This window comes from Nocardiopsis prasina DSM 43845 (assembly GCF_000341265.1).
Lineage (GTDB): Bacteria > Actinomycetota > Actinomycetes > Streptosporangiales > Streptosporangiaceae > Nocardiopsis > Nocardiopsis prasina.
The window spans coordinates 1-115,343 of the sequence record NZ_ANAE01000161.1; the positions used below are offsets into that span (position 1 = coordinate 1).

Below are 115,343 nucleotides of genomic sequence, written 5' to 3' on the forward strand. Positions count from 1 at the left end.
CTCCGAGTTTACATGGCCCGAGCAGTGCTCGAACCACTTTGCTTCGAAGAGGATGTCTGAGATCGCGACCCGGCTCGAGTCGACCCTCGCGGGCCACTCACCGTCTCGCGGCGACCTGGTGAACATTACCGGTAGCCCACACCCCAGGCAAACCGGAGCTCCTGTGTCACCGGTCACCGGGTGCACAGCGAGGGGCCTTCACCCCCGGCCTCCCTCCATCCCCGGTGGCCGACGTTCCCCCGTGAGCCCGCGTGCGCCTACGCGCGCGCGTTCCTTTAGTCCCCAGACCCCCTGAACGCGGCTCCGCAACCCCTGAGGTTCCTCGACCCCCCCACCCCAGCGCCCCCGTTCCTCCTGACCCCCTCCCCACCCACGGAGCTGCTACTCCCCTCCCTCACTCGCGCCCCCGGCCCCCGCTGGCAGCTCGGCCACTCACCGAAATGACGAAAAGAGGTGCGGACAACCCTCATCGAATTGACAAACCAATGCCCTTCTCAGGATTTCCTTCCACGACAACTCATCACTCATTCGGCACGACACCACCAGGCGTTTGCGTCTTCACGTTCTCGCACGTCAGGAGCAGTCCCAAACTCCAAGCAAGATGGTTTTCCCCTCTCTCGGACACGTATCCAAAATTTCTCGAAGCACTCTTGTCATCCAACCGAATCCGATACATGATGTGCAGCGTCACAGGAACTCATTTTCTGGTCGCTTGGTCCGCCCGCCCACGGGACGGGCCTCGACCAGGCCGCGTGCCGGAAGTTCGGGGGAACGGCGGGCGCAGCGCGGCCATGCACCCTTGGAAGGACTTGCATGGACTCCTCATCCCCCGACGCCCCTGACAACCACAACCCGGACGGCGCCGTGGGCGGCCCCATCAACGCCCCGAACTTCACGGACTGCACGACTGACGTCATCCTCGTGGACGCGACAGTCACCGTGAGCGATCCCGTCTGGCAGATGACGATGCAGAACGGGTCGCCTTCCCTGGCCACCATGGTCGTCCCGGCGGCGGGGATCGTGGTGAACACGACCGGTCTAGCCACCTGCACCGCCACCGTCAGTCCCACCGCGGACGCGCCGATCGAGGGTGTGTGGTCCAACGGCGACCCGGCTTCGACGTTGGCCTTCGACACGGCGACCGCCGTCGTCGTGGAGGGAGGCTTCGGCTGCCCCAACGTCGATGAGGCCGGGTTCACCGCCACCTACGCGGTGACCAACGCGGACGACCCCGCGAGCCCCATCACGGTGAGCGGCTGACCCGTTCGGGCCGTTCCGCACGGCCCCCGTTCTGACGCTTCTCCTCCTGGCCGAGCCCCGCCCGGCCCTTCCCTTCCTCCCACCGCACCCACGACCAACTGCGGAACGGGCCGGGCCACACGTGCCCCGAAGTGGCTCGGCCCTCCTTCTCAACCCGCTCCACCAGGTCGTTTGTCGACTTCTCGACCTCTCGATTCGGCGACTCCGCGTAGTCCGCGAAGGCCTCGAAGCCACCGCGATCCAGGGGGCGATGACACGTTCACCGTGACGCCCGTCCCCCGGCCTTGGCGCCCACCCCCGACCCTTCGAACGACCGAGGCCGGTCCGCGTGCCCCTTGCCCTCCCGAGCACTCCCCCGCTGGCCCGGGACCTCCCCGGCTGGGCGCGGTCGCCGAACACACTCTCCCCAGTGACAACTACGCACGAGTAGTCACTCACCTGTCGACGAAGAAAGTCCGTGGCCTCCTCGCCTACGGTCGCAGTACTCCGTGGAGTCACGAGGCGAAGGCTCTGCGGAGGGCGCGGACCGCTTCGCCCGTCCCCGGACCCACTCGGAGACCTCATGGCGTCCCATCCCGGCAGCCCGCCCACCCCACCGGAACGGCCCTCCTCGTCGGCCGGGTCGACTCCGGCGGCTTCCCGCTCCCCTGGCCCCTGCGCTCCTGCCTCTTGCGCGACACCGACACCATCCCCACCGGCCCCGCCCTCGTCCGCGGCCAGGCTCCGCCACACGTTGAAGGTCGCTCGGGTCCTGGTGAGGGCCGGGGTCCTCTCCCCCGGTCGTCCGGACAGGATCGTCCGCCAGCTCCGCGCGTTGAGGACCTGGGGAGCCACGATCGCGGGCGGCTACGCCGCGGCCGGTGAGCGCGTACCCGACCAGGTGTCGGTGATCGACGAATCCGGCAGTACGACCTTCGGTGAGATGAACCAGCTCGGGCGAGCACTGGCCCGGGACCTCCACGAACTCGGGGTCGGGCAGGGAACCAGGGTGGGCATCCTGTGCCGCAACCACAGCGGACTGGTGCAGGCGGCCGTCGCCTGCGGCCGTCTGGGCGCGGACGCCGTCCTCCTGAACACCGGCCTGGCGGCGGGCCCCCTGCTCGACGTGATGAAGCGCAACGAGGTCTCGCTGCTCATCGCGGACGCCGAGTTCGAGGATCTGTACCAGGACCTGGCTCCGGAGATCCCTCGCGTGACGGCCTGGGGTGAACCGCGTGTGCCCGGGGCCCGGATACCCACGAGGAACCGGGTATCCAGGGGGGCCGGTTCAGCGGGCAACGACCCGAAGGGCCGGACGGCGGACCCGCCGCCACCGGAGCGGCCCGGCAGGCTGATCGTGCTCACCTCGGGAACGACGGGCACTCCGAAGGGAGCGCGCCGCCCCACCCCGAAGGGGCCGCAGGACGCCGCCTCCGTGCTGTCACGCATCCCGTTGGACTCCGAGGACCGCATCCTGGTGTCGGCGCCGGTCTTCCACACCTGGGGGCTGGCCGGGGTGCAGCTGGGCATGTCGATGCGGGCCACGCTGGTGATGCGCCGACTGTTCGAGCCGGAGGACGCGCTCCGGACGATCCAGGAACAGCGGTGCACGGTGTTGTTCGCGGTACCGGTGATGCTGCGGAGGATCATGGATCTGCCCCGGTCGACCCGCGAACGGTACGACACCTCCTCCCTGCGGATCGTGGCGTGCAGTGGTTCGGCGATGAGCCCACAGCTGATCAGCGACTTCATGGACGCGTTCGGGGACGTCGTCTACAACCTGTACGGGTCGACGGAGGTGTCGTGGGCGACGATCGCCACCCCGGAGGACCTGCGACTGGCTCCGACCACCGCCGGTCGGCCTCCGCTCGGAACCCGGATCGCGGTCCTGGACGAACAGGGCCGGGAGGTCCCGCAGGGGAGCGAGGGAGCGATCCACGTCGGCAACGAAATGCTCTTCGACGGATACACCAACGGAAACACCAAACGAATCGCCGACGGGCTGATGGAGACGGGCGACCGTGGTTACGTGGACGCCCACGGGCTGCTGCACGTGGCCGGGCGGAACGACGACATGATCGTGTCGGGCGGTGAGAACGTCTTCCCGCGTCCGGTGGAGGAGGCGATCGTGTCGATGCCGGCGGTGCGGGAAGTGGTGGTGACCGGGGTCCCGGACGAGGAGTTCGGCCAACGTTTCGCGGCCTACGTGGTTCCGTACGAGGGCCGCTCCGTGGATCCGAACGAACTCCGGATGTACGTCCGCGAGGCCCTGGGCCGGTTCTCGGTACCGCGTGACGTGGTGGTCCTGGAGGAGCTGCCGCGCAACGCCACCGGGAAGGTGGTCAAACGGCGGTTGCCGAGCAGTGCCTCACCGCGGCCTCACGACTGGCAGCCCTCAGACGAACCGGACGGCTCGCGCAGGCAGGGATAACGCCCCGCGCCCGCGCCAACGAAACGCGTCCCGTTCCTCGCGGGCTTCCGAGATCCGCCACAACGGTCCCGCGAACCTACGAGCCCCCGAACTCCCTGGCCTCCTGGCCTCCTGGCCTCCTGGCCTCCTGGCTCCAGCGCTACCGTCCTCGGACGCTCACGATCCTCACCCCTTCCCGGTCTCCTGCTCGACCCCCGACACACTCGCTCAACACCTTTCCCCGCTCCCCGACAGCTCCGCGATGGCGCCGATCCGCCTCGGGCTCGACGCCATCGCGGACGACTTGATACCTGATGCACATCCCTGTGTCCCGATGTCCTTTTTTGCCTTGTGCGCAAGGCAATTGTGGGCTTTGACATTGGGTGCGTGGTTACTACGATGTGGAACGATGCCCGACCGATCCCCCGCCCCCAGGGGCGACTTCGAACTCCCAGCAGTCGACGAGCAGATGTGCTTCGCGCTGTACGCGGCCTCGCGTGCCGTCACGAACCTCTACCGCCCTCTGCTGGATCCGCTCGGCCTGACCTATCCCCAGTACCTCGTGATGATGCTCCTGTGGGAACGCGGAGAGTGCGCGGTCAAGGAGATCGGCGCGGTGCTGCAACTCGACTACGGCACTCTCACGCCGCTGCTCAAGCGCCTGGAGACCAACCGCCTCCTTCGTCGGGACCGCGACCCGGACGACGAACGCTCGGTGCTGGTCACCGCCACGAAGGACGGAGCGGCGCTGCGGGCCCGCGCCCGGGGCATCCCGGAGGCCATCGGTCGGGTCATCGACCTGCCCCCCGAGGAGTTCGAGGCGACCAGGCTCGCGCTGCGCAAGCTGACCTCCCACGTTCTCGCGGGTGAGGCCCGCATCGAGGCTCCCTAGGGGGAGCGGTCGCGAGGACGGACACCACGGGGGTCGTGCCCGTCCTGCGGGGACCGAGTGGGAGAAACGGTGCGGACGGGCTCGAATGCCCGTCCGCACCAGCTTTCCGGAGGCTTCCGGGTTACCGTTGAAGCATGTCGATCTGGGCTTCAGACAACCGCAACGGCCACGTCCGAGAGGCTCTGACCCTCCTGCTCTCGCAGGGGGTGATCGACGACTTCAGAATCAGCCCAGAAGACGAGTTCCCGTTCAGAATCCAGGTGCCCGCGGGGATCGTCCCGATGACGGAGCACCAGGCCGCGCACTTCGCCCTGGGCGCCGTGACCGCGCACTTCGGTCACCTGGCCCGGGACTCCGAGGGGACGGGGTTCTGACCGCCCGGACGATCCACCGCACGTGCCGTACTCCGACGCCGGTCTCACGCGCTTCGACATCCGATCATCCCGCCTCGACGGTCGTCCCCACGGCCCCACCCTCAGCAACCACCCGGGGTGAGTTCCCAGTAGCCCGCAGAGGTCTCGGTCAGTGAGGTCCGCGCGGCCGTGTTCCAGAGCCCGACCAGGTCTCCGGAGCTCAGCGCGTAGGCGTGGCCGAGGCGGTGTTCTGCCCGGCCCTCGATGACGTGGGCGTGGTTGTTCGCGGTCACGCACTCTCCGGAGGGTCCCTCCGCGGGTCCTTCGGTCGGACCTTCCGCGGGGCCCTCGTCCGGCGGATCGGCGGGCTCACCGTCACCGGTTCCCGCGACGCCCCAGAACTGAGCGGTGTACCCGGTGGAGAAGACCGTGTCCAGGAAGTAGGCTCCCGCCGTGCCGCATCCCGACGACGGGTCGACCGGGGTACCGTGACCCACCCCCGCCATGGAGAAGTACGCGACCGCCGCGTCCGCAGCACCACCGCCGTAGTACTCAGCGGTCGTGGAGCCGGGCAGGTTCTCCGTGCCGTCGGGGGAGGCGGACAGCCCCCACACGTTCCCCCACTGCGCGACGCTCGCCTGACCGTTGGCCGTGGCCACGGTGTGGTCGGCGGTCCCGTGCCAGACCGCGACCCGGGGCAGGCCGACTCCGTCCGGGAGCTTGGCGCGGACCCGGTCGCCCCACTCCTGCGGTGTCGGGGTCTTTCCGGGGTTCATGCAGGTGAAGGCGTCGAGCATGCCGCTGGCGCACCCCACCGGAACACCGGCGACGATGCTCCCTCCAGCGAAGAGGTCGGGGTGGGCGGCCAACACTTCACCGGTCATGGAGCCGCTGGCCGACAGCCCTGAGACGTGGACGCGATCGGCGTCCAGGCCGCGCTGGGCGACGGCGTGCTCGACCATCGAGGCCACCGACCGGGCCTCTCCGGAGCCGCGGGCCACGTCACCGGGCGGGGTAACAGTGATCGGGGGGTTCGGCCGAACCGGTACACCGAAGCCTAGAACGCGAGTGACCTGAGCAACATGTTGACGGGACTCCGATCAGCTGACTCCGACAGGTGAGAAGTCCACAGTCTCTCGCTCGCGCACGGGCCGAAACCACATGGACGCGCCCCGGGGTGTGTCTGTGCCCCCTATCCCCCGGTGTGCGGGGCGCGCCTAGTTTTCTGGCATGACGACGCACGAGTTCCTGTCGGACGCCGCGCGACAGGCCCCCGGTTCCCCCGCCGAACCCTCTTCCCACCCCCCTTTCCCTCCCAGTGCCTCGCCATCGCCCAGGACCACCCCTCTCCCGGAGTCCACCTCCGCCCCCTCGGCCTCGCCGTCCCCCCACACCACCCGTGTCGACCTCACGGGAAGGACGGCGCTGGTGACGGGCGCCGCCAGCGGGATCGGCCGCGCGTGCGCCCTGCGCCTCTCCACCGCCGGGGCCACGGTCCGGCTGGTCGACATCGACGGCGCCACCCTCGCCGAGCTCGCCGAAAAGGGTGTGGGCGAGCCGGTGGAGCTGGACCTGACCGACCTCGACGCGGCCGAGGAGGCGGCCCGTGGCGCGGACATCGTGGTGAACAACGCCGGGGTGCAGACGGTCTCCGCCGTGCAGGACTTCCCTCCGGAGCGTTTCTCCCTCATCCTTCGACTCATGGTCGAGTCGCCGTTCCGCGTGGTGCGCGGGGCCCTGCCGCACATGTACGGGCGCGGATGGGGCCGGATCGTCAACATCTCCTCCGTGCACGGGCTGCGCGCCTCCGCCTACAAGTCCGCGTACGTGGCGGCCAAGCACGGGCTGGAGGGGTTCTCGAAGGTGGTGGCCCTGGAGGGCGCCCCACACGGAGTGACCTCCAACTGTGTGAACCCGGGCTACGTGCGGACAGCCCTGGTGGAGAAGCAGATCGCGGACCAGGCCGAGGCGCACGGGATCCCAGAGGATCAGGTGATCTCGGAGGTCCTGCTGGCCCGCACCCCGGTGAAGCGGTTGATCGAACCATCCGAGGTGGCCGAGATGGTCGCCTACCTGTGCTCCGACGACGCTTCCTTCGTCAACGGGGCGTCCCTGCCCATCGACGGAGCCTGGAGTTCGAGCTGAACACCACCCCTGACCCTCAGGGTCCTCCCCCCGAGAGGTCGGGGGCCGAGCGGCAGGCGCTCTTCCTGGAGCTGCTGCTTCGTGACGCTCCGGCCGTGGAGTACGAGCGACCGGTTCTGCGAGCACGCTCGGACGGTTCGGACGCGGAGACGGTGTCCGCGCTGGAGAGCGCCAAGTTCGCGGCGCTGCGCGTGCGGTCGGTGCTGCGGGACCGGCAGCGGCGCGAGTCGGAGCTGAGCGCGCTGTTCGAGACCGCCAACGACCTCGCCGGGATGCGCAGCCTCGACCAGGTTCTCCGGGCGATCGTGGAACGCGCCCGACACCTGCTCGGGACGGACGTCGCCTATCTGACCCTGAGCGACCCGGAGGCGGGCGACACCTACATGCGGGTGACGTCGGGGTCGGTCTCCGCGACCTTCCAGCGGCTCCGGCTGGCTCCCGGCAAGGGGCTGGGTGGCCTGGTGGCCAGTACGTCGCTGCCGTACGTCACCGCCAACTACTTCGCGGACCCCCGCTTCGAGCACGCCGAGAACATCGACGACGGTGTTCGCGTGGAGGGGCTGGTCGCGATCCTGGGTGTGCCGCTGCGCATGAACGGGCGCCGGGTCGGGGTGCTGTTCGCGGCCAACCGGAGGGAGCGGCCGTTCGCGCACTCGGAGGTGGCGCTGCTGTCGTCGCTGGCCACGCACGCCGCGATCGCGATCGACAACGCCAACCTCATCGATGACACGCGTCGGGCCCTGGACGAGCTGCACACGATGAACGAACGCCTGCAACGGCACACGGCGTCAGTGGAGAGGTCGGCTGCCGCGCACGACCGGTTCACTGACCTCGTGCTGGGCGGGGGAGGGGTGCGGGAGGTCGCTGCGGCGGTCGCCGAGGTCCTGGGCGGAACCGTGCGCATCCATGACCGGACCTCCGACGAGTCGGTGACCGCTTCCCCCGAGGGTGTGGCCGGTGCCACCCATGTGCACGGGATGACCTACGGGACCGGCACATCCAGAGCTGCTGGGACGACCGGTGCGGCCGGTACGCGCGAGACGGTCGGTGTTCCTCGTGAGCCCGAGGGGGACGGGGACCCCCTCTCCGATGGAGACGCGGGGATCGCCGAGGCCGCTCGATCCTCCCTGGCCAGCGGGCGCGCCGTGTCCGTCGAGGACGCGTGGGTGGCGGCAGCGGCGGCGGGCACGGAACCCCTGGGCACACTCGTGCTGCGCGGAGTCGAGCTGGACAGCACCGACCAACGCGTGCTTGAGCGGGCGGCGATGGTGACGGCGCTGCTCCTGCTCATCCGCCGTTCGGTGAGCGAGACGGAGCACCGGGTCCGCGGCGACCTGCTCAACGAACTCCTGGAGGTGCCCGCGCGTGACCCGGTGTCCCTGCGCCAGCGGGCGGCGCTGCTCCACGCGGACCTGGACACCCCCCACGTGTTGGTTGTCGCGGAGGCGCCCGGGGGAGACCCGCAGCGGTTGCGCTCGGCAGCGGCCTTCGCCGCCGAGACGGTCGGCGGGCTGGCGGCCGCCCGTGGCGGGAGGCTGGTGTTGGCGTTGCCCGGATCCGACCCCTCCGAGGTGGGCGGTCGGGTGTCGGCGGAGCTGTCCGCCGCCGCCAACGGCCCGGTGACGGCCGGGCTGGCCGGACCCACCCGGGGTCCGGAGACCTTCCGGGACGCGTTCACGGAGGCGGTGCGGTGTCTCCAGACCCTGCGGTCCCTGGGGCGGATCGGGGACGCCGCCACCACTGACGACCTCGGGTTCTCCGGGCTCCTGCTGAGCCAGGACAGGGACGTCCCCGGTTTCGTTGCGGCGGCGCTGGGCCCGCTCCTGGAGTACGACGCCAAACGGGGCACCCTGCTGGTGGAGACCCTTCGCGCCTACTTCGCCGCCGGGGGCAACCTCTCCCGCGCCAAGGACGACCTGCACATCCATGTGAACACCGTGGCTCAGCGCCTGGAGCGGATCGGGCAGCTGATCGGAGCGGACTGGCAGATCCCCGACCGCGCGCTGGAACTGCAAATCGCCCTCCACCTGCACGGTCTGCTCGACAAGGGCGTGGACCTGCTCGGCGACCAGTGAGGCCGACTTCACCACCGGCGGTTGAACCATGCGGCCGGGGCGACGAGGCGCCCCCGGCCGAGCCCCGAGCAGGTGAAGGGCGGGGGTCCGGATCCGGTTCCGGGTTCGGTTCCCCGGTCCCGGCTCCTGCGCGCCCGGATCCGTCAGCAGGGGCCCTGGTCCGACCAGGCGCCCCACTCCTCGGCGGAGTGCTCCTGGACCACCTCGACCTCCGTGAACCCGGCCTCGCGCAACAGGGCGCGGGCGTCGTTCTCGGTGCCGCCCGCGACGTCCGGGACCTCCGCGTGCTGAGGGCCGACCGACAGCGACAACAGGATCGACTCGCCGCCCTCCAGCTCCGTGCCCGCCGCGGGCTCTGTCGCGGCCACCTCGCCGGGGTCGACGTCCTCGCTGTAGGCGTCCTCGTAGGCGAAGGTGAGGTCCAGTTCCAGGGCGGCCAGCTCCGCCTCAGCCTTTTCCGGGGAGAACCCGGCGAGATCAGGAAGTGGGGTGTCCTCACCCGGGACCAGGGCCCATCCGGCGACGCACAGCGCCAGCACCACGGCCCCGGCTCCGACCAGGACGGGGCAGACGCCGCCACGGGGGAGTGGTCGCCGCGTTCCCCGCGGGTCCCCGGTCCGCCTCGGCGGCGAGGGCGTCGGCGACCACGATCGGGATGGGCTGGGTGACGTCGCCGCCCTCGTCCCGGGGCTGGGGCAGCGATCTCAGCACCTGATCGACCAGGTTGAGGTACTGACCGGCGTCGCGCGGCCGGTAGCGGGGGTTGGGTTCGGTGGCGTTGGAGACCAGCATGTCCAGGTCCGGCGGCAATCCGGGGACGGTGGCCGAGGGGGGCAGCGGTTCCCCCTCCTCGCCCCGGAGCTCACCGGTCAACAGGGCGTGCAGGAGCGCCCCCACTGCGCGTACGTCCGAGCGCGGGGTCAGGTCCTCGGCGCCCACCAGTCGGAACCCGGTGACCGTGACCCGGCCGTCGGCCCCCAGCACCACGTCGTCCGGGGTCGGGCCGCCGTGCACCAGACCCTGGTCGTGGGCCGTCCGGAGCGCCTCCAGGGCCTCGGCCACGATACTCAGGGCCATGTGCGGGTTGTAGCGCAACCCCTGGTCACCACCGCTGAGCACCTCGGCGAGGGTCTCTCCCGGAGTGGGCTCGGTGACCAGGTACACGTGCTCGCCGTCCCGACCGTCGCCGAGCACGCGCACGAGGCCGGGTGTGTGGAGCCCCGCCAGGGTCTGGGCCCGGCCCAGGAAGGCGTGGACCACGGCGGTGTCGGCCACCAGGCGGGGATCGAGGAGCGTGACCGTGACGGGCTGGTCCGCCACGGTGTCGTGCCCTTCGTGGACGGACACCGGGCCGTCGCCGCTGACGCGGTCGCCCACGAGAACGCGTCCGTGCAGCGTGACACCGGAAAGGGGGGAGGGGCTGGGGGACTCCATGAGTCGGATTCTACGGCGCCGAAACCACGCGAGGCCTGCCCCAACGGTCCGTATACGGACAGGGGTGAGCGAATACGGACACACGGTTCCCTCTGCCCGAATACCCCCTGACCAAGAGGCGAGACCGTCCCGGGACGACGGGAGTAGAGTCGGCCAGAAATTCCTTCGCCCCCTGTGAGGCCCCATGAACACCCTCGACAGCAACCACGACCGGGACGATCGGGCCGCCGGTGTCCTGCTCGGGGCCGCGTGCGGCGACGCGCTCGGGGTGCCCTACGAGTTCGCCGCCCGACTGTCCGAAGAGGAGGTCCCCGCGATGGTCGGTGGTGGCCTGGGGCCCTACGCCCCCGGGGAGTACTCGGACGACACGCAGATGGCCGTGTGCATCGCGGAGTCGCTCCGGGACCACGACGCCCCTCGCTCCGGGCCCGCTCTGGAACAGACCGCCCGGGCCTTCCTGGCCTGGCGCCGTGACGGGGCGACGGACATCGGCGCGCAGACCGCCCGAGTCCTGGGAGACACCGAGCGGGCCCTGGCCGACGACGGTGCGGGGGAGACGGGCGCCGCGGAGGCGATGACCCGACTCTCCGCTCGGATGTTCGGCGCCGGGGAGCGGAGCGCGGGCAACGGGTCGCTGATGCGTACCGCCCCGCTCGCCCTGGCGCACCTGGACGACCGCCACCAACTGGCCGAGACCGTGCGCGTGTACAGCCTGCTCACCCACGGCGACCCGCTCGCCGCCCAGGCGTGCGTGCTGTGGTGTGAGGCGATTCGGCAGGCCGTGGTGGACGGGTCCGACGAGGGTCCGCGCTCGGGGCTCGACCTGCTGGAGTCCCACGACCGCGACACCTGGGCCGGGCACCTGGCCGAGGCCGAGGACTCCCCGCCTCGGGCGTTCGCACCCAACGGGTTCGTGGTGCGCGCGCTCCAGGCGGCCTGGTCGGCGATCGCGCACACCCCTGTGGAGGCGGGGGACCGGAACCGGTACGCGGCCCCGGTGTGGGCGGCGGTGCGCGCGGGCGACGACACCGACACCGTGGCGGCGATCGCCGGTGCGCTGGTGGGAGCGCGGTGGGGACGCTCGGCCGTCCCGGAGGAGTACCTGGCGGCGGTGCACGGATGGCCGGGCTACCAGGCGGACGGGCTGGCGGAGCTGGCCGGTGAGATCGTGCGACGGCACGGGGGCTAGACCCCGCGGGCCCGTTCGAGGGTGAGCGGACACGGACTCCCGGGGAATCCGGCGCCACGACCGCCGAGGGCTTCCGTTTGCTGCCGGGGAGCGGACGTGGGGCATCATGGTGGCGCACGGAAGCGGGAACGCGGTACGGGAACGGGGAGCGGCCATGGCGGAGCGAATCGACTGGGTGCCTGCGCACGATCACCCGGAGCTGACGGCTGACTCGGTGCGAGCGGCCATCGCGCCCTTCGACGGTTCGGTGCGCGCCGCCGCGATCGATCCCGAGTTGGCGGACACCGCCGAGTTCTGCGAGGCCTACGGGCTGCCCCTGGAGACCAGCGCGAACTGCGTCGTGCTGTCCGCCAAGCGCGGCGGCGAGGTGACGTACGCGGCGTGCATGGTGCTGGCCACGGACCGGGCCGACGTCAACGGGGTGCTGCGCAGACACCTGGGGGCACGCAAGGCGTCGTTCGCGCCGATGGACGAGGCGACCGGGTTGACGGGCATGGAGTACGGGGGCATCACCCCGTTCGGGTTGCCCGAGGGGTGGCCGGTCCTGGTGGACAAGCGGGTGCACGACACCCCGTGGGTGGTGGTGGGCAGTGGATTGCGCCGCTCGAAGCTGCGCGTTCCCGGTCCGCTGCTGGCGGAGCTGCCGGGTGCCGAGGTGCTGTCGCTGACGCGCTAGGGGACGGGTTTTCGCCCGCGCTGGGACCTCCACGAGTCAATTTGTCGACAAATCCACGAGTGGTTAAGGCGGGTTTCGGAACGGGGGCGGCGTCGTCACTAAGTGCCTGAGCTTGGGACATACCGGTTTCCGCTGAGGGCCTGACCGGAAGTGGAGTGCTGGCCCCGGCCCCGTGGGCGGAAGCGGGGCCGGCGCGTTCCTGACGCACTCTCCCTGGTCGACGCGCTCTCCGGCTGATCGTCCGGGGGACCCTTCCTACGAGGAGGGGTAGCGCAGGCGGTACCACTGGGGCGAGGTGCGGTTCATGGGGAATCCGAGCCCCCTCCGAGGGGCGTCCTCCACGTCGAGGAGGTCCCACCCGGGGAACGCCTCCTGGACCTCGGCCTGGGACACCCCTCCGACCATCTTCCGGAAGATCGACGGCCCGAACTCCAGCATGATCAGGGTCGCTCCCGGGGCGGCGAGCGCCGTCACGCTGCGCCCCTGGGCCGCTCGCTGTTCGGCGTCGAAGCCCTGGAAGCAGCCGATGTCGATGAACAGGTCGAAGCTCCCCAGGTCGGGGGAGAGGTCGGTGGCGTCCCCGACCAGGTAGCTCACCTCGGCGGGCCCCTGGAGGCGAGCCGCCTCGACGGCGGCGGGGACCAGGTCGACACCGGTCACGTCCCAGCCCTTCTCGGCCAGCTCCGGGGTGAACCGCCCCCGGCCGCATCCGATGTCCAACGCGCGGCCGGGGCCACCCCTCTCCTCGGCCTCGCGGTCGAGGAAGGAGAGGAACCGGACCATGGCCACGGATCCGTAGCGCTCCCACGGGGTGACGCCGAGACGGTACATCCGCGCGTAGTTGGTCATGGCTCCACGGTAGGCCCCGATACCGGAGGTGGCCAGGCACCCCGGGGTCACCAGGGAAAGCGCTGGTGGGACCTTGCCCGGCTGTTCGGCGCCTATTTACTGACCGATCGGTCTGTAATACTGTTCGCTCAGACCCCACACCGAGGAGAGGACCGTCACGTGTCCGAAGTACTGGAGAGCTACGCACAGGGATCGTGGTTCACCCCCGCGGACGAGGGTGCCCCGCTGGCCGACGCGAACACCGGCGAGACCGTCGCGCGGATCTCGAAGCAGGGCCCCGACGTCGCCGCGATGGTCGAGTACGCACGTGAGGTCGGCGGCCCTGCGCTGCGCCAGCTCACCTTCCACCAGCGGGCGAACATCCTCAAGGAGATCGCCAAGCACCTGATGGGGTACAAGGACGAGTTCTACGCCCTCTCGCACCGCACCGGCGCCACCAAGCGCGACACCGTGGTCGACGTGGACGGCGGCTTCGGCACGCTCTTCAGCTTCTCCAGCAAGGGCCGCCGCGAACTCCCCAACTCGACGGTCATCCTGGACGGTCCCCTCGAACCGCTGGGCAAGGGCGGCACGTTCGTCGCCCAGCACGTGTACACCTCGCGCCCGGGCGTGGCCGTGCAGATCAACGCCTTCAACTTCCCGGTCTGGGGCATGCTGGAGAAGCTCGCCCCGGCCTTCCTCGCGGGTCTTCCGAGCATCGTCAAGCCCGCGGGCCAGACCTCGTACCTGACCGTCGCGGTCGTGAGGCGCATGGTGGAGTCGGGCCTGCTGCCCGAGGGCTCCCTCCAGTTGCTGGTGGGCAGCCACCGGGGCCTGCTCGACAACCTGGGACCGCAGGACATCGTGGGCTTCACCGGTTCCGCCGCCACCGGGGCCCTGCTCCGGGAGCACCCGAACGTCGTCCGTGGCGGTGTGCAGCTGAACGTCGAGGCCGACTCGCTGAACTGCTCGATCCTCGGCCCCGACGTGGGTGTGGCGGACCCCGAGTTCGATCTGTACGTCAAGCAGGTCGTGGCGGAGATGACCGTCAAGGCGGGCCAGAAGTGCACCGCCATCCGCCGGGTGATCGTGCCCACGGCGATGGCCGAGGCGGTCACCGAGGCCCTGACGGACCGCCTGTCGAAGGTCGTGGTGGGCGCCGCCGACCACCCCGACTCCCGGATGGGCGCCCTGGTCTCCCTGGACCAGCGCGAGGAGGTCCGCAAGGCCGTCCGCACCCTGCGCACCTCCAGTGAGCTGGTGTTCGGCGACCCCGACCGAGTCGAGGTGACCGGCGCCGACGACGGCACGGGCGCGTTCATGTCGCCGATCCTGCTCCGTGCCGCCCCCGGCGCGAAGGAGCCGCACGACGTCGAGGCCTTCGGCCCCGTCAGCACGATCATCACCTACGACTCCGTGGCCGAGGCCGTGGAGCTGGCCGCCCGCGGCCAGGGCAGCCTGGTGGGTTCGCTGGTCACCCACGACGAGGATGTGGCCCGGGAGGTCGTCCTGGGCGTCGCACCCTGGCACGGCCGCCTCCTGGTGCTCGACCGGGACGACGCCAAGGAGTCCACCGGCCACGGTTCACCGATGCCGGTCCTGGTGCACGGCGGCCCCGGCCGCGCCGGCGGCGGCGAGGAGATGGGCGGTGTGCGCGGCGTCAAGCACCACATGCAGCGCACCGCCGTGCAGGGCTCCCCGGACATGCTCACCGCGATCACCGGCCACTGGACCACCGGTTCGCGCAGGGCCGTCGGCGAGGTGCACCCGTTCCGCAAGGACCTCGGCGAACTGCGGATCGGCGACACCATCGAGTCGGCGGAACGCAGGGTGACCCGCGCGGACATCGACCACTTCGCCGAGTTCACCGGTGACACCTTCTACGCGCACACCGACGAGGAGGCGGCCGCCGCCAACCCGTTGTTCGGCGGGATCGTGGCGCACGGCTACCTGGTGGTGTCGCTGGCCGCCGGGCTGTTCGTGGACCCGGCCCCGGGCCCGGTGCTCGCCAACTTCGGCGTGGACAACCTGCGCTTCCTCACTCCGGTGAAGGAGGACGCGGTGATCCGGGTGACGCTGACCGCGAAGCAGATCACCCCGCGCACGAACGCGGAGTACGGCGAGGTCCGGTGGGACGCGCTCGTCACCGACCAGGACGGCGAGCCCGTCGCCACCTACGACGTCCTGACCCTGGTGGCCAAGGGCGAGGAGTAGCCGCGTCCGGTTCGCGTGTCGATCCGTCGTCCTGTCGACAAACCGACAGGGCGACGGATCGATGTCCGCCCGACGGCCCGCGCCTCCCGCTCCCGTTCGCCGAGGCAATCGGTTCCCCGGAGCCCGCCCCACCGAGTCCGGACCCAAGGCATAACCCGTGTTTGTGTTCCCGAAGGACGTGTCTTCCTAGGGTGAGTGGGGTGTGCACGCCGAGTTTCCCGACACGGGTGGGGGCAACATGGGACGCATCACCGTCGACGCCGAGAACAGCGATCCGGTCGAGCTGTACTACGAGGACCAGGGGAGCGGCCAGCCGGTCGTCCTCATCCACGGGTACCCGCTCGACGGTCGGTCCTGGGAGCGGCAGACCGCGGTCCTCCTGGACTCCGGATACCGGGTGATCTCCTACGACCGCCGGGGGTTCGGGCAGTCGTCGCACCCCGCGGACGGGTACGACTACGACACCTTCGCCGCCGACCTCAGGACCGTGCTGGAGACACTCGACCTCCGGGACGCGGTGCTCGTCGGATTCTCCATGGGCACCGGAGAGGTCGCCCGCTACCTGGGGTCCTACGGCTCCGATCGGGTCAGCAAGGCGGTCTTCCTCGGATCGCTCCAGCCCTTCCTGCTCCAGACTGACGGCAATCCGGGCGGCGCCGCCCCGCGCGAGTTCTTCGAGGACATCGTCGCCCAGGTCCGGGCCGACCGCTACGCCTACTTCACCGGGTTCCTGGCGGACTTCTTCAACCTGGACGAGACGCTGGGCGACCGCATCAGCGACGAGGCCGTGCGCAACAGCTGGAACAGCGCCGCGAACTCCGGTCCGGTGGCCTCCGCCGCCTGCCCGATGACCTGGATCACCGACTTCCGCGAGGACGTGCCGAGGATCGCCGTGCCCACGCTGATCGTGCACGGCACCGGCGACCGCATCCTGCCGGTGGACGCGACGGGGCGCAGGTTCGCCGAGCTGCTGCCCTCGGCGGAGTACGTGGAGTTCGAGGGAGCACCGCACGGCCTACTGTGGACCCATGCTGAGGAGGTCAACGAGGTGTTGCTGCGATTCCTGGGCACCTGACGTGAGCGAACGTGACAGGAGTGTCCGCCCACGGCGCACCACCAGGCTGCGGGTGACCGAGGACTTCGCCGCGCCACCGGAGCGGGTGTTCGCGCTGATCCTCAGCGAGGAGGGGTTCGTGGACGCCATGCCCCCGGGCGTGGAGGTGCTGAGCTGGCCCGAGCGGTTCGGTGAGGGTGAGGTCCTGGACCTGCGCTGGGGCGCGGCCGGGGCCCACCCCGTGCGCTGGGTCGCCGTCGTCGACGCCTACGAGGAGGGCCGTTCCTTCAGCGACCTCCAGGTGCGCGGTCCGCTGCGGTACTGGCGGCACACCCACACGGTGGAGCCGTACGGCGAGGGCACACGCCACACCGATCTGGTGGAGTTCAGCACCGGCCTCGGTCCGGCCGGTGACCTGGCGGTCGCGATCGGCATCCGCGGGGCCTTCGGTCCGAGGCTGCGCCGCATGCACGCCGCCCTGGATCGGCGCGGTGCGTGCGGAGTCCCCGACGCCTGAGAATCGAGGGGATGGCGCGGAGGGCCGGGCAGCCGGGCGATTCGGCCCGTTGACACGGAGGCCGACCAACCCCGGGGGCGTGTTCGGTCAACGGGACAGGGAAGCGTCCCGGAGGTGCCGACTCCTCCGGGACGCTGGTCCTTCGCCCTACAGGCGGGCGATCGCCTTCGCCGGGCTCTCCATGGCGTCGGCGACGACGCGCATGAACCCGGCGGCCGCGCCGCCGTCACAGACCCGGTGGTCGAAGGCGAACGACAGCTGGGTGACGCTGCGGACCGTCAGTTCCCCGTCCACCACCCAGGGCCTGTCGATGATCCGGCCGAGGCCGAGGATCGCCACCTGCGGGTGGTTGATGATCGCCGCGCTTCCGTCCACGCGGAGCGCTCCGTAGTTGTTCAGCGTGAACGTGCCGCCGGTGAGCTGCGAGGGGGTCGCACGGCCCTCGCGGGCCAGCCTGGTGAGCTCCCTGATCTCGGTGTCCAGCTCGCCGGTGGTGAGCCTGTGTGCGCCCATCACCGCCGGAGCGACCAGGCCCCGGTCGGTCTGGACGGCCAGGCCGAGGTTGACGCCGTCGTACTGGACGAGTTCCTCGCGCTCGGTGTCCACGAGGCCGTTGAGCTCCGGGTACGCGCGCAGTCCCGCGAGGACGAACCTCGCCACGTAGGCGAGCAGGCCGGGGCCTTGGGGATCGGACTGACGCAGGCGCACCAGTTCGGTGGCGTCCACGTCGACCCACACGGTGGCCTCCGGGATCTCGGCGCGGCTGCGGGAGAGCGAGGCGGCCACCGCCCTGCGGAAGGTGCCCATGGGGACCCGCTGGGACTCGGTGAGGCCGGTGCGGGTGTCGACGGCTCCCGGGGCGACCGGCGCCGGGGCGGTGGCCGGATCGGCCTGGGAGGGGACCGCGACCGGGGCGGACGGGGCCGGAGCGGTGTTGGCACCGGCCGCCTCGATCGCGGAGCGTACGTCGCGGCGGGTGATCAGGCCACCCGGGCCGCTGCCCTCGACGTCGGCCACGCGCAGCCCGGCCTCGCGGGCCAGCTGCCGGACCAGCGGCGAGGTCACCAGTGGAACCCGGCGCGCCGGGGCCGCCTGGACGGGAGTCACCGAGGCCACCGGTGCGGGCGGCTGGGCGCCGCGCGCCGGGGGCCGGGGGCGCGGACGGCGTCGGCGACCGGTGCCGGTGGACTCGGGGGTGCCGTAGCCGATCAGAACGTTGCCCGAACCCGCCCGCTCCTCCTCGCGGTAGCGCTCACCGTCGGCGTCGGCGGTCACGGGCTCCGCGGCCGGAGCCCCGGCGTCCGGCGTCCCCGTGGCGGGGGCCGTCTCCGTCCGCACGCTGATCAGCGGCTTACCGACCGCCATGACCTCACCCTCCTGCCCGTGCAGGACGGAGACCGTCCCGGCGAAGGGCGAGGGCACCTCGACGATGGACTTCGCGGTCTCCACCTCGGCGACGGGCTGGTCGAGGGTGACGGTGTCGCCCACGGCGACCAGCCACTTCACCACCTCGGCCTCGGTGAGGCCCTCCCCGAGGTCGGGGAGGTCGAACGTGCGGGTCGTCACTGGTCCTCCCACTGAAGGTCGTCGACGGCGTCCAGGATCCGGTCCACGCCGGGCAGCTGGAAGCACTCCAGCTTGGGTGGGGGGAAGGGGATGTCGAAACCGGTCACCCGGCGGACCGGGGCGGCCAGGGAGTGGAAGCAGCGCTCGGTGACGCGGGCGACGATCTCCGAGGCGACGCTCGCGTACCCGCTGGCCTCGGCGACCACCACGGCACGACCGGTGGAGCGGACCGCCGCGCACACGGTCTCGTCGTCGAAGGGGACGACCGAGCGCACGTCCACGACCTGGAGGCTGCGGCCCTCCTGGGCGGCGGCGTCGGCGGCCTCCAACGCTGTGGACACGGAGGGCCCGTAGGCGATCAGGGTGGCGTCGGTACCCTCGCGGCGGACCACGGCCTGGCCGATCCCGGGTGCGGGCCGGTCGAAGTCGATCTCCTCCTTGGCCCAGTAGAGCTTCTTGGGCTCCATGAAGACCACGGGGTCGGGGGAGGAGATGGCCTCGCGCAGCAGGTAGTAGGCGTCCTCGGGGGTGGCCGGGGTGACGACCTTCAGGCCCGGGGTGTGCGCGTAGTACGCCTCGGAGGAGTCGCAGTGGTGCTCCACGCCGCCGATGCCGCCCGCGTAGGGGACGCGGATGACGATGGGCAGGCCGACTCGGCCCCGGGTGCGGTTGCGGGTCTTGGCGACGTGGCTGGCGATCTGCTCGAAGGCCGGGTAGGCGAAGGCGTCGAACTGCATCTCGACCACCGGACGCATGCCGTTCATCGCCATGCCCACGGCCATGCCGACGATCCCGGACTCCGCGAGCGGGGTGTCGAAGCAGCGGTCCTCGCCGAACTCGGCGGTCAGGCCGTCGGTGATGCGGAAGACGCCGCCGAGGGGGCCGACGTCCTCGCCGAAGACGTACACGGAGGGGTCCTCCGTGAGGGAGTCGCGCAGTGCCCGGTTGAGCGCCTGCGCCATGGAGAGCTTCTCGGTCGCCATGCTCAGTGGCCCTCTCTGCTCAGTTCGTCGGCCAGGAAGGCGGCCTGCTCGGTCAGCTGCGGGGTGGGGTCGGCGAAGACGTGCGCGAACAGGTCGGCGGGGTCGGGTTCCACGTCCTGGTTGACGCCCTCCCGCATGTGGCTGGCGACCCGCTCGGCGCTCTCGGCGATCTCCGCTTTCCGGGCCTTGGTGAGCACCCTCTTCTTCCTGAGGTAGGCCTCCATGCGCAGCAGCGGGTCGCGCGCCACCCAGGGGTCGACCTCGTCGTCGCTGCGGTAGCGGCTGGCGTCGTCGGCGTTGGTGTGCGCCTGCATCCGGTAGGTGTGCGCCTCGACCAGCTGCGGCCCCGCGCCGGAGCGGGCGGCCTCGACGGCGCGTTCCAGGACGGCGAGGACGGCGGCGGCGTCGTTGCCGTCCACGCGTTCGCCGTTGACGCCGTAGCCGACACCCTTGTGGGCGAGGGAGGGTGCGGCGCTCTGGCGGGCCAGGGGCACGGAGATCGCGTACTCGTTGTTCTGCACGAAGAACACGACCGGCGCCTTGAAGACGGCGGCGAAGTTCAGCGCCTCGTGGAAGTCGCCCTCACTGGTGGCGCCGTCGCCGCACAGCGCCATGACCACGGTGTCCTCGCCGCGTAGGCGGGCCGCGTGGGCGACACCGACGGCGTGCAGGAGCTGGGTGGCGAGCGGGGTGGCCTGGGGTGCGACGTGGTGGGCGTAGGGATCGTAGCCCGAGTGCCAGTCGCCCTTGAGGAGGGTGAGGACCTCGACGGGGTCCACGCCGCGCGCGATGACGGCGGCGGTGTCGCGGTAGGTCGGGAAGAGCCAGTCACCGTCGGCCAGCGCGAGCGCGGCGCCGGTCTGGCAGGCCTCCTGACCGTGGGAGGAGGGGTAGACGGCGAGGCGGCCCTGGCGGACGAGGGCACTGGCCTGGTCGTTGACGCGGCGGCCGATCACCAGGGAGGCGTAGGCCTCCAGGAGGCGCTTGGTGTCGGGCATCCGCAGGTCGGCGCCGTCGACCGGGGCTCCGGACTCGTCGAGCAGTTGGATCGGCTGCTCGGAGGGGAGTAGGCCCTGGTGTCCAGCCATGCTGCAACCTCCTGGTTCGCGGAAGACTCGCGGAAGATCTGTACAGGGACATGGTGCTGTTCACGGCCATCTGTTCGCTACAAACCGGGAGGAATCGAGAAAATGTCGCGAAAGTTCCCAAACTTCGTGCCACTCCGTCCAGGAATGTGACCCAGGACACCGACCCCGGTGGACATGTGGCCCACGCCTCAGGGCCTGGTGACCCTCACCGCGTGGGCGCCCCGGGCCATCGCCGGGGCTCCCCGGCGTCGTTAGCATGTAGCGGTGCCGCGATCGCCCTGACCTGCGATGCGCCGGGCGCACACCACACCAGCGGGAACTCCAGGGGGAACCAGACTGTGAGCGACGAGCGCGAGAACCTGAGCTACGAGCTCTTCGGCACCGCGATGCGTGAGATGGCCCAGGCGATCGCCGACGACGGATACGAGCCGGACATCATCCTGTCCATCGCCCGGGGCGGTCTGTTCGTCGCCGGAGGGCTCGGGTACGCCCTCGACGTCAAGAACCTGCACGTCATGAACGTGGAGTTCTACACGGGTGTGGGCACCACCCTGGACATGCCGGTCATGCTGCCGCCGGTGCCCAACGTGGTCGACCTGAGCAAGAAGAAGGTCCTGGTCGCGGACGACGTCGCCGACACCGGCAGAACGCTCAAGCTGGTCCACGACTTCTGCGCCGAGCACACCGCCGAGGTGCGCAGCGCGGTCATCTACGAGAAGCCGCAGTCCCTGGTCAAGTGCGAGTACGTGTGGAAGCACACCGACCGCTGGATCAACTTCCCGTGGTCGGTGGAGCCGCCCGTGGTGCGGCGCGAGAACCAGGTCCGCGACGCCTGAGCCCCGCTCGCGACCGCGTCGAAGTCGACGGCGCCCCCGTGCGAACCCACCTCCCGGACGGCCTCGCGCGGGGTGCTCGTCGTGCACGGAGCCCGTCGAGCCGCGGGGGCCGAGGGCGGCGCGGACCCGGGCCGCTGTTTCACGTGAAACAGGCGTCGCCGTAAGGACAGGACGACCTGTCGGCCTGTCGCCATGTTGACGTGTCGACACGAGCAGGGCCCGGCCCGCGGCGGGGAAGTTCGGCCGCGGGGGCTGACCGCCTCGGCCGGGAGTGCGGCGGGCGGGCAGCGGCAGCGACGAGGGTACAGCGGGTGGGCCCGAATGCTGGACCCGTCAGGCGTCACCCTCCGGTGGTTCGCTCCCCGCTTGCCGACTGCGAACCGGAGGTCGCCTCATCGAACGGTTCAGCGCCGACGGGGGCAGGCTCCGGGGTTCCGCGACCGGTCGGCCCGTAGGTCATCCGGCGCAGGAACGCCTCGGCCGGCCCTCGGAGCCCGAATCGGGCCAAAAGCGCGGCGACCGCCACGGTGACCACCCAGACCCCGGCGCCCAGCAGCACGGACTGGGCGTCGTCGAGGCGCGCGGCCAGGTTGAGCGTGTACGGCATGAACAGCGCGACCCAGGCCACGGACTGGAGCAGGTAGCAGGTCATGGAACGCTCACCGGTGGCCGCGAGCGCCCGCACGATCGGCCCACGACGGTCACCGATGGCCACCGCCACCAGCGCGATCAGCGCCGCGTAGCCGAAGCCGCCGGCGTACCCGGACAGGACGTGAAGCCACTTCACTCCGACGTGGAGGACGATCTCGGGCGCCCAGACCCGGATCAGCACCAGCGTCTGCGGGACTGCACCGAGCACGGACAGCGGGATGCCGATCATCGCGACCCGCCGCAGGAACGGGAGGTGCCTCTCGGGCTCCTCCAGGAGCCGGTAACGGGCCGCCCAGACGCCCACGGTGAAGGGGAACACCGAGATGAGCACCAACATCACTGTGAGGACCGGCCAGGCCCCGAGCCGCATGAACAGGTCCACGAGCGGAGTGACCTCCACGGCGACACTCTGCTGAGCACCGGAGACCGAGAGCAGGGTCTCGGCGGCCGAGTACACCAGGCTGCCGATGGACATCCAGACGAGACCGTGGGCGAGAAGGCGGCGGTCGCCCAGCTGGAGCAGCCCGGCGAAGAGCAGGGCGATGAGCCCGTACACCGCGATGATGTCGCCGTGGAAGATCAGCGCGGTGTGCAGCAGCCCGATGACGACCATCCACCGCCCGCGTCTGCGCAGCAGGGAGCGCACCCAGGGCCACTGCCGCCCCTCGGCGGTGCGGCGGAGGTGGATCCGCGCGACGCCGTAACCGAACAGCGCCGCGAACATCGGGTAACCGCGGGACTCGGCGAAGAGGGTCATGAAGCCGGTGACCGCGACGTCCAGGGATCCGGCCAGACTGAAGGCCTCGCCTCCCGTGGCGATCTGCCGGAACATGTGGGCGTGCACCGTGGCGATGACCAGGAGCATGAAGCCCCTGGCGAGGTCGGGGGCGAGCGAACGCGGGCCGGGAGAGGCACCCGCAGGGGAGGGCCGTGACGGACGAGGAGTGAGTGGCACCGGTGACTCCAGTTCTCGTGCTCCATTATTGGATACGATGGCGTATCTAGAAATATAAGATACAGACCCGTGTCTTACGAACGGTTGAACATGACTGACCAGAAGCGGCCAGCCGCCAGGGCCACCCGCAGGCGCGGGCAGGAACTCGTCGACGCCATCCACCGGGCCGTGATCGCCGAGGCAGCCGAGAACGGCGTGTCCGGCCTGAGTATGGAGGGGATCGCCCGTCGCGCCGAGACCGCCAAGACCTCGCTCTACCGCCGCTGGGGCTCCCCGGAGGACATCCTGGTGGAGGCCGTCCTGCGCCACTTTCCGCAGGAGACTCCGACCCCGGAGGCGGACAACCTGCGAGGGGACCTCGTCCGGTCACTGGAACTCTTCCGCGACCTCATGAGCGAGGCGACGCTGGGACGTGCGCTCATGGCCGTGTTCGCCGAGGGCCTGCACCGCCCGGAACTCCTCCAGCGCATGGTGACGGAGGTGTACGAACCGCGCGGCGGGCGCTTCACCAGGACCGTGCTGGAGCACTACGCCGATCGGGGGGAGGTGGACCCGGCCCGGATCACCGACGTCACGACCGACATCGGTGAGGCCATGATGATCAAGTACTGCGCGGACCACCCCGGCGAGGTTCCGTCGTCGGACTACTTGGCGAGGATCGTCGACGAGGTCATCCTGCCCGCGGTCGGCTGGGCCCCGGAACGGTAGCCCGAGAAGTGTCTCCCGGGACCGGTGTCCCGGGAACGGACCCAGGGGCCCGAGCCGAGGACCCGGGCGCGATCGGCCCCTCCTTCGCCGAGCCGAACACCGGATCGTGCTCCAGCCAGTGGTCAGGGCACCAGCCGCACCGCACCGCGCGGCGGGTCCTCGTCCGCGAGCGGAACTGGGGCGGCGTCCGGCCCCGACCGGTGGCCGGAGCGAATCGCGCGAGGGGAGAGGGCGCGCGTCACCAGGTCGAGGTGAACTCCCCGGCCTCGCGCTGCCACGCGGGGCCGCAACAGCGGCGGCCCGCCCGGGGTTGGCTGTCCGATCCTCATCGGCGCGGCGAGAGGCAGTCTGGTGGCAACGCGAGGGAACCGCGCCGCAGGCGTCCGTTGAGGGTGGTGGCGGGAGACGGGTGGGCGGATTGATCCACAAAACGACCTAGCGGTCGACCAGACGGGAGAGCTCCACCCGGGAGCGGATGCCGAGCTTGCTGTAGATGTTGCGCAGGTGGTGGTCCACCGTGCGGGTGCTCAGGAAGAGCCGCGCCGCGACCTCCCGGTTGGTGGCCCCGTCCGCCACGTGACGAGCGATCCGCAACTGCTGCGGACTGAGCAGGTCCACCCCGCCGACCTCGCGCGCCGCCGTGCTGCCCCGCGCGGCGCGGAGTTCCTCCCGGGCCTGCCGCGCCCACGGCCGGGCGCCCAGCCGGTCGAAGACCTCCATCGCCGTGTGCAGGTGCTCGCGGGCCCGTCCCGGGTGACGGGAGCGGCGCAGGTGCCCGCCGTACAGCAGCCGCGTCCGGGCCTCCTCGAAGTCGCAGTAGCCGGAGGAGTGCAGGTCCAAAGCGCTCTCGAAGTACCCGTTCGCCTCGTCGCCCTCCCTCAGCAGTCCACGGCAGCGCATCACCTGGGCCCGCGCGGTGTCCTGGCCGGTGGCCTCCGCCCAGCTGCCGAAGGTCTCCACCGCCTCGCTCACACGCACCGCGACTCCGCCGCGCACCGACGCCTCCACCAGGTGCGGGGTGATCAGCAGCCGCACCGCCGCGTGGCCGCTGCCGGGGCCGGACCGGGCCAGGGCTCGCAGCCGCATCGCCGCCTCCGAGGTGCGCCCGGAACCGAGGTCGAGCAGGGCCAGCGCCCAGGCCGCCAGCCCGGCGGGCAGCCCCACGTCGTGTTCCCCGGCCAGGGCCAGGGCGGTCCCCGCGTGCTCCCGGCACGCGTCCTCGTCCCCCCTGATCGCGGCGACGAAGGCGAGCGCGCCCCGGTGGTGGCTCGCGCAGTTGTCCTGCCCGGACCCCAGCGAGGCACGCAGCCCCTCGGCGGCACTCCCCTCCGCCAGGGAGAGGCGGCCGAACCACATCTCCGCGTAGGTCAGGAACTCCAGGGCCTGGGGGACCAGCGTGAGCGCCCCGGTTCGGCGGGCCACCGACGCCGCCCGTCCGGCCAGGTCACGCGTGCGTACGTGGTCGCCACGGAGCAGCCCCGCGATCGCGCCCAGGACGAGTGCCTGGGGGTCCCCGATCCGGTCGGCGGTCTCCACGGCCCTCTCCAAGAGCGCGACGCCCTCACGGTGGCGCCCCTGGAACATGGCGGCCTTGCCGGTCATGTAGTCGAGGACCAACCTGTTCCAGGGCTGGTCGGTGCCCTCCTGCCCGACGGGTTCCCCGGGAGCCGTCTGCTCCATGAGGTCACGGGCCCGTCGGGCGGTCGCGAAGAAACGCTCGTGGTCACCGGTCAGGCAGCTGGCCTCACCCGCCTGGAGCAGGACCCGCAGCGCCGCACCGGGGTCGCTCGGCGCCAGGCGGTCCGCGGTGGACCCGAGGCGCTGGAAGGCGTCGATGGCGACGCCCGAGCGCAGATCCATCTCGGCCCGCAGCAGGTCGGCGCGGACCTGGACGGTGTGGCCGCCGCCGGGGCCGCCGGTGCCTCCGGTGCCGCCTGGGCCCGTGGCGCCCCGGGCCGGACTCACCCGCGCGAGAACCCGCCTGGCCCGGTCCGGATCACCCGAGAGCCACGCGGAGCGGGCGGCGTCGGTCAGGCGCAGCCCCCGGAGGTCGGGGTCGGGGGTCAGCCGGGCGGCGTGTTCGTGGAGGAGGGAGGCGGGCGCGTGTCCGCCCTGGTCGACGGTGCGGCGGGCCTCCTCGTGGAGGGCGGCGGCGACGCGTTCGTCGGGGGTGCCTCCGGCCAGGGCCCGGTGCCGGATCGCACGGCCGGTGTCCCCGGCAGCCTCGTGGGCGCGGGCCAGGTCCAGGTGGGCGGAGCGCCGCTGGGCGGGAGAGGCGTGGTGGTAGGCGGCGGAGCGGGCCAGCGGGTGGGTGAGCCCCGTCCGCGCCCCGGTGTCGGCGACCAGCCCGGTGCGGCGGGCGGGTTCGAACGGGTCGGCGTCGGAACCGTCGGGATCCGGGGCGTGGGGATCGGCGGCGGCCCGCACGAGGGCGAGCCGGGTGGCCCGGGGGAGTCGGGCGAGGTCCGTGGCGAAGGCGTCGGTGAGCTCGCCCCGGGAACGCGGCGGTTGGTCCAGGGCGGCTGCCCCGGAGCGCTGTTCGGAATCGGTCCCCTCCAGCAGTTCCATGGCGGCACGGGGGTTGCCCTCCGCGGCCTCGGCGAGGGTCACCGCGACGGGCACCGCCAGCCCCTCCGTGTCCCGGTCCCCGCAGGCATCGGAGAGCAGGTCCAGGACCGCCTCCTCGGGCAGGGGGCGCAGCCGGAGCACGGGGATCCCGGTGAGCCGGTGGGGGTCGCCGTCCCTGGCGCTGAGCAGGACCGCCGCACCGTCGTGGGTGAGGCGGCGCGCGACGAAGGCCACGGTCTCCCGTGAGGGCGGGTCGAGCAGGTGGAAGTCGTCCACGCAGAGCAGGAGCGGGCTCCGCGCGGCCACCTCGGCGACCAGCCCGAGAGCAGCGTTGGCCAGCGGGAAGGCCTCTCCCGGGTCGCCGGTGTCCAGGGCCCGGGTGAGCGTTTCTCGTTGGGCTCGGGGGAGGTGCGGGAGGAGGGGGAGCGCGGGGCGCAGGAGCTGGTGCAGACCGGCCAGGGGTAGGCGGCCCTCGCCAGGGGCGGCGCGGGCGCGCAGCACGGTGAAGCCGTGCGCCTCCCCTTCGGCGCGTTCCAGTAAGGCGGTTCGGCCCACACCGGCGGCACCCGTCACGAGCAGGCCGCCGCCGCGTCCCGAGCGGGCGGTGTCGAGCAGGCGTCGGACGGTGAGCAGTTCGTGGTCGCGCCCTCGGAGGGGCGTCGGGCGTGTGAGCGGGTTCACGCTGATCACCCCCTCAAGTTACTCGTCGGTTAAGTCCGAGTAAAGGGACTGGCGATTCAGCCGATGCGCACCCTGTGACCGGAGGCACACAATCGGGGTCCCCGCTTCCCCCACCCTCGGAGACCACATGAGACGCCTGACCGCCCTCCTTTGCGGGCTCGTCCTCGCCCTCACCGCGGCCCTCCAGGCCGCCCCCGCCACCGCGAACACCCACACCCCGGTCGTCTTCGTCCACGGGTTCATGGGCAAGGGCGGCCAGTGGGACGACATGCGCGCCGCCCTCGTCGACTCCGGTTACCCCGAGGACCGCCTGCACGTCTTCTCCTACGACTGGGCCCGGTCCAACACCACCATCGCCGGGCAGCTCGCCGACCACGTCGAGGGCGTACGCTCCCAGCACGGGGCGGACCGCGTGCACCTGGTCACCCACTCCATGGGCGGTCTGTCCTCGCGCTACTTCATCAAGAACCTGGGCGGCACGGACGCCGTCGACCAGTGGATCTCCATCGGCGGTCCCAACAACGGGACCAACATCGCCAACCTCTGCCCGTCGCCCATCACGCCCTGCGAGGAGATGCGGCACGGGTCGAACTTCCTGAACGGCCTCAACGGCGGCGACCCGACACCCGGGCCGGTCCGGTACACGACCCTGCGCTCCCCCTGCGACATCGTCATCTCGCCCACGGACAGCACGTCGCTGCCCGGCGCCGACAATATCCAGGTGGGATGCGTCGAGCACGTCTCGATGATGTGGAACGGCGAGGTCATCGACCACGTGCGCGGCATCGTCAGCTGACCCGCTTCCAGCTGAGGGCGCCGTGTCGCCCTGTCGCCCTGTCGCCGTGTCGACAAGGGGACAGGGCGACAGAAAGGCGGGGTGGCGGTCGAACCGCCGCCCCGCCCGCGCGTGCGCGCCCGCCGCTTCTACTTGGCGGCGGGGGCCTGGTCGCTGTCGTCGACGTGCAGGTCGACGCCCTGGATGCTCTTCGGCACCAGGGAGACCGCGACGAAGGAGATCACCGACAGGCCGATGATGTAGACGCCGATGGTCCACGAGGCCCCGAAGGAGGTCAGCAGCATCTCCGCGATCATGGCGGCGAAGGCACCTCCGAGGATCGCGCCCAGGGCGTAGCCGATGGACACGCCCGAGTAGCGGACCTCGGCCGGGAACATCTCCGCGTACAGCGCCGACTGGGGACCGTAGCTCAGTCCGAAGGTCAGCGTGAAGATGAAGACGCCCAGAAAGTACATGAGGATGTTGCCGGTGTCCACCATGAACCACATCGGGACCGCCCACGCGGCGAGCAGGACGTAGCCGATCTGGAAGGTGCGCACACGGCCGATCCGGTCGCAGATCCACCCGCCGTACAGGGTGGAGATCAGCCAGCCGAAGGATGCCAGCGCGGTGGCGAGCAGGACCGGACCCCGGTCCATGCCCAGGCCCATCTCCTCCACCGGACGCGACGCGTAGGTGGCCAGGAAGGCGATCACCAGGTAGCCGGCGGCGTTGTTGGCGACGAAGATCAGCGCGGAGAGCACGACCTCCCTGGTGTTCTTCCGGAACAGCTGGCCGAGCGGCGCGGAGGACTTGGCGCGGCGCGTCTGCATCACCTTGAAGACCGGGGACTCCTCCACGGTCTTGCGAATGAGGTGGCCGATGATGATCAGCAGGAAGGACAGCAGGAACGGGATGCGCCAGCCCCACTCGAGGAAGGCGTCCGGGCCGATGGCCGTGGTGATGCCCCACAGGACCAGGGTCGCCAGGATCATGCCGCAGGGGACGCCGATCTGCGGGTAGGCGCCGAAGAAGCCGCGCTTGTTGGCCGGCGCGTGTTCCACGGACATCAGGGCGGCGCCGCCCCATTCGCCTCCGGCGGAGAAGCCCTGCGCGATGCGCAGCAGGATCAGCAGGATCGGCGCTGCCATGCCGATCTGCGCGTAGGTGGGCAGCAGGCCGATCGCACAGGTGGCGACACCCATCATGACGAGGGTGAACACCAGGATCTTCTTACGACCGAAACGGTCTCCGAGGTGCCCGGCGACGATCGCGCCCAGGGGACGGAAGAGGAAGGAGATACCGATGGTCGCGAAGGAGAGCACCTGCGCCACGGCCGGGTTGGCGTCGGCCAGCGGCGCCATGAAGAGGGGTGCCAGCACCAGGCCCGCTGCCTGAGCGTAGATGAAGAAGTCGTACCACTCGATGGTGGTCCCGACCATGGTCCCCGCGAGGACCTTGCGCTTCTCCTTGGGATCGAGGGTTCCACCGGGTCCTGGGACCGTGGCGTCGGAAGTCGCCATTGCTGCTCCGTAGGTTCTCTACCGGCCGGGGGGCCGAGTTCTCTTTCGGGCCCTGGTCGCCGGACATCCCTGACCGAACACGGAAGCGGCGGATACCGGGACAGACCATGAGCTCCAGCACACCATGCCATGTGATGCAGTGCACTTTCTACATCGGGCCCTGCTTTTCCCAGCTAGATGCATCTGTCCTTACCGAACGGTCGGTTGGGAACACCTTCTGACAAGGGAGCCTGGCAGCACGCGACCACCCGGTCACGAACCAAAGAAGTTTCCACGCCGTCCGCCTGGTGAGACGTGTCGCCCCGTCGACACGTCGTCATGTCGACCCTGGTCCTCCGGGGCCCGCCGCGACGACCTCCTCGACCTCGGCCCGCGCGGTCACCTCGGGGAACTGGTGGAGCCACCAGGTCGCGCCCGCCTCCGAGTAGGGCGCGGGGTCCGTGCCGGGCGGCCCGCCCACCGCCACCTCGAACCCGCGCAGGTCACCCCGGTGCTCGGCGATGACGGACAGCATCTCCGCGAGGTCCTCCGGTGAACCCTCCGGGCACAGCCCCTGGAACCGGGCCGCGCGCCGCAGCGGAGCACCCCTGGTGGACTGCGCGGCCACCCACACGGGGAGCCCCTCCGCCCGCGAGGGGGTGGGCAGAAAGCGCAGACCGTCCACCCGGTAGTGCTCGCCCTCGTGGTGGACGACGTCGCCACTCCAGAGCCGTTCCAGCAGGTCGAGTCCCTCGTCGAGCATCCCGGCCCGGGCCCTGGGCGCCGTGGTCTCGCCGAGCCTGCCGAGTTCCCCGCCGTTGTCCCCGCCCAGACCCACGCCGAGGACGAACCGTCCCCCGCTGAGCTGGTCCAGGGCGACGGCCTGCCGGGCCACCACCTGCGGCCTGCGCCGGGACAGCGGTGTGACCCGGGTGCCCAGGACGATCCGCTCGGTCGCCACCGCCATGGCGGCCAGGGCGATCCAGGGGTCGCAGACCGGCAGTGTGGGCCGGAGCGGACGCACGACGTGGTCCCAGAGGAAGACGCCGTCGAAACCGGCCAGCTCGGCACGGGCCGCGAGATCGGCCAGCACACGGGGATCGGCGAGCTCCCCGAACGGCGGCAGGTAGAGGGCGCCACGCATCACAGCAGCTCCTTCAGGTAGACCCCGGTCCGGCTGTCCGGCACCGACGCGATCCGCTCGGGGGAGCCCTGGGCGACGATCCGGCCGCCCTCCGAGCCCCCGCCGGGGCCGAGGCCGACGACGTGGTCGGCGGTGGCCACGACCCGCATGTCGTGCTCGGCCGCCACCACCGTGGCCCCTGCCGCGACCAGGTCCCGCAGGCGGCCCATGAGGACGTCGGTGTCGTGGGGGTGCAGGCCCGTGGTGGGTTCGTCGAGCAGGTACACGGTGTCCGCCACCCGGCGACGCTGGAGCTCGGTGGCGAGCTTGATCCGCTGCGCCTCGCCGCCGGACAGTTCGGTGGCGGGCTGGCCCAGGCGCAGGTATCCCAACCCCACCCCGGCCAGGGTGTCCAGGGCCCGGCGCACCGAGGGTTCCTCAGTGAAGAACCCCGCGGCCTCCTCCACCGACATGGCGAGCACCTCCGCGACGGTGAGCCCCCGGTACCGCACCCGCAGGGTGTCGTCGTTGTAGCGGGAGCCGCCGCAGGTCGGGCAGGGCGCGTAGGTGGTGGGCAGGAACAGCAGCTCGACCGACACGAACCCCTCACCCTCGCAGGTCGCGCAGCGGCCCTCCACCACGTTGAAGGAGAACCGGCCGGGACCGTAGCCGTACGCGCGGGCGTCGTCGGTCGCGGCGAACAGCTTGCGGACGGTGTCGAAGAGCCCGGTGTAGGTGGCCAGGTTGGAGCGCGGTGTCCGCCCGATGGGCTGTTGGCTGACCCACACCACGCGTCCGCGTTCGGCTGCTTCATCGGCGATCCGGCCCAGCAGCGTGGACTTACCGGAGCCGGACACCCCGGTGACGGTGGTGAACACCCCGAGGGGAACGTCCACGTCAAACCCCCGCAGGTTGTTGCCGGTGACCCCGCGCAGCTCCAGTCGGCCGCGCACCTCGTGCGGTCGGGTTTCGGGCAGGGCGCGGTGGAACAGGTAGCGGCGGGTCACCGACTCCGGGACGTCGCGCAGCCCGGCCACCGGCCCGCTGTACAGGACCCGCCCGCCATGCTCACCCGCGTCCGGGCCGACGTCCACGATCCAGTCCGCGCCCCGCACGATGTCGAGGTCGTGCTCGACGATGCACACGGTGTTGCCGCCGTCGCGCAGTCTTCGGAGGATGCCGGTGAGCGCCTCGCAGTCGGCCGGGTGCAGCCCCGCCGAGGGTTCGTCCAGCACGTAGACCACGCCGAACAGGCCCGTGCCGAGCTGGGTGGCCAGCCTGATCCTCTGGAACTCGCCGGTGGACAGGGTCGGCGCCGGCCGGTCCACGCTGAGGTAGCCCAGGCCCAGCTCCTCCAGGACCTCCACCCGACCGGCGATCTCACCGGCCAGGGTCGCGGCGGCCCCGGTCCCCTCCCGCCAGGGGCGCAGAAGGTCGGAGAGTTCGGCCAGGGGCAGCGCCGCCAGCTCGGTGATGGTGTGTCCGGCGAAGGTGACCCGGAGGGCCTCCTGCCGCAGCCGACGCCCGTCGCACTCCGGGCAGGTGCGGTTCACCATGAACTCCGCCGCTTTGCGCCTCCTGGTCTCGCTGGCGGAGGAGGCGTAGGCCTTGAGCACCAGTCTGCGCGCGCTGCTGTACCTGCCCTGGTAGGGGCGGTGGACCCGGCCCGCCTCCCGGACGGGGTGGACGGTCACCACGGGCTGTTCGTCGGTGAAGAGGATCCAGTCGCGCTCGCTCTGGGGCAGTTCCCGCCAGGGGCGGTGGATGTCGTACCCGAGGGTGTCGAGGATGTCGCGCAGGTTCTTGCCCTGCCAGGCCCCGGGCCAGGAGGCGACGGCCCCTCCGGCGATGCTCAGAGAGGGGTCCGGGACCATCGACTCCTCAGTGACCTCGTGTTCGATCCCCTCGCCGTGGCACACCGGGCAGGCGCCGACCACGGTGTTGGGGGAGAAGGAGTCCGAGTCCAGGCGCTCCGCGCCGGGCGGATAGGTCCCCGCGCGGGACAGGAGCATGCGCAGAGTATTGGAGACCGTGGTCAGGGTGCCCACCGTGGAGCGCACGGACGGCGCGGTCCTCGGTTGGGCGAGCGCCACGGCGGGCGGCATGCCGGTGATGTCGTCCACTTCCGGCGCCGGGAGCTGCTGGAGGAGGCGGCGGGCGTACGGCGCGACCGACTCCAGGTACCGGTGCTGGGACTCGGCGTAGAGGGTCCCGAAGGCCAGTGAGGACTTCCCGGAACCCGAGACGCCGGTGAAGGCGACCAGGGCGTCACGGGGCAGCTCCGTGTCCACGTTCCTCAGGTTGTGGATGCGGGCGCCGCGGACCCGGATGCGGTCGTCGAACTCTGTCATGTCCCCAGATGTACCCGCTCGGGCCCGTCACCTCGACGGACGGGGGGCGGCCCGGTGCCGGGGCCGCCCCCGCCTGAGGGGTTTCGGGGAGGGGCGGAGGGTCAGGACCCGGTGGTGCCGCGGGCGTCGTCAGTGCGGCGCAGACCCAGACGGCCCCGGGTGAAGAGGGTGAGGAGCACGGCCACGGTCAGGACCGCGGTGACCTCGACCGTCCCGGCGGGGTCGCCCACGAGCATGCCCTTGAGCCCGGAGACGACGTTGACGGCGGCGTGGGCGATCACGACGGCGATCACACCGCCGCGCGCGGAGTTGAAGACGTGGCCCAGGACGACGGTGAGTCCCACGCAGAGCAGGGCGTAGGCGGGGAAGTACACCTCGGACTGGACGGTGCCCGCCATCTCGAAGAGGGGGGCGTGCCAGACGGCCCAGACCGCGCCGAGGGTCACGTTGGCGGCCAGCGGCGGGAGCGCGCCCTGGAGGCGGGGCAGCGCGAACCCGCGCCAGCCCAGCTCCTCGTTGCCGCCGCCGACCAGCGCGATGAGCACGAACTGGACCGGCACCCCGAGGAGCGCGGCCCTGAGCGCCTCCTCCTCGACCGCGGCAGTCCCCATGAACACGGGGAGTGCGGCCGCTCCGGCGATGGCGAGGACGATCAGCGCGGTGATGGCGTAGGGCCAGATTCCTCCCCGGCGGCGGAGGGAGTGGCGCCGGAAGAGGGCGCCCACTCCTGGACGGCCCTGGGTGAAGGCGGTGACGAGGATCGCCGCCACCATCGGCCCGAAGGCGCCGACGAGGACGGCGGGTGTGGGGTCGCCGCCGTCGAGGAGCCGTGAGCCGAACCACCAGGCGGTCCAGGAGAAGGCGAAGGCGAGGACCAGGAAGGCGGTGAGGCCTCTCGGGTCGACGGCGGTGGTCCGCGAGGGGTCGGGGGCGGTGACGGGTGCGGTCCTGTGGGGACGTGAGGAGGAGATCTCGGTTGCCATGCAGAGAAACATACACCGTTGGATAGAATCCAACAACGTATGATTGCTTGTATGCTGTTGGACATGGACGAACAAGGCTCCGACCCGCGGATCGACAGCGTCTTCCACCGGCCGCAACGCCGCCGGCGTTCACAACCCGCGCTGAGCAGGGAACGGATCGTCACCGCGACCATCACACTGCTCGACCGCGAGGGCGCCTCCGCGCTGACCATGCGCAAGGTGGCCGCCGAACTCGGGGTGCACGCGACCAGCCTCTACTGGTATGTGGAGCGCCGGGAGGACCTCGTGGACCTGGCCGTGGACGAGGTCCTGGCCGAGGCCGCCGCCACACTGCCCGCGGCCGACCTCCCCTGGGACACCGCCCTCAAAGAGACGGCCCAGCGGTTCTACACGGCGCTGACCTCACACACCTGGGCCGCCGAGTTCGCGGGCTCACGCCCCCTCATCGGCCCGAACGCGGTCGCCCTGTCGAGACGGATCATCGAGGCGCTGGGAGTGCTCGGCGGCGAGGAGGAGCGCCAGGCCGTGGCCATCCGCGCGGTGTCCAACCAGATCCTCGGCGCGGCCACCTCCGCCGTCGCCATGAGCGTGGCCAGGGCGGACCGTGTCGAGGAACACGAGGTCGCCGTCGCGACGGCGGTGTCGGAGCCGGACGCCCTGGCCGTGGAGAACACCTTTTTCGACCAGGCGCTGGACCTCATCGTGCGGGGGATCAGGACCGGTCACGAGAACTGACCGGCGCGGGGCGCCAGACGTCCGACGACGGGAACGGCGCAGGCCCCGCTCCCCCAAGGGGGGACGGGGCCTCCGGGTGATGCGAGGGATCAGCCGGTGTAGTTGGGGTCCTGCTCGATCGGGGTGACCGGTCCGGCCTCGGCCACAGTGGGCTCCGACACCCTCTCCGGCTCGGCCGGAGCGGGAGCGGGCTCCTCGGGATCGGGCTCCACCGGAGCGGGAGTGGGCTCCTCGACGGAGGGGTCCTCCGGGGCTACCGGGCCCGGGGCCTCCGACGGAGCCTCGGGGGCGGGGAGAGCCGGGGAGTCGTCCGACGCGAACGCCGGGGCGGTGCCGAAGAAGGCGGCCGCCATCGCGGCGACGATGAGCACTCGGGACTTCACGCGCATGGTTGACCTCTTGTCGTGTGTTCGGGTGTCCGCTCGGTGAGCGGTCATTCGTTGATCTCGACCGGAGTGCCGATGGGCAGGCGTTCGGCCATCCAGGTGACGTCGTCGTTGGACACCCGGATGCAGCCGTGGCTGACCTCGCCGCCCAGGCCCGACTCGTCGTCGGTGCCGTGCAGCCCGAGCTGGCCGGGACCGCCCGCGAAGCTCTCCAGGGTGTCGGAGTGCCCGCTGAGGCCGAAGGCGAAGGCCCCGTACTCGCCATCGGGGTCCGAGGGCCGCAGCAACTCGGTGAAGTAGTACTCACCGGGCGGCGTCGGGGTGTCCCCCGTACCGATGCCGATCGGGCCGGTCAGGACCTCCTCCTCTCCCTCGGTGACGGTGAGGGAGAACTCCGACATGTCGACCACCACGCGGTACGCGGTGACGGTGATCTCGACGTCGTCGGCCTCGATCCAGCCCGTGGATCCGTTGGGCCGCACCGGCAGGAGCACCTTCAGCCAGTCGCCCCGGGCCTGCTGGACGAGGAAGGCGCGGTCCGCGCCGAAGTCGTTCGGGCTGGCGAGGGTGTGCACGACCTCGCCGCCGTCCGGCTCGGAACGGACCTCGACCTCGTCCGTGAGCGCCGTCGCGATCCGGGCACCCTCGGGTTCCGTCGGCTCCTCGGTCCGTACCGACGCCTCGTAGGTCTCCTCCGGTGGCTCCGACGGCGAGCAGGCGGGCACGACGGCCAGTACGGCGACGGCGGCCAGGACGGGAAGTCTCCCGACGGCTCCACCGGGTGTCAGGGATCGGTGCATGGGGTCCATCCGGTCGAGGGAGTCCGGCGGGTCTCTCCGCGCCGGACACCATGAAGAGTGGTCGAGGAATGTGAAGAACCCGTGTGGCCGCCGTGTGCGTCCCATGTGGTGACCTGCGGCGTCCTCCGACACCCCCGTCGGACCGGCGGACGGCGGTCGTACGATCATCCGTGTCGGGGGAGCCGTCCCCGGTCGGCGAACGGAGGCCTTCACGTGTGCGCGCATGTCCTGGTGGCCGAGGACGACGTGAACCAGGCCGAACTGATCCGGCGGTACCTGGAGCACGAGGGCCACACCGTCCGCGTGGTCCACAACGGCCGGTCCGTGCTGGAGGAACACCACCGCGACCGCCCCGCCCTGATCGTGATGGACGTGATGATGCCGGTGATGAGCGGGTTGGAGGCGTGCCGGGTGCTTCGGGCCGAGTCCGACGTGGCGGTGCTGCTGCTGACCGCCCGGTCCACCGAGGAGGACCTGCTCACCGGGCTGGACCTGGGCGCGGACGACTACGTCACCAAGCCCTACAGCCCGCGCGAGCTCATGGCGCGGGTGCGCACGCTCCTGCGCCGCTCCCGCACCCCGGTCCGGGACGAGGAACGGGTGCTGGAGGCGGGCCTGATCACCGTGGACCCGGCCCGGCACACGGTGCGGGTCGCCGGGGAACCGGTGCAGTGCACCCCCGTGGAGTTCCAGTTGCTCCAGGCCCTGGCGGTCCGACCGGGCCGGGTGCTGAGCCGGGCGCAGCTGCTGGAACTCATCCACGGGATCAGCGGCTACATCACCAAGCGCACCATCGACGTCCACGTGAAGAACCTGCGCCGCAAGATCGAGCCCGACCCCCGGAAACCGGTCCGGCTGGTCACCGTCTACGGCGTCGGCTACAAGCTCGCGGTGCCCGAACGTGTCCGCTGACCGGCCGCGCGGAGGGCGGTGGGCCTCCCTGCGGCACGGCCTGCTGTTCCGCCTGCTGGCGGGGTCGGTCCTGGTGGCGGTCTGCTCGATCACCGCGACGGCCTGGCTGTCGGTGCAGCGGACCTCGGAGTCGATCACCACCCAGCAGGGGGAGACCCTGACGGTGGACACCCACATCCACGACACCCTCGTCGGGTACGCGGCGGCCCACAGGGACTGGGCGGGAGTGGCGGAGACCATCAACGACCTGGCCGAGGAGACCGGCCGCCGGGTCGTCCTGACCACCGAGGGCCGGGCGGTGATCGCCGACTCCGCCGCCCCGGCCAAGGGAGCGGGGGATCCCCCTCCGCTGCCCACCCGGACCTCGTCGGTGGTGGACCCGCTGGCCGTCGACGTGACCCTGGTCGCCGGAAACGGGGACCGCATCGACCCGCGCGCGGTGGGGCCCTTCGCCCTGACGGAGGAGGAGCGCGGGACGCTGCGCGGCCAGGCGGAACAGGGGGTGTCCTGCCTGGAGTCGCTCTACGGCCTCCCCGCCGAGGCGGTGACCGGGCCGAGCGGGCGCCCGGCGGTCGAGGCGGAGGGCGGGGACGCCTACGCGTGGGCCGACTGCGGCCTGGACGCGCTGGACCAGCCGGTCGGCGGTGAGGTGGAGGCGCTGGCCGACCTCAACGCGCGGGCCTCGGACTGCGGGGACCCCCAGGCTCACCTCGAATACGTGATGGACGGCCGCACCGGGGGTCTCGTGATCACGGGGAGTCCGCCCGTGTCGGCGCCGGTCCCGGACGACGCCCGCCCACCGGCCGCGCCGCCCGAGGACCCTGCCGCTCCCGGCCCGGAGGACCCCCCGGAGGCCGCCGATCCGCGAGAGGAGGTCCCCGTTCCCGAACCGGCGCACCCGAACGAGGAGGAGCCCGCCGTTCCCCCGCACGCACCGGGTGCCGTTGATCCGGACGAGGCCACGACCGAGGTTCCGCAGGTGTGGCCGTCACCCGGTGAGGTCGATCCGGCTCCCGGCGCGGAGAGCCTGACGTGGTCCAGGGTCGAACTGGGACCTGAGGAGGCCGCCTGCCTGGACGCCGCCCGACGCGCCCAGCTCGACCCCCACGTGGCGCCCGCCGCGCTGCTGTTCATCGACGACCCCGCGGAGAGCCCTGAGGCGGGGCTGTCACTGTCCCGCGAGGGCGCCCTGCGCCTGGGTGGCGTGGTCCTGCTGATCCTGGTGTTGACCGTGGTGGTGAGCACGACCATCGCGACCCGGCTGCTGCGCCCGGTGCACGCGCTCACCGACGCCGTGAACCACATGAGGGAGGGCGGAGGGCCCACCACCCGGGTCGAAGTCCGCGACGGCGGGGAGATCGGCCGCCTCGCGGAGGCGTTCAACGAGATGTCCGAGCACCTGGAGCGGGCCGAGGACCAGCGCAAGGCCATGGTGAGCGACGTGTCGCACGAGCTGCGGACGCCGCTGAGCAACCTGCGCGGCTGGCTGGAGGCGGTCCAGGACGGCGTGGTCGATCCCGACCCGGACCGCATGGAGATGCTGCTCGGAGAGACCCTGCTGCTCCAGGCGGTGATCGACGACCTCCAGGACCTCGCCCTGGCCGACGCCGGTCGGCTGCGCCTGTCCCCGGAACCGGTGGAGGTCGGCCCCCTCGTCGCCCGGGTGGTCGCGGGCCACGAGCTGCGCGCGGAGGAGGCCGGCGTCCGCCTGGTCGACGAGTCGCGCGACGTGACCCTCGTCGCGGACCGCACCCGGATGCTCCAGCTGCTGGGGAACCTGGTCGGCAACGCGCTGCGCCACACCCCGGAGGGCGGCACCGTCACCGTGCAGGCGTACCGGGCGGGCCCGGACGCCGTGATCCGGGTGGTCGACACCGGGGTCGGCATCGCCGAGGAGGACCTGCCGCACGTCTTCGACCGCTTCTGGCGGGCGGACCGATCCCGCAACCGGCGCACCGGCGGCAGCGGCCTCGGCCTGGCCATCGTGCGCGGACTCGTGGAGCTGCACGGCGGTTCGGTGACGGCGGACAGCACGGTCGGGGAGGGGGCGGCCTTCACCCTCCGGATGCCCCTCGCCGGTCCCCCCGCCAGGTAGGCACAAGTCGACATGGCGACTCAGCGGGGTGTCGACAAGGTGCCGTGTCGATCCGGCGACACACGAGGGCGGAGCCGTTAAGGCCTCGCGGCTTCCAGGGGGACTAGGGTCGCGTCGGCACCGCGAAACCGCCCCGTGTCGGGCGCGGCGACGCGCCAGTGACGCTCCCACCCCCTGGCGACCACGGGTCGCCTCGCGCACACCCACGCCTTCCAACGAACGTTCGACTGACGAAACGCGGGCTGATGAAGGATCGGGACACCCCCTACCTGGTGGGTCTGTTCGCGCTGACCGTGGCCACCGGAATCGTGGACGCGGTCAGCTACCTCGCGCTGGACTACGTGTTCACCGGCAACATGACCGGGAACGTGCTCTTCGTGGGGTTCGGGATCGGCGGCTCCGACAGCGTCCCCCTGCTGAGCAACACGACCGCCCTCGCCGGATTCCTCACCGGCGCCATCGCCGCCGGACGCCTCGTGCGCGGCCGGACGCACGAGACGCGACTACCGACCGCCCACCTGCTGCTGCTCACCGGCACCTCGGTCGCGGTCGTGGTGATCGGCCTCGCCTGGCTCCTGCTCAGCGGTCTCGCGGGCGGATGGCTCCTGGGCCTGACCGCCTTCCTCGCGGCGGCGATGGGGATACAGGCGGTCGCCGCCCGCGGGGCGGCGATCCCCGACGTCAACACGGTGGTCATCACCAGCACCTTGGTGAACTTCGCCCTGGACAGTCCGCTGGCCGGCGGCACGGGGGAGAAGTGGGTGCGCCGCGCCGGTGCGGTGCTCGCCATGGGAGCCGGGGGCGCGATCGGCGCGCTCCTCGTGAACTCCTGGTCCGGCGCTGGGGCCCTGCTCGTCGGTGGCGTGTGCATGGGCGTCGGTACCCTCGTGCTGGCCGCAGCACGGCGCCAACGGCGCTGAGAGCCTTGCGGGTCGTTCCCCTGGCCGCCCGGGGACGGCGGCTTGGGGAGAAGGCCAGGGGCGTACGCGAGTGACGAGCGGACGGCGGCGGGCGCGCAGCAGAGAAGGCTGCCGCTCGGGGTCCCGTGGCCCGAACCGGGCAACGCCTCAATGGGGCGGGCGGCAGGCCTCACGACCTCTCTTCAGGGAGGAAACAGGGCGAGGAGGCTCCGACGGAGAGAGTTCCCTCGTCACTCACACGCAGGGTCATCCCGAACCCGTCCTCGACGTTCCGCACCGAGATCGAGAGCTTGTCGGGACGCCGGTCACTCGTGACCTCGTACCCGTTGTCGGTCCAGTACTGGTGCAGTGCCTCGGCATTGGCCTCGTTGTCCTCGGGATCCAGGTCGCGAAGCCAGTAGATGTGGCTGGCGGAGACGGGCTCGTTCTCGCCGCCGCCCTCACAGCCACCGAAGTTCGGTTGCCCCAGGGGCTCCAACCGGACGTCCCCGGGGAGTACGGCCACCGCGTCGTTGATGTGCTCGTCGATCTTCTCGACGGCCTCGTCCTCGTTGATCAGGTCCTCCGCAACGGGGTCGGGTGTGGCTCGGGTCTCGGGTGCGGATCCGCAACCCGCCACCGTGACGGCGAGTACGGAGAGAGCGGCCACAGTCTTCCAGTTCGTCATTCCGTTCCTGGTTCTCCATCGGCGCTCGCGGCAAGTCAGAGGACGCCTCGAACGAATTCTCCCAAGTATTCGACGGACTTGCCGCTCGCGTCGTTGCCGGACTCCTGGGGTGGGTCGTAGTACTCCGAGTGCGCGGGTCCGAACGGGAACGATCCGCCCGTGGACCCCTCGTCGGACTCGAAGGTGGTGGCTCCGAACTCCTCCGCGAACGGGTCGGGTCCGTGGATGAAGTCAGCGGTCAGGTCGTTGATCTTGTCGTTCTCGGCCGTGGAGACGTGGACGTTCTCCGGGAGGAACCCGAGTTCGGAGACGTGTTGGGCCTTGACACCGGGGCTTCCGACGAAGGCGATCTGGTCGGCGTCCAGGCCCTGGTCGCTCATGGCGGTGTGCCCGACCACGGTGCTGCCATAGCTGTGCCCGATGACCGTGTTGTGCGAGGGCGAGGCCCCCTCGTGGGTGGCACGGAGCCCGGTCTGGAAGCGACTCAGTTCGTCGACCGCACCCTCGGCATTGTCCTCGGACACGGCTTCGGTCACCGACGGTGCGTCGTAGCCGATCCAACTGATGACCGCCGTCTGCTCGGACTCGCTCAATCGGTTGGCCTCGTCCGCGATATCCGAAGCGTTACCCGATCGACCGTTCACGTTCTCCCAGGTGTTCGTGGTCCCGGGAACCATCGTCGCGACGTTGTCCGCGGTGTCGGGGTTGCCGTGGGAGACGATGGCGCGTCCGTTGTCCCCCCTCTCGAAGGCCAACAGGTACTGGCCGGTGTCGGCCGAGCTGTCCCCGAGGTCGTTGAGCAGTGTCTCGACGACGCCCTTCTCGGCCTCAAGTTCCTCGATCTGGTTATCCAGGATCCGTCGTTGTCCATCGTGGCCGGGGCCGTTACTCAGGGCCTCCCGCTCCTCCCTAAGGTCGTCGATCTCGGTGTCGATCCTGTCGGGTTCCTCTGCCAGGTAGTCGCGGTTGAGCTGGTCGCGTACGTCGGCGGGGATGCCGTCCAGGTCCCGGAGGAGGTCGGGGTCGTCGGCCATGGCCTGTTCGCGCTCTTCTTCGGACAGGGAGTCCCACCAGGCGTTGACCAGGTGGGGCGGTTCGCTGCCGTCGATCTCGTCCGGCACCATCGCGGGGTAGTGGTCCCCGTAGGTGGCGATCTGCCCGGCCGTGAGCAGCCCCGCCTCGACCATGCGCTCCAGGGTCTCCTTGCTGGGCCCGGTGCGCAGCTCGATCTTGGTCCGTTCGGCGCGGGTCATCAGGGTGCCCCAGATACCGGCGTGCTCCGAGCGCAGTTCCTCGCGAGTGGCCGCCAGTCGATCGGCCTCGGTCTCGCCGCCGAACAGCTCCAGAACCGCCTGACCGATGGCGTATTCGGAGCCCATGCCCCTGAGTGCCTGGATGTCGGCCTTGGCCTGTTGCCAGCGTTGCACGATGTCGGCGCGGTCGGTGAGGTAGGTGTCGATGTCCCCGGCCCACAGTCGCAGGATCCCGGCGCCGTAGGTGAGGGCCTTGGAGGCCTCCTCCCACGCCATGAGCTCGTCGGCGGAGGCGGAGCTGATGTCCCAGGCGATGCGGTCGGTGAACTGGTTCGCGGAGGAACGCATCTGGCTGTCGGTGTCACCCGACTGGCCCAGCATGTCCGCGTGCAGTTCGTCGAGCTCTTCGGCGCCCGAGCGGATGGTCGGAGGGTCGGCCTCGATCGGGTCCGGCAGACCGAGGGTCATGTCCTCGACACTGGTCATGGGGGGCTTCTCTCAGGGGGTCAGAAGTTGATCGGGATGTCGAGTTCTTCGAGCCCCTCTCGGAACTCGTCCGCGTTCTCGGAGTCCGTGGCGGCGATCTCCAGGACCGATCCCTGGACGTTCTGCGCGAGCGCGATACCGCTACGGGCCGTCGCCTGGATGTCCTCCAGGGTGTTGTCCCCGTAAGTGGACAGGCCCGAGGTCACGTAGGAGGACACCGGGCCGCGCAGGCTCTCCAGGATCGTTTCGAACCTGCCGCCGAGGAGGGCCATGGTCTCAGCGAGCAGCTCGGCCGCTTCCGCCTGGGGGAGGGCGTCGACACTCACGCCGGCTTCGTCGGACATGGGATTCCCGGGGGATGGGGGGCAGGGGTTACGCCGACCGTACTCATCGGCACCCAGATGAGGGATGAGCTCATCCGTCTCGCGTCTCCACCCTGAGCTGCATGAATGGCCACTCGGGTGAGAACGCAAGACCGGGGCCGATTGTGGCCACCTCCCCACGGGGAGGGACCACGGCCCTTGGACGGGTTCCACGACCGGATCCGCCGCCACCCCACCGGCTGGGTCGAGTCGACATGGCGACTCGGCGTGGTGTCGACAAAGCGACCCGGGCGATCCCGGTCAATCCGCTTGGTCGTGGGAGGTCCGTATCCGCTCAGGGCACGAAAAAAGACCCCCCGAAGGGAGTCTTTTCACTGGGTGGGCGTACCAGGACTTGAACCTGGGGCCTCATCCTTATCAGGGATGCGCTCTAACCGACTGAGCTATACGCCCGCGTTCCGTGTGGAACTCTACCGCATCCCGAGGAGCGGAGCGAACCGGAATCCTCGGGTGGAGAGGAGGTGCGCGGCCCTGCCGCGTCCCTCTTCACCTTCGATTTTAGCGGGTTTCGGGAGTGCTCTGGACGGGTCGGGCCCGGCCCCTCGGAGGGACCGGGCCCGGCGCGAGACGGAGGGCTACTCGGCCTCGGAGAGCGTGACGTCGACGCCGCCGACCAGGTCGGAGACCAGGTTGTAGAGCATCGCGCCCACCGTGGACAGGGCCGTGATCAGCACGACGTTCAGCGCGCCGATCACACCCGTGTAGCCGAGCACGCGGCCCGGGGAGAACCAGGCGGCCGGGTTGAGACCCAGCTCGTCCTCTCCGCCGTCACCCTCCAGGAGGGCGTTGATCATGTTGGTCAGTTCGTCGAACACACCCAGCATCGACAGGGTCGCGTAGATCACCGCGACCGCGACGAACAGGATGATGAAGCAGACGAGGGAGACCACGAAGGCGAACTTCATGACCGACCACGGCTCCACGCGGGAGACGGTCAGGTGGGCCTTGCGGCTCGCCAGGGTCGCCTTGACCGCGCTCGGGCCCGCGGGGCTGGACTCCTCCTCGGGCTCCTCGGGCTCGGACCGCGACTCGGTCGCCTCCGGCTCCGGGGTCACGGCCTCCGAGGAGTCCTCAGCGGCCGCTCCCGCCGTCTCCACGTCCGCGTCACCGGCGGTGGCAGCCGCGTCGGACTCGTTGCTGGTGGTGTTCCGCTGGTTCTCAGACATAGAAACGTTACCGCTGGACTTTCGTTGAGACGAGTCGATCCATGTGTCCCGCGGGGCCGCCGAAACGCACCCCACGGGACGTACTGGGCTTAACGCGCAGTCTAGGCCTCGGGGTTGCCTTCACCCGCGAGCCGCTCGCCCGTGTCGGCGTTGGCGGCCTCGACGGCGTCGGCGACCTCCTCGGCCTCGGCCTCCTCAGCGGCCTCGGCGTTCGCGGCGACGGCCACGATCTTGTTGCCCTTGTCCAGGTTCATCAGCCGGACACCCATGGTGGTGCGCCCGGACCGCTTCACCTCGGCGGCACCGGTACGGATGACCCCGCCGGCGGAGGTGATCGCGAAGATCTCGTCCACCTCCGGGTCCACCATGAGGGCGCCGACCAGCTTGCCCCTGGCCTCCACGACCTTGGCGGTCAGCACGCCCTTGCCGCCGCGGTTCTGCACCGGGTACTGCTCCGAGGGGGTCCGCTTGGCGTACCCGTTCTCGGTGGTGACCAGCACGTCGGTGGAGCCGTCGTCGGGGCGGATGACGTCCATGGAGAGCAGGTAGTCGCCCTCCAGGAACCGCATGCCGATCACACCGCTGGTGGCACGGCCCATGGGCCGCAGCGACTCGTCGGAGGCCGGGAAGCGGATCGCCTGGGCGTCGCTGGAGATCAGCAGCAGGTCGTCGTCGGGGAAGACCAGGCGCGCCGCGATCAGCTCGTCCTCCTCGCGGAGGTTGATCGCGATGATGCCCGCCGCGCGCGCGGAGTCGAAGTCCTCCAGGCGCGACTTCTTCACCAGCCCCTCGCGGGTGGCCAGCACCAGGTACGGCGCCGCCTCGTAGTCGCGCAGCGCCATGATCTGCGCGATCTCCTCACCCGGCTGGAAGGGCAGCAGGTTGGCGACGTGCTGGCCACGGGCGTCGCGAGCGGCCTCCGGCAGCTCGTAGGCCTTCGTCCGGTACACCCGGCCCTGGTTCGTGAAGCACAGGATCCAGTGGTGGGTGGTGGTGACGAAGAAGTGCTGGACGATGTCGTCCTGCTTGAGCTGGGCACCCCGCACGCCCTTGCCGCCGCGCTTCTGCGCGCGGTAGTTGTCGATGCGGGTGCGCTTGGCGTACCCACCGCGGGAGATCGTGACGACCACGTCCTCCTCGGCGATGAAGTCCTCCATGCGCATGTCACCCTCGAACGGGATGATGTGCGTGCGCCGCTCGTCGCCGTACTTGTCGACGATCTCGCCCAGCTCCTCGCGGATGATGGTCCGCTGGCGGGAGTCCGAGGAGAGGATGTCGTTGTAGTCGGTGATGAGCGCCATCAGCTCGTCGTACTCGGCGGTCAGAGCGTTGCGCTCCAGCGCGGCGAGCTTGCGCAGCTGCATGTCGAGGATGGCGCGCGCCTGGATGTCGTCGATCTCCAGCAGGCCCATCAGGCCGGTGCGCGCGTCGTCGGCCGAGGCGCTGCCCCGGATGAGGGCGATGACCTCGTCGATCCGGTCCATCGCCCGGAGCAGGGCACGCAGGATGTGCGCCCGCTCCTCGGCCTTGCGCAGCAGGTACTTCGTCCGGCGGACGATGACCTCGACCTGGTGCTTGACCCAGTGGCGGATCATCTGGTCCAGGCGCAGGGTGCGCGGCACCCCGTCGACCAGGGCCAGCATGTTCGCGCCGAAGGTCTCCTGGAGCTGGGTGTGCTTGTACAGGTTGTTCAGCACGACCTTGGCCACGGCGTCGCGCTTGAGCACGATGACCAGGCGCTGACCGGTGCGGCCGCTGCTCTCGTCGCGCACGTCGGCGATGCCGGTGATCTTGCCGTCCTTGACGAGGTCGGCGATCTTCAGCGCGAGGTTGTCCGGGTTGACCTGGTAGGGCAGCTCGGTGATGACCAGGGTCTGGCGGCCCCGGCCGTCCTCCTCGACCTCGACCACGGCGCGCATGGTGATGGAGCCGCGCCCAGTCCGGTAGGCCTCCTCGATCCCGCGCTTGCCCACGATGAGTCCGCGCGTGGGGAAGTCGGGGCCCTTGACGCGGGCGATGAGCTGGTCGAGCAGCTCCTCGTCCTCGGCCTCGGGGTTGTCGAGGTACCAGTTGACGCCGTCGGCGACCTCGCGCAGGTTGTGCGGCGGGATGTTGGTGGCCATGCCGACCGCGATCCCCGAGGAGCCGTTGACCAGCAGGTTCGGGAAGCGGGCGGGCAGCACGACGGGCTCGGAGGAGCGGCCGTCGTAGTTGGGCCGGAAGTCGACGGTCTCCTTGTCGATGTCCCGGAGCATCTCCATGGCCAGCGGCGCGAGCTTGCACTCGGTGTAGCGCATGGCGGCGGCCGGGTCGTTGCCCGGCGAGCCGAAGTTGCCGTTCGGGTCGACCAGCGGCATCCGCATCGACCACCACTGGGCCAGGCGGACCAGGGTGTCGTAGATGGCGCTGTCACCGTGCGGGTGGTAGTTACCCATCACGTCACCGACGACGCGGGCGCACTTGAAGTAACCGCGGTCGGGACGGTACCCGCCGTCGTACATCGCGTACAGCACGCGCTGGTGGACCGGCTTGAGGCCGTCCCGGACGTCGGGGAGGGCCCGGCCGACGATGACCGACATCGCGTAGTCGAGGTAGCTGCGCTGCATCTCGACCTGGATGTCGACGGGTTCGATCCGGTCGGTCACGCGCGACAGGGACTCGACACTGGAGTCCCCGCCCTCAGGGGCGTCGGGGTTGTTCGCATCCGTCACGGATGTCGATCCCTTCTACGAAGCTTGCTGGAGCACGGGTGGGAACGGGGGACCTAGATGTCCAGGAAGCGGACGTCCCTGGCGTTGCGCTGGATGAAGGCGCGCCGCGACTCGACGTCCTCACCCATGAGCACGCTGAACATCTCGTCGGCCTGGGCCGCGTCCTCCAGGTTGACCTGGTCGAGAACACGGCGGTCCGGGTCCATCGTGGTGTCCCACAGCTCGTTGGCGTTCATCTCGCCCAGACCCTTGAAGCGCTGCACCATGTCGCGCGGGCGCGGGTCCCTCTTGCCCTCGGCGATCCCGGCCTCAATGACCCGGTCGCGCTCGGCGTCGGAGAAGGCGTAGCTGGCGTCGCTGCCCTTCTGGTCCCACTTGATCTTGTAGAGCGGCGGGCGGGCCAGGTAGACGTTCCCGGCCTCGACCAGCGGCTTCATGAAGCGGAACAGCAGGGTGAGCAGCAGCGTCCTGATGTGCTGGCCGTCGACGTCGGCGTCGGCCATCAGGATGATCTTGTGGTACCGCAGCTTCTCGGCGTCGAACTCCTCGTGGATTCCGGTGCCCAGGGCGGTGATGATCGCCTGGACCTCGTTGTTCTTGAGGATGCGGTCGATCCGCGACTTCTCGACGTTCAGGATCTTGCCGCGGATGGGCAGGATGGCCTGGTTGTGCGGGTTGCGACCACCCTTGGCGGAGCCACCGGCCGAGTCGCCCTCGACGATGTAGACCTCGCACTCCTCCGGGTTGGTGGACTGGCAGTCCGACAGCTTGCCCGGGAGGGAGGTGGTCTCAAGGAGGGTCTTGCGGCGGGTCAGGTCGCGGGCCTGGCGGGCGGCCACGCGGGCGCGGGCGGCCTGGCTGGCCTTGGACACGATGTCCTTGGCCTCGCCGGGGTTGCGCTCGAACCAGTCGCGCAGGTGCTCGTTGGTGACCTTCTGGACGAAGGACTTGGCCTCGGTGTTGCCGAGCTTCGTCTTGGTCTGGCCCTCGAACTGGGGGTCCGCCAGCTTGACCGAGATGATCGCGGTCAGGCCCTCGCGGATGTCGTCGCCGGTGAGGTTGTCCTCCTTGTCGCGCAGCAGCTTCTGGTCCCGGGCGTACCGGTTGACCAGCGTGGTGAGCGCGGAGCGGAAACCCTCCTCGTGCGTGCCGCCCTCCGCCGTGTTGATGGTGTTGGCGAAGGTGTGCACGGACGAGGTGTAGGACTGGTTCCACTGCATGGCGATCTCGACCGCGATGCCCTCGCCGTCCTCCTCGAAGGAGATGATCGACGCGTGCGCCGGCTCCTTCTTGGCGTTGATGTGCCGGACGTAGTCCGACAGACCCTCCTCGTAATGGAAGGTGTTGACCACGGGACCGTCGTCCGTGTGGTCGGGCCGCTCGTCGCGGATGGTGATGGACAGCCCCTTGTTGAGGAAGGCCATCTCCTGCATCCGGCGGGCGAGCGTCTCGAACGAGAACGTGGTGGTCTCGAAGATGTCCGCGTCGGCCCAGAAGGTGATCTGGGTACCGGTGTCGTCGGTCGCCTCGCCCTTGACGAGGTCGCCCGTGGGGGCGGTCATCTCGTAGTGCTGGCGCCAGACGTGCCCCTGCTGGCGGATCTCCACGTCCAGTGCCGTGGAGAGCGCGTTGACGACGGAGATGCCGACACCGTGCAGACCGCCGGAGACCGCGTAGGACTTTCCGTCGAACTTTCCACCCGCGTGCAGCGTGGTGAGGACGACCTCCACGGCCGGACGCTTCTCCACTGGGTGGATGCCGACCGGGATGCCGCGGCCGTTGTCGGCCACCCTGATCCCGCCGTCGGCGAGCAGCGTCACCTCGATGGCGTCGGCGTGGCCCGCCAGGGCCTCGTCGACGGAGTTGTCGACCACCTCGTAGACCAGGTGATGCAGACCCCGCTCGCCGGTGGAGCCGATGTACATACCCGGGCGCTTGCGTACTGCCTCGAGCCCTTCGAGAACCGTGATTGATCCTGCGTCGTAGGCCAAGTGGGAACACCCTCCTGCTGGGGACGCCTGTCGGCAGCGGCCGAGCGGACGACGGTCAACCCACGACAGGGTGATCGGAGGGCCGACTTGCCGCGACACCTGGGGGATCACCGTTCGCCGCACGGGCCGTCCGCCCACCCTCTACATGGGAGCGTGATACCGGCTACAGGCGTCTGAAGAACCGTCTCCATGATACCCCGCCCGGTGCGACAAAGTGGCATTGGCGGCCCTGTGCCGCTCCAGAACGAACGTTCGGGGCGGGAGCCGAGTCCCTACACGCGGGAGACCCCTTGCGCAAGTCCCGGCGCGGTTGAGTGGCCTTCGCAAGGCCTCCGCGCCTCCCCGGTACGGCACCGCGGGAGCAGAGGGGACGCACCTCCGGGGAACACGCCCCGGGGCGGCCGTCGGCGCACCGCACTGGACCCCCAGGTCACAGACGTGTCGAGGGCAACAGGGGGCAATCCGGACGGGATCACCGTCGACGAAAACCCGGCCCCTTGACCTTGATCGCGATGACCGTGCCGTCGCCCAGTTCCTCGTTCAGGCGGCGCATCAGGTCCCGAACCATCGCTCGCGCGTGGGCCGCCATTGTCGGTGAATCGGCGACGACAACGAGTTCGCCCTCCGAATAACTCTCCGGTCGCAGGTGTTCGGCGTTGAAATCACCAACGATGTCCGCCCACCGGCCGAACACGCCGCCGATGGCGACCTGTTCCTGCCAGCCGTGCTCGATCAGCCAGGTGCGCACCGCGTCGCCGAACAACTGCGGTTCGTTCCGTGACCGCAACCGGCCACGCCTGCGGTTCCGGTTCATGCCCCGGGGGACGGCGCCGCGCTCGCGTGCCTCCGCACGGGCTCGGGCCAGAGCCTGGCGCGCCAGGTCGGCGCCGGAGGCCGGGGGGGTGTCCGGGACCGGAGGAGCCTGCGGCGCGGTCGGCGAACCGTTGTCCACAGGGTGTGGACGGACCGCGTCGGACGGGGACCCCTCGGCGTCGCGACGGGAAGCTGGATCCACAGGCTGTGGACAACCCTCACGCACTCTCGACCACCCCCTGGCGCACGCCGAACCGCGCACCGTCCAGCTCTTCCGGGATGTCCTCGGCGACCGCCGCCGTCACCAGCACCTGCTCGGTGTCGCGCACCCGCTCGGTCAGCCTGCGGCGGCGCTCGGAGTCCAGCTCGGCGAAGACGTCGTCCAGGATGAGAACCGGGTCGTCGCCTTCGGCTCTCAACAGCTCGAACGCGGCCAGCTTGAGCGAGAGGGCGTACGACCACGACTCCCCCTGGCTGGCGTACCCCTTGGCAGGCAGGTCACCGAGCTGGAGGTGCAGGTCGTCACGGTGCGGGCCGACCAGGCTGACACCCCGCTGCAGCTCCCGGTCACGCGTCCGCTCCATGGCCTCGCGCAGGAGGTCCACGAGCTGTGGGCGCTCGTGCGGGAGCTCCCCTTCCTCCTCCACCCAGGAGCTCCGGTAGGTGGGCACGGCCGGTCCACCGGAGTCGGTCAGCCCCGCGTACGAGTGCGCGATCAGCGGACGCAGCTCCTCGACCAGGGCCAGCCGCGCCGCCAGGAGCTCCGCGCCGGTCTCGGCCAGGTGGGAGTCCCAGACCTCCAGCGTGCTCAGGTCCGGGGCGGCCCGCTGACGCAGCCGCGCCGAGGCCGACTTCAGCAGGGCGTTGCGCTGCTTGAGCACCCGCTCGTAGTCGGAGCGCACCCCCGCCATCCGGGGAGCGCGCGCCACCAGGAGGTCGTCCAGGAACCGGCGCCGCTCCCCGGGGTCACCCTTGACCAGGGCCAGGTCCTCGGGGGCGAACAGCACCGTCCGCAGGATGCCCAGCACGTCGCGGGGGCGCCCGGCAGCGCCACGGTTCACCCTGGCGCGGTTGGCCCGGCCCGGGTTGATCTCCAGGTCGACCAGCATGTCCCGGCCGTCGCGGACGACCTTGGCGCTGACGATCGCACGCGGAGCGCCCTGGCGGACCAGAGGGGTGTCCGAGGAGACCCGGTGGCTGCCGAGGGTGGCGACGTACCCGACCGCCTCGACGAGGTTGGTCTTGCCCTGGCCGTTGGACCCGACGAAGACGCTCACGCCGGGTTCGAGCCGCAACTGGGCCGTCTCGTAGGAACGGAAATCGGCCAGTTGCAGGTGGGAGACGTACATCCGGCCTTCCTCCTGGGACGGGGGAGCGGGAAACGGTGGGGAGGTCCGAGTGGAAACGCCACCCGGGGTCGGTCCGGTGAGCCCGGACCGACCCCGGGTGGCGGAGCGGGCGCGGTCAGCCCTGCTCGGAGTCCTTGGGACCGGCCTTGGTGACGGCGTGCCCGCCGAACTGGTTGCGCAGGGCGGCCACGACCTTCATGGCCTCGCTGTCGTCCTGACGGGACGCGAACCGCGCGAAGAGGGAGGCGGTGATCGCCGGGGCGGGGACCGCGAGGTCCACGGCGGCCTGGACGGTCCAGCGGCCCTCACCGGAGTCCTGCACGTACCCGCGCAGCTCGGACAGGTCCGGGTCCTCCTCCAGGGCGCGGCCCAGCAGGTCCAGCAGCCAGGAGCGCACGACGGTGCCCTCACGCCAGCTCTCGAAGGTGCCCGGCACGTCCTTGACGATCCCGGAGGCGACCATCAGCTCGTAGCCCTCGGCGAAGGACTGCATCATGCCGTACTCGATGCCGTTGTGGACCATCTTCACGAAGTGGCCCGCGCCGACGGCGCCGGCGTGCACGAAGCCGCCGCCGTCGTCGGGGGTCAGGGAGTCGAAGACGGGGCGCAGGCGCTCCACGTCCTCCGCTCGGCCGCCGACCATGATCCCGTAGCCGTTCTGGCGTCCCCACACACCGCCGCTGACGCCCGCGTCGACGTAGCCGACGCCCCGGGCCGCCAGTGCCTCGGCGCGCGGCGCGTCGTCGACGTAGTGGGTGTTGCCGCCCTCGACGACGATGTCGCCCTCGGAGAGGAGGTCGCCGAGCTCGGAGACGATCGTGGCCGTCGGGTCGCCGGACGGGACCATCACCCACACCACGCGGGGGGCTTCGAGGCGGTCGACGAGCTCCGTCAGGGTCTCGACGTCGCGCTCGCCGGGGGAGACGTCGTAGCCGACGACCTCGTGCCCCTTCTCACGCAGGCGGGCGGCCATGTTGCCGCCCATCTTGCCGAGACCGATCATTCCGAGTTGCATGTGTGGACTCCCCTAGGGCACCTGCGGACATGTGGAAGCCGACCGGCCCGTGGCGCTGTGCACGGGCCGGGCGGCGGACGCTCGTCGGTGGAACGGGCGGTCCGGTCAGCCGGAGAGGCGGACCGGCATGATCAGGTAGCGGTACTCGGGGGAAGCACCCTCCTCAGCGGGCTTCCCGGTGAGGATCGCGGGCTTGGTCGAGGTGGTGAAGTGCAGGCGGGCCACGTCGGTGCCGATGGCGCCCAGCCCGTCCAGCAGGAACCCGGAGTTGAAGGCGATCTGGATGTCCTCGCCGTCCAGGTCCGCCTCCAGGGTCTCCACGGCCTGCGCGTCCTCGCCGGTGCCCGCCTCCAGGACCAGCGCGCCCTGGGAGAAGGCCAGGCGCAGCGGGGTGTTGCGCTCGGCGACCAGCGAGACGCGCTTGACGGCCTCGACGAACTCGGAGCGGCTGACCTCGGCCACGGTGTTGAAGGTGTCCGGCAGCAGGGCGCGGTACTTGGGGAACTCGCCGTCGAGCAGGCGCGTGGTGGTCCGGCGGCCGCCGCCCTCGAAGCCCATCATGCCCTCGCCGGTCTCGGTGCCCGACAGGGCGATGGCGACCTCGGCTCCGGAGGTGAGCGACTTCGCGGTGTCGTGGAGGGTCTTGGCCGGGACCAGCGCGACGGCGGACAGGTCCGGGTTCTCCGGCTTCCAGCTCAGCTCGCGGACGGCGAGGCGGTAGCGGTCGGTGGAGGCGAGGGTGATGGTTTCGCCCTCGATCTCGACGCGGATGCCGGTGAGCATCGGGAGGGTGTCGTCACGGCCGGCCGCCACGGCGACCTGGCTGACGGCGGCGGCGAACGCGTCGCTGCCGATGGTCCCGCTCACGCCGGGCATCTCCGGGAGGGACGGGTAGTCCTCGACCGGCATGGTGTTCAGGGTGAACTTGGCGCTTCCGCAGCTCACGACGACCTTCGGGCCGTCCGTGGAGATCTCCACAGTCTGTGGAGGAAGGTTGCGGGTGATCTCGGCGAGGAGACGGCCGGAGACGAGGGTCTGCCCCGGCTCCTCGATCTCGACGTCCACCGAGACCTGCGCCGAGACCTCGTAGTCGAAGCCGGAGAGGCGGACGCGCTGGCGGTCGTCGACCTCGCCGGCGTCCAGCAGGATTCCGGCCAGGACCGGTACAGAGGGGCGCGTCGGCAGTGTGCGCGCTGTCCAGGCGACAGCGTCGGCCAGTACGTCGCGTTCGACCCGGAACTTCACTTTCCGACTCTCTTTCCGCCCGACCGGGGACCGGTCGCGCCTCAACGTTGCAGCTCGTGGGTGTCTCGTGGGTCCGCCGGGGGTTGTTTCCCCAGGGTGTGGACGGCGTCCGCAGCGAGGGCGGACCGTGCCGCCGGAGCGGTCTCGGACTCCGTAGGGGTCACCGCTCAGATCCGGGCGGCGGAGGACAGGGGCGAGACCACACGTTACCCGGATTCACCCGCTGCCGCTGCCAGCTCCGGACTGACCCGCCGTCACCTCGATCTCAGGCGTTTGTCCACAGATTTTCCGCGAAGCTGTTTTGACGCCACATCTTGGTTACTGAAGGTGCGTAGTAGTAGTAGGGCCTGTGGATAATGTGGATAACCCTTGTTCTCGCAGGTCAGACTGCGAATTTTTGTCCACAGGCCCTGTGGATGACCCTGTGTGTAACTCGGGCCTCCTGTGGACAAGTCGAGGGCCCCACAGCTTGTCCACAGACCGTCCACAGGTTCGTCCACAGCTTTTCCCCAAGTTGTCCACAGTGCCCTGTGGTTCGGTGGTCCGGGCATCGGTGACGGTGTCCACAGGGCGACCCTGGGTTACCCACAGGCTCGGTGCTGTTGTCCACAGGTTATCCACAGGGTTGTCCACAGAATTCGACCCTCCCCTGTGGATAACTTCGCGGAGAAACCCCAAAACTTTTTTTCGAAGGCCGACGCAGACCGCGCGAACCTGGACAAAGACTCTGTGCACAGGGTTTTCCACAGGCCCTTGTCGAACCACCTGCCCCGAACTCCGTCGCGACCCAGGCCAGACCCTCCGCAGGCTCCGTTGTGGTCAGGGCAACAGCCCCAGGAGGCCGTGAGAACCAGGGGAAACGGTGCGTGTCCGGTACGGACGGTGCGGCTCGGCGACGAGGCGGACTTACCCGTCTCCGAGGTGCCAACACCCACACAAGCCTGTGGATAACTCGGTGTGGGCGGTTCCGGGGGAGCCCCGGAGACTGTGGACAAGCGCGGAGCCGTCGCACGAAGGGCGAGAGAGGGCGGGGGCCACCCGGTGACGGGCCCAAGGGGACAAGGAGAGAAGTCGACACGTCGACCAGTGGACTCGGTGACACGTCGACTGGGAGACACACGGACGCGGAGGCGGGCGACGGGGTGACGGTCGTCGGCGGGGCCGTCGCGAGGCGGACGCGAGGCGGACGCGGGCGCCCCAGGGCCCCTCTGACACGACGGAGGGGCGGCCGCCGTGCTGGCGGGGCCGCCCCTCCCGATCGTCGTGTGTACCCGGGGCCGGTCAGGTCAGCGAGGGCTGGTCCTTGATCCGGCTGGTCAGCTCGTGCACCTGGTTGTAGATGGAGCGGCGCTCCGCCATGAGCGCCCGGACCTTGCGGTCGGCGTGCATGACGGTGGTGTGGTCGCGGCCGAACTGCTGACCGATCTTGGGCAGGGAGAGGTCGGTCAGCTCACGGCAGAGGTACATGGCGATCTGCCGGGCCGTCACCAGCACCCGGGAACGGGAGGTCCCGCACAGGTCCTCCAGGCTCAGCCCGAAGTAGGCCGCGGTCTGGGACATGATCGCGCTGGCCGTGACCTCGGGCACCTCGGCGTTGGGGACGAGGTCCCGCAGCACCTGGCCGGTCAGGTCCAGGTCCACCGACTGCCGGTTGAGGCTGGCGAAGGCGGTCACGCGGATGAGCGCGCCCTCCAGTTCCCGGATGTTGGTGGAGATCTTGCTGGCGATGAACTCCAGGACCTCGGGCGGCGCGGCCAGACCCTCCTGAGCGGCCTTCTTGCGCAGGATGGCGATCCGGGTCTCCAGCTCGGGCGGCTGGACGTCCGTCAGAAGCCCCCACTCGAACCGGCTCCGCATCCGGTCCTCCAGCGTGGTCAGCTGCTTGGGCGGCCGGTCGCTGGAGATGACGATCTGCTTGTCGGAGTTGTGGAGCGTGTTGAAGGTGTGGAAGAACTCCTCCTGCGTCTGCTCCTTGTTCTCCAGGAACTGGATGTCGTCCACCAGGAGCACGTCGATGTCCCGGTAGCGGCGCCGGAACCCGTCCGCCTTGCCGTCCCGGATCGAGTTGATGAACTCGTTGGTGAACTCCTCCGAGCTCACGTACCGCACCCGGGAGCCCTCGTACAGCCGGTGCGTGTAGTGGCCGATGGCGTGCAGCAGGTGGGTCTTGCCCAGCCCGGAGCCGCCGTGGATGAAGAGCGGGTTGTACGCCTTCGCGGGAGCCTCCGCGGCCGCGACCGAGGCCGCGTGCGCGAACCGGTTGCTGGACCCGATGACGAACGTGTCGAAGGTGTACTTCGGGTTCAGCCGTGCGTGCTCACCGGGGGGGATCTCCTGCGACCGGCCCGGGGGAGAGGCCGGGGCGGCGGGCGCCGTCGAGGGAGCGGGCGCCTCCGGCTCCGGCTCCTTGACCGGCGCGGGATCCACTGCCTGCTCCACGGGTGCCGGGACGCCCTCGGGCTCACTCGGAGGCCGTTCCTCGCTGTGCGGGGGCTCAGGGGCGGACCTCGGCGCGGGGCCGGTATCCCGCGGGGCCGGGCTCTCCCAGCGGTTGGGCTCGTCCCAGGACGCGTCGGCCCAGCTCTGCTGCTGCCACAGCGGCTGCTGGGCGGGCTGGTCCCAGCCCGAGGCGGCACCGTGGAACGCCCCCTGCTGCCCCGTGTGGGGCTGCGCCGGGGGAGCGGGCAGCGGCTGCTGCGGCGCGGGCGACTCCGCGGCGTGCGTGACCGGTGCGGACGGACCGGAGTGCGGCCCTTGGGCGGGCCGCTGCGGGGCGGGGGAGCCCTGGTCACCGGTGTGCGGGTGGCCGTGCTGGCGCGGCGCCTGGCCGCGTTCGTCGGGCCGGGGGCCCTGGACGGAGGGTGCGGGGCCGAGCAGGTCGGCCTGCGCCTCCTGCGCGCGTGCGTGCCCGGGGTCGGCTCCCAGCGCCTCGGACGGGTGCGGGGCCTCGGGCCGCTGGTGGGCCTCGTAGGGGTGCGGGGCGGACGGCCGGGCGTGCTGCCCCCGGGGTTCGTGGACGGAGGGCTGCTCGGCGCGGCCGGGGTGCGGGGGCGGCTCCGGCGGGGCGGAGAGCGACGTGTGCCCGCCCGTGTCCCTGCCCACACCGTAGGGAGAGGGGGTCGGGGGCGGCGTGGGGACGGCGGTGGGGTCCACGGTCACAGCGACCCGGATCTCCCGTCCCAGGTGGGCGGAGAGGGCCTTGCTGATCGCCGGGTAGAGGCGTGTCTCCAGGACCTTCTTGGTGAACTCGTTGGGCGCCGCGATCAGCGCCGTGTCCTCGATCAGACCCAGCGGGCGGGTCTGCGGCAGCCAGGCACGCTGGTGTGCGGGGAGGGAGTCGTGGTCGATCCCGTCCAGCACGCTCGACCAGACCATTGCGAGGTTGACCTGTGCTTCAGCCAAGGTGACCTGCCATGGTTGCTGTCCCTTCGGTGCGGATCTGTTCGGTGCGGGTTGGAGGCGGTGAGGGGACGGGGGAGTTCGGGTCGGCGTGTTTCCGGGAAGCGGGCACCACGGGGGTCCCGTGCCTCCCATTGTCCTCCCCTGAGGGAGGTGCCGGGCCGGGGTTCCGGTTCGAGGGCGGTCCTTCTGGTCGTTCGCTGCCTGTGGACAACGGGAGCGGCGGTGGGCGGTCAGGTGTTCGACTACCTCTGGGTATCCACAGCTTCAGGAGGTTGTCCACACCTTGTCCACAGGTTTATCCACAGGATGACAGTCGCCTGTGTGTTTCGGGAAGTTATCCACAATCCCCAGTTCAGGGGAGGTGTACAGCGACTGTCCACAACTTCGGCGAGGCTGTGGACGGCGTCGGGGGCGAGTTATCCACAGGTTGAGGTTATCCACAGACCCCCGTTCCTGTGGAAGTCTCACACGCTGTGGACAACCGGTTGTCCACAGGGAGGCGGGTAGACTGTGACCGGTGGCGTCCGCCACCGGCCCGAGCCGCGCCACGACGTCGCTCGCGGGACGGTCAGCAGGGCTGATTTGACCACGACCCGACCAGGTCGTATGTTCTATATGCTTATGCCGACGATCCTGCCTGCGCTCGTGCACACCACGAAGTCGCGGCCTCGTCGCACGCACTGTAAGGCCCCGCATATCCTGGGGGTCTGTCGTAGTACTTTCCTGACACGCCCCTGGAGCCAGTAGTGAGCAAGCGTACGTTTCAGCCGAACAACCGGCGTCGCGCGAAGGTCCACGGTTTCCGGCTGCGCATGCGTACGCGCGCCGGTCGCGCCATCATCGCCTCGCGACGTCGTAAGGGACGCGCCGCGCTGACCGTGAGCCACTAGGCCACGTCAAGCCTCAAGTCTTCACTGGGACCGGTCCGGCCTTCTCGCCGGTCGGTCCCTTTGTCGTGGGGCACGGAACCGGTAGCCGGGGGCCGTGCCGCACCCCTCTCCCGGAGGAACCCCGATGTTGTCGCCGGAGAACCGGATGCGCCACAGCGCCGAGTTCGGGACGGTCATGCGTTCCGGTCGGCGCTCCTCGCGTGACGCCCTGGGCGTCATCTACCTCGCCCCCCGGAAACCGCCCGGCGACCCCGACCAGACCGACGCAGCGGCACCGCCGCGCGTCGGTTTCGTCGTGAGCAAGGCCGTCGGGGGAGCCGTCGTCCGCAATCGCGTACAGCGGCGTCTGCGCCACCTGATGCGCTCACGGTTGGCTGTTCTGCCAAACGGTAGCCTGCTGGTAGTGCGGGCCAAGCCCTCGGCCGCGACTCTGCGGCAAGAGGACCTGGCGGTACAACTCGACAGCGCGATCGCCGCGGCGCAGCGTCCCCGTGGGGCCGACAAGCGCCGACGCGGCCGCGGGGGTCCACGCCCCGAACCGGTCGGGTCGGCGAAGACTGAAGCAGACGGTGACCGTCGCCCTCAGGAGGGCGCAGAACGGTGGGCGAAGCAATGACCGAGCACAGACCGACGTCTTTCGCGCGGTTGTTGATCCTGCCCATCCGTGGCTACCAGCGCTTCATCAGCCCGCTCTTCCCCCCGGTCTGTCGTTTCTACCCCTCGTGCAGTGCGTACGGCGTCGAGGCGCTGCGCGTCCACGGGGGACTTCGCGGGTTGTGGCTGACGGTCAGGCGTATCGCCCGCTGCCACCCCTTCAACCCGGGGGGTCTTGATCCGGTTCCGCCGCCCAAGGGGCGCCGGAACGAGGAGTCCGAGGAGTCTACGGGCGGAACCGGGCACACCGGCACCGCTTCCGGGGACCAGTAGCTGAACCGAATCACCGAGGAGTTGGCCGGTGCTGGACTGGCTTTACAACATCATCGGCCACGTGTTGGTCTGGATCCACTCGGGTCTGACCATCGTTGGCCTGAACCCCGACAGCGGGTGGGCGTGGGGCCTGTCCATCGTGCTGCTGACCTGCCTGATGCGTCTGCTGATGGTGCCGCTGTTCGTCAAGCAGATGAACACGCAGCGCAAGATGCAGGAAGTGCAGCCGAAGATCATGAAGCTTCGGGAGCGCTACAAGCACGACAAGGAGCGGCTCCAGCGGGAGTCGATGAAGCTCTACCAGGAGAGCGGCACCAACCCGATCATGGGCTGCCTCCCGCTGCTTCTCCAGATGCCGGTCTTCTTCGCCCTGTTCAGCGTGCTGCGCAGCGTCGCGGAGGGCAAGGTGCAGTTCGGCTTCACCCAGGAGCTCGCCGACAGCGCCCGTGAGGCGCTGATCTTCCACGCCCCGATCGCCGCCCAGTTCAACACCCCGCCGGACGAGCTGCGGGCCCTGGGCGCGACCGACCCCATCATGGCCAAGGTCGTCATCGCCATCGCCTGTGTGGTCATGGGCGTCACGACCTTCCTCACCATGCGTCAGAGCATCAAGCGCAGCATCGCGCAGCAGCCTGACAACCCGATGATGCAGACCCAGAAGATCATGATGTACATGGCGCCCGCCTTCGGGCTCTTCGGCCTCATGATGCCGATCGGTGTGCTCGTCTACTGGGTCACCTCCAACGTGTGGACGATGGTGCAGCAGCACTTCCTGTACCGGAACCAGCCCGCGCCCGGCACGGAGGCCGAGTCCGCCAAGGGCTCCTCCGCCAAGGGTTCGGCCAAGGGCATGCTCGGTCGCAAGAAGGCTCCGGAAACCCCTCCGGAGCCTGAGGAACAGCCTAAGATCGAACGCAAACAGCCGAAGAAGCAGACGCGTTCCAAGCGCGGCGGCGGGTCCAAGTAGGGCCTCCCTGCTTCGTGTCGGCGTCCACGACTTTCGAGTGCGCAGGCGAGAATGCCCCTGAGGCGTACGGCGGCCAGGGACTGACGGATTGAGGAGACGGGATCGCTGTGGGAAGTAGCGAGGAAGAGAGCGGTGGCGTAGCGGTGGCTGACGCACCTGAGGGCGGAATCGACGTCGAGGCCCTGGAGAACGAGGGTGACATCGCCGCGGACTACATCGAGGGTCTGCTCGACATCGCCGACTTCGACGGCGACATCGACATGGACGTCGAGGGCGACCGCGCGATGGTCTCCGTCGTCGGGGCGACCCTGGACGAGCTGATCGGTCAGGAGGGCGAGGTCCTGGAGGCGCTCCAGGAGCTCACCCGCCTCGCGGTGCACCGGGCCACCGGTGAGCGCAGCCGCCTGATGCTGGACATCGGTGGTTACCGTGACGGTCGCCGCAAGGTGCTCTTCCAGATCGGCGCCGAGGCCGCCACGAAGGTCAAGGAGACCGGTGAGGTCCACCCGCTGGAGCCGATGACCCCGTTCGAGCGCAAGGTGGTGCACGACGCGGTCGCCGCGGCCGGGCTGCGCAGCGAGTCCGAGGGCGAGGAGCCCAACCGCTACGTGGTGGTCCACCCCGCCGACTAGTCGACAAACGGACAGACCGGGGGCGGTGTTTCACGTGAAACACCGCCCCTTCGTCATGCCCGCGCGAATGGGACGACCGCGGTGGTGGGTCCGGGGCGTCCCGGAGGTCCGGTGTGAGAGTCGGACGCAAGGGGTGTTTCACGTGAAACACGGGTGCGGCCCCCGCGTAGGATCGTCTCCGGGGACCTTCCCACCACGAGTCGTCCCACCTTCGGGATCTCCGGGGTGGCTCCGCGAGTGGAGTCGCGAACCGCACGATCCGTGTGGGGGAGGGGACCACCCCCGTGCGCGCGGTCGGCCGCGATCCGCCGCGCGCTTCCCGCGTCGTCAGGTCCCTGTCCCTTTGTGGACAGGTCGACATGACGACCCAACGGTTCATGGAAGTGACGATGGACGAGTTCCGACAGGTGGTGACCGATGACCTCGGGCACTGAGGAGCCCGGCGCTACGCTCCCCGCCCCGCCCCCGCAGGCCGTGACGGTCTTCGGCGACACCCTGCCCGTGGCGACCCGCTACGCCGAACTTCTCGCCGACGACGGGGTGCGTCGCGGGCTGATCGGCCCGCGCGAGGTGCCCCGCCTCTGGGAGCGGCACCTCATCAACTGCGCCGTCGTCGAGGAGCTGATCCCCGAGGGTGCCGAGGTGGTGGACATCGGTTCCGGTGCCGGGCTGCCCGGACTGGTGCTGGGTCTGCTGCGTCCGGACATCAGGATGATCCTCCTGGAGCCCCTGCTGCGGAGGACGGTCTTCCTCGATGAGGCGGTCAGCACCCTGGGGCTGACCAACGTGGAGGTGCGTCGAGGGCGAGCGGAGGAGGCGCACGGCGAGCTGTACACCGACTTCGTCACCGCTCGCGCGGTGGCCCCGCTGGCCCGGCTGGCCGGTTGGTCGCTGCCCCTGCTGCGCAAGGACGGAAGCCTGTTGGCCCTCAAGGGGGAGCAGGCGGAGGCCGAGCTGGCGGAAGCGAAGGAAGACGTTTCGAAACTGCGCCCTGGTGTGAGCGATGTGATCAGGGTGGGGCGGGGTAAAGTCGATCCCGCTACCACGGTCGTTCGCGTCACGGTGACATCCGACGGTGGTCCGCCCGCGTCGGGAGGCTCCCAGAAGAAGGCGCGGAACGGCAAGAAGAAGCGCGGACGGAAGAGGTGAACTCATTCGTGCCCCAGAACCCAGCCGACGACGCCGGTGTTTCACGTGAAACACCGGCGGGCGCCTATGGAGACCTGCTCGATGTTTCACGTGAAACACCGATGGACTCCACGGTGGGCCAGCCCCCTGTTTCACGTGAAACATGGAGTGGCGAGGCGGCCCCCGACAGCGTCCCCGACACACCTCTCGCCCGAGCGGCCCGTGCCGCGATGACGGGCCGTGGACACGAGGACCCCTGGCCTCGACCCCGGTCCTGCCGGATCATCAGCGTCGCCAACCAGAAGGGCGGGGTCGGCAAGACCACCACGACGGTGAACATCGCCGCCGCCCTCGCCATGAACGGGCAGCGCGTCCTCGTGGTCGACCTCGACCCCCAGGGGAACGCGTCCACCGCTCTCGGCATGGAACGCGACAACCAGACCCGGTCCATCTACCACTGCCTCGTCGAGGACGAGGAGATCCGCAAGCTGGCCCAGCCGGTTCCGGACATCCCCAACCTGTGGTGCGCCCCGGCCACCATCGACCTCGCGGGCGCTGAGATCGAACTGGTCTCCCTCGTGGCGCGGGAGGCCCGGCTCAAGCGGGCCTTCGCGGCCTACGACACCTCGGACCTCGACTACATCCTCATCGACTGCCCGCCCTCGCTCGGCCTGCTGACGGTCAACGCGATGGTGGCGTGCGACGAGGTCATGATCCCGATCCAGTGCGAGTACTACGCACTGGAAGGGCTCGGGCAGCTGCTGCGCAACGTGGAGCTGGTCAAGTCGCACCTGAACACGGGACTGTCCGTCAGTACGATCCTGCTGACGATGTACGACGGGCGGACCAGGCTCGCCCAGCAGGTGGCCGACGAGGTGCGCTCGCACTTCGGAGAGCTCGTCCTGAAGTCGTTGGTGCCGAGGAGCGTCCGTGTCTCCGAGGCGCCCAGCTACGGGCAGTCCGTCATGACCTACGACCCCGGGTCGACCGGGGCCGTGGCCTACTTGGAGGCGGCCCGGGAGATCGCCTTCCGGGCCGAGGCGCTCAACCCCGGCTGACAGTGGCGGTTGTTTCACGTGAAACACCCCGTCCGGTCGGCGCGGTCGACCGGACGGGCGGAAACTCACAAGGAGTGTGGAGGGAGTTGCCGGTGAGTCAGCAGCGGCGCGGACTGGGCAAGGGGCTGGGGGCGCTCATCCCGCAGGGGCCGACGGCCCCCGCGCCGGTGGAGAGCGTCCGCGACACGATGGTGTCCGTCCCTGAACCCCCTGCGGTCCAGGGCCCGACAGAGATGCCGGACGGGACGTACATGGAGGAGGTCGAGCTCACCTCGATCACCCCCAACCCCCGACAGCCCAGGACCTACTTCGACGATGAGGCCCTGGACGAGCTGCGGGACTCGATCATCGAGGTCGGCCTGCTCCAGCCCGTCGTGGTTCGCAAGCTCGAAGGTGAGGGCGAGCCCCGCTACGAGCTGATCATGGGGGAGCGGCGGTTCCGGGCGAGCAAGCTCGCGGAGCTCGAACGCATCCCCGCGATCGTGCGCCGGACGGACGACGACGAACTGCTCCGGGAGGCGCTCCTGGAGAACCTGCACCGGCAGCAGCTCAACCCGTTGGAGGAGGCGGCCGCGTACCAGCAGATGCTGGACGACTTCGGCACCACCCAGGGGGAGCTGGCCCAGCAGGTCGGCAAGTCGCGTTCGCACATCGCCAACACGCTGCGTCTGCTCAACCTCCCGGGGAGGGTGCAGACACGGGTGGCGGCGGGGGTGCTGAGCGCCGGACACGCGCGGGCCCTGCTGTCGATCGACGACCCGGAGGCCCAGGAGCGCCTCGCCAAGCGGGTCAACGACGAGGGGCTGTCGGTGCGGTCCCTGGAGGAGATCGTCGCCCTCCGGGAGATTCCGGATGAGGACAAGCCCCGCAGGGCCTCCGCCGGGCGGATCGACAACCCCCCGCAGATCGAGGAGTGGGCCACCCGGATGGGCGACCGGCTCGACACCACCGTGAAGGTGGACATCGGCCGGAAGAAGGGCAAGATCGTCGTGGAGTTCGCGACGATGGAGGACCTGGAGCGGATCATCGGTCAGATGGACCGCGAGAACTGACCCTCCACCCTCGCGGGCGATGGCGGTGTTTCACGTGAAACACCGCCATCGCCGTGTTCAGCGCCAGGTGTCCCAGGGGCGGCGCGGCCCCGTGCGGCGAGCGTGCCCCGCTGCCCCTGCTGACGCCGTGATCGCCTTCGACGTACGGGAGGGCCACCCGTGGGGCCGTGCTCACGGGCTCGGTACTCGCCCCGGCCCTCCGGGGCCTGTGCTGAGGCGTGGTGCGCGTCGGCGCTTCCGGCGACAGTGCCCCCGCAACGGGCTGTTTCACGTGAAACAGCCGGTCAGAGACCCATGGAACCGATCGTGAGGCCTCACAGGGGCCGTGGGGCGCTCGTGAGGGCTCGACCCCGGGGTGAGTCCATATGAATGCCGAGAGGCCCCCAGGGTCCACCTGAGGGCCTCTCGTGCGTGTGTGCGGCGCTGCGGGCTACAGGAACTCCGCGAGCTCCTTCTCCAGCAGACGCGTCGGCTTGGCGCCGATGATCTGCTTGACGACCTCGCCGCCCTTGTAGACGTTCATGGTCGGCAGCGACAGGACGTTGTACGCGCGCGGCGTCTCGGGGTTCTGGTCGGTGTTGATCTTCACGACGTCGATCTTGTCGCCGTGGTTGGCGGCCAGCTTGTCCAGGACCGGGGCCATCTGCTTGCAGGGGCCGCACCAGTCAGCCCAGAAGTCCACCAGGACGGGCTTGTCGTTATTGAGGACGACCTCCTCGAAGGAGGCGTCGGTGGCGTTCTTGACGGTGGACACTGCTTGGTTCTCCTTGGTTCGACGAAACCGGACGAGGGGGTCGGGGAAGCTAGTTGCCGATGGCGGCGAGGAAGCGCTCGGCGTCCAGGGCGGCGGAACAGCCGGTGCCCGCGGCGGTGATCGCCTGACGGTACTGGTGGTCGACCACGTCGCCCGCGGCGAAGACCCCTTCGAGGTTGGTCCGCGTGGACGGGGCGTCCACCTTCACGTACCCCTCCTCGTCGAGCTCGATCTGCTTCTGGAAGAGCTCCACGCGGGGGTCGTGGCCGATCGCGACGAACAGACCGGTGACGTCCAGCGTGCTGGTCTCGTTGGTCTTGTTGTTGATCAGCTTGAGGCCGCTGACGCGGTCCTCACCCAGGACCTCGGTGACCTCGGTGTCCCAGACGAAGGTGATCTTGTCGTTGGCGAGCGCGCGCTCGGCCATGATCCTGCTGGCGCGCAGCTCGTCACGGCGGTGGATGACCGTCACCGACTTGGCGAAGCGCGTGAGGAAGAGCGCCTCCTCCATGGCGGTGTCCCCACCACCCGCCACGGCGATGTCCTGGTCGCGGAAGAAGAAGCCGTCGCAGGTGGCGCACCAGGAGGTGCCCCGGCCGGACAGTTCCTTCTCACCGGGGACGCCGAGCTCGCGGTAGCCGGAGCCGGTGGCCAGGATGACGGTGTGCGCGAGGAAGGTCTCGCCGCCCGCGGTGACCTCCTTGACCGGCTTGGTCAGGTCCACGTCGGTGACGTCCTCGGGGACCAGCTCGGCGCCGAAGCGCTCGGCCTGCTTGCGCAGGTTGTCCATGAGGTCAGGGCCCATGATCCCGTCCGGGAAACCGGGGAAGTTCTCCACGTCGGTGGTGTTCATGAGCGCACCGCCGGCCGTGATGGACCCCTCGAACACCAGCGGGCGCAGCTCCGCGCGCGCGGCGTACACGGCAGCGGTGTAACCCGCCGGTCCGGAACCGATGATGATGACATTGCGGACGTCACTCACGCTCTAGGCCCTTCACACAGTCGCTGCCCGGCCACGGTGGTGTGACAGGGGAAAGATGGTTAGCACAACCGATGGTAGGCGCACGCCATTCCCGGTCCGACATCCGTGCAGCGTACGGGGGTGGGGTATGGGTCTCAGCCCCTCCCGGACACCCGCCCGGACCCGCGCCCCAGGCCCGCCGCGACGACGAGGGCCAGCCCCCCGGCGACCGCTCCCCACACGGCGTTCACGGCCAGGACCGAGACCACCGCGAGGGGGTTGGTGAGCGGCCCCTGGAGCCCCTCTCCGAGGAGGGGCGACAGCACCGCGCTGAGCAGGATCGCGAGGGCACCGTAGGCGACACCCGCGCAGACGAGGGTGAGGAAGGGGCGGGGCACGTGCGCCGCGACCACGGCCGCCACCCACGCCAGGGTCACCAGCAGCGTGGCGCCCAGCTGTGCCCAGGGTGAGCCGATCGCCTCGGTGACCCCGGTGACGTTCATCAGGGGGCGCACCAGGGCCAGGGCGCCCAGGCTCAGGACCAGGGGCCAGGGCACGCCGGGTGGAGCGCTGGCGGACGGGGACGGGCGGCGGTTCATGGTGTTCCCCTCGTGGGCTGCGGGCGGTCACTCGACACCTCGGAAGCTACGGGCGACGACCGTGGCCGGGCGTCCGTCCCGGGTCTCCTCCCGGTACGTCGAAACACGTAGCCGGACGCGCACGTGAGCACGGGTACGGCCGGGGCCGGCTCCGTAGAATCGCCGCATGCGCGACCGCCCACGCCCGCCGGGCCAGCAGGACCAGTCCGACCCCACCGACCCCGCCGGCCGTCAGGCCGTCGTCGTCGACGCCCTCCTGGGGTTCACCGTCTTCGCGGTGGTGGCCATCGCGATCGGCGCCGGTATCGGCGGGGGAGACCTGCCCGCTGTCGTGGCCTACGGGTTCGCGAGCGTCCTCGGCCTGCTCATGCTGTTCCGGCGCCGCTGGCCCCTGGCGGTCCTCCTGCTCACCGCCGTCCTCCTCATCGCCTACTACGTCGTGGACCTCCCGGTGATCGGTTTGGCGGTGCCCGTGGCCGCCGCCCTGTACTCCGCGGCCGTCTTCGACCGCGCCCGGTGGGCCGTGGGGACGGCGGCCGCGCTGGTCGTCGTCTCCACGGTGGCGAGGCTGGCGGAGGGGCAGGATCCGGCCTTCCTCCTCGGGTACGAACTGGTGTCGACCGTGGCCATCATGGGGGCGGCGATCGCCCTCGGAGACGGGGTCCGCCAGAGGGCCGAGGGCGCCCGCCAGCGCGAGCTGATCGCGGTCCTGGACGCCCAGGCGCGGGAGGCCGAGTCGGCCGAGCTCCTGGCCCGCGAACGCGCCCGGATCGCACGCGACCTGCACGACGCGGTGGGTCACCACCTGTCGGTGGTCTCCCTGCACACCTCGGTGGCGGCCGAAGCCCTGGAGGAGGGGTCCGTGGACCCGCCCGTGGCGCGTGCCGAGCTGCGCCACGTCGCCCAGGCTGCCCGGGAGGGGTTGCGCGACCTGCGCTCCACGGTGCGGGCGCTGCGCGAACCCCGGGGCGGCCAGGGGGCCGGGGACGGGATCGAGCGCGTCGCGGGGCTCGCGCACCTGGACGATCTGGTGGCCTCGGTGCGTGCGGCGGGGCTGGACGCGGAGGTGACCGGGGAGGGCGGTCCGGGGCTACCCGGTCTGGTCGACGCGACCGCCTACCGGGTGGTCCAGGAGGCGCTCACGAACACGCTCCGGCACGCGCGGGCCGAGGCCGCGGAAGTGGCGCTCGAACGCGCGGAGGGAACGCTCACGGTGACGGTCACCGACGACGGGACGGGGCCCCTGCCGGGCGAAGCGTTCGGGGAGCGCTGCGGATCGGGGCTGGCCGGGATGAGGGAGAGGGTCCGGATGGTGGAGGGAACCCTGGAGGCGGGGCCGGTACCCGGCAGAGGGTTCCGGGTGCGTGCGCGGCTGCCACTCGGGGGTGGGGCGTGAGCACGCCGACGAGGGTCCTGCTCGTGGACGACCAGGAGCTCGTACGCGCCGGGGTGCGTTCGCTGCTGGAGCGGGAGGGCGACATCGAGGTGGTGGCGGAGGCCGCCGACGGGCGCCGGGCGGTGGTCGAGATCGACCGGCACCGCCCTGACGTGGTGCTGCTGGACCTCCAGATGCCCGTGATGGACGGGCTCGGCGTTCTGCGGGAACTGGAACGTCGACGTGTCGACACGTCGGGGCGCCGACATGTCGACACCCGGGTGGTGGTCCTCACCACCTTCGGAGAGGACGACAACGTGTTCTCCGCGCTGCGCCTGGGCGCGGCCGGGTTCCTGCTCAAGGACGCCAAGCCGCGCGAGCTCAGGGACGCGGTCCGCACGGTGGCGGCGGGGGAGGGGCTGCTCTCGCCGGGCGTGACCCGCCGCGTCATCGAACGCCTCGCCGTTACCGAGCTGCCGCCCGGGGCCGCCGCTCGTCTGGACGGGCTCACCGTTCGTGAGCGCGAGGTGCTCGGCCTGGTCGGGCGGGGGATGTCCAACCAGGAGATCGGCGCGGAGCTCTACCTGAGCCCGGCCACCGCGCGCACGCACGTGGGCCGTCTGCTGGCCAAGCTCGGGGTGCGTGACCGCGTGGGGCTGGTGGTGCTGGCCTACGAGAGCGGGCTGGTGCGCGCCGGAGATGATCGCTGAGACCGCTGGCGCTGCGCCGGGTGCGGAGCCCGTCTACAGCGGTCGCTGGGCGAGTACGCCGGCGGCGGGGTCCCCGTCCGTGCAGGTGCCCGGGTCGAGGACGATCACCCCGGCGCCGTCGGTGTCCTGGGTGAACAGGACCCACACGGGTCCGGCGCCGTCACCGGCGTCGAAGAGGGCGTCGTCGACCAGGGTGACCCGGACGCCGCTGTCCTGCTCGAAGCGGGTGACGCACTCCTGCGCCTCGGTGGTCAGCTGAGTGAGTGCCTGGGTGCCCGCGTCCTCCTCGGTACCCTCCGGTTCGCGCTCGGTGGCCAGGACCTCCGCGGCCTGGGCGTCGAGCCCGTCCTCGGTGTAGACCGTGCCGCTCGCCACCGACTTCGCGGTGTAGGACTGGGCGGTGTCGGGGGCGGACTCGGACTCGCTCTCCTCCAGCAGGGGGGAGGCGGCGGTGTTCTCCTGCTCGCCCATCTTCCCGTTGAGGATCGCGGCTCCGCCGCCGACCACGAAGACGGTCACGGCCGCGATCGCCATCAGGTGCGGCAGGCCGAAGCCCCGCCGTCGGTTGAGCGGGACCACCGGTGCCAACGTGTCCGCCGCGGGCGCTTCGGTCGCCGCGGGCTCCTCGGCGTCGCGGGGAGGGCCGTCCCCGGCCGTGGAGGTCGCTGAGCGTTCGCTCGCGGCCTCGGCGATCCGGCTGTCGAGGAGGTCGGCGACGTCCTGCGGCAGCGCCGGCAGGGGTTCCTCGGCGAGGACGCGGGTGACCCCGGTGAGCTCGTCGAGGACCGTGGCGCAGGACGCGCAGGTCTCTATGTGTGTGGCAACGAAGCGTTCCTCGTCGGGGTCCAGGAGGTCCTCGGCGAAGAAGGCGAGTGCCTCCACGTCAGGATGGGACGTCACGATGGGTTGGCACCTCCTCTCCCAGATGTGACGTCTCGCGGTGGCTGAGGGTTCCTTAGATGGGAGAGCGACGGAAGAAGTTTGGCGCGACCTCGCGCACACCGGCTCTTGACCGTGCCCGAGGCGATGTCGAGGATCTCCGCGGCCTCGTCCACCCGGTAGCCGAGCATGTCCACGAGGGTCAGCGCCATCCTCTGGTCCAGGGGGAGGAGGTCCAGTGCGGCGTGCACGTCCAACCGGGCCTCGGTCTGGGAGGCGTGGTCGTGCCCGCCTCCAGAACGGCTCAGGCGGTCGTTGGAGATGACGTCGAGGGTCTCGTCCTCGGTCGGGGTCGCCGGGCGCACCTTGCGGCGTCTGAGGCGGTCGTGGCAGGCGTTCACCACGATGCGGTGCATCCAGGTGCTGACCTGCGACTCCCCTCGGAACCGGTCGGCGGCGCGGAACGCTGACATGAAGGCGTCCTGGAGGGCGTCCGAGGCCTCCTCGGGGTCGCCCATCATCCGGACGGCGACAGCCCACAGGCGCTCACGGTGACGGCGAACCAGTACCGCGAACGCCTGTTCGTCACCCTGAGCGTGCCTCGACAACAGCTCCGTGTCAGGAAGCTCCTGGGCCGCGTCCATCAGCGCTGATCACATACCCCACAAAGTAGAACTAGGTCCCGCGAACCTCGACCTCGTTAATGGTCCCACGGAAGCGTCCGTCGTCCGAGGGCAGGTCGGTGAACCAGATCAGGACGAACTGGCCGGTGGCGGCCTCGTCCAGGGTGATGGTCTGCTCACCGCTGACCTGGCCCTCCCAGGCGGCGGGAAGGTTGGCGTCCAGGCTGGCGTCGTCGGAGACGGAGTCGCTGTCGCCGACCCGAATCTGCACCCCGTAGTCCTGCTGCGGCAGGGTCAGGTCGACCTCGTGCACTTCCTGGCTCGCACCGAGGTCCAGGATCAGACCGACACCGGACTTCTCGGTGCCCATCGGGTCGTTGTAGCCCTCGGTGTTCCAGGCCGTGCCGGGGTCGCCGTCGTGGGCCAGGGGAGCGTTCTGCCCGTGCTCGGAGTGGTCGCCGAGCGGATCGAACCCGTCGGACCCGGTGATGTCGAGGACAGTGAGGTCCGTGTCGTCCGGGGTGTCCTCGGTCGCGCTGACGCTGGGGTCGGCCTCACCGTCCGTGCCGGAGTTCATCATCGACCCGAACGACCAGGCGCCGACGACGACCGCCACGAACAGCACCACCGCCATCGCGCCGATCAGGACGCGCTTGGTGGACAGACCCCCCTCACGGGAGGTCGCCGCCCTCTGGTCCATGCGGGAGGGCGCCGGACGGGCACTGCCGCGGGCCGGAGCGGAGGAGGTACGGCTGGTGCGGCGCTGGTTGTTGGTGGCGTCGAACTCGCCCGTGCGCCGGGAGGTCCCGGGCTCGGGGGGCGCGGACTCCGCCGGGGAGACCGGCAGCGGGATGAGGCGGGGGACCTCGGCCATGGCGGCGCAGAAGTCGGCCGGGCTGGTGATGGCCGGGCCGGGCACCATCTGTCCCACCAGCTGCGGCAGGGCCGCCCGGGTGGTGATGGAGGCCAGGGGTTCGCCCACGCCCTGTCTGAGCTGGCCGGGCGGGTAGGGGCCCATGGGGCCCTGGGGGGCGCCGGGCAGGCCGCTCTGCGGGCCGCCGGGCCAGTACCCGGTGAGGGCCGCGTAGAGCAGGTTGCCCAGTCCCTGGGCGTCGACGGCTGCGGGCTGGGGGACGTTGTTCCCCAGCAGCGCGGCGTCCACGCCGATACCGGTGACCTTGACCGCTCCACCGCTGCTCCACATGAGCTTGCCGGGTGTCAGGCACAGGTGGTGCAGTCCGCCGGCGTGCGCGGCGGCGATGGCCTCGGCGGCCTCGGCCACCAGGCCGGCGGCGCGCTCGGGTTCCATCGGACCCTGGGCGAGGAGCTCGGCGAGGGAGGAGCCGATGACCCACTCCTCGACGACGTAGGGGACGGGGGTGGTGTCGTCGGCGTCGAAGACCTGGGTGACGCGGGCGTCCGGGATACGGCTCGTGGCCCGGGCGGCGCGCACCACCTCGGACGTGCGGGGGAAACCCTCTGCGAAGGTCCAGACCGCGACGGGGCGCGCGAGCGTCTCGTCGGTGGCCTTCCAACGGGTCGCGCCACCGGTCTCGCTCACCACGGTGTCGAGTCGGTAGCGGTTGGCCAGCTTCGCCCCGGGTTCGATCAGGAAGGTGCTCATGATGGGAGTGACGGGTGACAGTGCCGTGGATCGCGTGGCGCCGTCACGGGCGCACGCGCGGGGGTCCGGCGCTGTCGGCTGTCCCCAGCCTCCCTTCGGGCAGCTCGGATAAACGATGCTCTGGCGGTAAAGCGGTGTCTGTCCATGCTAGGACGCGTGAACAGCCTCTTTGGAGGACACAGGATGGTCACGCATCTTCCGGGGCGTACCCGGGCGCGACCACCCAACGTCATCCATTCCAGGTGATCAGCGGCGTCGTAGCCGTGTTCTGACCAAATCAAGGAACGCTGTGACTTCAGTCACATTGAGGAACTTGGCGGCAACCACGAACAGTACGGCACCGACCAGTCCTCCGGCCACCATCGACGCGAGGGCGGGCCACACGTCGCCCGGCAGACCGTTGAGGGCGAAGATCATCAGGACGCCGAACGCGGCCGCCGGAACCGTGGCCACGTGCAGCTTGAACAGGGTCGCCGCGGTCCTGCGGCCGTCGAGCCCGTTCAGCCTCCTGTTGAGGAGGTACCACATGATGACCGAACCCACGACGTAGTAGAGACCGTAGGGCACGGGCAGCCACACGACGATGTGCTGCGGGCTGTCCGCCATGAAGTACAGCAGGCTGATCGCGGTGACGGCGTGGGCGGCCTCGGAGGGGATCGACACCAGGGCCGGGGTGCGCGTGTCACCCAGCGCGTAGAACACGCGCATCTGGAGCTGGAACAGCGTGAAGGGGATCAACATCACGCAGAAGACCATGAGGATGCGACCGATCGCGGCCGCGTCCTCGGCGCTGGTGCTGCCCTGCGCGTAGATCATCACGCAGAACGGCACGGCGAAGACGATCATCGCCACCGCGATGGGCACGATCAGGACCGACGAGAGCCGGAAGCCCCGGGAGAAGTCGCTGCGCACCTGGTCCTTGCGCCCGGCCGCGACGTGCTCGCTCATACGAGGCAGAAGGGCCGTGATCACCGAGACCGCGATGATCGCGTACGGGAGCTGGAACAGCATCGACGCGAACTTGTACGCCGCGATGCCCGAACCGGTCTCGTAGCCGAGGTCGGCCGCCATCGAACCGGCGCGCGTGGCGACGTTGGTCGAGACGAGCGCGCCCACCTGGGCGACGACGATGTAGAGCATCATCCACGACGCGGCACTGGCCGCCTCGCCGAGCCCGGAACCGCGCAGGTCCAGGCGGGGCCGCCAGCGGAAGCCCGCGGCGGCGAGCGCCCAGACCAGGACGGCGGCCTGGACGACCTGGCCGACGGCGGTGCCCAGGCCCAGCAGCGCGAGCTCGCTGGCGGTGATGGTGTCCGGCGTCCGGCCGGGACCGGCCAGGGACAGGAACCACAGGCAGATGCCGATGATGACCACGTTGTTCAGCACCGGGGCCCACATGGGGGCGCCGAACTTGTTCCGCGCGTTCAGCATCGCGCTGGCCAGGCCGCTGGCGCCGATGAAGAAGATCTGGAGTACCAGGTAGCGGGCGAGGACGACGGAGACCTCGTACTGCGCCCCGCTGAACCCGCCCGCGTAGATCCGGATGAACCACTCGGCGATCAGCACCGACACCAGGGTCAGCGCGAACAGCGCGAGCAGCATCAGGGTGACCAGACGCTGCTCCGTCCTGTCACCGCCGTCCTCGTCCAGCTTGCGCCGCTTGACCAGGAACGGCACGAACACGCTGGCCAGCAACCCGCCGATGAGCAGGTCGTAGATCATGTACGGCACCATGCCGGCGGTCTGGTAGGCGTCGCCCAGCATCTGGGTGCCGATCGCCGCCGCGAGGACGATGGTGCGGACGAACCCCGTCACCCGGGAGGCGATGGTGCCGACCGCCATGATCGCCGTCGACTTGGCGATGTTGCCCGGACCGGTGTGCGTGGCACCACCGATCTCGTCGCCGTCCTCCAGACCCGCGCGGTCCGCGGTACCGACGTCACCGATCTCGCTCGGGTCCCGGAGCGTCCTCAGCCCGGTCTCCGGCTCGCTGTCGGGTTCGGCCCGCTCATAGGCGTCGAGCACGTCCTCGGGCATCACCATGTGATGGCGGGACGGGCCCTCGCGGATTTCCTCTGGACCGGGCTCCGGACCGTCGGCGTACTGACGGGGGTGATCGCTGGACACCGTGGGGTGGTCCTCTTCTTCTGACTCTTGTGGCTGGGGTCTCCGGCGGGGTCGGGGCCGGAAGGGGTCACGGCATCTAACGACGCAGGCGGCCGCGGATGAGTTCCACGGCGGCGCTCAGCTCGGGGACGCGCAGCACTCGGGCGGAGACCAGGAAGAGCAGGGCACCGACGACACAGCCCGCGAGGGGAGCGCCGATGTAGGTGGCCAGACCGGGGCCGATCCGCGTCTCGAAGAACCAGAGCACACCGAAGCCCGCCGCGATGCTGGGAACGACGGCCAGGTGCAGCCGCAACAATGTTCCAATCACGTGCTTTCCGTCAAGTCCCCCGATGCGGCGGCTGAGGATCTGGCCGGCGATGGTCAGGCCCGAGAGGAACGAGATCATGAAGCCCGCGGCGACGCCGACGACCACCAGGTTCGGCGGCAGCAGAAGGTAGGCGACCAGGGCCAGACCGCTGTGGACGGCGAGGTTGGCCAGACCGATCAGGGCCGGGGTGCGGGTGTCGCCCATGGCGAAGAACACGCGCAGCATGAGCTGGAACACCGTGAACGGGAGCAGGCCGAGCGACATCACGGCGAGGATCTGGCCGATGGCGGACGCGTCGGCGACCGACACCGAGCCCCGGGCGAACGCCAGGATCGACAGCGGATCGGCGAACATCGCCACCGCGAAGGCGACGGGGACGAGCACGAACGCGGAGATCCGCAGCGTGCGGGAGAAGTCGGAGCGGACGGAGTCCCAGTCGTGGTCGTCGGCGTGCGCGCTCATGCGGGGCAGCAGGACGGTGATCAGCGAGACCGCGATGATCGCGTAGGGCAGCTGGAAGAGCTGGTACGCGAGGTTGTAGGCGCTGATACCGGCGCCGACGTCCAGCCCCTGCTCGATGCTGGCCACGTTGGCGGCGTTGGCGATGTTGGTGGTGATCCACAGGCCCGCCTGGGTCAGGAGGGTGTAGAGCATCATCCACCCGGCGGTACGCAGCGCCTCGCCGAGCCCGGAGCCGCGCAGGTCCAGGCGGGGCCGCCAGCGGTAGCCGGTCCGCGTCAGGGCGACGAAGAGCACCAGGGCCTGGAGCGCCATGCCCGCGGCGGTGCCCGCGCCCAGCAGGGTGAGCTCGCCGGTGGAGACGTTCTCCGGGGTGCGGCCCGGGCCCGCCACGACCAGGAACATCGCGGCGACGCCCATGATGACGAAGTTGTTGAGCACCGGTGCCCAGACCGCCGCGCCGAACTTGCCGCGCGTGTTGAGCATGGCGCTCAGCAGGCCGCTCAGGCCCACGAAGAAGATCTGGGAGAGCAGGAAGCGGGCCAGGTAGACCGACGCCTCGAACTGCAACGGGGTGAACCGGGAGCCGTACAGCCAGATGAGGGCCTCGGCGGCCAGGATCGCGACCGCGGTCACCAGCAGCAGCGCCAGCACCATGGACGTGAACAGGCGGTCCTCGGTTGCCTTGCCGCCGTCGGCGTCGCGCTTGCGCCGCTTGACCAGGAACGGGATGACCACGGAGGCCATCAGGCCGCCGATGAGCAGGTCGTTCAGGATGAAGGGGATCGTGTGCGCCGTGTGGTAGGCGTCACCGAGCAGGTGGGTGCCGATGGCGGCGGCGAGCACGATGGTGCGGGCGAATCCGGTGATGCGGGAGGCCATGGTGCCCACGGCCATGATCATGCTGGAACGCATCATGCCGCCGGAGCCGGAGTCCTCCTGCTGCGCGGGCGCCTCGGCTTCGGGGAGCTCGCCCTCCTCGTAGGAGGGGGTGGGCCCACCAGTGGGGCGTACGGCGCTGTCACCGGGCATGGCGCCCTCGTGGGGGAGCTTGCTGTGTTTGGGCGTGTAACGGGGGGACTGTTCGTCGCCGTTCGGGGAGTCGGTGACCACCGTGGATCAGGGTTCCTTTCGTCTGGGGAGGGTTCGGGCCGCGGCGCCTGGGGACGGCGCCGCGGATCAGGGTGTGGCGGTCACTTTCCGGCGCCGCTGTCGTCCGGGTCGTCCTTGGCCGGGGGGGTGTCGTCCGTGGCGCCGTCGTCCGCCGGGACGCCGTCGTCCGGCTCCTTGCTGGCGGAGGCGTCCGGAGCGGTGTCCCCGGCCTCCTTGGCGTCCTCGGACGAGCCGGCCCCGGTCTCACCGGTGGCGGCCGCTCCGCTGGCGTCCCGGGGCTCGCCGGAGACCTCGGACCCGGCGGATCCCCCGGTCTCGGCGGCGGGCCCCTCGCCGTCCTGCGGCCCGTCCCCGGCCGCAGCGGTCCCGGCGGCCCCGGCCCTGGCCGTCTGCTTGCGGGCCCACTTGCGCAGCGCACGGGGCGCCAGCGCCGCGATCAGGATCAGCAGGCCGATCCCGCTGATCAGCAGCGCCTGTGTGCCCAGGCCGGTGGCGTTCACCTGGATCAGCGTGTCCTGCGAACTGATCGGCTCGCCGTCGGCGTTCTGGAGGCTGACGTGCACGTTCGTGCTGCCGTTGATCCGGGCCGACAACGGGACGTAGACCGTGGTCTTGGCGCCGGGGTCGATCTCGAAGTGGTGTGTGTACTCGCCGACGCTCAGCCGCTCGGAGTTCTCCGAGTACAGGGACAGGTACACGTGGACGGTCTCGTCCTGGAGGTCGTTGGCGACGAGCACGCCGGTGGTCCCGGTGCTGCTGGCCAGGGTGACCGGCTCGCCCGGGATGACGCGCACGTCCTCCCTGCGGCTCTGGACCGACTTGACCACCAGGGTGCGGGTGGCTCCGGCCAGGGCCTCACGGTCCCGCCAGTGCACCGACTCCAGGCGTACCAGGGCGGGGCGGAAGGGGTCGCTGTCACCGACCAGGATGCTGTTGAACAGGCGCACGTCCCGGCTGACGTCCTCGACCTGGCCGAGGTAGGTGGAGCTGAGCCCGTCAGCGTAGGCGTCGTCCGGGTAGTCCAGGTCCTGGCGGGTCTCCTCCCGGTCCTTGGAGTCGGGGAGTTCGACCCGGTCCAGCCGTTCGGGGGAGAGCCAGGGCAGGTCGTCCGTGGCGCTCAGCACGCCCGAGGCGAACTCGGGGCTGGGGTCCCAGCCGGGTTCGGGGGCGGCGACGACCACGCGGTCGTCCTCCCCGCTCTCCCCGGCGATCATCGCGGTCTCCGCCGCGAAGCGCTGGAGGGCCAGCGCGGACTCCCCCCGCTCCCACGAGGGCATCGAGAGAACGTCGGTCAGGCCGGAGTCGCTGACCAGGGCGTAGGGCTCCTCACCCTCCGCCTCGTCGCCGCTGGCGGGGAGGGGGGCCTGGGCGCCAGGGGTCGTGGAGACCCAGGAGGCCGGCGGGAGCCCCTCCTCGGACAGCAGGAAGCGCTGGGCCCCGTGCTCGGTGTACAGATCCTGGACGCGCTCGTCCATGAGCCCCCCCGGAGGCACCGCGAACCGGTCGTCCGCCTCCAGTTCGAGCGCCCGGGCCACGGACTCCTGGCCGAGCCGCAGCGAGGCCTCGGCGTCCCCCTCCATGTCGTTGAGGAGGAGCGCGACCAGGTCGGCGCTGGCGTAGGGGGAGGCCACGACCGTGTCGGCGGCCAGGACCGAGCGGGCCTCACGCAGCCACACCTGGGCGGCCGGATCCGCGGGCTGGTCACGGCGGCCCGGCTCCTTGGCCGGGTCGTCCAACGCGCTCTCCAGGACCTCGTGGTCGGCCGAGGCCATGCGCAGGATGTCGTCGAGCGTGCCGGGGTCGACGGACCAGGTCACCGGGATGCCCTCGGTGCGCGACGGGGTCTCGTCGCCCTCGTCTCCCTCGTCGGGGGCGTCCGAGGGGGCCTCATCCTCGTCGGCGCCCTCCTCGGTGGCCTCGGGGGAGACCGAGTCGGCGCTCTCCTCGGCGGTGACCTCCTCGCCAGCGGTCGGGGAGCTCTCGTCCGGGTCCTCCTCGTCCTCCTCCAGTCCGAGCTCCTCGACGAGGTCCTCATCCCCGGCCTCGAAGGACAGGGGCACCTGCGCGCCGGACTCCAGGAGCCGTCCGAGACGCCCGTCGGCGCCGACCGAGCCGTGGAGTCCGTCGTCGAGGAAGGTGTCGTCGTCGGCGCGCTGGGGCGAGTCCATCAGCGGCCAGACCCAGGCCAGGTCCAGGGCGGGGACGTCGTCGTCACCGGTGTAGGGGAGGAAGGTGTACTGCGAACCGAGGGTGGCGCCGTCGCCGTCCACCGCCTCGATGACCATGGGGTACACCCCGTAGGAGGTCAGACCCAGGTCGTCGGCGGGGGTGCTCAGCGAGTACTCCAGGGTGCCGTCCGGTTCCAGCTCCCCCTCGAACTCCTCGTCGGGCCCGGAGGCGCTGGGCTGCCAGTCCTCGCCGGTGGCGAAGTCGTCCAGCTCGTCGCGCGAGGTGAAGGGGTGCCGGGAGTAGCGCATGCGGACGGTGACGTCCTCGACAGTCTCCCCGGTGGTGTTGGTCACCTCGCCCGCCACACGCAGGGTGCTGTCCTCGTCCACGGAGTCCGGAGTGATCCGGTCCACGACGAGCGGGGCGGCCGAACCCTCCTCGTCGGGCTCGGCCGACGCGGGAGAGAGGGTGGCCGGTATCGGAAGCAGAGCGGCGGTCATGGCCATGACCGCGGCCGCGGAAGCAGTTCGACGCAACGCTTGGTTTCCTGATTCGGGTCCAGGTGTCCGTCCCGCCAGGGATACGGAAGGTGGGGCGGGGTCGGTCGGGGTGCCCGCGCGGCTCGCTCGGCCCAAGCGGGGCTGGTGGCCTCGGACTGACCGTGACGTGCCACCACTCCACCCGAAGATACCGCGTTCCCCGAACCCCGGTTCTGACGCGGACCGTTGTTCGGGGACGTGATCGGCCCACCCTTTCATCCACCGGGGCCCGACACCAGGGCCGCCACAGGCACTCGGGGGTACCAAACGGATTCGCGGACACCCCGTGCGGCCGCCTAACCTGCGTGGTGTGCCGAACACAGAGCCTTCGCGTGAGAACGACGCCGCCCAGAACCCGTCCGCAGAGGTGAGCCCGCCCGCGGGTGAACTCAGCGGTGCGCAGCGAGCGGCGGTCGCCGCGTTGGTCGACTCGATCCAACCCGTCGCAGACGAGCTCGGCGACCGTTTCGACGCCCAGGGCCAGCAGCTCGCCATCGTCGGTGGCCCGGTCCGCGACGCGCTCCTGGGACGCGACTCCAACGACGTGGACCTCACCACCGACGCGGTTCCCCAGCGCGTCCTCGAACTCATCGACGGCTGGGCCGACTCCGTGTGGACCGTCGGCATCGAGTTCGGCACCGTCGGCCTGCGCAAGCGCGGCCTCCAGCTGGAGATCACCACCTACCGCAGCGAGGCCTACTCGCCCAAGTCCCGCAAGCCCGAGGTGGCCTACGGGACGAACATCCACGACGACCTGCTGCGCCGTGACTTCACCGTCAACGCGATGGCGGTGCACCTGCCCAGCCGCGAGTTCGTGGACCCCTTCGGCGGGCTCGCCGACCTCAGGGCCAAGGTGCTGCGGACCCCGGGCCGTCCGGAGGACTCCTTCAGCGACGACCCGCTGCGCATCATGCGCGCGGTCCGCTTCGCCGCGCAGCTCGGGTTCTCTCTGGCGCCCGAGGTGGCCGAGGCCGCCCGGGGCATGGCGGACCGGCTGTCCATCGTCTCGGCCGAGCGCGTCCGGGACGAACTCACCAAGCTCATGCTCAGCCCGGACCCGCGCCGGGGGATCGAACTCATGGTGGACCTGGGCATCGCCGAGCACGTCATGCCCGAGATCCCCAAGATGCGGCTGGAGATCGACGAGCACCACCGGCACAAGGACGTCTACGAGCACTCGCTCACCGTCCTGGACCAGGCCATGGACCTGGAGCGCCGGCGCGGGCACGGACCCGACCTCGTACTGCGCCTGTCCGCCCTGCTGCACGACATCGGCAAGCCCCGGACCCGCGCCTTCGAGGGCGGCAACCGGGTGACCTTCCACCACCACGAGGTGGTGGGCGCCTCCATGACCCGCAAGCGGCTGTCGGCGCTGCGGTTCTCCAAGGACGTGGTCTCCCAGGTGAGCACGCTGGTCGCGCTGCACCTGCGGTTCCACGGCTACGGCCGGGGCGAGTGGACGGACTCGGCGGTGCGCCGGTACGCCCGGGACGCCGGCGACCAGCTGGAGCGCCTGCACATCCTGACCAGGGCCGACTGCACCACCCGCAACCGGCGCAAGGCCGTCGCGCTCGCGCGTTCCTATGACGACATCGAGCGTCGCATCTCCGAACTGGCCGAGCAGGAGGAGCTGGACCGGATCCGCCCGGACCTGGACGGCAACGAGATCCAGGAGATCCTGGGTGTGAAGCCCGGTCCGCTGGTGGGCAAGGCCTACCGGTACCTCCTGGAGCTGCGCCTGGAGAACGGCCCCATGGAGAAGGAGAAGGTCGTCGAGGAGCTGCGCTCCTGGGCGGCCGACCACCTGGAACAGGACGGCCGCCAGGACGGGTAGACCGCACGGGGCGTGGCACCGGAGGCGCCGCTCAGAGCCCGGGCTTGACCGCCGTGACCGCCATCCCCGCGCCGAACACCCGGAGCGGAGTGCCCTCCAGGGTGTCCGAGACACCGCGCGCGGCCGGGGGGCGGCGGTCGAGGGACGGCATGAGGTAGTCGATCGCGCGTACGCGGAGCCCGTGGCCGCGCAGCAGGCGTCCCAGTTCCTGGCTGCTGAAGGACCGCGTGTCGGACATCCGCACGTGCAGGGGCCGGACCCAGGGCAGGAACGGGGCGGTGAGGGCGGAGCGCCGTCGTTCGCCCCAGAGGACCCCGTGCGTCTCGAAGGGGAACCAGCGGTTGGACGTGGTCACGGACAGCGCGCCGCCGGGCCTGAGCACCCGGTGGATCTCGCTGAGGGCGTCGTCGAGGTCGTCGAGGTGCTCGAGCACGTCGAAAGCGGTGACCCGGTCGAAGGTGTTGGTGTCGAAGGCCAGGGAGTCGGGGGCCATCTTGTGCACCCCCACGCGGTCCTCCAGGCTCGTCCCCGCGATGCGTCCGGTGAGTTCGTCGAGCAGCGCGGGGTCGGTGTCGATGGCGTCCACCCGCACGTAGCCCGCGGCGAGTCCGACGGTGTGCGCGCCGTCGCCGCAGCCCACGTCGAGGAGCCGGTCGCCGCGGACGGGTAGTTGGCGGGTGACCGCCCCGATCCGTTTGGCGACCCCTCTGTTCCCGGACCCGTTGCCGAACCCGTTCGATGGACCGCCCGGTCCGAAGCCGCCGCTCATTGCCACCATCCCCTGCTCGTGCGCGAATGCCTGCGAAGGCACTACTTTAAGTGATTTTTTGACTACTCATAGAGATGGCGACTTGTCGACTCGTGGTCACGGGGCCTGACCTCCTCCTTTCCCGGAAGGACCCACGACACCGGGGCGGGACCTCCGGTGCGAGGATGGCGCGATGACGATCACCACCTGGTACCTGGAGTCGACCGACCCCGCCGAGCTCAGGCCCGGCCGCGAACCGGAGGGCCTCGTGCGCTTCGTCCGCGCGGAGGTGCCCAGCCCCGAGTTCTCCCGGTTCCTCTACGCGACGGTCGGCGGCGAGTACCAGTGGATCGACCGCGCCCCCTGGAGCACGGGCGAGTGGAGCGACCGGGTGGCGGACCCGAACGTGGAGACCTGGGTCCTGTACGACCGGGGCACGCCAGCGGGCTACGCCGAACTGGAGGCCCAGCCCGAGGGAGCGGTGGAGGTCGTCTACTTCGGCCTCCTGCCCGGTTTCCTCGGTCGGGGACTGGGCGGGCACATGCTCACCGAGGCCCTGCGCCGTGCGTGGGACCTGGGCACCCGTCGACCGGACCGCGACGCCACCCGCAGGGTGTGGCTGCACACCTGTTCCCTGGACGGGGACCACGCCCTCGCCAACTACCGGGCGCGGGGTCTGCGCCTGTACCGGGAGACCACCGAGGAGCAGCCCGTGGTCCAGGGCGCGGGGGGATAGGTCGGGCCAGGGGGCGGGACCAGCCGACTCGTTGACTCGTGGAGATGTCGACACGTCCACCCCGGCACCCGCCCCGGCCGGGCGGACTCCGGCCGCGAACCCTCAGGGTGCGCGGGACTCCGAGGGTGGGAGGACACCGGCCCGGACAGCGCGCGCGGGCAGTCCGGCCGTAAACGAGGAAGGACACGCCCACAGACTGGACGTGTCACTGAGAACACGCCCGGGGCCGAGGGGCCCCGGGCGGGTCGCCGGCTACCTACTCGCCCGCGATGAAGTTCTCCACCTTGGTGTGCGCCTCGGCGTCGCTGTACTGCTCCGGGGGCGACTTCATGAAGTAGGAGGAGGGCTCCAGGATCGGGCCGCCGATACCGCGGTCCTTGGCGATCTTCGCGGCGCGTACCGCGTCGATGATGATCCCGGCGGAGTTGGGGGAGTCCCACACCTCCAGCTTGTACTCCAGGTTCAGCGGGACGTCACCGAAGGCGCGACCCTCGAGACGGATGTAGGCCCACTTGCGGTCGTCCAGCCACGGCACGTGGTCGGAGGGACCGATGTGCACCGCGCCGGCGTTCAGCTCGTGGGGGATCTGCGAGGTGACCGACTGGGTCTTGGAGATCTTCTTCGACTCCAGGCGCTCGCGCTCCAACATGTTCTTGAAGTCCATGTTGCCGCCGAAGTTCAGCTGGTAGGTGCGGTCGACGATCACACCCCGGTCCTCGAACAGCTTGGACAGCACCCGGTGGGTGATGGTGGCGCCGATCTGCGACTTGATGTCGTCGCCGATGATCGGCACACCCGCCTTGGTGAACTTCTCGGCCCACTCGGGGTCGGAGGCGATGAACACCGGGAGCGCGTTGACGAAGGCCACGCCCGCGTCGATGGCGCACTGCGCGTAGAACTTGTCGGCCTCGTCGGAGCCCACCGGGAGGTAGGAGACGAGGACGTCGGCCTTGCTGGCCTTGAGCGCGGCGACCACGTCCACGGCGTCCTCGGGGGACTCCTGGATGATCTCGCGGTAGTACTTGCCCAGACCGTCGTAGGTCGGGCCGCGCATGACGGTCACGCCGGTCAGCGGGACGTCACAGATCTTGACGGTGTTGTTCTCGCTCGCTGTGATCGCGTCGGCCAGGTCGTGTCCGACCTTCTTGGCGTCCACGTCGAAGGCGGCGACGAACTCGATGTCGCTCACGTGGTACGGGCCGAACTGGACATGCATCAGGCCGGGGACCCGTGACTCCGGATCGGCGTCCTTGTAGTAGTGCACACCCTGGACGAGCGACGCCGCACAGTTGCCGACACCCACGACGGCTACACGTACCGAACCCATTGGTCCTTGCTCCTTCTTCTCCGCGAACATGGATTCCACAGCGCACGGCGACGGGCCCGCGCCGACGGCGGTCCGGGGCTCGTCATCCTGCGTCGTATTCCGTATGTGATCAGCAGCGCGCACGGCTGTTCTGTTCCCCCTCACGGCCGTCGAATACGGGGAGAACTGTCCATGTCTGGCTGGTTTGTTCTGATCTGACTCTATCCACGCTTCGTGGTGAGGATGTAGGCGGTCAACGGTCTGGGCGACAACAGAGTGACCGCCGGTGACCATGGTGCGGGGGAGACCTGCGTGATCCCGTGCGTGATCCCACACGAACCATCCCAACTCGGACGGCGCCGACCCGCTCCCGCTCCGGTGACCGCAGTCACACGCTGCGCCGAGTTCGGCCCCGAGCAGCCGAACTGCCAGGACCGGCGGTTCCCGGCGGAGGGTGACGAGGCCCTGCAAAGCGCGCGATACCCTCGCGCGTGGGTTGTGCTATATCGTTCGATCGCTCTAACGTGACTTTTGATTTGCGTGCGAAGCCGGTTCAAACCCCCGAGCGAAGCCAAGCCGCGGCGACGTTGACGTCGGCCCAGAGCACCGACGCGACGGGGGAAGCGCTCCCGCAGGCCAACGATCAGGAGGAAGTAGCGGCCAACGTCTTCGCGACCTGTTGAAAACCTTCACCCCCGGGTGGGCGTCTCTTTATCAAGCCTTGAAAGAAGGCCAAAGCGGCGAACCGGGTCCAACCGCACCCAACCGCGCCGCTCCACATCACAGGTCGCGAATCACCGATCCCCCAGGGGGACCGACCCCCGTTTCCACCAAGGAATCGTCAGGCCGAGCGGCCGTGAGAGGCAATCGAGGACCACGTGAGTACCGAACGACGACGGAATGCCGACGGCGGCCGTCGCCGGGCCGACGGCCCGGACGACGGTCCGCGCGGCGACGGCGGAAGGCGCAGGGCCGGTGGCCCTCCCCGGGAAGAACGTGCGGGCGGACGGCGCCGACCTGACTCCGAGGACGGCTTCCAGGGAGACGACAGGTCCGCTCCGCGCTCCCGTAGAGCCCGACCCCCAGGGGACGAGGCACGCTCCGAGGGGCGCCCCCGCCCCGAGGGCGGACGCCGCCGAGCCGAGGGAGAGCGCCCCCGCCGCCCCGACGGCCCGCGACGCCGCCCCGAGGACGACGGAGAGCGCCCCCGCCGTCGCCCCGACGGCCAGCGCCCCCGACGACCCGAGGACGGTGACCGCCCCCGTCGCCGCCCGGACGACCCGCGAGCTGGCGGACGCCGCCGCTCCGAGGGCCCGCGCGACCCCCGCGACCGCGAACACGGAGCCCGCTCCGAGGGCCGGCGCTCCGGCGGACGGGGTGCCCGTGCCGCCGCGGCCTCGGGCGGACGCGGCGGCAGGGGCGGTGGCGGAGGCCGCCGCCGTCCCCGTGAGGACGAACCCGACGACCGTCCCTGGTTCAAGCGCTTCCTGTCCAAGGCCTGGAAACCCGCGCTGGCCTTCTGCGGGCTCATGATCATCGGCGGTGTGGCCACCTTCGCGGTGCTGTACGCCATGGCCCCCGACGAGGGGGAGCTCAAGAGGAACGCGGAGAAGGAGGCCTCGGCCACCCAGATCCTGTGGGCCGTCCAGGGGGACGCCGAGAAGGGCGACGTCGCGCTCACCACCGGTGAGGTCCAGCGTGTCGCCGTGCAGCGCGAGGACATCCCGGAGGAGGTCATCGACGGTGTGCTCGCCGCCGAGCAGGCCACCTTCTACGAGGACCCGGGCATCAACATCAAGGGCATCGGCCGCGCCATCCTCTCCCGAGGCGAGGCGGGCGGCGGGTCCACCATCACGCAGCAGATGGCCCGTAACTACTACAGCGAGCTCGACGGCGAGCCGCCGATGACCCGCAAGATCCGCGAGATCTTCATCTCGATCAAGCTGGGCCAGCAGCTCGAACCCGACGAGATCCTCACGACCTACCTCAACACGATCTACTTCGGCCGTGGCGCCTCGGGCATCGAGATGGCCGCCCAGGAGTACTTCGGCAAGAGCGTGAGTGAGCTGGACCGGGCCGAGGGCGCCTACCTCGGCATCATCATCCAGATGCCGAGCAACTTCGAGAACCCCGAGCCGGACTCCTGGACCGCCAACTACCTGGAGAAGGAGCGCTGGCCGTACGTCCAGCGGCAGCTGGCCGCGATGTACGACAACACCGGCGGCGAGCGCGGCCTGCCCGAGGCCGAGGCCCAGCAGCTCGAGATCCCGGACAGCATCATCGACTACGAGCCCGAGGCCGGCCTGGACGACCCTAAGCTGGGCTACGTCCGCCAAGCCGTGATCAACGAGGTCGAGCGGCGGTACGCGGGCTCGAACGTCACCGGCGCGGACATCGCCACCAAGGGCCTGGTCATCGAGACCTCCCTGAACCCCGACCTGATGACCGCGGCGGAGGAGGCCTTCGACGTCCTCCCCGAGGGCGCGGCCGACGACACCATGCACGGGTTGACGGCGGTCGACCCGAGCACGGGAGAGATCGTCGCCTTCAACGGCGGGCCGGACGTCTCCACGGTGATCAACAACTCCCTGGTGCACCAGACCCAGGCGGGATCGGCGTACAAGCCGTACGTGCTGGCCCGCGCCCTGTCGGACGGCATCGGTCTGCGCAGTCAGTTCGACGGCGACAGCGGCCTGGAGTTCCCCGGGCTGGCCAGCCCGGTGATCAACTCCGGCGAGGTGGACTACGGCGAGGTCGACCTGATCCAGTCCACCGCTGACTCGGTGAACACCAGCTACGTGGACCTGGCGATCACGGTCGACCCGAGCCGCGTGGACGACCTCGCGGTGGAGATGGGCGTGCACCCGGACCGGCAGGAGACCTCGCAGGTCGGTCCGCTGGTCGCCCTGGGCACCCACCAGGTGAACGCGCTCGACATGGCCAGCGGCTACGCGACCTTCGCCGCGCAGGGCCGCCACTTCCCGGCGCACATGGTCACCAAGGTGACGACGGCCGACGGCACCGAGGTCACCCCCGACGACCAGGCGGAGCTGGAGAGCGGCACGGAGGTCCTCTCCGAGGGGGTCGCCGCGGACGCCACCTACGCCATGCAGCAGGCCGTCCTGGAGGGTGGCGCGAAGAACGCCGCCCTCGACGACGGGCGTCCGGTGGCGGGCAAGACCGGTACCTCCTCCGACGCCGTCTCGGCCTGGTTCGTGGGGTACACACCGCAGCTGGCCACGTCGGTGGGGCTGAGCCGCGCGCAGAGCGATCCGCTGGACTTCGGTCCGGCGTTCGGTGACGTCTTCGGCGGTACCACCTCCGCGATGGTGTGGAAGGCCTTCATGGAGGTCGCCATGGAGGGGCAGGAGCACCAGCAGTTCCCGGCCCCGCAGTGGGTGGGCGAGGACCAGCGGTTCCTGCCGACCCCCTCCCCGAGCGAGACCCCGGAGGAGACCGACGAACCGAGCGACGAGCCCAGCGAGAGTCCGAGCGAGGAGGAGTGCGACCCCAACAGCCCGGAGTGCGACACGGAACCGTCGCCGGACGAGTGCGAGCACGGTTGGGAGCCGGGCTGTGACACCGAGGAGAGCCCGGACCCGGACGAGTGCGACGCCTGGATCGGCAGGCCGGACCACTGTGACGACGAGGAGGAGAACCTCCCCGGCGGTCCGCCCGGCAGTGACCAGAGCAACCAGGCCAACGCCAGCGGCAACAACAGCCTGATCAGGCCCAGGGACTGATCGGCTCGCAGTAGCAGGCACGGCCGGGGGCCGGTGCGCGGAGGGGAGACCCTTCGGCACCGGCCCCCAGTCGTTGCCCACCACGACCCAGGGGTCCCGCACGACTGGCAGCGCAACGCCGGTGGTGCTCCGCTGCTGGTAGCCTTGGCTCCCGTATGGCTCAGAGCCTGAGCGATGCCCCCGGTGGGACCGGGCGGCGGAACGCCGGGCTCCTGCCCTCCTGCCATGGAGATTCCATGGCCGCAACAGTCCAGAGGAGGAACGTACGCTTATGCGTCGTTACGAAATCATGGTCATCCTCGACCCCAACCTCGACGAGCGCACCGTCGCTCCGTCGCTGGAGAACTTCCTGGGCGTCGTCCGCAACGACGGCGGTTCGGTCGAGAAGACGGAGATCTGGGGCAAGCGTCGCCTCGCCTACGACATCAACAAGAACTCCGAGGGCATCTACGCGGTCATCGACCTGACCGCCAAGCCCGCGACGGTCAAGGAGCTCGACCGTCAGCTCGGCATCGCCGAGGCCGTGCTCCGCACCAAGGTTCTGCGTCCCGAGGTTCACTAGGCACTCCGGTGCCCTGACCCCCTGACCCCGCCCGTTCTTGTCCCCAGGACTGTTTTGTCTCTAGGGGCGCGGATGATGCGGGGAGCAGGCGAAACCGCCTGATCCCGAACTATCTCGAACCGGAGCCGATCCATGGCAGGCGAAACCCAGATCACGCTCGTCGGCAACCTCGTCGACGACCCTGAACTGCGCTTCACGCCCAGTGGAGCCGCGGTCGCCAACTTCCGTGTGGCCTCGACGCCTCGCACCTTCGACCGTCAGGCGGGGGAGTGGAAGGACGGAGAGTCCATGTTCCTCTCCTGCACCGTCTGGCGTCAGTACGCGGAGAACGTGGCCGAGAGCCTTCAGCGTGGCATGCGCGTCATCGTGCAGGGCCGCCTGAAGCAGCGGTCCTTCGAGACCCGCGAGGGTGAGAAGCGGACCGTCTTCGAGATCGACGTCGAAGAAGTCGGCCCGGCACTGCGCAGCGCCACCGCCAAGGTGACGAAGACGCAGCGTCAGGGTGGCGGCGGCTTCGGCGGCGGTCAGCAGGGCGGCGGTTTCGGCGGCGGCCAACCCCAGGGCGGACAGTCGTCCCAGGGCGGCGGCTACGGGAACCAGGGCGGCGGCTTCGGTGGCCAGCAGGGTGGTCGGGGCGGCGCCCCGGCCGACGACCCGTGGGCCACCAACGGCGGCGGCGGTTTCGGCGGCGGCAACAGCGGAGGATTCTCCGACGAGCCCCCGTTCTAAACAGCGGCTTCCCCACGTAACACCCGACCCGGCCCCTACGGGGACCGCGTCACCTTTCCATTGTCCCAGCCCATCCCCGGGAGGACCCCGGGGCTCTTGCGAAGGAGCACCACGATGGCTAAGCCGGCAGCGCGCAAGCCCAAGAAGAAGGTTTGCCTCTTCTGCCAGGAGAAGCAGTCCTACATCGACTACAAGGACACCACGCTTCTCCGTAAGTTCATCTCCGAGCGCGGCAAGATCCGTGCCCGTCGGGTGACCGGCAACTGCACGCAGCACCAGCGCGACGTCGCGACCGCGATCAAGAACGCGCGCGAGGTGGCCCTGCTGCCCTACACCAGCACCGCTCGCTAGCGGCGATATCCGAGGGAGGTCTTTGTCGTGAAGCTGATTTTGACCCACGAGGTCAACGGTCTCGGAGCCCCCGGCGACGTCGTCGAGGTGAAGAACGGTTACGGTCGCAACTACCTGCTGCCCCGAGGGTTCGCCATTCGGTGGACCCGCGGTGGTCAGAAGCAGATCGACCTGATCCAGCGCGCCCGCAAGGCGCGTGACATCCGCACCCTGGACGAGGCCCAGCAGGTCGCTGGCCGCGTGGGTGCGCTGAACGTGCGCCTCAAGCAGCGCGCCGGTCAGGGTGGTCGTCTGTTCGGTTCGGTCACGCCCGCGGACATCGTCGAGGCCGTCAAGGCCACCGGCGGTCCCGAGCTGGACAAGCGCCGGATCGAGATCAAGAACCCGATCAAGTCCGTCGGTGCCCACAAGGTCCAGGTCCGCCTGCACCCCGAGGTCGCCGCGACGATCAAGCTGGACATCGTCGGCGCCTAGTACGCGCCGACCGTTCCGGTCACGGACCCCGTCCCTCTTCGAGGGGCGGGGTTCTTCTGTTCCCCAGGAACACGCCGAGGGGCCGAAAAACACCCTTTAGTTACTCTTTGTAATCTAACGTGTCCTCTGTGTAGCGTTGCGTTCAGCAATGCTCCGCACGGAGAGGACAGCATACCGATGGCCGTTGAAAGACTGCCCGAGACAGACCACCCTCTCGCGGTGGATCGTAGGACGATGCTGCGAGGGGCCGCCCTGACCGCCGGAGGAGTACTGCTCGGCGGTGCCCTGGGGGTGTCGGTGACCGGCCAGGCGACCGCAGCGGCGACGCCCAAGGTGTACACCCGGTCCGACTGGGGGGCACGCGCGCCCAAGGGAACCATCGAGGTACTGGCGAAGGGGCCGACCCACATCGTCGTGCACCACACCGCGACCTCGAACGTGTCCGACACCTCCACCACCCACGCCGCCGCGCTCTCCCGATCCATCCAGCGCTACCACATGGACAACAACGGCTGGAGCGACACCGGTCAGCAGCTGACCATCAGCCGGGGCGGCCACATCATGGAGGGCAGGGACAAGTCCCTCCAGGCCATCCGCGACGGTAAGCACGTGCTGGGCGCGCACACGGCCAACCACAACTCGCACACGATCGGCATCGAGAACGAGGGGACCTACACCTCGTCCACGCCGCCCGGTGCCCTCATGTCCTCGCTGGTCGACACCTGCGCGTGGCTGTGCCTGGTCTACCGCCTGGACCCGCAGAAGGCGATCGTGGGCCACCGGGACTACAACGCCACCAACTGCCCGGGGGACAAGCTCTACGCGATGCTCCCCAAGCTCCGTGACGATGTGGGGAGCAGCCTGCGGAAGCAGCTGAGCCACATGGGCGAGCACGCCGGACGGGAACTCACGCTGGAGGAACTGCCGAGCTACCCGACCGTTCCGAGTTCGGAACGCGTCGCGACCTTCTACCACGGTCCTACGGTGGGAGACCTCGACTCTGGCTTCTAGGAGGAGATTCTCCGCCGCCAGCCGCCCCTGTGTCCCCCGCAGGGGCGGCTCTGTGTTTCCTTCCCACCTCCGCTTCGGTGCGTGTTCGGCGCCTTCGCAGAGCGGTTCGGGTTGAGGCGGCACAGCATCCTCGTCCACGCCTGGCTCGTTCCTCGCTGGGCTGGACTCGTCTTCCAGAACCCTCTCCGGCGCTCGAACGGGGCGCCCCCTTGTGGCGAGCCGTACGGGCGGGACCCACGTCCGTGGGTGAGGTGAGCGATGAACCCGGCACCGCCCAGGGTCGACTTAAGGACTTGGTGACTTGGTGACTTGGTGACTTGGTGACCTGGCGACTTGGTGACCCGGGGATCAGGGACGGTGGGCGCCGGTGACCAGCCAGGCCTCGCCCCGGGCGCGCAGGCCCAGAGTGACGGCACGGGCGAGGATCCACACCGCGAAGGCGATCCACAGACCCACAAGGCCACCGGTCTCCGAGGTGGCGAGACCGGGGATCACCAGGGCGAACGGCATGAAGGCGAGCATCGTCCATAGGGAGGCCCAGGCCAGGTAGCGCTGGTCCCCGGCGCCCATGAGGACGCCGTCCAGCACCATGGTGACGCCGCTGAGCGGTTGCATGAGGGCGACCACCACGAGGGAGGCCATGATGAGCGCGGCCACACTCGGGTCCGAGGTGAAGGGGACGTGGGCCCAGGGCAGCACGAGGAACACGACCACGGTGAACAGGAGCCCCGACATCACGCCCCACTCGACCATCCGCCGGGTGGCGTCCCGGGTTCCCCGCACGTCACCCGCGCCGAGGTAGCGGCCCACGATCGACTGCCCCGCGATGGCGATGGCGTCCATCGCGAACACCAGCAGGGCCCAGATGTTGTAGCTGACCTGGTGCGCGGCGATGGTCTCGTCACCGAGCCGGGCGGCGACGGCGGTGGTCACCAGAGCCACGACGCGCATGGACACGCTGCGCAGGAACAGGGCGAACCCGGCCGAGGCCGAGGAGCGCAGCCCGGACAGCGACGGCGTGAGGGAGACGCCCTCGCGCCGGGCCGACCGGGCGATGGTGGCCACGTACCAGAACGCCCCGCCGCCCTGGGCGATCACGGTCGACCAGGCGGACCCGGCGATGCCCCAGTCGAACACGAACACGAAGGTCGCGCACAGCACGGCGTTGCCGACGTAGGACGCGACCGCGACCACCAGCGGGGTCCGGGCGTCCTGGAGCCCGCGCAGCACGCCGGTCCCGGCCATGATGATCAGCAGGAACGGCGTGCTCAGCAGGCTGATCCGCAGGTAGGTGAGGGCGTAGGGGGCGACCTCGGGCGAGGCGCCCAGGAGGTCGATCATCCACGGGCCCAGCGGCCAGCCGATCCCGATCGCGGCGATCCCCAGCAGGATCGCGAGCCAGAGCCCGTCCACCCCGTCCCGGACACCGCCCGGGACGTCTCCGGCACCGAACTTGCGGGCCACCGCGGCGGTGGTCCCGTAGGCGAGGAAGATGCACACCGCCGCCAGGGTCAGCAGGACCTGACCCGCGACCCCGAGGCCGCCCAGCGCCTGAGTGCCCAGGCTGCCGACGATCGCGGCGTCGGTGAGCAGGAAGAGCGGCTCGGCGATCAGGGCGAAGAACGTGGGGATGGCGAGAGCGAAGATCTCGCGATCGTGGCGGTGCCGGAAGGGGGCCGCCGAGAGCAGATTGGCCATGACGGAGCCACAGTACCGGACAGGCGTTCGACAGCCGGTGTGGCGTCTGGCACGAACCACCGAAGCCTGTGGATAACCTGTGGAAAGCCGCCCTGTGAGACATCTTGCACCTCACGACAGCGAACCGCGTTTTCCCAGTTCAAGTGGGCTATGAGCGACTCGCGGCAAAGTTATCCACAGGTGATGTGCATAACCTCTGTGCGCAATGCCCCACGGGGCCTCGGTTGTGGTGGTAGAGGGTTGTCCACAGGCGAGCCGCGCGGCGTCTTCGACACCCCGGATGGGGCATGCTGGAAGAGTCGGTCCGATCCGGGCCGACGCACGCGGCCGGTGTGGGGAGAAGTTCGTGAGTGTCGCTGAGCAACCACCTGATGAGGGCGGATACGAGCGCACCCCACCCCACGACATCCAGGCCGAGCAGAGCGTCCTGGGCGGCATGCTGCTGTCCAAGGACGCCATCACCCAGGTCGTCGAGATCATCCGCTCCGCCGACTTCTACCGCCCCGCGCACCAGATCATCTACGACAGCGTCGTGGACCTCTTCTCCCGCGGCGAGCCGGTCGACGCCATCTCGGTCAACGCGGAGCTGACCAAGCGCGGAGAGGCGACCCGGGTCGGCGGGGCCCCCTACCTGCACACCCTCACCGAGGCGATCCCCACCGCGGCCAACGCGGGCTACTACGCCAAGATCGTCTCGGACCGTGCGGTCCTGCGGCGCCTGGTCGAGGTCGGTACCCGGATCGCGCAGATCGGCTACGCGGGCGACGGCGAGGTGGACGACCTCGTCGACCACGCCCAGGCGGAGATCTACAAGGTCGCCGAGAAGCGCACGGGCGAGGACTACGTGGTCCTCGGCGACATCATGCCCGGGGCCCTCGACGAGATCGAGGCGATCGGCGCCAACGACGGCAGCATGACCGGCGTCCCCACGGGCTTCGCGGACTTCGACGCCCTCACTAACGGCCTCCACCCGGGCCAGATGGTGATCATCGCCGCCCGCCCGGCCGTCGGCAAGGCCCTGGCCCTGGACACCCCCCTGCCCACACCGCACGGCTGGACCACCATGGGAGAGGTCCGTGTCGGTGACGAGCTCCTCGCCGCTGACGGCACTCCCACCAGGGTGGTGGCGGCCACGGACGTGATGCGGGACCGCCCCTGCTACGAGGTCACCTTCGATGACGGCACGGTGGTCGTGGCGGACGCCCAGCACCAGTGGCTGACCGACACGCGTGCCTCGCGCCGAGCCGCGCAGGAGGCCCGGGCCAGGGGCGGAGCCCCCAGGGTTCTGCCGGGCGTGCGGACCACGGAGGAGATCGCTCGGACCGTGCGTCTGGAGACCGCGGACCGGAGACTGAACCACTCGGTGAACAACACCGAACCCTTGGACCTGCCGGAACGGCAGGGGCCACTGCCGCCCTACTTCCTGGGAATGTGGTTGGGCGACGGTGCCTCCCGGGCTGCGCGGATCACCACCGCCGATCCCGAGGTCATCACCAACATCGAGGCGGAAGGACTGGTGACCAAACCGGTCGGGGAGACCTCCTACACCTACGGTGTCTTCCTCCCGGCGGAAGAGGTTGAGGTCGCGGAGAAGACCTGCGTGGTCTGTGGGGCTGGCTTCGTCCCGAAGCTGCCGCACGTGCGCACGTGCGGGCAGTCCTGCGGAGGCAGGGCCCGTTTCGTCTCGGAGCCGGTTCCGCACACCAGCTGCCCTGACTGCGGTCGCCCCTGCTTCTCCGGTGCCCGGTGCCGCGACTGCGTCGCCCACCACGGAAGCGTCCAGGCTCTGCTGCGGACGCTGGGAGTCTTGGGAAGCAAGCACGTCCCCACGGAGTACCTGCGCGCGTCGGTCGCCCAGAGGAGGGCTCTCCTGGCGGGACTCCTGGACAGCGACGGAACCGTCAACGCCAGTGGGTCGGTACAGTTCGCCGTCACCAACGAGCGCCTGGCAGCTGACTTCCGGGAACTGGCGCACAGCCTGGGGTACCGCACCGGTCTGTCGACCAAGCGGGTCAGGGGGCGATCGGACGAGAGTTCGACCTGCTACACCATCACCTTCGGTTCCGAGCGGGAGGTCTTCGGAATCGAACGGAAGAGGGCCGCGCATCGGGAACGGTCCGCCGGTCGAGCCCATGTGCGCGTCGGATCGAGGTTCGTCACCGACGTTCGCGCGATCGACAGCGTTCCGGTGCGGTGCGTCCAGGTCGATCACCCGGACCACCTCTTCCTCGCCACCCGTTCCATGGTGCCCACACACAACTCCACCCTGGCCCTGGATTTCGCGCGGGCCGCGTCCATCAAGAACGAGATGGCGTCCGTCTTCTTCAGCCTGGAGATGGGGCGCAACGAGATCGTCATGCGTCTGCTCTCCGCCGAGGCGCGGGTGCCGCTGCACACCATGCGGTCCGGTCTGATGACCGACGATGACTGGGCCCGGCTCGCCAGACGGATGGGCGAGGTGGCCAGCGCGCCGCTGTTCATCGACGACTCCCCGAACATGTCGATGATGGAGATCCGGGCCAAGTGCCGCCGTCTCAAGCAGCAGCACGACCTCAAGCTCGTGATCGTCGACTACCTCCAGCTGATGAGCTCACCCGGCCGGGTGGAGAGCCGTCAGCAGGAGGTCTCCGAGATGTCGCGTTCGCTCAAGCTCCTGGCCAAGGAACTGGAGGTGCCCGTGGTCGCGCTGTCCCAGCTGAACCGTGGTCCCGAGCAGCGCACCGACAAGCGCCCCCAGGTCTCCGACCTGCGTGAGTCCGGGTCGATCGAGCAGGACGCGGACATGGTGATCCTGCTCTACCGCGAGGACGTGCACGACAAGGAGTCCCCGCGCGCGGGCGAGGCCGACATCATCGTGGCCAAGCACCGTAACGGTCCCACCGCCGACGTGACCGTGGCCTTCCAGGGCCACTACAGCCGATTCGTCGACATGGCGCCCGGTTAACTCGTCGACCTGTCGACACGGGGTGTGATCGCAGGCGGTCGGATTCGCCGCCTCGGTCACACCCCGTTGTATCGGTCAATCCATTAGTCGACTTATGTGCGAGCCGAAAAGTCGACAAAGAGACACGTCGACATTACTCTGCGGAGTCGCTGGTCAGGGCCCCTTCGCGTAGCTCCAGACGGCGACCCGTGAAGCGCTGACGCGCCATGCGGTCGTGCGTCACGAGCACCAGGGCACCCGTGTAGCCCGACAGCGCCTCCTCCAGCTCCTCCACCAGACCGGGGGAGAGGTGGTTGGTGGGCTCGTCCAACAGCAGTAGGTCGTGGGCGCCCGAGGTCAGCCGGGCCACCTCGATCCTGCGGCGCTGTCCCACCGACATCGAGACCACTGGTTGATCGAGGTCGGCGGGCCGGAACAGGCCGAGCGAGGCGAGTTCGTCCCGGTACTCCTCCGCGTGGTCGGGGCGCCCGGCGGCGTAGGTCTCGAGCACGGTCCGCTCCCCGGGCACCGGGGCGTCCTCCTGACGCAGCAGGCCGATACGCGGGGGCAGCGCCACCCGGCCGGAGTCCGGGACCAGATCCCCGGACAGCACCCGGACCAGGGTGGTCTTGCCCGCCCCGTTCGGACCGGTGACCAGGACCCGTTCTCCGGGTGCCAACGACAGCGCGCCGACCTGCAACCGGTGGTCCACCCGGATCCGCTCCAACCGTGCGACCGGACCCTCCTCCGGCGGCGGACCGGAGAACCCGGCGTTCATCCGGAGCGGGACCGGCGGCGGCGCGACCGGGTTCGCGGTCAGTCGGGCCATCCTCTCCTTGGCGTTGCGCACGCGCCCCATGGAACCGTGCGCCGCGCCGCGCATCCGGAAGGCTCCGTGCCCGAAGGCGGCCTTGGCCATCCTGCGCGGGATCGCCCGCAGGGCCGCGATGTTGTTGTCGGCCAGGCGTCGCTGCCTCGCCAGGTCCTGCTTCCAGTCCTCATGCTCCCGTGCCCAGCGCGCACGCGCCGCCGCCTTGGCTGCGAGGAACCCGTCGTAGCCGTCGCCGTATCGGCGGACCAGGCGGGTGTCGGCATCCACCTCCAGCACAGTGCCGGTCACCCCGGAGAGGAAGGCCCGGTCGTGAGTGACGGCGACGACGGTGCCGCGGTGGCTCCGGAGCCGTTCCTCGAGCCAGGCGACCGCGTGGTCGTCGAGGTCGTTGGTGGGCTCGTCCAGAAGAAGGAGTTCGGGCGAGGCGGCCAGGGTCGCCGCCAGCGCCAGCCTCGAACGCTCCCCGCCGGACAGCGTCCGCAGCGGCCGGTCGCGGTCCAGCCCGGGCAGGCCCAGGCCGTGCAGTCCCGCGTCGACGCGGGCGTCGGCGTCGTAGCCGCCGCGGGCCTCGAACTCCGCAAGGAGGTCGCCGTAGGCGTCCAGCTCCTGAGGGCCGGCGCCGCCCAGGGCCGCCTCGGCCCCGTGGACGCGCGCCTCCAGGTCCCTGAGATCCCGGAGGGCGTCGTCGATCGCGTCCGCGACGGTCCCGAGTGGGATCCCGCCGGACACCCGTTCCATGGTCTGGGGCAGGTAGCCGACGCCTCCCGGAGCGCGGACGGTGAGCTCCCCGTTGTCCGGGGCCTCCGCGCCCGCCAGGAGGCGGAGGAGGGTGCTCTTGCCGGAGCCGTTGTCGCCGACCACACCCACGTGTTCGCCGGGGCTGATCGTGAGGCTGACGCGGTCGAGGACCGTGTGGTCCCCGTAGTGCTTGCTGACTTCGTCCAGGGCGAGCTGGGATCGGTGTCGTGTTCCTGTTCCGAGCATGCGGCCCTCCTGTCCTGCGTGGTTCCGGTGTTTCTGGGTGCCACGGAGCGCAGGGAGAGCCGTTTCGGTCATGGGTGCACGGGTGTGCTGCGAGACCGGAACATGGAAGGAGGCTGCCCGTACGCGACCGCGGTGTGGTGACGTCGACGGAGCCGCCGGACCGCTGTGCGGTGGGGGCTCGGAACGAGGACGTCCGGCGCGTCTACAGGTGGATGTACAGCCTCATGGGCAAGACGATACGTCTCGTTGTATGTGTCGTCAAGAGGATGGAGTGAGACCGGGATCACTCATGGGTGCTGCTCGGGGCGTCAAATAGAGACGTCCACATTTGGATTTATGGTCTTGCCGATTTGTCGACATAGCGACGAAGGGGTTCCGGAGCGTGAGGGCGGCGCCCGGCCCTGGGCATGACGAAGGGCCGCCCGCACAACGCGGGCGGCCCTTCGGGGCGGCGGTCGGCTTCGCTGACTAGAGCCAGCGGGCCTCGGGTCGGGTGCGGCCACTGTCGTCAGTGACCAGGACCCAGTGCATGATCGGGTGCTCCGAAGTGATGGTGTCGGCGTCCTCGTGATCCGTGCGCGGCTGCGGGACCAGCGCGGGCTCGGGGGCCAGGCCGGAGAGTCGGCGGCTCGCAGCGGAGGTTCGGGTGCGCCGAGGGGTGGTCGCGGAGCGAGAGAGGTGCGGCCCGTGTTCGGTCCTGCGTGCCATGAAGCCCTCCTCGTTTCCTTATCAGATGACCCAAGTTAACCCTATGTTCACCTTCGAGTCAATTGGGTTCCTTCTCGGCGGGTCGGCTGTGCAGGGCTCGCGCTCCGCCTCGGGGTCCAAAGTGAACGGAAGGTGAACGGATCGGTAACCCAGTACTACCCCGCTCGGGTCCGGTTCACTCCGGTCCGACCCGGATGCGACGCCCTCCCGCCGGCGTCGAAGGCCCCGGACACGAAGAAGCACCCGCCGTGGGGCGGGTGCTCCGTGAACGTCCGTTGTCGGGTGTGTCCGGCTACTCCTTGAAGATCAGTCCCACGACCTCAAGGTAGAGCTGCTCCGGGTAGGGAATGAAGGCGATCCTGCTGAGCGCCTGGTCCTGACCGGCGGACTCCATCACGAAGGTCCCGTATCCGAGGAAGCGGCCGACCAGGGTTCGCTCGAACCGCATGTCGGTGACCTTGCCCAGCGGCATCATGTTCACCTGCCGGGTGATCAGCCCCGTGGTCAGCAGCAACCGCGCCGACGTGATCACGAAGTAGTCCACGGACCACTCGGCGACCCGCCACACGAACCACACCAGTACGAGCAGCCACAGCCACCACACGAGGGCCAGGGTCGCGGCGCTGTTGGCGCCGATCGTCCTGCTCAGGATCGCCGCGAACACCAGAGCCACCAGAACCGCACCCACCGGTCCGATGAGGACCGCGGGGTGCCGGCGGATGGTCACGACATCCTGCTCGTGAGGTAGGAGATAGCGGTTCACCGATGCCGGAGCCGCGTTGCTTGAGGCTACGAGCTTCATGAAACCCGACCCGTCCCCGCCTACGACAGCAGCGTGTTGACGAACCGGGACATCGACTCGGCGCCACCCACTAGGAGATCCAGTCCGCTCTGGATCACGCCGGCCGCGCTTTCAGGTTGCGTGAGCAGATAAAACGCCACGAAACCGATGAGCGCGTAACCGCCCCATTTCTTCAACTTCGCCACGACTGACTCCCCTTGGAATCCACCTGACCCACCAACCCAGCAGCGATTGTCGCATCGACCATCTTGCCCGTAAAGCCTGGAGCGCACTCTCGGCGTGGCGGTATGTCGGACGTTCACCCCTTGCGGGCTGTGTCCGGTTTCGGTGGTGTTGGTAACCGGGTGACCGGAGGCCCGGAAAGAGTTTCTGTTCTGGTGCAGGTCAGGGCGGTCGGAGGGGGCGCGCTGGCGTGCGCTCGCGCCGGTGGAACAGTGCGGAGGGCGCGCTGTCGGGCTCCGGAGGAGGGTCGCCGATCCCTGGGGAGGGGCCACGGAGGGCCAGGTTCTTCGCCAGCCGAAGAGAGAGGTAGTGCAGGCCCGAAACCGTTACGGGAGCGCCGTGTGGTGTCTAGCGCTGTTCCGCGAAGGCCAGGGCGAGCACCTGGAGGTGCTGCCGAGCGATCCGCTCCACGAGGTCCGGCGTGGCCCGCCCGGTCACGTCCTGGGCGCCGTGTCTGGCCGCGTCCACGCACCGGGAGACGGTGGAGGTGTGGTGCACGTCGGAGAACTCCGACGACAGGCGGTTGACGACGGGGCTGAAACGCGGGTCGCGGGTGGCCTGGGCGGTCGAGGGGGAGGTGTTCTCGGGCATCTCACTCCTTGGGGGCTGCTGGGGCGGAACAGCACGGCGCGTGTGCGGTTCGGGGCTTTGGGTAGCCACTGGAGGGTTGCCGGAGTGCCGCGCCGGAAACGGGCGGCGACGTTCGGATATCAGTGGGCTGAGCCCCTTGTGGGGTGGTTTCGGTCTGGCATGTGCACCCGGTTACGGGTAGTCAGGAACCATCATCACTCTAATCTGTTACGTTCCAATCTCGAAATGAATTCGGCTAATGCAACACCGTGTCGGTCGCCCGCTGACCAAGCTGGCTCCACCTGGAGTGACGCCTCGGGGCAAGGGCGCGTGATGGGACCAATGCCCGATTTTCGGGCGTTCATTCACCCCGGCTCTAAAAGAGCCGAAAAAGCGCCCGATCGGTGATCCGATCGGGCGCTGACACCTCGCAGTGCGGGGTTCTGGTTCAGGAGCAGCCGTACAGACGGTCGCCCGCGTCACCCAGCCCCGGGAGGATGAAGCCGTTCTCGTTCAGGCGCTCGTCCACCGCCGCCGTCACCACGCGCAGGGTGGCGCCGTGGTCGTCGGGCAGGGTTTCGGTCAGCTTCTGCTCCACGGCGACCAGGCCCTCGGGCGCCACCAGCAGGCAGATCGCGGTGATGTGGTCGGCGCCGCGGTCCACGAGAAGCTTGAGCGCCGCCGCCAGGGTTCCGCCCGTGGCCAGCATCGGGTCCAGCACGTAGCACTGGCGCCCCGAGAGGTCCTGCGGGAGACGGTCGGCGTACGTGGCGGGCTGGAGGGTCTCCTCGTCGCGCGCCATGCCGAGGAACCCGACCTCGGCCGTGGGCAGAAGACGGGTCATGCCGTCGAGCATGCCGAGCCCGGCGCGCAGGATCGGAACGACCAGGGGCGTGGGACGCGTCAGCTGGGTGCCGGTGGCCTCCACGAGTGGCGTCTGGATGGTGACCTCTGTCACGCGGACGTCCCGCGTCGCTTCGTAGGCGAGCAGGGTGACCAGCTCGTCCGTCAGCCGCCGGAAGGTCGGTGAGTCGGTCCGCACGTCGCGCAGGGTGGTCAGCTTGTGCGCGACCAAGGGGTGGTCGACGACCAGGGTTTCCAAAGCGTTCTCCGGGTGAGCTGGGATAACGGGACGGTGGATGGGGAGAGGGGCCAGCCCGAGTCTAACCGCGCGTATCACCCGAACCAGGGCTCCCAGTGGCCCCCGACGCCCCCGCCGCGCTCCCTCGGTGGCGTCGGGTGGGAAACAGGAGCACACGGGTTCGGTCACGGGGGCGCGGGGGACCCGTCTCTCGTGAGAGCGTTAGGGCGTTCTACGGCGGACGTGGGGCCACGGCGCAGTGAGGGTGATCGTTACCATGGCACTCGCACGGGCGGGCCGGGCGCCACTCGTCCGCACCGAAACACCGTCCGGGTTGGGGTGACGATGACAGTGCTCGATCATGGTGACGACGACTCGGGTGACTTCGCGGCCGTCGCGTACAGGGAAGAGGAGTACTGGGATGTCGACCTCCTCCCCGTCGCGCTGACACACGATCTCAAGGGGCTCATCCACGCCCTGCGCCAACAACCGAGCATCAGCGGCTCCCTCGGGCTGGTGTCGGTGGGCGACGACTTCTTCATCATCGTCCGGGTGTACGGCGAGGAGGTCTCCCTCTTCCTGTCCGACGTGACCGCCTCGGTCGACTGGCAGGTCGCCCGGGACGCCCTGGACTACCTGGACATCGACCTCCCGGAGGACGACGACCTCGACCAGGTCCTGCCCGCGGGCGACCTCTCCGTGGTCGCGGACCTGGGCCTGGACGAGATGGAACTGGGCGCCCTCGCGGGTGATCTGGACCTGTATCCGGACGAGGTGCTCGCGAGCGTGTCCGAACGGCTGGGATTCGCCCAGGCCTTCCAGCGTGTCCTGGACGGTATGGGGTAGGGCACGCCGGGAAGACCACCAGGGTAGAGATCAGGAGGGCACGCGGTGTCGACCTTCGCAGCTGTCTTCGCGCCGAACGGCAGGACATGGCGGGGTACTGAGGTCGATCTCGGTGACGTGGATGCCATCGACGACATCACCGACCTCATGCTGGACCTCGCCACGGACTGGGGCAGCGAGCTGACCCTTCTGTTCGTGGACGCGGACGACGAGTGGTTCGCCGTCGTTCGGCTGGACGATTCGGACCCGGACCCGAGGGTCTACCTCTCGGACGGGCGGGTGGTGCACGACCACCCGCTGGCCGGAGTGCTCTCCGAGGCCGGGGGGCTCGGCTCCTCGCAGCCCGTCGAGAGCGCTGGAGCCCGCCCCGACCCCAGGCCGGACGGTGACGGGCAGCTCCTCACCGACCTCGGCGTCCCCGAGGACGAACTCGCCGACCTGTCCGTGGGCGGCGGCGTGCTGCCCGGTGACGTGATCGCGATCGTCGCGGAGCGCTCGGGGTTCACCGACGTCCTCGACTCGTTGAGGCCGTGACGGAATGACCGGCCTGCCCGAGCTCGACCGGGCCGCGGTCGACGAGGCGATGCTCGCCGCCCTGGCCGAGGCCGAGCGGGCCCTGGCCACCGACGACGTTCCGGTCGGTGCCGTGGTGCTCGGTCCGGACGGGGCCGTACTCGGCCGGGGACACAACGAGCGTGAGGCCACCGGGGACCCGACCGGGCACGCCGAGGTGCTGGCTCTGCGCGCCGCGGCCGAGGCGCACGGCGAGTGGCGCCTGTCCGGGTGCACCCTGGTGGTCACCCTGGAGCCCTGCGTGATGTGCGCCGGGGCCACGGTGCTCTCCCGGGTGGACCGGCTGGTCTACGGGGCGCGCGACAGGAAGGCCGGAGCGGTGGGATCGATGTGGGACCTGGTCCGGGACCCGCGCCAGAACCACCGCCCGGAAGTCGTTCCACCCGATCTGATCAGCCGGGACGTCGCCGACCGCTGCTCGGATCTGCTGATTCGGTTTTTCGCACGGCGCCGAATCCGGTAGAGTACCTCTCGGTGGATTCGCCTAGTGGCCGATGGCGCCCGCCTCGAAAGCGGGTAAGGGGCAACCCTTCGAGGGTTCAAATCCCTCATCCACCGCCACCAGCCGCCCCCGGCACAGCCGGGGGCGGCTTTTCGTGCGCCCGGGGTCGTCGGACGAACCGCTCGATTCCGCCTGGCGACCGATCGGCCCCGCACATGAGCCCTTTGAGGAGTGGGAGGCAGGGGGGGCGCACCCCCGTGGCCGACAGGGCCGCTCCGCGCTCTGTTGGCGGCTTCCCACGTACCGGCGCGGGGGCCACACCCTCAGCGCGCGGCTCCGGTCCGCCGAAGCCACGGCGGTCCTGCCCGGCGGTCCGCACGACCCTCGTCAGGGTCCGGATGCCGGGTCGGTATCGGCCAGGTCGGCGATGGCCCCGTCCAGCCAGTTCACCCAGAAGAGTTCGAGGTCGACACCGCCCTGGAGCACCAGGCCCTGGACCCGGTCCCGCTCGGTCCCGTGCCCGCGCGCGGAGTCGCGCCGCTGGAACTCCCGGTACTCCGCCAGACGGGCGGCGTGGAGTTCACGGTGGCGGCGCAGCTCCTCGACCAGGGCGTCGCCCACCTCCACGACCCCCGCCGCGCGCAGGCGCAGCATCAGGGGGTCGCGCAGGGCGCGCGGTTCCTCCCGCTCACCGACCCAGCGCGACAGCTCCTCCCGACCCGGGGCCAGCACCTCGTACTCCTTGCGCTGGCCCCGGGTGGGCGAGTCCGTCGGCAGCGCCCGGATGAACCCCGCCTTCTCCAGCTTGCCCAGCTCCCGGTAGATCTGCTGGTGGGTGGCGGACCAGAAGTACCCGATGGAGCGGTCGAACCGCCGGGTGAGTTCCAGTCCCGAGGAGGGCTTCTCCAGCAGGGCGATCAGGATCGCGTGGGGGAGGGACATGAGCGCATTCTAGGTAGGGGCCCCTACAGGGCGGCGGCCAGTTCGGTGCCCTGCTTGATGGCTCGCTTGGCGTCCAGCTCGGCGGCCACGTCGGCGCCGCCGATCAGGTGCACGGCGCGTCCGGCGGCGGCGAGTTCGTCGGCGAGGTCGCGGCGCGGGTCCTGCCCGGCGCACAGCACCACGGTGTCCACGGCGAGCAGGCGCTCCTCACCGTCGACGGTCAGGTGCAGGCCCTCGTCGTCGATCCGGCGGTAGTCGGCTCCCGCGACCATCTCCACGCCGCGGTGGCGCAGCTCCAGGCGGTGGATCCAGCCGGTGGTCTTGCCCAGGCCCTTGCCGACCTTGGAGGCCTTGCGCTGGAGCAGGTGGACGGTGCGGGGCGGCGCGGTCCGCTGGGGGGCGCCCAGGCCGCCGCGCTCCCGGTACTCGGTGTCCACGCCCCACTGGCGGAAGAACGTCTCGGGGTCCTGGCTGGCGTCGTCCCCGCCGTCGGTGAGGAACTCGGCCACGTCGAAGCCGATGCCGCCCGCGCCGATGATCGCGACCCTCGCTCCGACCTCGACGCCGCCGCGCAGCACGTCCACGTAGCTCACCACGCTGGGGTGGTCCGCGCCCGGGATGGCGGGGGTGCGGGGGGTGACGCCGGTGGCGAGCACCACCTCGTCGTAGCCGTCGAGGTCGGCGGCGGTCACGGTGGTGTCCAGGCGCACGTCCACGCCGTGCTTGGCCAGCTGGACGCGGAAGTAGCGGAGGGTCTCGTCGAACTCCTCCTTGCCGGGCACGCGGCGGGCCATGTTGAGCTGGCCGCCGATCTCCGAGGCGGAGTCGAAGAGGGTGACGGTGTGGCCGACCTCGGCGGCGGAGACGGAGAAAGCGAGTCCGGCGGGCCCGGCGCCGACCACGGCCACGTTCCTTCGGGTCCTGGTGGGGGACAGGACCAGCTCGGTCTCGTGACAGGCGCGCGGGTTGACCAGGCACGAGGTGATCTTGAGGCTGAAGGTGTGGTCCAGGCAGGCCTGGTTGCAGCCGATGCAGGTGTTGATCTCCTCCGCGCGGCCCGCCTCGGCCTTGGCGACGAAGGCGGCGTCGGCGAGCATCGGCCGGGCCAGGGAGACCATGTCGGCCTGTCCCTCCGCGATGATCCGCTCGGCGACCTCGGGGGTGTTGATGCGGTTGACCGCCACCACGGGGACGGTCAGCTCCTTCCTGAGGCGCTGCGTGATCCAGGTGTAGGCGCCGCGCGGCACGGAGGTGGCGATGGTGGGCACCCGGGCCTCGTGCCAGCCGATGCCGGTGTTGATGATGTCGGCGCCCGCGGTCTCGATCCGCCTGCCGAGCTCGACGACCTCGTCGTAGGTGGAGCCGTCGGGGACGAGGTCGAGCATGGACAGCCGGTAGACGAGGACGAACTCGACGCCCACGCGCTCGCGGACGCGGCGGACGATCTCCAGGGGGAGGCGGACGCGGTTGTCGAAGGAGCCGCCCCAGCGGTCCTCGCGCTTGTTGGTGGCGGGGGCGATGAACTGGTTGATGAGGTAGCCCTCGGAGCCCATGACCTCGACGCCGTCGTACCCGGCGCGCTGGGCGAGCTCGGCGCAGCGGGCGAAGTCCTCGATGGTGCGCTCGATCTCGTCCTCGGTGAGGGCGTGCGGCACGAAGGGGCTGATGGGGGCCTGGAGGGCGCTGGCGGAGACGGACTCCTCGCTGAAGGCGTAGCGGCCGGTGTGCAGGATCTGCATGGCGATCCGGCCGCCCTCGCGGTGCACGGCCTCGGTGATGAGGCGGTGCTGGGCGACCTCGTCGTCGTTGGTGAGCTTGGCGCTGCCGGTGAAGGTGGCGCCCTCGGGGTTGGGGGCGATGCCGCCGGTGACGATGAGGCCGACGCCGCCTCGGGCGCGTTCGGCGTAGAAGGCGGCCATCCTCTCGAATCCGTGGGGGGCCTCCTCCAGGCCGACGTGCATGGAGCCCATGATCACGCGGTTCCTGAGGGTGGTGAAGCCCAGGTCCAGGGGTTCCAGCAGGTGGGGGTACTCGCTCATGACCTCTCCTCGCGGGGTGCCTCCGGGCCGGTGTCCTGCCGACCCGACTTCATTATGCAACAAGTTGCACAATGAGTCGTGAGGCGCCCCGGGGGTCGTCCCGGAAAGGAGTCTCAGACCTCCACGGGCAGCGGTACCGGACGCTTGGCGGTGCGACCGTCCCCGGAGGAGCGGCCGCGCAGACGGCGCACCACCCAGGGGCCGAGGAAGGCCCCCAGCCACCGCACCTCCGACGCGGCGGACCGGAACACGCCGGAGACGGGGCCCTCCGGCAGCGGGTCGGCCCAGGTCTGGTCACTCCCCGGGATGCCGAGCGCGTGCGCCACCGCACCGGCGATCCTCCGGTGCCCCTCGGGTGAGCAGTGCAGCCGGTCGACCCCCCACAGGCGGCGGTCCGCCGCCACCTCGTGGGCGGCGGTGTCGGCCACCGCGACCCCGTGCCGCTCCGCCGCCTCCCGGACCCGTTCGTTGAAGTCGAGCACGCGCGGCACCAGCGGCCGGGCCAGCGGGGCGATGCGCGCGATGTCGGGGAAGGTCAGCGTGGCCACCCGCGCGCCGACCCCGGTGAGCTCGGCGAACATCGTCTCCAGGTGGCCCACCACCTCGTCCGGGTCGTATCTCGGCCGGATGAGGTCGTTGACCCCGGCGAAGACCGTCGCCACGTCCGGGCGCAGCTCCAGGGCGTCCTTGAGCTGCTCCTCGTGGACCTGTCGGGCCAGGCGGCCGCGGACCGCCAGGTTGGCGTAGTCCACCCGCGCGCCGGTCGCCGCCAGGTGCTCCGCGAACCGGTCCGCCCACCCCCGGTACCCGGACTCCTCGTCGCCGTCCCCGATCCCCTCGGTCTGGCTGTCCCCGAGGGCGACGTACCGCAGATTCCCGTCCAACCTCATGTCCCGCACCTTTCCTGGGTGTCAGCGAACAATACTCAAGAAAACGACTATTCACCTTGTTCACCACCCAGGTTCGGATCAACCCCTCGAACCGGTCCTGATTCGGCATGGCCGCGACCACGAGCGTGGCGTTGCGGCACTTACGGCCGGGGCGCTCCTAGCGTGGTCCGGGGGCGACACGTCCGGCCCCTGGTCGCGCCGTCCCGGGAGGGTCCGTCTTGAGCAGGAACACCGTCGCCGAACAGCTCGTCCGAACACTGGTCTCGGTGGGGGTGACCCGCATCTACGGGGTCGTGGGCGACAGCCTCAACCCGGTGGTGGACGCGGTCCACACCACCGACGGCATCGAGTGGGTGCACGTCCGCAACGAGGAGGCCGCCGCCTTCGCGGCCGCGGCCCAGGCCCAGATCGACGGGAAGCTCGCCGTGTGCGCCGGGTCCTGCGGCCCCGGCAACACCCACCTCGTGCAGGGGCTCTACGACGCCCAGCGCAGCGGAGCTCCCGTACTCGCGCTGGCCTCCCACATCCCGTCGCACCAGATCGGCACCGGTTTCTTCCAGGAGACCCACCCCGAGCGGCTCTTCAGCGACGTCACCGAGTTCCGCGAACTGGTCTCCCACCCCGACCAGATGCCCCGCCTGGCGCGGATCGCCGTCCAGCACGCACTGGGCACCCCGGGCGTGGCCGTCCTCGTCCTGCCCGGCGACGTCGCCGGGCAGAGGGCCACCGGTCCCGCCGACACCAGCCCCGTCACCGCCGGTCGGGCCACCCCCTGGCCAAGCGAGGACGACGTGCGGGAGCTGGCCCGTCGGATCAACGAGGCGGACACCGTCGCCCTGTTCTGTGGCGCCGGGGTGCGCGACGCCCACGAGGAGGTCATGACCCTCGCCGAGCGGGTCAAGTCCCCGGTGGGCCACACCCTGCGCGGCAAGGAGTGGATCCAGTACGACAACCCTTACGACGTCGGCATGATCGGCCTCCTCGGCTACGGGGCCTGCTACGACGCCCTCCAGGAAGCCGACCTCACGGTGCTGCTCGGCTGCGACTTCCCCTACGACGACTTCCTGCCCAAGGACAACGTGGTCCAGGTGGACCACGACCCGCGCCGGCTCGGCCGCCGCGTCCCGCTCAGGCTCGGCGTGCAGGGGGACGTCGCCGCGACCCTGCGCGCCCTGCGCCCCTCGGTCCGGCCGAAGGAGGACGACACCTTCCTGCGCGACGTCCTGCGCCGTCACGAGCGCGCCCTGACCAAGGTCGTGGACGCCTACACGAAGAACATCGAGCGCCACACCCCGATCCACCCCGAGTACGTGGCGAGCGTCCTCGACGCCCTGGCGCCGGACGACACCGTCTTCACCGTCGACACCGGCATGAACAACGTGTGGGCGGCCCGCTACCTCACCCCGAACGGCCGCCGCCGGGTGATCGGCTCCTTCACCCACGGCACCATGGCCAACGCCCTGCCGCACGCCATCGGCGCCGCCTACGCCGCGCCGGACCGCAAGGTCGTCTCGCTGTCCGGGGACGGCGGCCTGAGCATGCTCCTCGGCGAGCTCATCACCGTGCAGCAGCACGACCTGCCGATCACGACGGTGGTGTTCAACAACTCCTCGCTCGGCATGGTGCGGCTGGAGATGATGGTCGACGGGATGCCCGCCTTCGAGACCGACCACGCTCCGGTCGACTACGCGAGGATCGCCGAGGCCATGGGCATGCGGGCGATCCGGGTGGAGGACCCCCGGGAGGTCCACGACGCCCTGCGCGACGCCCTGGCCGCCCACGCGCCCGTGCTGGTGGACGTGGTCACCGACCCCAACGCGCTGTCGATGCCCTCCCGGATCACCGCCGAGCAGGTCACCGGCTTCGCCCTGTCGGCGGGCCGCACGGTTTTGCGCGGCGGAGTGGGTTCGATGATCGACCTCGCCCGTTCCAACCTGCGCAACATCCCCCGGCCGTAGCCGGTCCGTCCACGGTCGGCTTGTCGACATGTCTCCGAGCTGGCCAGGCCGTGCCGTTCGACGGGTTCGACCCGATGGGCGCGATCGCACCGTTCGAGGTCCTGTACGTGAGCGGGGCCTCGAACGGTGGCGCACTCAGGGTGGAACGGGTCTGCCCCGCCTGCCAGTGCCGGACCGTTGCCCCGCGCGTGCACTGAGCTGGGCCCGGGAACGACGAAGGCCCCGACCGGTCTCCCGGTCGGGGCCTTCGCTCCTGTGGCGGAGGATAGGGGATTCGAACCCCTGAGAGGTTGCCCTCAACACGCTTTCCAAGCGTGCGCCCTAGGCCACTAGGCGAATCCTCCGTGGATAACTCTACAGGCTTCACGGCAGTGCTTCGAACGGGTTCCGAACCCTCCGGGGAGGGGGGTCGGCGCGGGTTGCGGGGGTCCCTGGTTCGGATACACTCGTGGGCAGACCCCTCGTGCGGCGTCACCCTATGAACCTCCCCAGGGCCGGAAGGCAGCAAGGATAAGTGGGCTCTGGCGGGTGCGCGGGGGGTCCTTTCTTGTTTCCGGGGGTACCTCGCCCCGGCGCCGCCCCCTTCCCGGTTTCCCCGACCAGGCGCGAGTTGTCACCGCCAACGGGTTGAATGGGACCGAGGCAGGGACACAGGGGAGTGATCACACCGTGAGCATCGCGCTGTACCGCAAGTACCGTCCAGCGACGTTCGGTGAGGTGCGCGGTCAGGAACACGTGACCGACCCGCTGCGCCAGGCGTTGCGCAGCGGACGCATCAACCACGCCTATCTGTTCAGCGGCCCGCGCGGCTGCGGCAAGACCACCAGCGCGCGCATCCTCGCCCGTTCCCTCAACTGCGAGCAGGGCCCCACCCCCGACCCGTGCGGCACCTGTGACTCCTGTGTGGCGCTCGCCCCCGACGGCGGCGGCAGCATCGACGTGATCGAGATCGACGCCGCCTCCCACGGTGGTGTCGACGACGCCCGTGACCTGCGCGAACGTGCGTTCTTCTCGCCGGTGAACTCGCGGTACAAGATCTACATCATCGACGAGGCGCACATGGTGACCCGCGAGGGTTTCAACGCGCTCCTCAAGCTGGTGGAGGAACCCCCGCCGCACCTGAAGTTCGTGTTCGCCACGACCGAACCCGAGAAGGTCATCGGCACGATCCGCTCGCGGACCCACCACTACCCCTTCCGGCTCATCCCGCCGAGCACCCTCAAGGAACTCATGGAGGACCTCCTCAAGCAGGAGGAGGTCTCCTACGACCCGTCCGCACTGCCCCTGGTCGTGCGCGCGGGCGCGGGTTCGGCCCGTGACACCCTCTCGGTCCTGGACCAGCTCATCGCCGGTTCGGACGAGGGCGGCATCACCCGTGAGGGCGCCGTCTCCCTGCTCGGCTACACCGACTCCAGCCTGCTCGGCGAGATGGTCGACTCCCTGGGCGCCCGCGACGGGGCCGCCGCGTTCGGCCTGGTGGACCGGGTCGTGGAGGGCGGGCATGATCCGCGCCGCTTCACCACGGACCTGCTGGAGCGCTTCCGCGACCTCGTGGTCCTGGCCGCCGTCCCGGATGCCCTGGACAAGGGCCTGGTGAACGTCTCCCCGGAGTCCGTGGAGCAGATGAAGGACCAGGCCGCCCGGCTGGGACCGGCCACGCTGTCCCGGGCCGCCGAGATCCTCAACCAGGGGCTGACCGAGATGCGCGGCGCGACCGCGCCCCGGTTGCTGCTGGAACTCATGTGCTCGCGCATCCTGCTGCCCGCCACCGACGGCGACCAGGGCACGGCGCTGCTGGCCCGGCTGGAGCAGATGGAGCGCCGGATGGCCTCCGGCGCGGTGGCCCCGGCCGCTCCCGCCCCGGCCGCTCCCGCTCCGGTGGCGCCCGCCCCGGCTCCGACCCCGGCACCCGCGCCGCAGGCCGCACCCGAGCCTGCCCCTCCGGTACCCGCGCGCCCCAGCGCCCCCGAACCCGCTCCGAGCCCCGCGCCCGAGCCCGCTCCGAGCCCGGCTCCGAAACCCGCGTCGGGTGAGCCCGCGGGCTGGGACGCCCCGCCGCGCAGCGCTCCCGAACCCCAGCGGCGGCAGGCCCCCGCCGCAGGTGGTGGCGGCGCGCTCGACCTGGGTCGGGTCCAGGGTGCCTGGCCCCAGATCCTGGAGGCGGTCAAGGGCCGCCGCCGGTTCACCTGGATGGTGCTGACCGGCGGCGACGTCCAACCGGTCGGGGTCGAGGGCAACAGCGTGCTGCTGCGCTTCAACAAGCCGAACGAGGCCAAGGGGTTCAGCAACAGCGGCAGCGACCAGGTGGTGGCCGGTGCCATCCAGCAGGTCCTCGGGATCGAGGTCCGGGTGGCCCCCGCCAGCGGCGGGGCGCAGGCCGCCCCCCAGCGTCGACCCGAACCCGCCCCGGCGCCCGCACCGCAGGCCGCCGGTGAGCCCGGGGGCTGGGACGCGCCTGCCGCGCGGCCCGAACCGGCTCCGGCTCCGGCTCCCGCGCCGGAGTCACCGCGCCCCGAGGCGACGGCGAGCCCCGCGGGTCCGTCCCCGGACCGCATCGTCACCGGGCTCCAGGAGCCGCCGCCCGACCCCTACGAGGACGGCGCCTCCGCGCCGCCGCCCGACGACGGCGGGTTCGGTCGGCCCGCGCAGCGCGCTCCGGAGCCGAAGGCGCCCGAGCCGGGCCCCCCGGCGTCCGGTGGCTCCGGAGCCACCGCTCCGAGTCGGCCCCAAGGCGCCACCGCGGCCGGTCCGGGCACGGGTTCGGGCCCTGCGGCCGGTTCGGGATCGGCGGGTGGCGGCGCCGGGCTCATCGAGACCGAGCTCGGCGGCAAGCTGCTTGAGGAGATCGAGCACGGCGCTGCGGGATAACCGGCAGGTCAGGGGTGCAGGCCGCGCAGGACCGTGTCCACCAGCCGGTCCACGAACTCGTGGGTGAGGGGCGCGGTGCGCAGCAGCCACCGGTGGTTCACCGGGCCGTTGAGCATCTCCACGGCGAGGTCGAGGTCGGCGTTCGGGCCGAGCTGCCCCGCCGCCTGCCCGGAGCGCAGCCGGTCCTTGAGCGCCTCGCTGTTGGGCCGTACGAGCTGTTCGGTGACGGCCCGGGCGAACTCCTCGTCGTGCTGGACCTCGGCCGTGAAGGCTCGGGTGCTCCGGTCCATCGCGGGGTCGTTGAACTCGTCGGTGGTGGCGCGGAGTACGGTCTTGAGGTCGGCGGCCAGGTCGCCGGTGTCGGGCAGCGGTCGCCCGGCCTCGGCTCCGGTCAGCCGGGTGAAGACCTCGAAGACGACGGCGGCCTTGGACGGCCACCAGCGGTAGATGGTCTGCTTGCCCACCCGGGCGCGGGCGGCGATGGCCTCCATGGTGAGCCTGGAGTAACCGACCTCACCCAGCAGCTCCTCGGCGGCGTCGACGATGGCGTTCTGCGCGCGTTGGCTGCGGCGGCGGGGGTCCGGGGCCCGTCGGCTCTGTTCATCGGTGTTGTCGGCCATGTCTCCACGGTAACCGGTCCAAAATGACGAGACGTATCGTCTTGGCACGGGTAGCATCAGACGTGACAGCGAAGACGAGACGACTCGTCTCGCCTGTCGGTGACGAGAGGAGTCAACGGCATGGCCAAGAACAGTGACAACCTCCTCGGGATGGGTGGTCAGCGCACCACCGTCTCCCGTTCCACGCTCCGTGGCGGCAAGGGCGGAACCAAGGGCGGGCCCAGCGACGCCGCGCGCGAGCGCAAGCAGGAACTCCTGCGCAGACTCCGTGAGAAGCACACCGCTCCGGAGGCCGGGGACACCGAAGGTCAGGCGTGACCGCGGGGCTTCGGCCCCCCGCCGGGAACAGCGGGGGGCCGGCCCCGTCTCAGTCCGGTGACCCGACCGGCCAGGACCTTCCTGCCGGGTCGTCCAGCCACACCCGCTGCTCCCTGTCGGAGCCCACCACCAGGCCGAACCGGTCCGGGTCGGGTTCTCCCAGGTCGGACCACGCGGCCAGGGCCTCCTCCACCTCGTCCCAGATGCTTCTGGGGCCGCCCTGCTCGATCATCCACGCGGTGCCGTAGGGGTAGACCCGCACCCACGAGTCACCTCGGGAGTCGCACAGCCACATGCCCGAACCCGTACCGATCCACCGCCGCCGCATCCGCCAGTCGGGGACCATCACCGAGAGGGCGAAGGCCGAGGCGAAGTCCAGCATCGGGACGACGGGGTCGGTCTGGGTCAGCCGGTACTCGTCCGGCTGCTGACCGGCGTCCCGCACGGGGAGGGACGCCGAGCCCGGGGTGCGCAGGGGCACGAACCCCACGCCGCCGTGGAACCGGCCCACCGCGCCGGACCCGCCCGCCTCCGTCCGTTCGAGGCGCATGAGCACCCCGGCGCTCTCCAGCCGCCCCCACGGGCACACGATCAGACCGTCGTCGGTGAGCTGGTCGAGCCAGGCGTCCGGCACGCGTCGCACCCCGCACGCACTGACGATCCGGTCGAAGGGCGCCGCCTCCGCGAACCCGTCGTACCCGTCGGCCAGGCGCGTGTCCGGGGCCAGGCTCGCGTCGTGGAGCGCCGACCGCGCGGCGCCCAGCAGCCGATCGTCGATCTCCACCGAGGTGACCGCGCCGTCGCCGAGCCGGTGCGCGAGCAGCGCCGTGTTCCACCCCGTCCCCGTGCCGACCTCCAGGACCCGCTGCCCGTTCGCGAGCCGGGCCAGCTCCAGCATGCGGGCCAGCACCGTGGGCGCGGAGCTGTACGAGGTGGCGGGGTCACGCTCGCCCCCGCGCCGCCTCGTCACCTCCGGGCCCTCGATCCTGGTGACGATGGCGTCGTCCGCGTAGACGGCGGCCAGCCAGCGGTCCGGGTTGCCCGCGGCGTTCAGGGCACCGCCGCTCGCGGTGAGCGCGCCGTGCTCGGGGATGAACAGGTGGCGGGGCACGGAACGGAAGGCGTCGACGAGTGCGGCGTCGGCCAGCGTGCCGTCCGCGATTATCGCCTCGATCAGAGCCGAGTTGCGCTCTCTGGCGGTCAACACGTCCTCAGTCCCCTGGTGGTCCGGCTGTTCCCAGTCGGGGTGCGGCTGTCGGAGCGACCGACCCCCCGTCGGACATCCTTTCAACCCAGGGTGACACTTGCGCTACTCTTCGCTCTTCTGCCTGGTGAAATCAGGTCAACGGTGCGACCAAGTGCGCGTTGTCCCGGTCGTGCCGGGGGTAGTCCACGTAGCCCCGGGGTCCGGACGCGTAGTGGAAGTCCTTCTCCCTGATCACGGACCACGGGACCCCGGCCGCGAGCCGTTCCACCACGTCCGGGTTGGAGATGTAGGGGCGGCCCACCGACACGAGGTCGGCGTGTCCTCCGGCGATCAGCGCCGCGGCGCCCTCCTGCGTGGTCGCTCGGTGCTCCCCGGTGTTGCCCACCAGCGTGCCGTGCCAGTCCCGCCGCGCCTCGGCCAGCGCGGGGTGGGCGGGGCCGTCCGTGACGTGCAGGTAGGCGAGGCCGAGCGGAGTCACCTGGCGCAGCAGTTCCCGGTAGACCGGGGCCGGGTCCCGCTCCACCATCTCGAACTGCCGGTTGCCGGGGGAGAGCCGCAGCCCCACCCGGTCCGCGCCGACGGCGTCCGCCACCGCCTCGGTGACCTCCACGGGGAACCGGATCCGTCCCGAGGTCCCGCCGCCGTAGGCGTCCGTGCGCCGGTTGGTGTTGTCGGCGAGGAACTGGTGCGGCAGGTACCCGTTGGCCCCGTGGATCTCGACCCCGTCGAACCCGGATCGCACGGCCGCGCGCGCGGCGTCCGCGTACGAGGCCACGGTCCCGGCGATCTCCCGGAGGGTCAGCTCGCGCGGCGCGACCGGGGCCACCTTGCCATCCAGCGTGTGGACCGGGTCGGTTCGCGGAACGACCGAGGGGGCCACGGGGGTCCCGCCGTCGGGTCGGTTGGCGGGGTGGCCGCCCCGGCCCGCGTGCATGATCTGGGCGAAGATCCGTCCGCCCTCGGCGTGCACGGCGTCGGTGACCCGTCGCCACCCCTCGACCTGCGCCTCCGAGTACAGGCCGGGCTCGGTGAGGTACTGCTGCCCCTCGATGCTGGGCGCGGACCCCTCGGCGATGATCAGGCCCGCGCTGGCGCGCTGCGCGTAGTAGGTGGCCATGAGCGCGCCGGGTACCCCGTCCCGGTCGGCGCGCAGGCGGGTCATCGGGGCCATGACCACCCGGTTGGGCAGGCGCAGCCGCCCGAGTTCGCAGGTGTCCAGCAGGGGCTGACGGTGGTTCTTCGTCGTGTCCATGGCAGGAGCGTAGAATCTGACACCCATGTGAGGTTCAAGGGTTCGTGGCCAGGGTCACAGGCCGAGGACAGGAGGCGCTCGTGCGCATCGGAGAACTGTCCGCGCGGAGCGGGGTGAGTCCCCGATCGCTGCGCTACTACGAGGAACGGGGGCTGCTCGCCTCGGAGCGCACCGCCGGCGGCCACCGTGAGTACGGCGAGGACGCCGTGGAACGGGTGGACCGCGTCCAGTGCCTGCTCGGGGCCGGGCTCACCACCGACACCATCCGCGAACTCCTGCCCTGCGTGTACGCGCGGGAGCGCGGCGAACCGGCACCGGACCTCCTTGACTGGCTCACGGTCGAACGCGACCGGGTGACCGGGGTGATCCGAGGCCTGGAACGCACCCGCGAGGCCCTGGACCAGGTCATCGAGAAAGCCCGCGTCTCCTCGCCCGCAGGCCGCGCGGACGGATCCGTGGCGCCTGGAGCCCGCGGCGGGGGACCGGTGCGGTGGGCCGGGCGTCCGGCGGGAGTGGCCGGGGCGCCCCGGCCGGACCGGTTACCCTCACAGGCAAGTGACACGAAGCTATGAACAGCACCATGTGTGTGGCGAGGAGACGGCCGTGAACCCTGGCGGAATGGACATGCAGGCCCTGCTCCAGCAGGCCCAGCAGATGCAGCAGCAGCTGGCGCAGGCCCAGCAGGCCCTGGAGGAGGCCGAGGTCGTGGGCACCTCGGGCGGCGGCCTGGTCAAGGTCAAGCTGAGCGGGCGGGGGCAGGTCGAGGACATCACCGTCGACCCCAAGGCGGTGGACCCCACCGACGCGGATGAGACCGCGCAGACCGTGGCGGACCTGGTCCTGGCGGCCATCCGTGACGCCGAGGCCCAGGTGGAGCGCCTCCAGCAGGAGAAGATGGGCCCGCTGGCCGAGGGTCTGGGCGGCGGCGGGATGCCCGGCGGCATGCCCGGCATCCCCGGCTTCTAGGGACCCCGCGCCTGACGGGTGCCCGCCGGGTACCCGTCAGCGCGCCTTCCGGGAACCCCGGGGTTCCCGGAGAACCCTCGCGGTCACCGCGTCGCCGCCCCGGAGTCCTCGTCGGGTGCCGGGGCGGCGACGGCCGCACCGTCCTCTTCCGGGACGCGTTCCAACGCGACGGGGAGACGGGCGCGAGAGGTCACCACCCCCCGATACGGTGGGGGGAGGGGCAGGAGTGGCCCCACCGGGCCCCTGCCCGGTTCCGACCGAGTGGGTAGGCATGTACGAGGGCGCGGTACAGAATCTGATCGACGAGCTGGGGCGACTGCCCGGCGTCGGTCCGAAGAGCGCGCAACGCATCGCCTTCCACCTGCTGTCCGCCGAACACGCGGACGTAAAACGCCTGGTCAACGCACTCGTCGAGGTCAAGGAGCGGGTTCGCTTCTGCTCGATCTGCGGCAACGTCGCCGAAGAGACCGAGTGCCGTATCTGCCGTGACGCCCGCCGCGATCTCGCAGTCATCTGCGTCGTCGAGGAGTCCAAGGACGTCGTCGCCATCGAACGCACCCGTGAGTTCCGTGGGCGCTACCACGTGCTCGGCGGCGCCATCAGCCCCATCGAGGGCGTGGGCCCCGACGACCTCCGGGTCAAGGAGCTCATGACCCGCCTGGCCGACGGTCAGGTCACCGAGCTGATCCTGGCGACCGACCCGAACCTGGAAGGGGAGGCCACCGCGACCTACCTGGCGCGGCTGGTCAAACCCATGGGCCTGAAAGTCACCCGACTGGCCAGCGGGCTCCCCGTCGGCGGCGACCTCGAGTACGCCGACGAGGTCACCCTCGGGCGCGCCTTCGAGGGCCGCCGCAGCCTGGAGTTCTAGCTCACACTTCGCCGTAATCGGGCTGAAATATGAGTAACCTCCGCTCTGGCGGGTAACCCGATCGCCGGTGTGTCAAGACGCCACGCCCTCCCCACCGCAGGTCGGACGGGGTGCCATGGTCGTCGCTAGCTACACTCCATTGTTAATTGTCTTGATCCCAACTCCTCAGGAGCATCGATCGTGGCCCTAATCGTGCAGAAGTACGGTGGGTCTTCCGTGGCTGACGCGGAAGCCATCAAGCGAGTAGCCCAAAGGATCGTGGCTCAGAAAAAGGCGGGACATGACGTCGTGGTCGTGGTCTCGGCCATGGGCGACACGACCGACGAACTGCTGGACCTGGCCGAACAGGTCTCCCCGATGCCCCCCGCGCGCGAGCTCGACATGCTCGTCACCGCGGGTGAGCGCATGTCGATGGCCCTCGTGGCGATGGCCATCGAGAACCTGGGCTACGAGGCCCGTTCCTTCACCGGCTCCCAGGCCGGGGTCATCACGACGTCGTTGCACGGCAACGCCAAGATCATCGACGTGACCCCCGGCCGTATCCAGGAGGCCATCGGCGAGGGCGCGATCTGCATCGTGGCCGGGTTCCAGGGCGTCTCCCAGGACACCAAGGACATCACCTCCCTGGGCCGCGGCGGTTCCGACACCACCGCCGTCGCTCTCGCTGGCGCGCTCAACGCCGACGCCTGCGAGATCTACAGCGACGTGGACGGCGTGTTCACCGCCGACCCGCGCGTCGTTCCCTCCGCGCAGCGCATCCCGCAGATCTCCTACGAGGAGATGCTGGAGATGGCCGCCAGCGGCACGAAGATCCTGCACCTGCGCTGCGTCGAGTACGCGCGCCAGTACAACATTCCCCTGCACGTCCGTTCGTCGTTCAGCCAGAAGCCCGGGACGTGGATCGTCTCGGAAGTCGAGGAAAGCGAAGGCATGGAACAGCCGATCATCTCCGGGGTCTCCCACGACCGGAGCGAAGCCAAGATCACCGTCGTCGGCGTCCCCGACAAGGTCGGTGAGGCCGCGACGATCTTCAAGTCGCTCGCGGACGCCGAGATCAACATCGACATGATCGTGCAGAACGTGTCGGCGGTCTCGACCTCCCGCACGGACATCTCGTTCACCGTCCCCAAGGACTTCGGCAAGGAGGCGGTCGGCGCTCTGAAGAAGGTCCAGGAGCAGGTCGGCTACGACTCCCTTCGCTACGACGACAAGATCG

General features: G+C 70.4%; 95 protein-coding genes, 3 tRNA genes, 1 other RNA gene and 2 pseudogenes (1 of these 101 running past the window's edge). 49 read left to right on the top strand and 52 right to left on the bottom strand.

The genetic code is table 11. The features are described 5' to 3' along the window. Positions 1 to 828 precede the first annotated feature (828 nt). The 4 genes and pseudogenes from D452_RS28615 to D452_RS0118635 form a co-directional block, all read left to right on the top strand. Positions 829 to 1,260 (top strand): annotated as a pseudogene (locus D452_RS28615) (hypothetical protein); the annotation flags it as partial. A gap of 733 nt (positions 1,261 to 1,993) precedes the next feature. Further along, positions 1,994 to 3,670 carry an AMP-binding protein gene (locus D452_RS28620; RefSeq protein WP_051061330.1) on the top strand — a complete coding sequence of 559 codons (1,677 nt, stop codon included), beginning with the start codon at positions 1,994 to 1,996 and terminating at the stop codon, positions 3,668 to 3,670. 388 nt (positions 3,671 to 4,058) lie between these two features. Beyond that, positions 4,059 to 4,541, top strand: a complete 483-nt coding sequence (locus tag D452_RS0118630; RefSeq protein WP_017545659.1) for a MarR family winged helix-turn-helix transcriptional regulator — start codon at positions 4,059 to 4,061, stop codon at positions 4,539 to 4,541. A gap of 134 nt (positions 4,542 to 4,675) precedes the next feature. After that, positions 4,676 to 4,915, top strand: coding sequence for a hypothetical protein (locus tag D452_RS0118635; RefSeq protein ID WP_017545660.1), 240 nt, complete (start codon positions 4,676 to 4,678; stop codon positions 4,913 to 4,915). 101 nt (positions 4,916 to 5,016) lie between these two features. Here D452_RS0118635 and D452_RS28625 read toward each other — a convergent pair. Next, positions 5,017 to 5,904 (bottom strand): annotated as a pseudogene (locus D452_RS28625) (extracellular catalytic domain type 1 short-chain-length polyhydroxyalkanoate depolymerase); the annotation flags it as partial. Between the two features lie 220 nt (positions 5,905 to 6,124). On the opposite strand from D452_RS28625, the gene D452_RS0118650 reads away from it, so the two are divergent. Together D452_RS0118650 and D452_RS0118655 are read left to right on the top strand one after the other, a co-directional pair. After that, entirely contained in the window at positions 6,125 to 7,039 is a 915-nt protein-coding gene (locus tag D452_RS0118650) for a 3-hydroxybutyrate dehydrogenase (protein ID WP_083927557.1), read from the top strand. Then, positions 7,024 to 9,114 (top strand): helix-turn-helix domain-containing protein, encoded by a 2,091-nt coding sequence (locus D452_RS0118655; protein WP_026129458.1) that lies wholly within the window; start codon positions 7,024 to 7,026, stop codon positions 9,112 to 9,114. The genes D452_RS0118650 and D452_RS0118655 overlap by 16 nt, the downstream gene beginning before the upstream one ends. A 143-nt stretch (positions 9,115 to 9,257) precedes the next feature. Here the strand turns inward: D452_RS0118655 and D452_RS31455 are convergent, their stop codons facing one another. Together D452_RS31455 and D452_RS28630 are read right to left on the bottom strand one after the other, a co-directional pair. Continuing rightward, positions 9,258 to 9,656, bottom strand: coding sequence for a PASTA domain-containing protein (locus D452_RS31455; RefSeq protein ID WP_017545665.1), 399 nt, complete (start codon positions 9,654 to 9,656; stop codon positions 9,258 to 9,260). Further along, positions 9,610 to 10,548: a protein kinase family protein gene (locus D452_RS28630; protein WP_017545666.1), complete on the bottom strand. Its 939-nt coding sequence runs from the start codon at positions 10,546 to 10,548 to the stop codon at positions 9,610 to 9,612. Before D452_RS28630 ends, D452_RS31455 begins: the two co-directional genes overlap by 47 nt. Positions 10,549 to 10,732: 184 nt before the next feature. Between D452_RS28630 and D452_RS0118665 the strand changes: the two genes are divergently transcribed. Together D452_RS0118665 and D452_RS0118670 are read left to right on the top strand one after the other, a co-directional pair. Further along, the gene (locus D452_RS0118665) at positions 10,733 to 11,737 is read left to right on the top strand and encodes an ADP-ribosylglycohydrolase family protein (RefSeq protein ID WP_017545667.1); all 1,005 of its coding nucleotides are present in this window, start codon (positions 10,733 to 10,735) and stop codon (positions 11,735 to 11,737) included. Between the two features lie 154 nt (positions 11,738 to 11,891). Next, a complete protein-coding gene (locus D452_RS0118670; protein ID WP_017545668.1) occupies positions 11,892 to 12,413 on the top strand; it encodes a YbaK/EbsC family protein in 522 nt (173 codons plus the stop codon). A gap of 255 nt (positions 12,414 to 12,668) precedes the next feature. On the opposite strand, the gene D452_RS0118675 is transcribed toward D452_RS0118670, so the two are convergent. Next, the gene (locus D452_RS0118675) at positions 12,669 to 13,262 is read right to left on the bottom strand and encodes a class I SAM-dependent methyltransferase (protein ID WP_233515831.1); all 594 of its coding nucleotides are present in this window, start codon (positions 13,260 to 13,262) and stop codon (positions 12,669 to 12,671) included. Positions 13,263 to 13,421: 159 nt separating this feature from the next. Here D452_RS0118675 and paaZ point away from each other — a divergent pair, with 159 nt between their 5' ends. From paaZ to D452_RS28635, 3 genes are all read left to right on the top strand, one after another. After that, positions 13,422 to 15,455 (top strand): phenylacetic acid degradation bifunctional protein PaaZ, encoded by a 2,034-nt coding sequence (gene paaZ / locus D452_RS0118680; RefSeq protein WP_017545670.1) that lies wholly within the window; start codon positions 13,422 to 13,424, stop codon positions 15,453 to 15,455. A 238-nt stretch (positions 15,456 to 15,693) separates the two neighbouring features. Beyond that, positions 15,694 to 16,530 carry an alpha/beta fold hydrolase gene (locus D452_RS0118685; RefSeq protein ID WP_026129460.1) on the top strand — a complete coding sequence of 279 codons (837 nt, stop codon included), beginning with the start codon at positions 15,694 to 15,696 and terminating at the stop codon, positions 16,528 to 16,530. Between the two features lies 1 nt (position 16,531). Further along, the gene (locus D452_RS28635; protein WP_040694264.1) at positions 16,532 to 17,026 is read left to right on the top strand and encodes an SRPBCC family protein; all 495 of its coding nucleotides are present in this window, start codon (positions 16,532 to 16,534) and stop codon (positions 17,024 to 17,026) included. 147 nt (positions 17,027 to 17,173) lie between these two features. Here the strand turns inward: D452_RS28635 and D452_RS0118695 are convergent, their stop codons facing one another. The 3 genes from D452_RS0118695 to pdhA are packed head-to-tail and all read right to left on the bottom strand — an operon-like array spanning position 17,174 to position 20,663. Continuing rightward, a complete protein-coding gene (locus tag D452_RS0118695) occupies positions 17,174 to 18,592 on the bottom strand; it encodes a dihydrolipoamide acetyltransferase family protein (protein WP_017545673.1) in 1,419 nt (472 codons plus the stop codon). Continuing rightward, positions 18,589 to 19,575 (bottom strand): alpha-ketoacid dehydrogenase subunit beta, encoded by a 987-nt coding sequence (locus D452_RS0118700; RefSeq protein WP_017545674.1) that lies wholly within the window; start codon positions 19,573 to 19,575, stop codon positions 18,589 to 18,591. The genes D452_RS0118695 and D452_RS0118700 overlap by 4 nt, the downstream gene beginning before the upstream one ends. A 2-nt stretch (positions 19,576 to 19,577) precedes the next feature. Continuing rightward, on the bottom strand, positions 19,578 to 20,663 hold the full coding sequence (gene pdhA, locus D452_RS0118705; RefSeq protein WP_017545675.1) for a pyruvate dehydrogenase (acetyl-transferring) E1 component subunit alpha: 1,086 nt from the start codon (positions 20,661 to 20,663) through the stop codon (positions 19,578 to 19,580). Between the two features lie 338 nt (positions 20,664 to 21,001). On the opposite strand from pdhA, the gene D452_RS0118710 reads away from it, so the two are divergent. Beyond that, positions 21,002 to 21,499 carry a phosphoribosyltransferase gene (locus D452_RS0118710; RefSeq protein WP_017545676.1) on the top strand — a complete coding sequence of 166 codons (498 nt, stop codon included), beginning with the start codon at positions 21,002 to 21,004 and terminating at the stop codon, positions 21,497 to 21,499. 340 nt (positions 21,500 to 21,839) lie between these two features. Here the strand turns inward: D452_RS0118710 and D452_RS0118715 are convergent, their stop codons facing one another. Next, positions 21,840 to 23,105 (bottom strand): DUF418 domain-containing protein, encoded by a 1,266-nt coding sequence (locus D452_RS0118715; protein ID WP_394297093.1) that lies wholly within the window; start codon positions 23,103 to 23,105, stop codon positions 21,840 to 21,842. 90 nt (positions 23,106 to 23,195) lie between these two features. Between D452_RS0118715 and D452_RS30450 the strand changes: the two genes are divergently transcribed. Next, complete coding sequence (locus tag D452_RS30450) at positions 23,196 to 23,813, top strand: TetR/AcrR family transcriptional regulator (protein WP_017545678.1); 618 nt, start codon at positions 23,196 to 23,198, stop codon at positions 23,811 to 23,813. Positions 23,814 to 24,248: 435 nt separating this feature from the next. Here the strand turns inward: D452_RS30450 and D452_RS31760 are convergent, their stop codons facing one another. After that, positions 24,249 to 27,071, bottom strand: coding sequence for a LuxR C-terminal-related transcriptional regulator (locus D452_RS31760; protein ID WP_017545679.1), 2,823 nt, complete (start codon positions 27,069 to 27,071; stop codon positions 24,249 to 24,251). 118 nt (positions 27,072 to 27,189) lie between these two features. Between D452_RS31760 and D452_RS0118730 the strand changes: the two genes are divergently transcribed. Continuing rightward, complete coding sequence (locus D452_RS0118730) at positions 27,190 to 27,858, top strand: esterase/lipase family protein (protein ID WP_017545680.1); 669 nt, start codon at positions 27,190 to 27,192, stop codon at positions 27,856 to 27,858. Positions 27,859 to 27,986: 128 nt separating this feature from the next. Here the strand turns inward: D452_RS0118730 and D452_RS0118735 are convergent, their stop codons facing one another. The 4 genes from D452_RS0118735 to D452_RS0118750 form a co-directional block, all read right to left on the bottom strand. Further along, entirely contained in the window at positions 27,987 to 29,360 is a 1,374-nt protein-coding gene (locus tag D452_RS0118735; RefSeq protein ID WP_017545681.1) for an MFS transporter, read from the bottom strand. Between the two features lie 316 nt (positions 29,361 to 29,676). Then, positions 29,677 to 30,483, bottom strand: coding sequence for an LLM class flavin-dependent oxidoreductase (locus tag D452_RS0118740; RefSeq protein ID WP_017545682.1), 807 nt, complete (start codon positions 30,481 to 30,483; stop codon positions 29,677 to 29,679). Further along, positions 30,483 to 32,813, bottom strand: a complete 2,331-nt coding sequence (locus D452_RS0118745) for an ATP-binding cassette domain-containing protein (protein ID WP_017545683.1) — start codon at positions 32,811 to 32,813, stop codon at positions 30,483 to 30,485. Before D452_RS0118745 ends, D452_RS0118740 begins: the two co-directional genes overlap by 1 nt. Before the next feature lie 101 nt (positions 32,814 to 32,914). Next, a complete protein-coding gene (locus D452_RS0118750) occupies positions 32,915 to 33,808 on the bottom strand; it encodes a CPBP family intramembrane glutamic endopeptidase (protein ID WP_026129461.1) in 894 nt (297 codons plus the stop codon). 39 nt (positions 33,809 to 33,847) lie between these two features. On the opposite strand from D452_RS0118750, the gene D452_RS0118755 reads away from it, so the two are divergent. Continuing rightward, positions 33,848 to 34,531: a TetR/AcrR family transcriptional regulator C-terminal domain-containing protein gene (locus D452_RS0118755; RefSeq protein ID WP_017545685.1), complete on the top strand. Its 684-nt coding sequence runs from the start codon at positions 33,848 to 33,850 to the stop codon at positions 34,529 to 34,531. A gap of 89 nt (positions 34,532 to 34,620) precedes the next feature. Here the strand turns inward: D452_RS0118755 and D452_RS0118760 are convergent, their stop codons facing one another. Then, positions 34,621 to 34,920: a hypothetical protein gene (locus D452_RS0118760; protein WP_017545686.1), complete on the bottom strand. Its 300-nt coding sequence runs from the start codon at positions 34,918 to 34,920 to the stop codon at positions 34,621 to 34,623. 44 nt (positions 34,921 to 34,964) lie between these two features. Next, positions 34,965 to 35,726, bottom strand: a complete 762-nt coding sequence (locus tag D452_RS0118765) for a L,D-transpeptidase family protein (RefSeq protein ID WP_017545687.1) — start codon at positions 35,724 to 35,726, stop codon at positions 34,965 to 34,967. Between the two features lie 204 nt (positions 35,727 to 35,930). Here D452_RS0118765 and D452_RS0118770 point away from each other — a divergent pair, with 204 nt between their 5' ends. From D452_RS0118770 to D452_RS0118780, 3 genes are all read left to right on the top strand, one after another. Next, on the top strand, positions 35,931 to 36,629 hold the full coding sequence (locus D452_RS0118770) for a response regulator transcription factor (protein ID WP_017545688.1): 699 nt from the start codon (positions 35,931 to 35,933) through the stop codon (positions 36,627 to 36,629). Next, a complete protein-coding gene (locus tag D452_RS0118775) occupies positions 36,619 to 38,724 on the top strand; it encodes an ATP-binding protein (RefSeq protein WP_017545689.1) in 2,106 nt (701 codons plus the stop codon). Before D452_RS0118770 ends, D452_RS0118775 begins: the two co-directional genes overlap by 11 nt. Before the next feature lie 245 nt (positions 38,725 to 38,969). Beyond that, positions 38,970 to 39,644, top strand: a complete 675-nt coding sequence (locus D452_RS0118780; RefSeq protein ID WP_017545690.1) for a YoaK family protein — start codon at positions 38,970 to 38,972, stop codon at positions 39,642 to 39,644. A gap of 169 nt (positions 39,645 to 39,813) precedes the next feature. Here the strand turns inward: D452_RS0118780 and D452_RS0118785 are convergent, their stop codons facing one another. From D452_RS0118785 to dnaA, 12 genes are all read right to left on the bottom strand, one after another. Continuing rightward, entirely contained in the window at positions 39,814 to 40,311 is a 498-nt protein-coding gene (locus D452_RS0118785) for a hypothetical protein (RefSeq protein ID WP_017545691.1), read from the bottom strand. 35 nt (positions 40,312 to 40,346) lie between these two features. Next, positions 40,347 to 42,050 carry an alpha/beta hydrolase gene (locus D452_RS0118790; RefSeq protein ID WP_017545692.1) on the bottom strand — a complete coding sequence of 568 codons (1,704 nt, stop codon included), beginning with the start codon at positions 42,048 to 42,050 and terminating at the stop codon, positions 40,347 to 40,349. A 20-nt stretch (positions 42,051 to 42,070) separates the two neighbouring features. Further along, a complete protein-coding gene (locus D452_RS0118795; protein ID WP_017545693.1) occupies positions 42,071 to 42,394 on the bottom strand; it encodes a hypothetical protein in 324 nt (107 codons plus the stop codon). Between the two features lie 358 nt (positions 42,395 to 42,752). Then, positions 42,753 to 42,826 (bottom strand) — tRNA-Ile (locus D452_RS0118800). 182 nt (positions 42,827 to 43,008) lie between these two features. After that, on the bottom strand, positions 43,009 to 43,599 hold the full coding sequence (locus D452_RS0118805) for a DUF3566 domain-containing protein (RefSeq protein ID WP_017545694.1): 591 nt from the start codon (positions 43,597 to 43,599) through the stop codon (positions 43,009 to 43,011). A gap of 101 nt (positions 43,600 to 43,700) precedes the next feature. After that, positions 43,701 to 46,310 carry a DNA gyrase subunit A gene (gene gyrA / locus D452_RS0118810; protein WP_017545695.1) on the bottom strand — a complete coding sequence of 870 codons (2,610 nt, stop codon included), beginning with the start codon at positions 46,308 to 46,310 and terminating at the stop codon, positions 43,701 to 43,703. 53 nt (positions 46,311 to 46,363) lie between these two features. Then, on the bottom strand, positions 46,364 to 48,301 hold the full coding sequence (gene gyrB, locus D452_RS0118815; RefSeq protein ID WP_083927558.1) for a DNA topoisomerase (ATP-hydrolyzing) subunit B: 1,938 nt from the start codon (positions 48,299 to 48,301) through the stop codon (positions 46,364 to 46,366). A gap of 472 nt (positions 48,302 to 48,773) precedes the next feature. After that, the gene (locus tag D452_RS0118820) at positions 48,774 to 49,253 is read right to left on the bottom strand and encodes a DUF721 domain-containing protein (RefSeq protein WP_017545697.1); all 480 of its coding nucleotides are present in this window, start codon (positions 49,251 to 49,253) and stop codon (positions 48,774 to 48,776) included. 79 nt (positions 49,254 to 49,332) lie between these two features. After that, entirely contained in the window at positions 49,333 to 50,463 is a 1,131-nt protein-coding gene (recF, locus tag D452_RS0118825; protein ID WP_017545698.1) for a DNA replication/repair protein RecF, read from the bottom strand. Between the two features lie 115 nt (positions 50,464 to 50,578). Then, a complete protein-coding gene (gene gnd / locus D452_RS0118830; protein WP_017545699.1) occupies positions 50,579 to 51,478 on the bottom strand; it encodes a phosphogluconate dehydrogenase (NAD(+)-dependent, decarboxylating) in 900 nt (299 codons plus the stop codon). A 105-nt stretch (positions 51,479 to 51,583) separates the two neighbouring features. Beyond that, the gene (gene dnaN / locus D452_RS0118835) at positions 51,584 to 52,723 is read right to left on the bottom strand and encodes a DNA polymerase III subunit beta (protein ID WP_017545700.1); all 1,140 of its coding nucleotides are present in this window, start codon (positions 52,721 to 52,723) and stop codon (positions 51,584 to 51,586) included. 1,281 nt (positions 52,724 to 54,004) lie between these two features. Next, complete coding sequence (gene dnaA, locus D452_RS0118840; RefSeq protein ID WP_083927559.1) at positions 54,005 to 56,257, bottom strand: chromosomal replication initiator protein DnaA; 2,253 nt, start codon at positions 56,255 to 56,257, stop codon at positions 54,005 to 54,007. A 614-nt stretch (positions 56,258 to 56,871) separates the two neighbouring features. Here dnaA and rpmH point away from each other — a divergent pair. The 8 genes from rpmH (at position 56,872) to D452_RS0118875 (ending at position 62,779) form a co-directional block, all read left to right on the top strand. Beyond that, the gene (rpmH, locus tag D452_RS29775; protein WP_014909187.1) at positions 56,872 to 57,015 is read left to right on the top strand and encodes a 50S ribosomal protein L34; all 144 of its coding nucleotides are present in this window, start codon (positions 56,872 to 56,874) and stop codon (positions 57,013 to 57,015) included. A gap of 124 nt (positions 57,016 to 57,139) precedes the next feature. Next, positions 57,140 to 57,631, top strand: coding sequence for a ribonuclease P protein component (gene rnpA, locus D452_RS29780; RefSeq protein WP_083927560.1), 492 nt, complete (start codon positions 57,140 to 57,142; stop codon positions 57,629 to 57,631). Continuing rightward, a complete protein-coding gene (yidD, locus tag D452_RS0118845) occupies positions 57,628 to 57,942 on the top strand; it encodes a membrane protein insertion efficiency factor YidD (RefSeq protein ID WP_017545702.1) in 315 nt (104 codons plus the stop codon). Before rnpA ends, yidD begins: the two co-directional genes overlap by 4 nt. 28 nt (positions 57,943 to 57,970) lie before the next feature. Then, positions 57,971 to 58,909 carry a membrane protein insertase YidC gene (gene yidC, locus D452_RS0118850; RefSeq protein ID WP_017545703.1) on the top strand — a complete coding sequence of 313 codons (939 nt, stop codon included), beginning with the start codon at positions 57,971 to 57,973 and terminating at the stop codon, positions 58,907 to 58,909. Positions 58,910 to 59,052: 143 nt separating this feature from the next. Continuing rightward, positions 59,053 to 59,541 carry a Jag family protein gene (locus tag D452_RS0118855; RefSeq protein WP_017545704.1) on the top strand — a complete coding sequence of 163 codons (489 nt, stop codon included), beginning with the start codon at positions 59,053 to 59,055 and terminating at the stop codon, positions 59,539 to 59,541. 417 nt (positions 59,542 to 59,958) lie between these two features. Then, on the top strand, positions 59,959 to 60,690 hold the full coding sequence (gene rsmG, locus D452_RS0118865) for a 16S rRNA (guanine(527)-N(7))-methyltransferase RsmG (RefSeq protein ID WP_017545706.1): 732 nt from the start codon (positions 59,959 to 59,961) through the stop codon (positions 60,688 to 60,690). Between the two features lie 209 nt (positions 60,691 to 60,899). Next, the gene (locus D452_RS0118870) at positions 60,900 to 61,727 is read left to right on the top strand and encodes a ParA family protein (protein ID WP_017545707.1); all 828 of its coding nucleotides are present in this window, start codon (positions 60,900 to 60,902) and stop codon (positions 61,725 to 61,727) included. Between the two features lie 92 nt (positions 61,728 to 61,819). Next, positions 61,820 to 62,779 carry a ParB/RepB/Spo0J family partition protein gene (locus D452_RS0118875; protein WP_026129463.1) on the top strand — a complete coding sequence of 320 codons (960 nt, stop codon included), beginning with the start codon at positions 61,820 to 61,822 and terminating at the stop codon, positions 62,777 to 62,779. Between the two features lie 430 nt (positions 62,780 to 63,209). Here D452_RS0118875 and trxA read toward each other — a convergent pair whose 3' ends face one another. From trxA to D452_RS0118890, 3 genes are all read right to left on the bottom strand, one after another. Next, positions 63,210 to 63,533, bottom strand: a complete 324-nt coding sequence (gene trxA, locus D452_RS0118880) for a thioredoxin (RefSeq protein ID WP_017545709.1) — start codon at positions 63,531 to 63,533, stop codon at positions 63,210 to 63,212. Between the two features lie 49 nt (positions 63,534 to 63,582). After that, positions 63,583 to 64,515 carry a thioredoxin-disulfide reductase gene (trxB, locus tag D452_RS0118885; protein WP_017545710.1) on the bottom strand — a complete coding sequence of 311 codons (933 nt, stop codon included), beginning with the start codon at positions 64,513 to 64,515 and terminating at the stop codon, positions 63,583 to 63,585. A 134-nt stretch (positions 64,516 to 64,649) separates the two neighbouring features. Continuing rightward, positions 64,650 to 65,093, bottom strand: a complete 444-nt coding sequence (locus tag D452_RS0118890) for a hypothetical protein (RefSeq protein ID WP_017545711.1) — start codon at positions 65,091 to 65,093, stop codon at positions 64,650 to 64,652. Positions 65,094 to 65,259: 166 nt separating this feature from the next. Here D452_RS0118890 and D452_RS0118895 point away from each other — a divergent pair, with 166 nt between their 5' ends. Then, complete coding sequence (locus D452_RS0118895; RefSeq protein ID WP_017545712.1) at positions 65,260 to 66,489, top strand: sensor histidine kinase; 1,230 nt, start codon at positions 65,260 to 65,262, stop codon at positions 66,487 to 66,489. Further along, on the top strand, positions 66,486 to 67,178 hold the full coding sequence (locus D452_RS0118900; protein WP_040694270.1) for a response regulator: 693 nt from the start codon (positions 66,486 to 66,488) through the stop codon (positions 67,176 to 67,178). Before D452_RS0118895 ends, D452_RS0118900 begins: the two co-directional genes overlap by 4 nt. Before the next feature lie 33 nt (positions 67,179 to 67,211). On the opposite strand, the gene D452_RS0118905 is transcribed toward D452_RS0118900, so the two are convergent. The 6 genes from D452_RS0118905 to D452_RS0118930 all read right to left on the bottom strand — a co-directional run bounded on the left by D452_RS0118905 (position 67,212) and on the right by D452_RS0118930 (position 76,988). Further along, entirely contained in the window at positions 67,212 to 68,078 is an 867-nt protein-coding gene (locus tag D452_RS0118905) for an anti-sigma factor family protein (RefSeq protein WP_026129464.1), read from the bottom strand. Then, the gene (sigM, locus tag D452_RS0118910; RefSeq protein WP_017545715.1) at positions 68,075 to 68,701 is read right to left on the bottom strand and encodes an RNA polymerase sigma factor SigM; all 627 of its coding nucleotides are present in this window, start codon (positions 68,699 to 68,701) and stop codon (positions 68,075 to 68,077) included. Before sigM ends, D452_RS0118905 begins: the two co-directional genes overlap by 4 nt. Before the next feature lie 31 nt (positions 68,702 to 68,732). After that, positions 68,733 to 70,304 (bottom strand): protein kinase family protein, encoded by a 1,572-nt coding sequence (locus tag D452_RS0118915; protein ID WP_017545716.1) that lies wholly within the window; start codon positions 70,302 to 70,304, stop codon positions 68,733 to 68,735. A gap of 246 nt (positions 70,305 to 70,550) precedes the next feature. After that, positions 70,551 to 72,347, bottom strand: a complete 1,797-nt coding sequence (gene murJ, locus D452_RS0118920) for a murein biosynthesis integral membrane protein MurJ (RefSeq protein WP_017545717.1) — start codon at positions 72,345 to 72,347, stop codon at positions 70,551 to 70,553. A gap of 160 nt (positions 72,348 to 72,507) precedes the next feature. Continuing rightward, positions 72,508 to 74,313, bottom strand: coding sequence for a murein biosynthesis integral membrane protein MurJ (gene murJ / locus D452_RS0118925; protein WP_017545719.1), 1,806 nt, complete (start codon positions 74,311 to 74,313; stop codon positions 72,508 to 72,510). A gap of 80 nt (positions 74,314 to 74,393) precedes the next feature. After that, on the bottom strand, positions 74,394 to 76,988 hold the full coding sequence (locus D452_RS0118930; protein WP_017545720.1) for a DUF6049 family protein: 2,595 nt from the start codon (positions 76,986 to 76,988) through the stop codon (positions 74,394 to 74,396). A gap of 343 nt (positions 76,989 to 77,331) precedes the next feature. Here D452_RS0118930 and D452_RS0118935 point away from each other — a divergent pair, with 343 nt between their 5' ends. Next, on the top strand, positions 77,332 to 78,855 hold the full coding sequence (locus D452_RS0118935) for a CCA tRNA nucleotidyltransferase (RefSeq protein WP_026129466.1): 1,524 nt from the start codon (positions 77,332 to 77,334) through the stop codon (positions 78,853 to 78,855). A 31-nt stretch (positions 78,856 to 78,886) separates the two neighbouring features. On the opposite strand, the gene D452_RS0118940 is transcribed toward D452_RS0118935, so the two are convergent. Beyond that, complete coding sequence (locus tag D452_RS0118940; protein ID WP_017545722.1) at positions 78,887 to 79,624, bottom strand: class I SAM-dependent methyltransferase; 738 nt, start codon at positions 79,622 to 79,624, stop codon at positions 78,887 to 78,889. A gap of 172 nt (positions 79,625 to 79,796) precedes the next feature. Here D452_RS0118940 and D452_RS0118945 point away from each other — a divergent pair, with 172 nt between their 5' ends. Beyond that, on the top strand, positions 79,797 to 80,339 hold the full coding sequence (locus D452_RS0118945) for a GNAT family N-acetyltransferase (RefSeq protein ID WP_017545723.1): 543 nt from the start codon (positions 79,797 to 79,799) through the stop codon (positions 80,337 to 80,339). 256 nt (positions 80,340 to 80,595) lie between these two features. Here D452_RS0118945 and D452_RS0118950 read toward each other — a convergent pair whose 3' ends face one another. Beyond that, positions 80,596 to 81,666, bottom strand: coding sequence for an inositol-3-phosphate synthase (locus tag D452_RS0118950; RefSeq protein ID WP_017545724.1), 1,071 nt, complete (start codon positions 81,664 to 81,666; stop codon positions 80,596 to 80,598). Between the two features lie 857 nt (positions 81,667 to 82,523). On the opposite strand from D452_RS0118950, the gene D452_RS0118960 reads away from it, so the two are divergent. The 6 genes from D452_RS0118960 (at position 82,524) to D452_RS0118985 (ending at position 88,515) form a co-directional block, all read left to right on the top strand. Continuing rightward, positions 82,524 to 85,388: a transglycosylase domain-containing protein gene (locus D452_RS0118960; protein WP_152498614.1), complete on the top strand. Its 2,865-nt coding sequence runs from the start codon at positions 82,524 to 82,526 to the stop codon at positions 85,386 to 85,388. A 271-nt stretch (positions 85,389 to 85,659) separates the two neighbouring features. Continuing rightward, complete coding sequence (rpsF, locus tag D452_RS0118965) at positions 85,660 to 85,950, top strand: 30S ribosomal protein S6 (protein ID WP_017545727.1); 291 nt, start codon at positions 85,660 to 85,662, stop codon at positions 85,948 to 85,950. Between the two features lie 132 nt (positions 85,951 to 86,082). Continuing rightward, positions 86,083 to 86,679 (top strand): single-stranded DNA-binding protein, encoded by a 597-nt coding sequence (locus D452_RS0118970; protein ID WP_017545728.1) that lies wholly within the window; start codon positions 86,083 to 86,085, stop codon positions 86,677 to 86,679. A 114-nt stretch (positions 86,680 to 86,793) separates the two neighbouring features. Then, entirely contained in the window at positions 86,794 to 87,030 is a 237-nt protein-coding gene (rpsR, locus tag D452_RS0118975; protein ID WP_013155832.1) for a 30S ribosomal protein S18, read from the top strand. Between the two features lie 27 nt (positions 87,031 to 87,057). Next, positions 87,058 to 87,504 (top strand): 50S ribosomal protein L9, encoded by a 447-nt coding sequence (gene rplI, locus D452_RS0118980; protein WP_017545729.1) that lies wholly within the window; start codon positions 87,058 to 87,060, stop codon positions 87,502 to 87,504. Between the two features lie 177 nt (positions 87,505 to 87,681). Further along, entirely contained in the window at positions 87,682 to 88,515 is an 834-nt protein-coding gene (locus D452_RS0118985; RefSeq protein WP_026129467.1) for a peptidoglycan recognition protein family protein, read from the top strand. 348 nt (positions 88,516 to 88,863) lie between these two features. On the opposite strand, the gene D452_RS0118990 is transcribed toward D452_RS0118985, so the two are convergent. After that, positions 88,864 to 90,213, bottom strand: coding sequence for an MATE family efflux transporter (locus D452_RS0118990; RefSeq protein WP_017545731.1), 1,350 nt, complete (start codon positions 90,211 to 90,213; stop codon positions 88,864 to 88,866). A gap of 346 nt (positions 90,214 to 90,559) precedes the next feature. Here D452_RS0118990 and dnaB point away from each other — a divergent pair, with 346 nt between their 5' ends. Next, positions 90,560 to 93,157 (top strand): replicative DNA helicase, encoded by a 2,598-nt coding sequence (gene dnaB, locus D452_RS0118995; RefSeq protein ID WP_017545732.1) that lies wholly within the window; start codon positions 90,560 to 90,562, stop codon positions 93,155 to 93,157. Between the two features lie 133 nt (positions 93,158 to 93,290). Here the strand turns inward: dnaB and abc-f are convergent, their stop codons facing one another. From abc-f to upp, 6 genes are all read right to left on the bottom strand, one after another. Then, positions 93,291 to 94,952 carry a ribosomal protection-like ABC-F family protein gene (abc-f, locus tag D452_RS0119000; protein WP_017545733.1) on the bottom strand — a complete coding sequence of 554 codons (1,662 nt, stop codon included), beginning with the start codon at positions 94,950 to 94,952 and terminating at the stop codon, positions 93,291 to 93,293. Positions 94,953 to 95,420: 468 nt separating this feature from the next. Further along, entirely contained in the window at positions 95,421 to 95,660 is a 240-nt protein-coding gene (locus tag D452_RS0119010; protein WP_017545735.1) for a hypothetical protein, read from the bottom strand. A gap of 292 nt (positions 95,661 to 95,952) precedes the next feature. After that, positions 95,953 to 96,462: a PH domain-containing protein gene (locus D452_RS0119015; RefSeq protein WP_026129468.1), complete on the bottom strand. Its 510-nt coding sequence runs from the start codon at positions 96,460 to 96,462 to the stop codon at positions 95,953 to 95,955. Positions 96,463 to 96,482: 20 nt separating this feature from the next. After that, positions 96,483 to 96,647 carry a hypothetical protein gene (locus tag D452_RS30925; protein ID WP_017545737.1) on the bottom strand — a complete coding sequence of 55 codons (165 nt, stop codon included), beginning with the start codon at positions 96,645 to 96,647 and terminating at the stop codon, positions 96,483 to 96,485. Positions 96,648 to 97,032: 385 nt separating this feature from the next. Further along, on the bottom strand, positions 97,033 to 97,275 hold the full coding sequence (locus tag D452_RS0119025; RefSeq protein WP_017545738.1) for a hypothetical protein: 243 nt from the start codon (positions 97,273 to 97,275) through the stop codon (positions 97,033 to 97,035). A gap of 427 nt (positions 97,276 to 97,702) precedes the next feature. Next, complete coding sequence (upp, locus tag D452_RS0119030; protein ID WP_017545739.1) at positions 97,703 to 98,356, bottom strand: uracil phosphoribosyltransferase; 654 nt, start codon at positions 98,354 to 98,356, stop codon at positions 97,703 to 97,705. Positions 98,357 to 98,680: 324 nt separating this feature from the next. On the opposite strand from upp, the gene D452_RS0119035 reads away from it, so the two are divergent. The 4 genes from D452_RS0119035 (at position 98,681) to D452_RS0119050 (ending at position 100,315) form a co-directional block, all read left to right on the top strand. Then, a complete protein-coding gene (locus D452_RS0119035) occupies positions 98,681 to 99,181 on the top strand; it encodes a tRNA adenosine deaminase-associated protein (protein WP_040694274.1) in 501 nt (166 codons plus the stop codon). 45 nt (positions 99,182 to 99,226) lie between these two features. Continuing rightward, a complete protein-coding gene (locus D452_RS0119040; RefSeq protein ID WP_017545741.1) occupies positions 99,227 to 99,715 on the top strand; it encodes a tRNA adenosine deaminase-associated protein in 489 nt (162 codons plus the stop codon). Positions 99,716 to 99,719: 4 nt separating this feature from the next. Further along, positions 99,720 to 100,217: a nucleoside deaminase gene (locus D452_RS0119045; RefSeq protein ID WP_017545742.1), complete on the top strand. Its 498-nt coding sequence runs from the start codon at positions 99,720 to 99,722 to the stop codon at positions 100,215 to 100,217. A gap of 10 nt (positions 100,218 to 100,227) precedes the next feature. Then, a tRNA-Ser gene (locus tag D452_RS0119050) sits at positions 100,228 to 100,315 on the top strand. A 268-nt stretch (positions 100,316 to 100,583) separates the two neighbouring features. Here the strand turns inward: D452_RS0119050 and D452_RS0119055 are convergent. The 3 genes from D452_RS0119055 to D452_RS0119065 form a co-directional block, all read right to left on the bottom strand. Next, on the bottom strand, positions 100,584 to 101,138 hold the full coding sequence (locus D452_RS0119055; protein WP_017545743.1) for a PadR family transcriptional regulator: 555 nt from the start codon (positions 101,136 to 101,138) through the stop codon (positions 100,584 to 100,586). 23 nt (positions 101,139 to 101,161) lie between these two features. Beyond that, on the bottom strand, positions 101,162 to 103,177 hold the full coding sequence (locus D452_RS0119060) for an NADPH-dependent 2,4-dienoyl-CoA reductase (protein ID WP_017545744.1): 2,016 nt from the start codon (positions 103,175 to 103,177) through the stop codon (positions 101,162 to 101,164). 113 nt (positions 103,178 to 103,290) lie between these two features. Continuing rightward, on the bottom strand, positions 103,291 to 104,067 hold the full coding sequence (locus tag D452_RS0119065) for an SGNH/GDSL hydrolase family protein (protein ID WP_017545745.1): 777 nt from the start codon (positions 104,065 to 104,067) through the stop codon (positions 103,291 to 103,293). 218 nt (positions 104,068 to 104,285) lie between these two features. On the opposite strand from D452_RS0119065, the gene D452_RS0119070 reads away from it, so the two are divergent. Next, positions 104,286 to 106,025, top strand: coding sequence for a pyruvate dehydrogenase (locus D452_RS0119070; protein ID WP_017545746.1), 1,740 nt, complete (start codon positions 104,286 to 104,288; stop codon positions 106,023 to 106,025). A gap of 256 nt (positions 106,026 to 106,281) precedes the next feature. Here the strand turns inward: D452_RS0119070 and D452_RS0119080 are convergent. Continuing rightward, a tRNA-Ser gene (locus tag D452_RS0119080) sits at positions 106,282 to 106,369 on the bottom strand. A 108-nt stretch (positions 106,370 to 106,477) separates the two neighbouring features. Between D452_RS0119080 and ffs the strand changes: the two genes are divergently transcribed. After that, an RNA gene (ffs, locus tag D452_RS29785) (signal recognition particle sRNA small type) lies at positions 106,478 to 106,573 on the top strand. A 121-nt stretch (positions 106,574 to 106,694) separates the two neighbouring features. Then, a complete protein-coding gene (locus D452_RS0119085; protein WP_017545748.1) occupies positions 106,695 to 108,893 on the top strand; it encodes a DNA polymerase III subunit gamma and tau in 2,199 nt (732 codons plus the stop codon). A gap of 8 nt (positions 108,894 to 108,901) precedes the next feature. Here the strand turns inward: D452_RS0119085 and D452_RS0119090 are convergent, their stop codons facing one another. Beyond that, the gene (locus D452_RS0119090; RefSeq protein WP_017545749.1) at positions 108,902 to 109,513 is read right to left on the bottom strand and encodes a TetR/AcrR family transcriptional regulator; all 612 of its coding nucleotides are present in this window, start codon (positions 109,511 to 109,513) and stop codon (positions 108,902 to 108,904) included. Positions 109,514 to 109,633: 120 nt separating this feature from the next. On the opposite strand from D452_RS0119090, the gene D452_RS0119095 reads away from it, so the two are divergent. Next, positions 109,634 to 109,831 (top strand): DUF6243 family protein, encoded by a 198-nt coding sequence (locus D452_RS0119095; RefSeq protein ID WP_017545750.1) that lies wholly within the window; start codon positions 109,634 to 109,636, stop codon positions 109,829 to 109,831. 49 nt (positions 109,832 to 109,880) lie between these two features. Here D452_RS0119095 and D452_RS0119100 read toward each other — a convergent pair whose 3' ends face one another. Both D452_RS0119100 and D452_RS0119105 read right to left on the bottom strand, forming a co-directional pair. Beyond that, positions 109,881 to 111,035 carry a methyltransferase domain-containing protein gene (locus D452_RS0119100; RefSeq protein ID WP_017545751.1) on the bottom strand — a complete coding sequence of 385 codons (1,155 nt, stop codon included), beginning with the start codon at positions 111,033 to 111,035 and terminating at the stop codon, positions 109,881 to 109,883. 133 nt (positions 111,036 to 111,168) lie between these two features. Next, complete coding sequence (locus D452_RS0119105; protein ID WP_017545752.1) at positions 111,169 to 112,290, bottom strand: alkene reductase; 1,122 nt, start codon at positions 112,288 to 112,290, stop codon at positions 111,169 to 111,171. Positions 112,291 to 112,370: 80 nt separating this feature from the next. Here D452_RS0119105 and D452_RS28640 point away from each other — a divergent pair, with 80 nt between their 5' ends. The 4 genes from D452_RS28640 to D452_RS0119125 form a co-directional block, all read left to right on the top strand. Further along, positions 112,371 to 112,862, top strand: coding sequence for a MerR family transcriptional regulator (locus D452_RS28640; protein WP_017545753.1), 492 nt, complete (start codon positions 112,371 to 112,373; stop codon positions 112,860 to 112,862). 46 nt (positions 112,863 to 112,908) lie between these two features. Next, positions 112,909 to 113,256: a YbaB/EbfC family nucleoid-associated protein gene (locus D452_RS0119115; RefSeq protein ID WP_017545754.1), complete on the top strand. Its 348-nt coding sequence runs from the start codon at positions 112,909 to 112,911 to the stop codon at positions 113,254 to 113,256. 271 nt (positions 113,257 to 113,527) lie between these two features. Continuing rightward, the gene (gene recR / locus D452_RS0119120) at positions 113,528 to 114,127 is read left to right on the top strand and encodes a recombination mediator RecR (protein ID WP_017545755.1); all 600 of its coding nucleotides are present in this window, start codon (positions 113,528 to 113,530) and stop codon (positions 114,125 to 114,127) included. A 180-nt stretch (positions 114,128 to 114,307) separates the two neighbouring features. Next, a protein-coding gene (locus D452_RS0119125; protein ID WP_083927561.1) for an aspartate kinase crosses the window boundary here: on the top strand, positions 114,308 to 115,343 show its 5' portion. It continues 236 nt past the right edge of the window; 1,036 of the gene's 1,272 nt are visible here — the first part of the coding sequence; the start codon lies at positions 114,308 to 114,310; the stop codon falls past the right edge of the window.

Excerpts from the sequence above, each read along its gene's own strand:
- rpsF (WP_017545727.1), top strand. The coding sequence starts at position 85,660 with ATGCGTCGTTACGAAATCATGGTCATCCTCGACCCCAACCTCGACGAG.
- D452_RS0118915 (WP_017545716.1), bottom strand. The coding sequence starts at position 70,304 with ATGAGCACCTTCCTGATCGAACCCGGGGCGAAGCTGGCCAACCGCTAC.
- D452_RS0119035 (WP_040694274.1), top strand. The coding sequence starts at position 98,681 with ATGACAGTGCTCGATCATGGTGACGACGACTCGGGTGACTTCGCGGCC.
- D452_RS0118990 (WP_017545731.1), bottom strand. The coding sequence starts at position 90,213 with ATGGCCAATCTGCTCTCGGCGGCCCCCTTCCGGCACCGCCACGATCGC.
- murJ (WP_017545717.1), bottom strand. The coding sequence starts at position 72,347 with ATGGTGATGCCCGAGGACGTGCTCGACGCCTATGAGCGGGCCGAACCC.
- D452_RS0118675 (WP_233515831.1), bottom strand. The coding sequence starts at position 13,262 with ATGACCAACTACGCGCGGATGTACCGTCTCGGCGTCACCCCGTGGGAG.
- D452_RS0118890 (WP_017545711.1), bottom strand. The coding sequence starts at position 65,093 with ATGAACCGCCGCCCGTCCCCGTCCGCCAGCGCTCCACCCGGCGTGCCC.
- D452_RS0118735 (WP_017545681.1), bottom strand. The coding sequence starts at position 29,360 with ATGGCGACTTCCGACGCCACGGTCCCAGGACCCGGTGGAACCCTCGAT.
- D452_RS0119095 (WP_017545750.1), top strand. The coding sequence starts at position 109,634 with ATGGCCAAGAACAGTGACAACCTCCTCGGGATGGGTGGTCAGCGCACC.
- dnaA (WP_083927559.1), bottom strand. The coding sequence starts at position 56,257 with ATGGGAGGCACGGGACCCCCGTGGTGCCCGCTTCCCGGAAACACGCCG.
- D452_RS0118755 (WP_017545685.1), top strand. The coding sequence starts at position 33,848 with ATGCTGTTGGACATGGACGAACAAGGCTCCGACCCGCGGATCGACAGC.
- D452_RS0118790 (WP_017545692.1), bottom strand. The coding sequence starts at position 42,050 with ATGACCAGTGTCGAGGACATGACCCTCGGTCTGCCGGACCCGATCGAG.
- D452_RS0118630 (WP_017545659.1), top strand. The coding sequence starts at position 4,059 with ATGCCCGACCGATCCCCCGCCCCCAGGGGCGACTTCGAACTCCCAGCA.
- D452_RS0118685 (WP_026129460.1), top strand. The coding sequence starts at position 15,694 with ATGGGACGCATCACCGTCGACGCCGAGAACAGCGATCCGGTCGAGCTG.
- D452_RS0119090 (WP_017545749.1), bottom strand. The coding sequence starts at position 109,513 with ATGGCCGACAACACCGATGAACAGAGCCGACGGGCCCCGGACCCCCGC.
- D452_RS0118745 (WP_017545683.1), bottom strand. The coding sequence starts at position 32,813 with ATGACAGAGTTCGACGACCGCATCCGGGTCCGCGGCGCCCGCATCCAC.
- D452_RS0118780 (WP_017545690.1), top strand. The coding sequence starts at position 38,970 with ATGAAGGATCGGGACACCCCCTACCTGGTGGGTCTGTTCGCGCTGACC.
- D452_RS0118635 (WP_017545660.1), top strand. The coding sequence starts at position 4,676 with ATGTCGATCTGGGCTTCAGACAACCGCAACGGCCACGTCCGAGAGGCT.
- rsmG (WP_017545706.1), top strand. The coding sequence starts at position 59,959 with ATGACCTCGGGCACTGAGGAGCCCGGCGCTACGCTCCCCGCCCCGCCC.
- D452_RS0119025 (WP_017545738.1), bottom strand. The coding sequence starts at position 97,275 with ATGCCCGAGAACACCTCCCCCTCGACCGCCCAGGCCACCCGCGACCCG.
- D452_RS0118945 (WP_017545723.1), top strand. The coding sequence starts at position 79,797 with ATGACGATCACCACCTGGTACCTGGAGTCGACCGACCCCGCCGAGCTC.
- sigM (WP_017545715.1), bottom strand. The coding sequence starts at position 68,701 with ATGGACGCGGCCCAGGAGCTTCCTGACACGGAGCTGTTGTCGAGGCAC.
- D452_RS0118895 (WP_017545712.1), top strand. The coding sequence starts at position 65,260 with ATGCGCGACCGCCCACGCCCGCCGGGCCAGCAGGACCAGTCCGACCCC.
- D452_RS0119065 (WP_017545745.1), bottom strand. The coding sequence starts at position 104,067 with ATGAGGTTGGACGGGAATCTGCGGTACGTCGCCCTCGGGGACAGCCAG.
- recR (WP_017545755.1), top strand. The coding sequence starts at position 113,528 with ATGTACGAGGGCGCGGTACAGAATCTGATCGACGAGCTGGGGCGACTG.
- D452_RS0118730 (WP_017545680.1), top strand. The coding sequence starts at position 27,190 with ATGAGACGCCTGACCGCCCTCCTTTGCGGGCTCGTCCTCGCCCTCACC.
- rpsR (WP_013155832.1), top strand. The coding sequence starts at position 86,794 with ATGGCTAAGCCGGCAGCGCGCAAGCCCAAGAAGAAGGTTTGCCTCTTC.
- yidD (WP_017545702.1), top strand. The coding sequence starts at position 57,628 with ATGACCGAGCACAGACCGACGTCTTTCGCGCGGTTGTTGATCCTGCCC.
- D452_RS0119115 (WP_017545754.1), top strand. The coding sequence starts at position 112,909 with ATGGACATGCAGGCCCTGCTCCAGCAGGCCCAGCAGATGCAGCAGCAG.
- D452_RS0118940 (WP_017545722.1), bottom strand. The coding sequence starts at position 79,624 with ATGAGCGGCGGCTTCGGACCGGGCGGTCCATCGAACGGGTTCGGCAAC.
- D452_RS0119045 (WP_017545742.1), top strand. The coding sequence starts at position 99,720 with ATGACCGGCCTGCCCGAGCTCGACCGGGCCGCGGTCGACGAGGCGATG.
- D452_RS0118870 (WP_017545707.1), top strand. The coding sequence starts at position 60,900 with ATGACGGGCCGTGGACACGAGGACCCCTGGCCTCGACCCCGGTCCTGC.
- D452_RS0119060 (WP_017545744.1), bottom strand. The coding sequence starts at position 103,177 with ATGAGCGAGTACCCCCACCTGCTGGAACCCCTGGACCTGGGCTTCACC.
- D452_RS28630 (WP_017545666.1), bottom strand. The coding sequence starts at position 10,548 with ATGGAGTCCCCCAGCCCCTCCCCCCTTTCCGGTGTCACGCTGCACGGA.
- D452_RS0118950 (WP_017545724.1), bottom strand. The coding sequence starts at position 81,666 with ATGGGTTCGGTACGTGTAGCCGTCGTGGGTGTCGGCAACTGTGCGGCG.
- D452_RS0118765 (WP_017545687.1), bottom strand. The coding sequence starts at position 35,726 with ATGGACCCCATGCACCGATCCCTGACACCCGGTGGAGCCGTCGGGAGA.
- D452_RS0118650 (WP_083927557.1), top strand. The coding sequence starts at position 6,125 with ATGACGACGCACGAGTTCCTGTCGGACGCCGCGCGACAGGCCCCCGGT.
- D452_RS0119055 (WP_017545743.1), bottom strand. The coding sequence starts at position 101,138 with ATGTCCCTCCCCCACGCGATCCTGATCGCCCTGCTGGAGAAGCCCTCC.
- D452_RS0119010 (WP_017545735.1), bottom strand. The coding sequence starts at position 95,660 with ATGGCACGCAGGACCGAACACGGGCCGCACCTCTCTCGCTCCGCGACC.
- D452_RS30450 (WP_017545678.1), top strand. The coding sequence starts at position 23,196 with ATGACTGACCAGAAGCGGCCAGCCGCCAGGGCCACCCGCAGGCGCGGG.
- D452_RS0118930 (WP_017545720.1), bottom strand. The coding sequence starts at position 76,988 with ATGGCCATGACCGCCGCTCTGCTTCCGATACCGGCCACCCTCTCTCCC.
- gnd (WP_017545699.1), bottom strand. The coding sequence starts at position 51,478 with ATGCAACTCGGAATGATCGGTCTCGGCAAGATGGGCGGCAACATGGCC.
- D452_RS0118795 (WP_017545693.1), bottom strand. The coding sequence starts at position 42,394 with ATGTCCGACGAAGCCGGCGTGAGTGTCGACGCCCTCCCCCAGGCGGAA.
- D452_RS0118985 (WP_026129467.1), top strand. The coding sequence starts at position 87,682 with ATGGCCGTTGAAAGACTGCCCGAGACAGACCACCCTCTCGCGGTGGAT.
- D452_RS0118700 (WP_017545674.1), bottom strand. The coding sequence starts at position 19,575 with ATGGCGACCGAGAAGCTCTCCATGGCGCAGGCGCTCAACCGGGCACTG.
- rnpA (WP_083927560.1), top strand. The coding sequence starts at position 57,140 with ATGTTGTCGCCGGAGAACCGGATGCGCCACAGCGCCGAGTTCGGGACG.
- D452_RS0118970 (WP_017545728.1), top strand. The coding sequence starts at position 86,083 with ATGGCAGGCGAAACCCAGATCACGCTCGTCGGCAACCTCGTCGACGAC.
- D452_RS0118805 (WP_017545694.1), bottom strand. The coding sequence starts at position 43,599 with ATGTCTGAGAACCAGCGGAACACCACCAGCAACGAGTCCGACGCGGCT.
- abc-f (WP_017545733.1), bottom strand. The coding sequence starts at position 94,952 with ATGCTCGGAACAGGAACACGACACCGATCCCAGCTCGCCCTGGACGAA.
- D452_RS0118750 (WP_026129461.1), bottom strand. The coding sequence starts at position 33,808 with ATGTTTCTCTGCATGGCAACCGAGATCTCCTCCTCACGTCCCCACAGG.
- D452_RS0118665 (WP_017545667.1), top strand. The coding sequence starts at position 10,733 with ATGAACACCCTCGACAGCAACCACGACCGGGACGATCGGGCCGCCGGT.
- D452_RS0118760 (WP_017545686.1), bottom strand. The coding sequence starts at position 34,920 with ATGCGCGTGAAGTCCCGAGTGCTCATCGTCGCCGCGATGGCGGCCGCC.
- D452_RS0118670 (WP_017545668.1), top strand. The coding sequence starts at position 11,892 with ATGGCGGAGCGAATCGACTGGGTGCCTGCGCACGATCACCCGGAGCTG.
- D452_RS0119105 (WP_017545752.1), bottom strand. The coding sequence starts at position 112,290 with ATGGACACGACGAAGAACCACCGTCAGCCCCTGCTGGACACCTGCGAA.
- D452_RS0119015 (WP_026129468.1), bottom strand. The coding sequence starts at position 96,462 with ATGAAGCTCGTAGCCTCAAGCAACGCGGCTCCGGCATCGGTGAACCGC.
- D452_RS0118740 (WP_017545682.1), bottom strand. The coding sequence starts at position 30,483 with ATGCGTGGCGCCCTCTACCTGCCGCCGTTCGGGGAGCTCGCCGATCCC.
- pdhA (WP_017545675.1), bottom strand. The coding sequence starts at position 20,663 with ATGGCTGGACACCAGGGCCTACTCCCCTCCGAGCAGCCGATCCAACTG.
- recF (WP_017545698.1), bottom strand. The coding sequence starts at position 50,463 with ATGTACGTCTCCCACCTGCAACTGGCCGATTTCCGTTCCTACGAGACG.
- D452_RS0118785 (WP_017545691.1), bottom strand. The coding sequence starts at position 40,311 with ATGACGAACTGGAAGACTGTGGCCGCTCTCTCCGTACTCGCCGTCACG.